Here is an 87,990-nt window from a genome sequence, read left to right as displayed (position 1 = left end):
ATGTCGACTTCTCGTCATAAAAAAACACTCCCCAATCAGATAAACAGATTTGTTATTTCATCTGTCTACTTATTGGGGAGCATATCATTTTTGTCTGGGCTTGTCATCGTTCATAGAGCGATGCGACATGGTCGGTCTCTCGTCGGATGAAGCGTTTGAGTTGAGCGCATAAGTCATCGAGCTGCCCCATCGTTGTCTTGAACTTGAAGACTGCATGGAAATGGTCGAACGGATCGTGTGGCCACTCGTCATGGATGAAGACGTCGACTTGAATCGTGCCTGTCCGATCAATCATCGTGAACGTGAGGCTGATTTTATGGTCATCCGCATCAGGGTCCAACAACTGCCAAATCACGGGTTCCTTCCCCCAGGTGTTGTTGAATCCAGCAATCGAGTCAATCAGTTCTTGCAGTGTCTCATCCTGCATATATACATCTTGATTGCTCGAACAGACAGATGCATGGAGCTGAAGCCTAATCTGATAGAACAGCTCCGTCTCGTCCATCCAAATCCGTTCCATCTCGAATTGAGTTTTCACTTTTTGCACCCGCTTTCTCACTTTGATCTGGCTACTTACTCCGGACGAAGCGATTCGACCAGGTCGGTTTCGCGCGCCAAGAAAACAGACAGTTGTCGCTGCAAATCATCCATCTGCCCCATCGTCGTCTCGAACGAGAACGTCGCCTTCACGTCCCCGCCATCGCCTTTCATTTGTTCGACCACGGCGTTGACTTGGACGGTGCCTCGCCCATTCGCAAGTTCGAACGTCAAGGAGACGTGGACTTGCGGGACATCGAGTGTCCACGTCTGGGGCGACTTCCCGTTTCGTGCATTGAACGCGGATAACGTAGAGACGAGCGCTTCGATATCGGATGCGGTGACATACTCGTCCACCGTGACCTTGCACCATTTTGCTTTTAACGTCAATGCCACATTCATCTCGAGCGCATCCTCCCAAACGCGTCTCATCTTGAACTGTTCGACCATAGCCATCCCTCACTCTCTCATTTCGACTATATCATGTCGTTTCAACGAAATTCGTCAACTTTTCACCAAAACGGGAATAGTCCTATACAGATGATTTTGTAATGAAAAGAGGTGAATCGTCATGAATGGCGCCTTGTTCCCACGCACCTCGGTCGGCAAGTGGTCGATTATCCTCATCGGCTTGTTCCTCGCCATGTACGTGCCGTTCCTCCTGCTCGATAACTTCGATACGACCTTCCACTCGACGCTCTGGAGCGACAACGCCGCGAACATGCTACGGCTCAGCTACATGACCACATTCTTCGTCCTTGGGCTCGGAGCGTTCGTGACCGGATGGTGGGCCATCTTGAAACAAAAAGAGTACGCCGTGCTCGTCTTCTTCGCGGCCGTTCTCGGCTCCGGACTGTTCGTTTTATTGGTCATGGAGCTCCTCGGCATTCTCGAGTAGAAGGCAAAACAAGGAGTTCGCCGCAGCGAACTCCTTGTTTCATGTGTACTTATTTGACGACGACGTGTTTCATCTGACTCGCGCGACCTTTCGCGTCCTCGATGTGGATCGAGAGGCGCTCCCCTTTTTTAAGGGTGCGTGTCTTCGTGACGAACGTTCCCGTGAGGCCGGTCGTCCCTTTTCCGATGACTCGGCGCTTCGCGTCTCGGACGATGACCGTCATTCCCGCATCCGCGCGACCCGATACTTGCTTCGCGTTCGCACGTGGTGTCGAGACGGTCGGTTGTTTCGCACGGGCACCTTTCACAACGAGAAGGCGTTCGCTCGAGACGAGCTTCCCGTTGCGATAGACGACCCGGAGAACCGTGCCTGCTTTTTGAGCTCCGATATTCAATGCGACACGAGCTTGTTTCGATGTTCCGGTCGCGAGACGTTTCTCGCCGTTATAGACCGTCACTGTCGTCCCGCTCTGCACGCTAGCAGCAAACACCGTCGAATTGTCAGAGACGACGCCTGGCTTGGCGTAGAGACGTAGCATCGAAGCTGCATGGTGCACATTAACCTTGCCATAGCCGCTGATGTAGTCATAGTTGAACGGAAGTTCTTCTTCCGAGTCTTCCATGAAATAATCAAGGCCGTCTTCATAGCTCATTCCACCTGTCGCATCCCCGCCAGAGAAAGCAAGCGGCTCTGCCGTACGATGGAGCAATTGGCGAATCTCTTCGACTTTGAGTGCCGGACGTGTCGATAGCAGTAATCCAACGACGGCCGAGACGTGTGGCGTCGCCATACTCGTGCCGTCCATATAGACGACGTTACCGTTCGGGACGAGGCTCGCGACTTTCGTGCCCGGTGCCACGACATCGACACCATAGCCATAGTTCGAGTAATCTGAGACGATGCCGAACGTGTTCGTCGCACCGACCGAGATCGTGTACTTCGATGAAGCTGGGTACGACAGGCTTGAATCGCCATCATTCCCCGTTGCCGCCACGACGACGACACCGCGGTCATAGGCGTACTTCAACATGTAGCCGATCGTCCGGCTCTCGCTGCCGCCAAGGCTCATGTTGATAACTTTCGCACCAGCATCGACGGCATATTTGATTCCGAGCGCGATTTGTTCCGTGTCCCCAGAACCGCTCGCGTCGAGCACTTTGACTGGGAGAATCGAGACAGCAGGCATCATCCCGCGCATCGATGTCCCGTTGTTTTGAATCGCACCGATGACGCCGGCCACGTGTGTCCCGTGTCCGTGATCGTCAAGCGCGCTGCCTTCCCCGTTCGGGTCGACAAAATTTTTCTCGTTGGCGATGTCGACACGTCCTTTGAAATCAAGGAGGCGATAGTCGACACCCGTATCGAGGACGGCGACTTTCACCGAACGGACCGGCAATTTGAGAGCCTCATACGCATCGATTCCGATTCCAGCTTCCTTGAATGGCTGCAACACCGATTTCGAGTTGAGTGACCATTGATAGTCGTAACTCGTGTCGGCCATGAACGCTTGATACGTCTGAACCGGCTCGATGAATTCGACGTTCGTGTCACGCTCGAGCGTCGTCTTGGCCGTCGCCTGCGTTTTCGTGCTCGCCGACTCGACATCGACGACCGCGAAGTGGTCACCTGGGCGACCGATATCGACTTTCTCTGCCGAGACGTTCGATAACGCGTTCATCTTGCCGAGCGACTTGCTCGGTGACGACTTGTATTTGACGATATAACGCGGGGCATCATCAATTTCAATCGATACTCCGAATTTGACCATCACATCTTGAAGCGGTGTCCCGGCAAGTGTACCTGTGCCGAGTTTGGCTGCTACTTTGTTTACTTCTGCCTGTAACGCGGTCGGGACGTTTGTCGTCACGAAGGCCTGCAAGCTCTTGATGGCAGCCTCATCCGCTTTCGTGAGCGTGTACGCCTTGCGGTCGACGAGCGCGTTCATGAGTGGCTGTAGCGCCTTCAAATCATTGTACGCTTGTTGACGTTTGGCTCCGTCTTTCACAATCGCTTTGATCAAGTACGGAGACGTGCGATAGTACAAGGCGGCCAAATCGTTCCCGGCCTCAGACTGCGACAACACTTCCGTCTGAATGCGACGGATGAGCTTCAACATCGAGTCGCGCTCCGGCGTCGGATTCAAAATCGACTCGACGGCGCACATGCCGGCCTCAGTCTCGATGTTCTCATATTTGACCGGCAATTTGACCGGGTTGTAGACGAGCTTGATGTCAGACGCAGCGGCCTCCTCCGCGTCTTCAGTCATTGGAAGGTACTCCACTTTGATGTAGTACGGGCCTTCCCATGCATACGGGAGACGAATCGTCGCCGCCTGTTGTTCTTCCTCTTGTGTCGCGCTCGAACGATATTGTTCGAACGTCTCATCTTTCGCTGCCATGTCGGCGCTCGGATAGACCGAGATGTTCGCGAGTTTTGTTGACTCGAACTGGATTTCCATATGTGTCATCGATGACGGGGCACCCCGCTCCATCTTGAACCAATATGTATTCGTTGCGTCCGTCCCGGTCTCAAACGCGACCTCCACTCCCGGGCTGAGCGTCTTCGCATCTTGCATGCCCGCTCCTGCATCCGCGCTCACGTAGGGCGGGATCAAGGCCAAGACGAGCATGAGCACCGTGACGAATGATAATACTTGTTTCCATGTTGCTTTCATCTGTTTTCCTCATTTCTACATGTCCATAGCTACGACCGACGGATCCGTCAATTCATGTATACGAGATAATGGCTTGAAGGTTCCAACAATTAACTCCAAAAAATCACTTCATTTCATTATTTTAGGAAACGCTCAATTTGTCTATCTTTAATATGGTTTTTCGAAAAATAATATGAAAAAGGTCAGAGGAATTTCCTCTGACCTGGACAAATGATTTTTCTTATTTGGCCGTGACACCCCCGTCGACGGGTAGTTCGATTCCGGTGATGTGGTTCGCCTCGTCCGATGCAAGGAACAAGACAGCCGCAGCCACTTCCCCCGCCTGACCGAGATTCGGCAAAGCGATTTGATTCAGGAAATGCTGTTTATAGTCCGGGTGCTCCATGTGCGGCGCGCTCATCGGCGTCACGATATAGCCCGGATGGACCGAGTTGACGCGAATATTGTGCTTCCCGTAATCGACGGCCGCAGCCTTCGTAAGTGAGCGAACGGCCCCTTTTGAAGCCGTATAGGCACCTGCCCCGGCCATACCGGTGAGCGCCGAGATTGACGAGATGTTGACGATTGAACCGCCGCCATTTTGCTCCATGAGCGGGATGGCATACTGCGTCCCGAGCATGACGCCATCGATATTGATTCGATACGTCCGTGACCAGTCGTCCTCGGTCTGTTCCAAGAACGGTTTTGCAAGCGCGATGCCCGCATTGTTGACGAGAATATCGAGCTTCCCGCACACCGACTGCACTTCATCATAAATTCTTTCCCAATCACTGCGCGAAGTGACGTCGTGCTGAAGCGCGAGCGCCTCTCCTCCGTTCGCCCGGATCGTTTCGACGACACGTGTCACCGCGTCTACATTGATGTCTGTCGCGACAACCGTCGCTCCTTCGCGCGCGAACAGCTTGGCCGTCTCCTCACCCATACCGCTGCCTGCCCCCGTAATGACCGCTACTTTCCCCGTTAACCGCATTGTTCCAGCTCCAATCTTAAATTATGATAGTCTAACTATCATAATAGTAGTCGATGCACATTCGATTCTCAACGAAACTGCTTCAAAGCGTTATAATGACAAGAGAACAAAGAGGTGATGATATGAGTAAACGTCAACAAAACAAAGAAGAACGATTAAATCGCATCATCAGTCAGGCTGAAACCCTGTTTCTGAAAGACGGATTCGAGCGCGTCCAAATGCAGGATATCGCTGACGCCGCCGAAATCGGGGTCGCGACACTGTTTCGCTATTTCCCGAAAAAAGATCAATTGATTGTCGCAGCGGCTGTCCGTAACTTGGCACCGACGCTTGACGCGTTCAAGGAATTGACGAGCCGGACGGGAGATGCGTACTCGCGACTCGAGGCGATCATTGACTACTTGCTCGACCAACAAATGAAACGGACGAGTCACTCTCGCTTCCGTGAGGCGTTCGAGAGTTATGCCTCGTTCGTCGTAAGTCCCCTTCCCGGAATCGATAACTACATCGGACTACAGCGCGAGATCATGGAGACGCTCGAACCGCTCATTGAGCATGGGAAGACGGACGGCTCGCTTCGAGGCGACATCGATGTGAAAACGACCGTCGTCACCATCATCAACGCGTTCGGGACGTTCGGCAACAATATCATTTTGAAGTCTCACATCAGTTATTTAGAGGACGATATCGAACCGCACATCCAACAACGGGTGTTGCGAGAGATGCTCTTGTCGTATGTGCGCTCATAACGAAAGCCCCTTCGCGTGAAGGGGCTTTATTCGTGCAGTTCGAGCGGCAGACCGTCCGGGTCGAAGAAGAAGGTCATCTTCTCGCCCGTGAACGTGTCATACCGAATCGGTTCCGTCGTGACACCGTGCGTATTCAGTTCGGCGACGACCGCCTCGATATCGTCGACTTTAAAGGCGAGATGACGGAGCCCACACGCCTCCGGGAAGCTCGGCCGTTTCGGGCTATCCGGTTTGATGAACAGCTCGAGCTCGTACGCGCCGAGCCGCAGGTCGATCTTGTGGTCGCCTTTGTCCAGACGATGATGCTCGCGGATGACGTCGAAACCGAGGATATCGATGTAGAACCGTTTCGCCTCGTCATAATTTGAGGCGATAATCGCCACGTGATGGATGGTATGTAGTTGCATCATAATCCCCCATATACAAAAAAATGAGCACCTCTCACTAGAGGTGCTCTCGAAAAGTCTACCGCGTCGAACCACGCTCCACAACGTGCTCCCGAAGGAATGTCCGCCGTCTTACATAGACCAGCTCATCGCATGTACTCAACTATAGGCGAATCCGAGCCCCGCGTCAATCTTTTGTTTGTACCGGGTTGACATCTTCCTAAAAATTAGGATAATCAATAGTGTTAGCACTCTTATATCTAGAGTGCCAAAAATGAAAAAACAAAAAGGAGAACGATCATGACAAAGAAACAGTTTCAAGCCGAATCGAAACGAATTTTAGAGTTGATGGTCCACTCAATCTATACGCATAAGGACATCTTCCTCCGTGAGCTCATCTCGAACGCGAGTGACGCCATCGACAAGATGTATTACCGGGCCTTGTCAGATGAGGCAATCGACTTCAACAAGGACGACTACTTCATTAAAGTCGAGCTCGACAAAGACGCCCGCACGATCACCATCCGCGACACCGGAATCGGGATGACGGCCGAAGAGCTCGAGTCGAACCTCGGGATTATCGCCAAGAGCGGTTCGCTCGCGATGAAGCAGGCGACGAAGATGGAAGAAGACCACAGCCTCATCGGCCAATTCGGTGTCGGCTTCTACTCGGCGTTCATGGTGGCAGACCGTGTGACGGTCCGCACCCGCTCGGTCGACAGTGAACAAGGCTACTTGTGGGAGTCGGAAGGCACAGACGGTTACACGATCGAGCCAATCGACAAGACAGACATCGGTACCGAGATTACATTGCACGTGAAAGCCGACACGGACGACGAGACGTACTCATCATTCCTCGAAGAGTACGAGATCCGTTCGCTCATCAAGAAGCATTCGGACTTCATCCGCTATCCGATCAAGCTCGACGTGACGAAGCACCGTCAAAAAGAAGACTCGGAAGAGTACGAGGACTACGTCGAAGAAGAGACGGTCAACAGCATGGTGCCGATTTGGCGCAAACGGAAGAGCGAGCTGTCGGACGAAGACTACAAGACGTTCTATCACGAGAAACGCTACGGCTTCGACGAGCCGCTCAAACACCTCCACTTGAACGTCGACGGTTCCATCCGGTATCAGTCGATTCTCTACATCCCATCGACGGTCCCGTTCGACTATTACACGAAAGAGTTCGAGAAAGGACTCGAGCTGTACTCGAACGGCGTCTTGATCATGGAGAAGTCGCCTGACCTGCTCCCGGACTATTTCGGTTTCGTCAAAGGGATGGTCGACTCGGAAGACCTGTCGCTCAACATTTCCCGGGAGATGCTACAACAGGACCGACAGCTCCGCGTCATCGCCAAAAACGTGAAGTCGAAAATCAAAGGCATGCTCGAGAAGATGCTCCAAAACGAGCGCGAGGACTACGAGAAATTTTATGAATCGTTCGGTCGTCAGCTCAAGTTCGGCGTCTACGATCAGTTCGGTGCCGCCAAGGACGAGTTGAAAGACTTGCTCTTGTTCCACTCGTCGAACGAGAAGAAGCTCGTCACGCTCAAAGAGTACGTCGAGCGCATGAAAGACGATCAAAAGTACATCTATTACGCGACGGGTGAATCGATTCACCGCATCGACCTGTTACCACAGGCGGAACGCTTGAAAGAAGAAGGGTTCGAGATTCTCTACTTCACTGAAGAAATCGACGAGTTCGCCATCAAGATGCTCCAGTCGTATGACGACAAAGAGTTCAAGTCGATCGCGAGCGGTGACCTCGGGCTTGATGATGAGGCGGCCCATTCGCTCAATGAGGACAACAAGGACTTGTTCGCCTTCATGAAACAAGAACTGGGCGACCGTGTTAAAGAAGTGCGCGCCTCGACACGCCTCAAGTCACATCCGGTCTGCTTGACGGTCGCCGGCGACGTCTCGATCGAGATGGAGAAGATTTTGAACACGATGCCGAACGGCGGCGGCATGAAAGCGGAAAAAGTGCTTGAAGTGAACGCCGACCACGCCATCTTCCAGACGTTACAGCGCATCTACAAGGAAGATGAAGCGAAAGCGAAACAGTATACCGATTTGCTCTATCAGCAAGCGCTCCTCATCGAAGGGTTACCGATTGAAGACCCGGTCGCCTATTCGAATGCGGTGTGTGCGTTGATGGCTGAATAATGGAAAGGCAGAGGGCGACCTCTGTCTTTTTCATTTATTCATATGGAGACGTGATACAATTTAACGTAGAAGAAATTCTTGGGAATGAGGTGTCATATGCTGTTCGAAAAAAATAAGTTGTATAAACGCTCTGAACTTCACGATCGTTATGGTGGAAGTCGACAACGAGGGATTAGTACCCCAAACAAACATAAACTCATCTTTATATTCGATAGTGGAATGGATAAAGAGTTTGGCTATAAAAATGGCTGGAATGAAGATGACGGTCTCTACTATTACAGCGGAGAAGGACAGGAAGGGAATCAATCGTTTTCTTTCGGAAATAAAGCGCTCCTTAACCATGTAGAAAATGGCGAAGACGTTTATTTATTCGAATCGCTTGGACGAGGGACTTACCGCTTTGTCGATCAACTCATTTTAATTGGTTTTGATATTCAATTTGGAATTGATAAATATCACAATCAACGAGAAGTGATCGTCTTTGCGTTTGAACCACTGCATGTAATTCAGGAAGAAGCTCATCAGTTCTCATCGACGATGCGCTATAAATCAATTGAAGAGTTAGAGGAAATTGCATCACGCGATCCCAAACGAGCCACCGGCTTAAGTATGTCCGCTCGAAAGTTACAAGTTCGCGAACAAACAGCAGCGCTTCTTTATTATGTGCTGGCTCGTGCCAATAACTGTTGCGAAGCTTGTGGGCAACCAGCTCCGTTTGAAACGGAAAACGGACCTTATCTCGAGCTCCACTCGCTCTATAAAGAATCCGATGATGGCTTATCGCAACCGGATCAAGTCGTAGCAGTTTGTCCGAACTGTCACGCTCGCCTGCATAAAGGTATAGACAGAGTAGAATTTAATCAACATATCATCAATAAGATTCAACAACCTTAATCTGCTTTAGATTGAGGTTTTTTATTTGTAATTGATAATATGACGATTTATTACGAGAATCATGTGTTCATTTCTTCAGCAAATCTATATCTATGAGTAAGGTTTTATTTTTTTTGCATAGGTTATTGAAAAAAACTCACATTTATTTTGTAACCGTTTTCTCCCCTTTTACCATGCGTATTATCCATTTACCGTTGATATATCAACTTTTTACCAAGCATGCAAACGCCTTGACATTTTTGGCGGGTTATATGAAGTTAGTATTACATTATAATTATTCTAGTAGAGATAGAATCCCACTAGAGTAAAAAACCAAGGAGGACATATCCCATGTCATTAATCGGCAAAGAAATCTTACCTTTCAAAGCACAAGCATTCCAAACAGGTGAATTCCTCGAAGTATCGGACAACGACTTCAAAGGTCAATGGAGCGTCGTTTGCTTCTACCCAGCTGACTTCACATTCGTCTGCCCGACTGAATTGGAAGACCTTCAAAACGAATACGCGACACTTAAAAACCTCGGCGTCGAAGTCTACTCAGTATCGACTGACACACACTTCACGCACAAAGCATGGCACGAAACGTCTGAGAAAATCGGTAAAATCGAGTACATCATGATTGGTGACCCATCACACACAATCTCACGTAACTTCGACGTCTTGAACGAAGAAGATGGCCTTGCTGACCGCGGTACGTTCATCATCGACCCAGACGGCGTCATCCAAACAGTTGAAATCAACGCAGGCGGCATCGGCCGTGACGCGAGCACACTCGTCAACAAAGTCAAAGCGGCACAATACGTCCGCAACAACCCAGGCGAAGTTTGCCCGGCTAAATGGGAAGAAGGATCTGCAACACTTCGCCCGAGCCTCGACCTCGTCGGCAAGTTGTAAGGAGCGGATTTCATGTTAGAAGCAGATATTAAACAACAGTTGGACCAATATCTCCAGCTCATGGAGGGCGATGTCGTCCTCCGTGTCAGCGCTGGAGATGACGCGGTCTCTAAAGAGATGCTCGACCTCGTGAACGAACTCGCGAGCATGTCGTCACGCATTTCGGTCGAGAATGTCACACTCGAACGCACACCAAGCTTTAGCGTGAACCGCCCGTCTGAAGAGACAGGGATTGTCTTCGCAGGAATCCCGCTCGGTCACGAGTTCACGTCACTCGTCCTCGCGTTGCTCCAAGTGAGCGGCCGGGCGCCGAAAGTGGACGCGGATGCGATCAAACAGATTCAAAACATTCAAGGCACGTACCACTTCGAATCGTATATCAGCCTCAGTTGCCACAACTGCCCGGACGTCGTCCAGGCACTCAACGTCATGAGCGTCCTCAACCCGAACATCTCACACACGATGATCGACGGTGGCGCGTTCAAGGCAGAAGTGGAAGCGAAAGAGATCATGGCTGTCCCGACCGTCTTCTTGAACGGTGAGGCGTTCGGCAACGGACGCATGTCACTTGAAGAGATTTTGGCGAAACTCGGAACTGGTCCTGACGCTTCGGCGTTTGACAACAAAGACCCGTATGACGTCCTCGTCATCGGTGGCGGCCCAGCTGGTGCGAGCGCAGCGGTTTACGCGGCTCGTAAAGGCATCCGGACCGGCATCGTCGCGGAACGCTTTGGTGGTCAAGTGATGGACACGATGGGGATTGAGAACTTCATCGGCACATCTTACACGGAAGGCCCGAAACTCGTCGCGAGCTTGGAAGAGCACGTGAAAGAATACGGCATCGACGTCATGAATCTCCAACGCGCGAAGCGTCTTGAGAAAACTGACCTCGTCGAAGTCGAACTTGAGAATGGTGCCGTCTTGAAGAGTAAGAGCGTCATCCTGTCGACGGGTGCACGCTGGCGTAACGTCAACGTCCCAGGTGAAGCTGAGTTCAAAAACAAAGGTGTGGCCTACTGCCCGCACTGTGACGGCCCTCTCTTCGAAGGCAAGCGTGTCGCAGTCATCGGTGGCGGCAACTCTGGAATTGAAGCAGCGATCGACCTCGCTGGGATTGTTAAACACGTGACGGTGCTCGAGTTCGCTTCTGAACTCAAAGCCGACCAAGTGCTTCAAGACCGTCTCCACAGCCTCCCGAACGTGACCGTCGTCACGAACGCACAGACGACAGAAATCACGGGTACGGATAAAGTGAACGGCATCTCGTACTTGTCGCGTGAGACGAACGAGACGCATCACGTCGAACTCGAAGGCGTCTTCGTCCAAATCGGCCTCGTCCCGAACACGGACTGGCTCGACTCGGTCGAACGCAACAACTTCGGTGAGATCGTCGTTGATCGTCATGGCGCGACGAACGTTCCAGGTGTGTTCGCAGCAGGCGACTGCACGAACAGCGCCTACAAACAAATCATCATCTCGATGGGATCTGGTGCGACTGCCGCACTCGGTGCTTTCGATTATATGATTCGCAACTAATCAGAAACGCGTCCTCACATTGGAGGACGCGTTTTTATAATGTCTCCTGAATCGGGTAAAAACAAGACTCGGTCCCCTGAATCGATTTCAAATAAATAGACACGGTTTGGTTGAAACGGATTCCAGCCTTCGTTCACCACCCCGACATCATTCACATAGTTCACGTTCTTATGTACTTGTTTCAGGTTATGTTCTGCCTCAGCGACCGAATAATTCGGCAACCCGAAGTAAATTGCTCCAGCAATCAATAATGAAAAGATGACTCCCATTCTTATCCGATATCGGTTTTCTAAACTCTTTAGGCCAATCAACGTCACGATAATCATACTGGTCGCCGTTCCAAACGCCGCCGAGTTTCCATACCAAGCCTCATTTACGACCATCATTCCTCCAATGGCCAATATCCCGAACATCCACCACCACTTCATCCCCATCACCTCTCTTCAATTATCCCAAAAACAGGAAAATAGGCAACTTCATTTTGGTTTGATGAATTATAAAATTAAGTGCAACACCCAAAAGTGAACGCACAAAAAGCCCACAGCGACGTCCTCGTGTAGAATGAAGTTACGACACAAACATTCAGACGGAGGAATCGCTATGAGCTATATTCATCTTACCACAACGGAACGCGTGAAAATAGAGACGTATCTGGAGCTTGGGATGTCCATCCGGTCCATCGCGAGACGGCTCGGGCGACAGCCCTCGACCGTCTCGCGGGAAATCAGACGGAACCCCGACTACGTGGCTGAACGTGCCCAGAAACGCTACGAGAAGGCGAAGACCAACTGTGGCGCCAAGACGAAACTCGACGATACGATGCGCCGGACGATCGTCGGGAAGCTGCGTGCGACCTGGTCCCCGGAACAGATCGTCGGCCGTCTCTACACAGGAATAATTGCCTTCTCCACCATCTACCGTTGAATCTATGCGGGACGGATCGACGTGCCCCTGACCGTGCTCCGCCAGAAAGGGAAACGTCAAAAGCCGACCGAGACGCGCGGGCGCATCAACATCAGACTCTCCATCTCGCAACGGCCGGCGGAGGTCAGGGGGCGCCGGACGTTCGGGCACTGGGAGCTCGACACCGTCGTCTCCGGACGAGGGAAGTCGAAGGCGTGCGTCGCGACGTTCATCGAGCGGAAGAGCCGGTTCTATCTCGCCCTGCCGATCGCGGACCGCACCGCGGCCTCGATGGAGGGGGCGATTCATGCGGTGCACGCCGCCTTCCCGGAGGGCACGTTCAGGACGGCGATGACGGACCGGGGCAAGGAGTTCAGCTGCCACGAGCGCGCTCGGCGTGCCGCTGTATTTCGCCGACCCGTACTCGTCGTGGCAGCGCGGCAGCAACGAGAACGCCAACGGCCTCCTGCGCGAGTTCTTCCCGAAAGGATCGGACTTCGCGACGGTCGGCCAAGGAGAGATCGTGGACGCGCTCGCCAAGATCAACGGGCGGCCGAGGAAATGTCTCGGCTGGAAGACCGCACACGAGGCCTTCGCGGAGGAAGTGTTGCGCTTAATTTGACAAACCGTCTACTATTAAACTTAACACGTTAATGATGGCACGCTACTCTGCTTATATTTATTTAGTATGAAGTAACAATTGATCTAAATCCATTATTTTAATTTTCTTTTTCGGTAACTGTTTAATCAATCCAAGTTCTTCTAGAGTAGTAAATTTACGGCTGATTGTTTCTGGTGTGGTACCAAGATACGAGGCTAAATCCTTTTTGGACATTGGTAAGATAATCGTTGGACTATTGCCACTTCCCTTTTCAATATTCTCAGCTAAAAAGGATATAATGCGGGTTTCTACATTTTCAATCGCTACTTGTGTGGTTTGTTTTTCAGAATCCTTTAAACGCATCGTTACTTCTGACAGTATTTTTAATGAGATCTGCGGATATTCCACCAAATACTTCTGTAAATCACCTCGTTTAATTAAACAAATAGATGTATTTTGTAGTGCTTCCGCATAATTCTCATGAATACTTCCAGGTTGGAAAATGGCGACTTCACCTGTAAAATCACCAGGATTTAAAATGCGAACAAGTTGTTCTTTTCCAGAATCCGATAAGCGGTAAATCCGAGCCTTACCTGAATTGATAATATATAAGGTATCATCTTCCTCATCTGCACGGAATAACATTTCCCCTTTTTTAAGATGAAGTGTCTTGGCAGATTCCGCAATCAAATCCATTTGTGAGTCTTCCAAATGGTTGAAAATGGGGACAATACGAATACATTCTGCATGTCCATGTTGGTGATGACAACATTGGTTTTGTTCCAAAATAACCTCTTCCTTTTATAAAAAGCCTAAGAGGGCATCCTACGCTTCCTTTCTATTCACTCGATTAAGCAGGTTTTACCTTTGATTTGACAACAGGATATCCTAAGTCTTCAATTGCCTTTTCGATATCGTTAATAGCGACTGCTTCTGAATCAAAATCTACTTTTACTTTACTTGCATTGAACATTACTTTCAAGCTATCTTGATTCACACCGTTTATTCCTTTCACCGCATTTTCAATCTTTTGGAGACAAGATGGGCAAGATAAGGTTTCTAATTGAATCGTTGCTTTTTGCATAAATCATTTCCCCCTTCATTTTTTAACGACCGTAAACCAATCTATTCTTTTGTTTTTGAGTTACTTTAAGCCTGATATGCTTTATCTACTTCTGATAACATCTCGAATGTGCCTCCATACGTTTCACATACATCTCCAGGAATGGTGTAGTTGTCTGTGATTTTTCGTAATTGAGCAAATTCAGCATCTAAGTCAGGTTTGTTCGTACCTGCGTCTTTTACTTTTCCACTAATTGTTTCAAACAATTCACGCACTTCAAAGGCTTCTGGGTGATTCTTACCATGGGCCCGTGTAATTGCAGTGGTGTATAAATCTAGCTTTTCAAAATGGTTTGTTATTACTTCGTTAAATGTCTGTTCAGACATTATTCGTTCCCTCTTTCTTGTGGTTTTTTGGTCTTAGGCCGATTTTACTTTTGATTTGACGACTGGATATCCTAAGTCTTCAATGGCTTTTTCGATATCGTTAATGGTGATCGTTTCTGAATCAAAATCTACTTTTACTTTACTGGCATTAAATAATACTTTTAAGCTATCATGATTAACCCCGTTTAATCCTTTCACCGCATTTTCAATCTTTTGCATACAAGATGGACAAGATAATGTTTCTAATTGAATAATTGCTTTTTGCATGAATTATTTCTCCTTTCATCTTATCTTTTATTTTTTTGTTTTCCCTCTTCTTCTTTACAATTTAAGTATAGTTCAGGTTCAACGAAATGAATTTGATGCAAATCAAGTTTTAAGAAAAAGTAGGGGAGTATTTTGTTCTTCCTACCTGAATACTTCCCCTTTATCATTCATCAAGACTGCTTTCTATTAAAATTATTCTCTCAAACGGTATCGAAGCAATCTCATACCATTCAAGATGACTACTAAGATACTTGCTTCGTGAACCAACATCCCGATTGACATATTCATCCATTCACCAAATAGTAGGCTGGCAAGTAAGACTAATACCACACCAACTGCTATGGTAATGTTCTGTTTCATGTTTCTTGAAGTTGATTTTGTTAAGCCTAATGCGTGTGGTAAACGACTAAAGTCAGAATTCATTAAAACAACATCTGATGTTTCAATTGCAACATCTGTTCCACTTCCCATGGCAATTCCGATATCTGCTAAGGCTAGTGAAGGACTATCATTCACTCCGTCACCGACAAAGGCAATGATCTCGCCTTCTGCTTGCATTTTTTCGATATAAGCAGATTTTCCTTCCGGTAGCATATGACCATGTGCTTCTGTTAACCCAAGTTCTCGAGCAACTAAATCTACGGTTCCTTGGTTGTCCCCAGAAAGAACGACAAGGTTTTTGACCCCTAGTTTTTTCAGTTTTTGAAGATCTTTTTTAACACCTGGGCGGATTTGATCCCGAATACCCATCAGAACGTTTAATTCTCCGTCGACCGCAGTTAACACAAGAGAATTCCCATTTTTCTCAAAGCGTTCGACGTCTTTTTTAGCTTTTTCGCTTAATTTCACATTTTTCTTTTCCATTAAAGCTACGTTACCAACGGCTATACGATGAACACCTATTTTTGCTACAATTCCGCCACCTTTAACGACTTCGGTTTCTTCAACAGTAGAGAAAGTTATCTCGCCAATATCCTGTAGGACAGCTTTCGCTAGTGGGTGGTCCGATTCACGCTCCACACTTGCTAAATATCCTAGAACCTCTTCAGTATTTTTTCCGTAAAATTCTTTTTCGGCAACTTCAGGGTTTCCTACTGTCAATGTTCCTGTTTTATCAAAAACGATAGTATCTACTCTGCTAAAGTCATTGATAACTTCACTACCTTTTAAGAGGACACCATTACGTGCACCGTTTCCGATACCGGCAACGTTGGATACAGGAACCCCGATAACTAATGCACCTGGACATCCTAAAACAAGAATCGTGATAGCTAGTTCAATATCTTTTGAGAAAAACCAAACAATAAAACCAAGGACTAACACAGCTGGTGTATAGTATTTTGAGAATCGGTCAATGAAACGTTCTGCTTCTGATTTGGAATCCTGTGCCTCTTCCACTAATTCGATAATTCTACCAAATGTTGTATCTTCTCCAACACGATCAGCTCGAATTTGGATCGTTCCATTTTCTAAGATAGATCCTGCAAATACTTCAGAATCAACCTTTTTACTTACAGGTAGAGATTCTCCAGTAATACTTGCTTCATTAATGTGACCTTCACCAGTTAACACTGTTCCATCTACCGGAACTTTTGCACCCGTTTTAACTAATAAAATATCACCTTCGTCTACATCATCGACATCTACTTCTTCAAATTCTCCGTTTTCCATTTGCTTTAAAGCACTTTCTGGTGCCAGCTCTGTTAATTCTTTAATGGCAGAACGTGTTTTGTTCAAGGTACGCTGCTCCAAGTAAGAACCAAATAAGAATAAGAAAGTAACGATGGCTGATTCCTCATAATTTTGAATCAATACTGCTCCAATAACTGCAATGGTAACTAAAACATCAATACTGACAACTTTTACTTTTAATGCCTGATAGGCTTGGATTGCAATCGGCGCCACACCAAGAATGGATGCAATGATGAGCGACCAATTGAAAATGGCCATGTTGTCTAAGGAAAATCGTCCGAAGAATGCAAGTGCAATCAAAATTGCACTGATCAGTGTAATGGAATTCTTTTTACTTAATATATATCTTTGCATGTTGATTCCCTCCAATTTCATTTTCATTTGTATTCCTTGTTGATGACTCTAGTCTAGGATGTTTCTATGAAATAAAAATTGATTCGAATCAAGTTCTATTGTAAAAGTGAAAAATTATAAAAGAACAGCAAAATAAAACCAACAGTTTTACGGAATAACTCTTATATATTATCGAACATCGACATACAATCACAAAAATTCATTATATTGTACATTCTTTATTCAGCAGGCTTTAGAAAAGTAGTTAGTTTAAGTGTACTCTTTCACATTATCCATTGGCGTTACTCAGAATTTGCTCCAATTACTAAACAAAAGCTAATGAAGATTATGGAACAACATGATCCAGTTACCGTTTTTTTTTGGAATATCCGCCATAGGCTCAAATAGTTTGTTTAACAAACAGCTATCATCCTAATCACCTAAACAGGTAGTTTTGTTTAACATTTTGTCGCGAATGTGTGAATAACTCAACTATTTAACGAAACCCTCCAAGCTATAATAAAAAAATGGTGCTCATCCAAACACTAACAGAAAGTGTAAAAAGGGCCGTTTTGTATTTCATCATTAATTTTCGTTTATTATCTTTAAACACCAAACAAACACCAACTCTAAATCAAAAGCGCGTAAGATAGCGTGTTTTCGGGCTTTGTTCCGTATCAGTGTGAATGTTTCAAAGTATGTTCCGCCTCGGCGACTGAATAACTCGGCAACCCAAAGTAAATCGCTTCAGCAATCAATAATGAAAAGATGACTCCCATTCTTATCCGATATCGGTTTTCTAAACTCTTTAGGCCAATCAACGCCACGATAATCATACTGGTCGCCGTTCCAAATGCCGCCGAGTTTCCATACCAAGCCTCATTGACGAACATCATTCCTCCAATGGCCAATATCCCGAACATCCACCACCACTTCATCCCCATCACCTCATGCCAATTACCCCAAAAACAGGAAAATAGGCAACTCCATTTTAATTAACTCCGACCGATTCAAACGTTTGATTCCCCCGGAAAGTGGAATATCGGACAAGAGAACGGATTTTGAATGAGGAGGCATTTCATGAACATCCCAACCATCAAACTACATGACGGCTACGAGATTCCGGCAATCGGGCTCGGCACCGTTTATTTACGAGGTGAACCGGGCGTCGACGCCATCACGAGCGCTATCCGCAACGGCTATCGTCTCATCGATTCGGCAATTCGCTATGACAATGAAGGAACGGTCGGCGAAGCCGTCCGGCAATCCGGCATCCCGCGCGAGCAACTGTTCTTGACGTCGAAGCTTCGCGCCCAATACTTCGACTACGACGATGCGCTCGAGATGATTCGTGAGTCGCTCTACCGGGCGAACCTCGACTATTGGGACTTGTTCCTGTTACATTGGCCGAACCCGAAACAAGACAAATACGTGGAGGCGTGGCGCGCACTCATCCAAGCGAAAGAGAACGGGTGGATCCGCTCCATCGGCGTCTCGAACTTTATGCCTGAGCACCTCGACCGTTTGATTGAGGAGACGGGTGAGACACCGGTCATCAACCAAATCGAGCTCCACCCATACTTCTCCCAAGTAGAACAGCGTCAAGCTGACAAAGAGCGCGGCATCATCACTGAGGCATGGAGTCCGTTGAGCCGAGCCCGGACTGTCACGCATGACGAGACGATCGCGGAACTAGCAAGACAAAAAGGCAAGACCGTGTCCCAAGTCATTCTGCGTTGGCACGTCCAACTCGGTGTCATCCCGCTCCCGCGTTCGTCGAGCGAGTTGCACCAAAAAGAGAACCTCGACGTCTTCAACTTCGAATTGACCGAGGACGAAATGGAGACGCTCAACGCCCTGACGAAGCAAGACGGCCGCATCGATAATCAAGACCCGAGAGAATACGAGGAATACTAAAAAAGATTGAGCCGTCTGGGCTCAATCTTTTCTCGTTAAAACGCCGGAATCGCCGTTTCTTCGTAATTTTCTTCCAAGAACGCACGGACTTCGTCACTTGTGAGTGCTTCGCCGAGTTTCTGGATGGCTTCTTCGTCTTTGTTGTCTTCACGGGCCACGAGTGTGATGGCGAAGTCGTTCTCGACACCTTCCGTCAAGAGGGCATCGCTCTTCGGCGTCAAGCCGAGTGGCGCCGCATAGGCCGGCGTCATGAGGACCGCATCGACGTCATCGTACGCACGCGCGAGCATGAGCAAATCGACTTCCTCGAACTTGAGGTTCTTCGGGTTCTCTGTGATATCGGCTTGCGTGTAATACGACCCGTTCTTCTCACCGAGCTTAATCACATCGTGTTGCGCGAGCAATGAGAGCGAGCGGTCGATGTTCGACACGTCGTTCGCGATGGCGATTGTCGCGCCTTCCGGGATGTCGTTCATGTTGTCATACTCTTTCGAGTAGACACCGTAGTTGGCGAAGTAAATCGGTTCGATTGGGACGAGGTTAGCGTCATTACTGCGGTTGAACTCTTCCATGTACGGGACGTGTTGGAAGAAGTTCGCGTCGACTTCTTTTGCTGCGAGCGCCGTGTTCGGTTGGACGTTGTCACCGAGGACGACGATTTCGAGCTCGATGTTGTCTTCTGCGAGTTGCTCTTTCGCGATTTCAAGCATATCCGTCATCGGTGGGATGAGCGATGCGACTTTGAGCGTCTGCGGCTCGTTTGACGGGGCTTCCGTCGTGTTCGTTTCGGAATCGTTCCCACACGCCGCGAGGACGAGTGTGAGTGAGGCGAAAAGCGCCATTAATTTTTTCATAAGTTCTCCTTCTTTCTTTAGGTAATTAGCGTTTGTCGATGAGCCGAGCCACCGTCGTACCGGTGAACTGAATCATCTGGACGAAGACGAGCATGATCAAAATCATGTACATCATCAGCTCCGTCTTGAACTGTTGATAGCCGTAGCGGATGGCAAAGTCGCCGATGCCACCGCCCCCGACCACCCCCATGATGGTCGAGTACGAGATGAAGCTAATGATTGATGTCGTCAGCCCGAGGACGAGACCGGAACGGGCCTCGACGTACAAGAACTTGAAGATGACGTCTTTGATGGACGCCCCCATCGACACGGCCGCCTCGACGACGCCACGCGGTACGTCAAGGAGTGACTGCTCGACGAGTCGTGAGTAATGGGCGATGGCGATGATGGCGAGCGGCACGGTTGCCGCCGCCGTCCCGATGGCCGTTCCGATGATGAGCCGCGTAAATGGAATCAAAAACACGACGAGTAACAGGAACGGGAACGAGCGGACGATATTGACGATCAAGTTGAGCACGGAGAAGACGGCCCGATTTTCGAGCAGTTGCCCTTTTCGTGACAAGTAGAGCCACGTCCCGAGCGGCAGGCCGAGAAGGACGGCCGCGAGAATCGAGACGCCGACCATGATGAACGTCTCGCCGATCGATTGCCAAATCTCGGTTTGATATTGCAGGAGCACCTCAGGCATGTGGTTCACCTGCCTTCTTCAGTTGATCGACGAACCAGGACGGATTGTCGTCGATGTCTGCGACCCCACTCGGAATGACATCAATCGTCTCATACACCGAACCGTCCGTCATGACGGTCACGCGGTCGCACACTTGTTTGATGACGTCCATCTCATGTGTCACGATGACGATGGTGACGCCGAGCCGCTCGTTAATCGACTTTAACACGCCGAGCACTTCAGCCGTCGTATTCGGGTCGAGCGACGACGTCGGCTCATCACATAACAAGACGTGCGGTTCGTTCGCGAGCGCCCGCGCGATGGCGACGCGCTGTTTCTGCCCGCCGCTCAACTGTGCCGGGTATTTATCTTTGAACGACTCGAGCCCGACGAAACGAAGGCACTCGAGCACCCGGGCCTCATGCGTCGAGCGCGGCCGGCCAGCCAGCTTCAGTGAAGCGGCCACATTGTCATAGACGGTCTTGTTCGCGACGAGATTAAACTGTTGGAAAATCATGCCGATGACGTGGCGCTTCTCGCGTAGCTGTCGACTCGATAAGCTCGTCAATTCGTCCCCATCGACCGTGACTTGCCCTGTATCCGGTGTCTCGAGCAGGTTCATCAACCGGAGCAGCGTCGACTTGCCGGCCCCGCTCGCGCCGATGATGCCGTAGACCTCGCCCCGCTCGATCTGAAGCGAGACGTCACGGACGGCTACGTCGCGGCCGAACTGTTTGCTGACATTCGTTAACGTGATCATAGACGGTTCCTTTCTCTTATGGGAAAACTGGGTCAACCTCGTACCCCATTTTAGCGAACTAAAGCAAATTTGTCAGGTGAGGTGCTTCACAAAAAAAGAACCGCACGGGGCGGTTCACTTTAACGGGTGCTGTTTGAAATGGTCAGCGATATGGCGCCGCATCGATTCACGATTTTCGGCAAAGATGCGATGCCGATGGCCGTTCCCCCCTGATGGATGGGGAAATCCGCTCACGACGCGTTCTGGCGCGATGATGCCCTTGTCGACGAGCGTCTCGACGGCCCGACGGACGTTGATGCCCATCGGCAAGATGAGTGCGTCCTCGAGGACGGCCATCTCGTCGGCGAAGCTGCCTTCGACATAAGACCGGAACAAGTCCGTCTTCAACATGTCTGGACTCGACCCGTTGTAGTTCTTCCCTTTATAGAAGACGGGATACGGTAGCACCGCCGTATTCTGCACAAGATGGTTCGCCTCGCCAAATAAGTCGAGCGTCGTCGGGAGACCGAGGTGGTGATGCAACTCCAAGTCATCGAGCATCGTCACCAAGTTCTTGCGGATCGGTCCCGAGAAACTGCCCCGTTGTTTGACGGCTCGGAGCGCTTCCTCGTCGGGCGCGTCCGCCAAATCGCGGATGGCCTCGAATGATTGCCGCATTTGATACAGTCCTGGCGTAATCCCTGCTATGACGACTTTGGCCTGCGGGTTAACGTATTCGAACGGTGCATAGTAAATCGTGAGTTGCTTGTTCGGGTCCTCCTCGAGTAAGAACGGTTCACTCTTCAGTGTCGCTTCCTCCAGGTCGGGCAGTTCGAGAATATGTTGTTTATAGCGTTGAAACAAGTCAGTACGTGTCGGCATGAAAGTCCCTCCTCTGTTTTTCTGTTCCCTAAATCAGTAAATCTTATTGGAGGATGACGATCTCGTTTGCGCATTGACGCGACACATCGGCTTTTGTATAGTTAGGAACGACAAAAACGAATAGGAGTGACCAATTTGACTCCAACAGAACCGACGACACGACTTCTCGATCTCCTAAGCGAGCGTCACGACCAAATCCGTCGCATCAGCGAACGGGCTTGGAACGAGCAACATGACATCTACATCTCCAACTCCGAATGGTACGTGCTCGCCCGCATCTATAAGACGAAGCCGACCATTGCCGAAGTGACACGCAACGTCCACATCTCCCGCCAAGCGATCCATAAGCTCATCAAGAACTTGAAAGCCAAAGACCTCGTCACGGTGACCGATCATCCGACGAGTCGAAAAGATAAATGTATCGAGCTGACCGATCTCGGAGTCCGTTGCTACGAACAGAACGAGGCACTGAAAGCCGAACTCGAACAAAAAATAGCCGAATCACTCGGTGACGACGCATTCCGACAACTGAAAATGTTGTTGAAAGCCGACTGGAATTTGTAATCTCTCCTAACGATTGGGAGAGATTTTTTTGTGTCATATCTCACCTCAAATGTCAACCGAGTTGACATTTCGTGTCATGAACTACTATACTTGATGAAAGGAAGAGGTGATCGATTTGTTCAAAACTGGTGATTTAATCATCTATTCGACCCACGGAGTTTGCCGCATTGACGACATTTCCGACATGACGGTCGCGGGTGAGACGAAGTCGTACTACACGCTCCATCCCATCAATAACGCACAGAAGTTGCAAATCAGTATCCCCGTCGATAGTGATAAAGTGATGATGTTGACGCTCCTTGAAGCGAAAGAAGCAAAAGAGATCCTCGAATCGTTCCGCTCGCCGGGTGTCGAATGGAATCCCCATCCGAACAACCGCAATCGCGAATTCTTGAACGTCGTGCACTCGGGTAACCGTCACGACATCGCTCAAGTCATCAACACGCTTGCTCGCCGCCAAAGCGAAGCTATCTTGTTGAACAAGAAGTTATATGAACAGGACCGCAAGATTCTAGAGAACGCTAAAACGATCCTCGTGAAAGAACTTTCGCTCGCGCTTGAATTGTCGGAAGAAATTATCGATCAACAAATTGCTGCTTATTTGAGCGAAGAACCTGTCGCCACTACTTGATTGGCCCCTTCCGTGCGAAGAGGTCTTTTTTTATTGTTCAAAGACGGCCAGCACCTGTTCTTTCAGCGGTTGGAAGCTATGTCCGACATGTCCGTGGTACATAAAATGCTTGGAGCAGAAAATCGTCCCGATTGTTCCATCTTCGTACGTGAAAGTAATTGGGCCGGCTGCAATCCAGTCCACTAATCGCACGTTCGAATCGAAGGTTACGGATGGGTTCAGTTTTTCTATTTCCAAAAACGCCAGCAATTCGCCAAGTGCTTGCTTACTGTGGACAATCAACACGTTAGGTTTGTAGTGGAAGAAAACCCTTTTGAAGATTTGTGCACCGTATACTGCCGCTTGTTTATTTTTTGGTAAAGACAAGCATTTTGCAGATTTTGTAGGCCATGCATTCATGTTCGTTTCAACCACGTTAATCACTCCGCTAGATTTGGCCTCCAAATCTTTCACGAATGCGTTCAAACCGACCCGCGTCTTAGAGAGTCGTGATTTTCCGTCTCGGATTCGAAGCGTCTGCATCCGTTCCATGAATCGACTTCGATTATAAATCAGATCGATATATTCGCTAGTATCTTCGAAGTCTTTCACTTTCATAGGTGTGGCTGGATTGATGCCGACGACAAATACATTCCCTCTTGAATCCGGAGACTCAACAACAAACGGTCTAAAATAGGAGTCTTCCTCTTTCAGCTGAACCAGCTCCTCCATGTTCTTCTGCATCACTAATCCCCCTCCTCATTCCTTCTCAATAATGATGTCTTCCGCGAGCCCTGTGTTATTGATTTTCTTATACTGATCATACACATCCGCCACATCAACAAGTTCTTCGGAATCCACAAGCAATGTCTTCGACCCTTTTTCAATCAAGAGAAGTGGATGGTCTTTGAATTTGATTTGTTCAACCACATCATTCGCATGTGAGATTAGAAGCGTCTCTGTTGTCGGTCTCATGCAACGCATTTCCCAGCGGTCAAGCCATTCTAACACTTGTCTCGTTTCCCATTCGACATCGAACAGGGTGGCAACAAGGATATAGTGATCCGCATGCCTCATCAGGACTGCGAAACAGTCGCCCAACTGGATACATTCCGTCTGTGCGATCTCCATATGGTCTTCGTAGTTAGGGACCACACAATACTCGAAACAGTCCGGGTACTCTCGAAGTTTGTTGACATAATCACCGTATTTTTTACGCTCCCATTCAGAAAGAATGATTTTATTCATGCAGCACCTCCTATTTTTATGTAGACTCCTACTTATTTTTAACCAATATATGGATTAATTGTCTTACAATCAAGAAGAACAAGCGAGAATATGAACATATCCTCGCCTGTACTCGCTTAATTGTGGACGACGCCTTTCTCTTTCAAGCCGAGCGCCATTGCTGTCGATTCGTGAATCGTCTTGAACAGTTCCGGGTGATCGGAGAGTGAGACGCCATAAGAAGGCACCATCTCTTTGATTTTCGGTTCCCATTCCGGCATCCGGTTCGGGAAACACTGCTCGAGCACTTTTAACATGACGTGCACGGCCGTCGAGGCTCCCGGTGACGCACCAAGTAGTGCTGCGACCGATCCGTCTTCGGCGCTGACGACTTCCGTTCCGAACTGGAGCGTCCCTTTGCCGTCCGGCGTGTCTTTAATGACTTGGACTCGTTGTCCGGCGACGACGATTTCCCACTCCTCGTTCTTCGCCGTTGGGATGAATTCGCGAAGCTCGTCCATCCGTTTGTCATGCGACAAGAGCACCTGTTCAATCAAATATTTTGTGAGCGGCATCTCTTTCGCCCCGGCCGCGAGCATCGTTACGACGTTGTACGGTTTGACCGATTGGATAAGGTCGAGGTTTGAGCCCGTCTTCAAGAACTTCGGCGTAAAGCCGGCGAACGGTCCGAACAACAACTCTTTGCGCCCTTCGATGAAGCGCGTGTCGAGGTGCGGCACCGACATCGGCGGTGCGCCGACTTTCGCTTTGCCGTATACTTTCGCGTTGTGCTGTTCGATGACGTCACGGTTCTTACAGACGAGGAACAGACCACTCACCGGGAATCCGCCGATATGCTTCGACTCCGGGATGCCCGTCTTTTGAAGGAGTGGCAGACTGCCTCCACCGCCGCCGATAAACAGGAACGGCGCCGTGTGCGTCTCAATCGTGTTCGCCTCGATATCTTTCACTTTCACTTCCCACAATCCGTTCGCTAACCGTTTCACGTCCTCAACGCTATGCTTGTAATTGACCTCGACACCTTGGCCGGTCAAATGATCAAACAGCATCCGTGTGAGCGCACCGAAGTTGACGTCGGTACCTGAATCGATTTTCGTCGCCGCGATCGGCTCATCGACGGAACGTCCTTCCATGACGATCGGCATCCAGTCACGGAGTTGTTCCGGGTCATCCGATAAAACCATTCCTTCAAACAACGGATTATTTGTTAGCGCTTCCAAACGTTTCTTCAAGAAGTCGACGTCTTTCTCACCTTGGACCATGCTCATATGTGGAATCGAACGGATGAACGCTTCCGGGTTTTGAATCAAGCCTTTATTGACGAGATGCGCCCAAAACTGACGCGAGATTTGGAACTGCTCGTTCACGTTGATCGCTTTCGAAATATCGAGCGTACCATCTGGCTTCTCGGTCGTATAGTTCAACTCACAGAGGGCGGCATGTCCCGTCCCGGCGTTATTCCATTCGTTCGAACTCTCTTCCCCTGCACTTTCGAGCTTCTCAAACACTTTGACTTCCCACTCTGGTACGAGCTCTTTAAAAAGCGACCCGAGCGTCGCACTCATGATACCGGCACCAATCAAAATGACGTCTGTTCTCTTTTGAACACTGCTCATGAAAACCCCATCCTTCTCCCCTGGATTTGTGTATGAGACGATTCGGTAAATCCCCATTCGCCGACTCGCCCCGTTTATAATTGTTATATTGATTATAACGCTTTTGTGATGTTTGATAAGGGTTAAGTGCGGAAAACTTTTAGAGTTTCTCCCTTAGACAACTCTCAGTAACTAGAGATGTTATGATGAGTGCAACGAATACTGAAGAGAATGAGGTTGCTATGATGAAAAAGAAAGTAAAAGTGGTTGCAGCAGTGATTGAAAATGAAAATCAAGAAATCCTTTGCGCCCTTCGCTCAACAAATATGTTGATCCCAAACATGTGGGAGTTCCCTGGTGGAAAAGTTGAAGACGGTGAGAATTTGCAAGAAGCACTTGAACGTGAGATTTCTGAAGAGTTAGCTTGCGAAATCACTGCGCACGAAGTGATTAATGAACATGTACATGAATATGAAACGTTCATCATTCAATTGATTTCATTGCGTGCTGAGTTAAAATCAGGAACGCCTACCGCGACAGAACACGATGCGTTAATTTGGTTAAAACGCGATAACTTACATTCCCTTGTGTGGGCCCCAGCAGATATTCCTGCCGTCAACGACGTCATTAATCAAACGACAAAAGCCGAGAACGTGTAACAATCACGTCTCGGCTTTTATTAATGCGTTTGTTCGTGTAAGTAGTCGTAAATTTGCTGATCGACACGTTCTTGGAGGAGTAAGTTCATCGTAACAACAGACAATTCCTGTCCGTCTTGATTCAGCATTGTCGTATCTTGAACAGATTCGCGATCCGGTTTGACTTCACCCAAATAGTAGAAATCTCCGCCTTCATCATCATCCTTTTTCACAAAGAGATGAATATCGATTTCTCTTTCCTGTGCCTCAATGATTTTACGTACTTCTTCCGATTTTGTCGTTCTTCTGCTTCTCGTATACCAATGAAACACTTCTGGATTAATAAAGGAGTCTCCATAATTGACGCTAGCTTCAACGTCTTCACCCTTATGGTACGTGACAAAAATCGGACAAGTTTGATGTTTTATTTTGTAGCCATATATCGTCGATTGTTCTTCTTTATCCCAATTTAATAGGCGGCAAGCATCTTTCCTCGTGTACTTTTCAAGTCGGGTTAATGGTTTTGTTTGATCATATCGTTGACCTCTAGCTAAGGAAGCTGTTAATACATCTTTAAACAGCTGAGTGAACCATTCATCTTTTAATAAAGAGTGCATATGAGATGAGAATCTATACACCTCACCTTCCCAAGAAATTAAGGCGTGTCCTCCATACTTCAATCGATCAGCATCTTTAAAGAAGTTTAGTGATAATACGTTTTCTAAAGAGTGAATGGTAGTTTTATCACTTCGTATGCCCTGCTCACGCAAGCGATGAATAAAATCTTGTTTGTTCAAACTTTCCTGCTCCAACAGAAGTTGCATTAACAATGCCTCATGTACTCGTTTTCCTGATAATAACTCTTGGGTCACCATCAACAGAACTTTCGAATGAATGGAAGGAAGATCAGGGAGATCAGGCTCCACTATATTCAAAAAGGCACCGTAATGACCCTTCTTTGTTCCAATAACAATTGGATCCATTGAATAATGTTCAACAAAATCACTTAGCATCGGAGGTCGGCCTAAACGGTTTTTCAAATTGTGATAAGCCTCTTTTAACACTTTTAAGTCCGTTAGTTTTGCTTGATTAATCGATTCGTAAATTCGCTCTTTTGCGATGGCTTCAAAATTAATGGTCGACGTGCCAGAAATATAGCTACGATCGATTACTTTTCTCCGAATCGAATCTTTATTTTGAGAGCGGTCTCCGGATAAAGCGATTGGAATCAAATAGTTATTTTTGTAGTTAGCAATGAAATCGATAACGGTCACGTATTGTTTTGAGCTGTGTTTTCTTAATCCCCGTCCTAGTTGTTGAATAAAAATAATACTTGATTCTGTCTGTCGCAACATGACGACTTGATTAATGCTTGGAATATCAATACCTTCGTTGAATATATCAACTGTTAAAATGTAATCTAGACGACCCTCTTCCAAATTAGTCACTTCAACTCGTCTCTTTTCTTGCGAATCATCTCCCGTTAAAGCACATGTTCTAAAACCTCGATGATTCAATTCCTCAGAAAGTCGTTTCGCTTCTCGTTTTGAACTACAGAACATCAAACCACATAAACGCTCTCCAGAAAAACCATAGTAATCAATCTTCTCGATAATCCGTTCTACACGTTCCTCTGACACGAGCTGAGTGAATACATCAAACTCAACTTGATTTCCACTCACTTCAAGATCTGTCACTCCAAAATAGTGGAAAGGACACAACATGTCCTCTTCAAGCGCTTCTTGTAACCGAATCTCATATGCAATGTTGTAATCAAACAACTTAAATAAATCATATCCATCTGAACGTTCAGGAGTTGCTGTCATTCCTAATAAAAATTGTGGTGTGAAATGTTCTATAATTCGTTGATATGTAACCGCTCCTGCTCGGTGACTCTCATCAATCAATACGTAGTCAAATGCGTCTCGGTTAAACTGATCTAATGTTTCTTGTTTAGAAATTGTTTGGATCGTTGCAAAGACATACCTAGCTCCCATTGCTCGGCTCGAACCTGACAGGATACCAAAATCACTTTCATCACCACCAATGACTCGATGAAAATCATTCTTTGCTTTTTGCAAAATCTGTTCGCGATGCACTACGAATAGCATTCGCTTCGGTCGATAGCGACGAACATCAAAAGCGGCTAAATATGTTTTTCCCGTGCCCGTCGCTGATACGACGAGCGCTCTTGTATTTCCATGCGCACGAACGGCCTCAATCCCACTTAAAGCTGCTAGTTGCATCGAATTAGGTTCTACCTGTAACGCTTCTTTTAATCGATTGACTCCATACGAGTCTGGAAATTCAGCTACACGTTCTCCGAAGACTGGACGATACGAACGTTCGTAAGCTGAAATCCATTCAAGTGTCAATGGAACTGAAACACTCCACATTTCTTCAAACTGATCGAGGAAGTGTCCGACAATTTCTCCATTCTCGTGAGAGGTCAACTTCAGATTCCACTCGTAATTTGTCTTTAACGCTCCAGACGTCAAATTAGAACTTCCAACAATTAATGAGTAGTACTCTTCATGTTGAAAAATGTATCCCTTAGAGTGGAATGCCTCAACTTCTGAAATGCGAATATCTACATTCTTCAGTTTTAATAGTTCTTTAAAGACTTTAGGTTGATTAAAGTATTGGTACGTTGAAGTCATGATTTTTCCACGGATACCTTTATCATGTAAGTCGGAAAGCGTAGATTTTAACGTAGCTAAGCCAGCTTCCGTAATAAACGCAACAGAGAATAAGAAAGATTGGCATCCCTTTAGTTCGTCTAGAAGTGAAGTAAGTACATCTTGTCGTTTATGTTTTTCATTCATTAATAACTCAGGTTTAAATGGACTCACGTGATGATGATGCTTATCAATGAACCCTTTTTCTAAAGAATTTTTGAGTTGTTCTGTAAAATGAGTCATACATACCTCCAACATGATTTATACTAAATTCAAATAATTTCAATACCAGTATTTTATTTTACATATATTTCATTATTATCTTCTGCATAAAAATGATCAAGGAGGAACTTTATGTCTGCGTTCTATCTCATCCGTCATTGCTCGGCGACTGGCCAAGAGCCGGACGCCCCACTCACTAAAGCCGGCAAACAACAAGCACTCGCCCTCGCTGACTTCTTTCGAGACATTCCCGTCGACCGCATCATCTCGAGCGACTATACGCGAGCCATCGCCTCGATTGCACCACTCGCCACGTCCAAACAGCTGACCATCGAGACGGAGCCGAAGTTGCGCGAGCGTATCCTCTCGCTCGAACCGCGCGACGATTGGTTCGAGTTGCTCCGTCATTCGTTCACCGATGCCTCGTTCCGTGTGCCAGGTGCCGAGTCAGGTCAAGATGCGACGGACCGGATTTTGAGCGTCATCGAGCCACTTGACGACGTAAACGGCACGACCGTCCTCGTGACGCACGGAAACCTGCTCGCGTTGCTTCTTCAACATGTGGATAACCGCTATGACTTCGACACGTGGCGCAATCTCAGCAATCCCGATATCTACCGCCTAGAAATTGTGGATAACTCTTGGTCCGTGACACGCGTCTGGACCGTCCCTGCCTGTGGATAACGTTATCCACAGAAAAAGCCGTCTCATGAATGAGACGGCTTTCGTTTTATTTTTCCACAAAAAACATTGAGATGGCACCAAGACCGACATGCGTCCCGACCGAGACGCCCATCTGCATGAGGTAAATCTCGCCGTCAAAGTCGGATTCGGCTTGAATCTTCGCCTTCAAGTTCTCGGCAATCTTTTGATCGGACGTATAGCCGATGATGACAAAGTTGGTAATGTCTTTGTCGCAACGTTTGATGAACTCGTCCGTATAGTGCTTGAGCACTTTACGAGTTCCGCGCTCTTTGGCGACAATGGCCCCTTTGCCATTCTTCATGCTCATGATCGGTTTGACCATCAACAGCTTGCCGATGATGGCGCTAGCATTCGAGATGCGGCCGCTTTTAATCAAATGGTCCAAGTCGTCGACCGACAAGAAGTGCTTCACTTTCAGCTTATACTTCTCGTTGAAGTCAACGAGCTCCTCGAACGTCGCCCCGGCTTCACGCATCTGGCCGCTCTTCATTAACAACCAGCCGCTGCCGTGGCTCATCGAACGAGAGTCGACGATATGAATTTTCACCGTCGAATCAGGATGTGCCTCTTCGAAATATTCTTTTCCGAGCACGGCCGATTGATACGACCCGCTCGTCCCGCTCGACATACAAATGCAAAGAATCTCGTCATGTCCGCTCTCGACGGGCTCTTCCATCAGCTTCATAAATGTCGCTGGGCTCGGCATCCCCGTCGTCGGGAATTCCGGTAGCGCTTCCAACATTCCGTAAAACGCATCGGGCTGGATGTCGACACGGTCCTCATACGACTTGTTGTCAATCGTAATGATGAGCGGCGCGACGCCAATCTCGTATTTTGCTAAAATCTCATCGGATAAATCACAAGTTGAATCTGCCAATAATCTAATCATAGTACCCTCCAAAAATCGCTCCTGAGTGACGAGAATCGTCCTAGACCACTACGTCGATTCAGACGTCACGATAGGACTTCTCCATTGTATCAGATATGGAGGGGTAGAAGTTTTTTTGCCAGGCCTGAATATGCGTTGGTTTGCTCGTGTCGAAGCAACCATTCCTTTCGCCACAGTCCGCCCGCATAGCCCGTCAACGTCCCATTCGATCCGATGACACGATGGCACGGGATGACGATGCTCAACCGGTTGCGCCCGTTGGCACTGCCGACGGCCCGCACGGCGCGGTCCCGGCCGAGTGTCACGGCCAGTTCGCGATACGAGGTCGTCTCGGCGTATGGAACCATGACCAGCGCCTGCCACACGTCCTGTTGAAACACCGTCCCCTCGACTTCAAACGGGAACGTGAACGATTGGCGACGTCCGTTGAAGTACTCCTCGATTTCTCGGTAGCACGTCTTCAACACGTCCGGCGTCATCTCCTCCGCTTCAAAGCGGACATCATCGCGTTCAACGAACAGGATGGAACGGATGGCCGTCTCTGTCCCGACAATCTCTAGAATTCCAATCGGACTCACATAGTCCAGTCTATACGTCTCCATACAACGACCTCCATAGATAGAATGTGGCGTACGCCTCCCACCCGGCAAAGCGTTCCCCGTACTGCCTCACTTCGTCTGCCGTCAACTTGTCGCTTCGCCCAAGATGATGCTTCAACGCCTGATGCAGACCAGCGTCCGCAACCGGGAACGCCGTCGGATCTTGGAAACACTTCATCCGGACATACGCGGCCGTCCACTCCCCGACACCGCGTAAGCTTAACAACCGTTCATGCATCACGTCGGGTGGCTCGCTGCGTAACTGCTGTTTCGACAATCGTCCGTCCGTCATCTCCTGGGCGATGCCGATGATATATTCTGCTTTCCGGGTGCTGAATTGGAGCTGTCTCAGTTCACTCGGGTCGAGCAGCGCAATCGTCTCAGGATTTGGGAACGCCCAGTACGTCACGCCGTCCACTTCCCGGGATGGTCCATACTGCTCGACGAACCGTCGTTTCAGCGTATAGGCGAACGAGAGTGTGATCTGTTGACCGATGACGGCCCACGTGAGCGCCTCGAACAAGTCCGGGAACCCGATCAGGCGTAGCCCCTCGTACTCTCGGACGAGCGGACGCAACAGTTCATCCGTCTCGGCCATCCGCACGAACGCCGCGACGTCTTGGTCGAGGTCGAACCAGTCGCGGACGTAGCGCTCCACGTGTTTCTGTTCCGAGCTCGTGATGTCGTCTTCCCGGAACGTGATGACGAGGCCGTGAGCCGTCTCCATGATATCCCCTAGCAGCAATCGTCCGTCCACATCGAACAGCTTTGAGACGGACGTTTCACGGGCGACATGCATCACTTCATCGTCAGAGCGTCGCAAAAATTGCAGACATTGTTGAAAATCAAACGGAGCGGTGACGTGAATCTCGAACGATGAGCGACTCATCGGCTCCCCCCTTTCGATACATGCTCGGTGAACATCCCTTGAGACGTCGGAAAACGCGATAAAAGTTGGACGGGGTTTGAAAGCCGACCTCATAACAGATGGCGAGATTGCTCATGTCCGTCGTCCGCAACAGATGGGTCGCCTTGTCGATGCGAACCTTTTCGAGCAGACGGCGCGGCGTCTCGCCCGTCGCTTGGGTGAACGTCCGCTCGACATAGAACGGGCTCAAGTTGACGTGCTCGGCAATCTCCTCAAGCTTGAGCGGCCGTTTGTAATGCGTGAGCACGAACGCCGTCACGTCATGGACGAGCGCGCTCGCCGGACTACGGTCGACCTCGGGCTGACATCGCTTACACGGCCGAAAGCCGGACGACTCCGCTTCCGCTTTCGTCTCATAAAAATCGACATTCTCCCGCTTCGGCTTCCGCGAGCGGCACGAGGGCCGACAGTAAATCCCGGTCGTCTTGACCGCGGTATAAAACTGTCCGTCATACGCCGCGTCACAGGCGAGCACTTTCTCCCACTTCTCTTCAAACGTCAGCATCTCAGTCCACCCCCTTTGTTCCAATGTATCAGATTGATTTTCGTTCACTCGTCCTGTTTCTTGCCCTTACAGTCTACATTCCCGCGATTCAAGAATCTCATTGATTTTGAATCCGTCTCCCCCTTTGACTCGTACTATGATTACGCGACTCGATTGAGTACACTTTAGCTAATCAAGTCAGAAGGAGTACATACGATGCAAAAGCGATTTTCCTGGAAACAACTGAAATGGTTGCTTCCATTCCTATTGATTGGATTGATTCTTTATCAGAGCGGCCAGGAGCTCCAAAACCTGTCGCTCGCCGCGGCGTTTCAAACGTTAGAGGCGTTGACGGGCTTTGAACAAATCGCCTTGATCGGACTCGGGCTCGTTGCCGTTTTGACGATGACCGGCTACGATTACTTTTTACTGCGCTCGCTCGACGTCCATATCCCGCTCTCGAAGCTGCTTCGCGCGGCATGGATCACGAACGCGATGAACGGCATGATCGGGTTCGGCGGCGTCATCGGCATCGCGCTCCGAACGTCGCTGTATCGACCGTATACGGACACGAAACGATTGCTCCGGGCCATCGGCTGGATGACCCCGACACTCATCAGCGGCTTGTCGCTACTTGCCGCAGGGGTGCTGCTCGGGCTCTTCCCGGCCGGTGCGCTCACCGCAACGAAACAATGGATTTGGCCAGTGCTCCTCGCGACACTCGCCGTCCTGCCGCTCTACATCTATGTGACGCGGAAGCGGTCGAACTTGGATTGGCCGACCTTGGTCGGCTATATCGCGACGTCACTCGCCGAATGGGTAACGGCCGGACTCGTCGCCTTGTATGCCCTGCATTTACTCGGGGGCGAAGCGTCGCTCCCGGCCATGATGGGTGTCTTCATCGTCGCGACCATCGTCGGGGTCGTCTCGCTCGTCCCGGGTGGTGTCGGTTCGTTTGATTTATTATACCTCGTCGGGATGACCCAGCTCGGCATCGACCAAGAGATCGTCTTATCTTCCTTGATCGTCTATCGCTTCGTCTATTTCATCGTCCCATTCATGATCAGCCTGTTTTTGGCGGCCCTCGTCTTCGGAGACCAGGTCGTCAAACAGATCGAGTATAAACCGATCATCGGGTCGTCCTATGAGATCGGGACCGTCGTCTGGCGCATCGTGTCGCGCACACTCGTCAAGACCGGACGGCTCGCCGGAAGCCTGATCGCATTGATGACGAGCCTCGTCCTTTGGTTCCAGACGCTGTTACCGAGTGTGTCACCGCTCTATTCGACCGCCCTCTGGGTACAGTGGGTCGGTACGCTCGCGCTGTTCACGGCCGGTCTGTTGACACTCCTGACCACGTTCGGGATGTACATCCGGACGAAACGTGTGCTCTGGCTCGTCGGGGTCGCCTGTGTCGTCGCCGGCATCGGTGTCATCGCGCGCGGCTTCAATCTGTTTGAAGCGTTCGTCGTCGGCGGGTTCGCCTTGTTCGTTTGGTTGACCCGGACCCAGCACAAACGCTATCGCTCCATCGTGACTGTCAGCCGTTTCGTGCGCAACGTCGCCTATGTCGGCCTTTATGTCGGCACACACGCGTTCCTGCTGCAATCGTTCAGTCAGACGGACACGATCTTCTTTTACCCGGACGCAGCTGCCGGATTGAGCATCGCCGCCGTTGTCTTATCCGGACTAGTGTTGATTAGTATCTTCACGCTGTTCAACCGATTGAAACGCCCGCAACTTGGTACATCCTTCGAACCGTCCCGCTTCGCGTCGTTTCAAGCTATGCATGCGACAACAAGTGCTTTCGATTTAGCTTATATGAAGGATAAATCGATTTATTATGGTTCAGACGACGAGGCGTGTCTGTTGTTCGCCGTGTCCGGCAATCACGCTATCGTCCTCGGAGATGTGCAAGGCGCGCGCGACGCCGCGTCACACCTGTTGCTCACCTTTATCGAAGAGACGGACCGGCTCGGTTATATCCCACTCTTTTATCAAGTCACGCCAGACTGGATGCCACGTCTGCACGATGCCGGTTTCACGTTTTTCAAGCTTGGCGAAGAAGCGACGGTCGATGTCGCCACGTTCTCGCTCATCGGTAAAAAACGCGCCAACATGCGCTCGCTTTATAACCAATTCACGAAGCGAGACTATACGGCTGACATCGTCATGCATCCATCGTCCGACTTGATCAAGTCACTGCGCTTCATCTCGGACGACTGGCTCGGAAATCGAAGCGAGAAAGGATTCTCGCTCGGCTTTTTCAACGAACAGGCTTTGACCCATTATCCGGTTGCTCTCCTACGTGATGACACGGGACAAGTCGTCGCCTTCATCACGTTGCTCCGCGGCAGTGATACCGTCTCCATCGATTTAATGCGCTCTAAGAATGATGCTCTGCCCGGCTCGATTGAGGTGCTGATTCTCCATGTAATCGAGTGGGCACGAGCCAACGACTACGCCTACGTCGGTCTTGGCATGGCGCCACTCGCATCGGTCGGTGAGCACACGTTCGCGTACTGGCCGGAACGGATTGCAGCCGATATTTTCGAAAACATCAGTTATATCTACCCGTTCAGCGGGCTTCGTCAGTTCAAACATAAGTTCAAACCGACGTGGGAAGCTCGATATTTGGCCATTCGAAAGCGTCGGAAGCTACTACCTTCTTTGCTTCGGACGGCACGGTTGATTAGCCGGAAACGAGAGCTTTAAACACGAAAGAGCGTCTCACACGCGAGGCGCTCTTTCGTGTTACGTCATGAGTGAAATGTCGGGCATCTAAAACTGATACATTCTCTTTAATAAGATGCATTTCTGTGTTCAACTCTTCTTTTAACGAATATGGTAGCACCGACCTTATATCAAGTCGATGCTTCCGTAACTGTCCAATCTGAAATTGTGACGTTGAATCCTGACGCCTTCGGATCCGGACTACAGGCGTACGGTCCGATGCGTAACGTCGAGACGTCATGGAGGTGAGCGATTCGCAACTGTTCACGCGTACCCCCCTCGTATTCGAAGAACACCTCAACATCGCCATCGGTGTAGCCGAGTTCAAACGTCAACGGTTCACGGATGGCGTCGTTCGGGAAATCACGTGTCGACCAATCCGAGTAGCCAAAGGACGTGACGACGGCCCCAAGGTGTGACGGTCCGTCCGGAATATATTCGACGGACGTCTTAAGCCAATGCTCGTCGTTAACGTATAACAGGATGCCGGCCTGGTCATATGTATGGCTCGGATCCATCTCAATCGTCGCGCGACATGTGAACCGCTTAGACGCCACATCCGTCACCAAAGCGTGGGCCGTCATCCGGTTGAACCCGTAATGGGTGTTCCGCCAAAAGTCGGTGTCGGGTGCTGTCTGGAACGTCAAGCTTTCACCGAGACTCACTTCGTCTGGTTCATTGATCCACTTATATGACTTCCACATGATTGATACCTCCCCATTGTCCTCGCATCGCGAACAGCAACGGAATCATCGGTTCGTGATACGGAATAAATTTCCCTGACCTGATCATATCAAGAATCGTCGCCTCATCCGCCCATTGCACGGCTTGCACTTCTGATGGTTGGAGCGTCAACTCATCGAGGTCAACTTCTGCTTCGACGAGATAGATATCATCGAACCCTTCGTCAAAGTTGACCGTCAAATGGGGCCGTGTGTTAGATAAATCAAGTTTCAGCCCGATCTCTTCTTCAAGCTCGCGCATCGCCGCTTGTTGACTCGTATCGCCGACCGTGGCGCCACCGCCGACGGTGATGTCCCACATGTTCGCCCAACCGTCTTTGAACGGTTGGCGCTGCTGAATCAACATCTGTCCATCCTTGTTGAAAATGCAAACGTGGATGACGAGATGATAATCATCTTGAGGAAGGCGTATCCCTCGTTGCCACGTTCGCCCTGTTTTCTTGCGGTCTACATCATACACATCCCAAAACTCCATCGTTCCATCCCCTTTACGTCGCGGCGCTCGAAGATGCCGCTTGATCTGCTTTGACGCAGTCGATGGCGACGACGATTGAGATGAGTAAGTGTTCCATCGTATCATCGACTACTCGAATTTCGTACGTATCGCCCCACGTTAGCCACTTCTTTTGGACACTACCGATGACATGTCCGTTTTGGCGTACTTCGAAGTTCATATCCCACCAGTTGCCATCGACTTCAATCCCGGCTGCATCAATTGTGTAGCGCGGCTTGAAGAACGTGAACTCTTTTGAAATCGTTAACGTCTCCTCCCCCTCGACATCGACGTAAAATGTCGGCAAAAAGCTGAATGTCTTTTTCGTAATCGTCGTAATCTCGTATCCATTCTTGTCAGAAATCGTGAACGACTTCGGTAACTTCATAAAACTACCTTCTACAAAATAAAGATCGTTCTCATCTGCATCTTTGATACTGAACCGGCCACGTAGGCTGAAAACCTTTTGTTTCATGTAGAGCGTGTTCATCGTCATCCCTCCGATTGTATGTGGTACCTTATATACGAAACCATACCCGAAATCGATTCAGAATCTTTCAACACGCAACGTGAGGTGGACTAAGGAGTTCTAGAATGTCTGTCAACTCATTAACGATGTAGTCCGCTTGGTGTAACTCCTCTTCTTAAGAAAAATCAAAGCGACACCCGATTGCAGTGAGACCGTTTGTTTTCGCTGCCACAATATCTGAAAGACGGTCACCTACGACGAACCCGCCTTTATTGTTGTGAGTGGTCATAAAGGAGGAACGAGTGTGCCACATCATATTTCAATCGAACTTGATGTACATTCATTAACGTACTCGAATCAAATCGTTGGGAACATCACTTTCGTCATCGATTTTCATGGTTATTTCCCGGGACAAGGCTGGTCAGATTTCGTTGCTATCGTGTTGACATGGTGGATTGACAATGGCCGCGCCCTCTTATTCGCCCCGTTGCAGGAAACCTACTCATTCCAATTCATGGACGGTCCAATTCAAATAGCTGCTAAAAAAGTGACCGGCACAGAAGTTGAGCTCACATTGATAGAAGAGGATCGTCCCCAAACAATCATGGGAACGGTAACACTTGTGGAATTAACAAAGGCATTCATCAAAACGAGCCGGCAGTTAATTAACGCCGCAGACCGAAACGGATGGAAAAACGAGGAGATCGACCAGCTACGTTATGCCGTCAAATCGCTTCAGGCATACTAATAGAGAACTAAGCATTAGCATAGCTAGCGATCTATTAAGCTCCATGCAAAAAAGATCGACGCACAGTCGATCTTTTACTCACTCTGTCAAAGCTGTTTCGACGAACGTCATTAAGCCGTTAAGATTTGTCATTTTTTCGTTGCACGTGACACTATCTGTACAGATATATGTCCCAATCGCTTTATAATAGTCAGAATTTTTGGCTTGTTTTGCTTTCGTGATAGTCACACAATATGAGACTTCTGCCAACTGATTACAGAAGGCACAAATGTTTTTCTTCGAATTCGGGCTTGGCTTACACTCAATCCCAATCAGCTGATGATCTTCCTTCTCACAAAGGATATATTTTCGATTAGAACGCAAGTCATTCCAACTCATATAGGACATCCGATTCACATTGAGATCCGCTACGTCTGGAAGTTTCAGCTTTTTCTGTTTTGGAAACAGTTTTTTCACTTGTTGTTCCGAAACGTGTGGAAACGACCGGACATGGGGTCTTAATCCATCTATAAACATGTCATATGATTCATCTGTTTGTAAGGTTGACACGTCGATCATTGCGAGCTGAGATGGCGTCGCTTCTGGAAATAGATATGAAATTTTGGCATTGGCCAAATCAATGACAGCTTGTAACACGGAGACCGGTAAACTTTTCTTTCGACTATCTCGAATGATTTCTACTTGTTCTCGAATGTAATTAAATTGGTGGTTTTCAATAAAACGCTCTAGCATGTTCAGTCATCCTTTCCAATCCTGACTTCTTTTAGTGTAAAGGATTTTGCACTACAAACATGTACCTACTTTAAGTTAGAACTGTTTTATATAAAAAACGGCACAATCGCAAACATGCGTTGTGCCGCTAATTATTTTGAAGTGTAGATGATTTTGCGAATTGTACTGACAGACAAATGGTATTCATCCGCCAATTGATCGACCCCGGTCCCTTTCGCAAAGGATATCCGAATCGCTTCGTTACGCTTTTCAAGTAGCTTTTTCCCGCCACTGACCGTTCCCCAACGCTTCTTTTCTTGAACTGTCCGGGGCACATAAAGTGTTTCCCCTTGGACGTATCGTTGAACCTCTTGAAGCAATTTCTCTGGAAGAATGTGTTGCGCATTTACGTACTTCATATCTGCTCGCTCCTTATAAAAATTTCGACAATAAGGAAGCAAAGCCATTGTTGTAAAAATTATATAGCGATCAACTTATACATTCTGCCCCATGCAAACGATCGCCTTTGTGACAACTGGCTTTGCATGAGTGATTGAAGACTTAGAAAATCTTAAACGATTTTCCACGTATATGCGCCCCCTTTCAAATCACAAGATGTCTATTCCATTATACAAAATAACTCGTTACTTTTGATACAAAAGTAGGTCGACATAAAGTCATCACCTATTTTCACACTTAACGAATCATCATGTGTGCAAGAACTGTCTGTGAGCACTTCACCGGCGTTGTCGCCAAACGATTTTGTATCTGGACAATCGACAACTAGCCACCAGTCTTTTTATGACTGGCCCCTTAACATACTGTTCTGATGATTCGTCTCTGAATTTATAGTTTAAAGTTGGCTTATACGCTCACTAGTTATGTATACCTTTATTCCATCCTTTTATAAATTAAAAGGATTCGCCTTTGATTGGTAGAATAAGGATTTATCATCTACGAAATTGAGGTCATTCTATGTACAGTACAGTTGAAAGAGACTACAGTTCCAACACGTTCTTAATCACTTACAAACTGACACACGCGTTCAAGGGGTTGTTCAGCTCGGCTCCGGTGCCGCAGGATATCAGGACCGCTATTCCGATATCGATTTAATGGTGGCTGCCCGCCCTGATGTTGACCCCCAATCAATCAAGCAGAATTTAACCGACTACTTTCTCCGATTATCCCCTACTTTCGTTAAAGAAAAGCAGTTCGGACCGGACATCTTTTTGCTGATTGTCCTACTCGAGAATCGCTTGGAGTTTAACATCTCTATCGCCCCACTCGAACTACTCCCGGTCCGTTCTCCACTTTGGAACGTCGTGGTCGATCGGGACGGGCAACTCCTCCAACACATGGAGATTGAACATGAGCGTTTTGTTGAGAGCCCGATTCGATACGAGACCAGTGATGTTCCCTTTGAGTTTATCTATGCCTCGCTAGCACTGGAGAAAGAGTTGAAGCGAAACAATCTCATTTATGCTTTGAAGATGCTTGAGACGTTGCGTGAGTTGACGTTGACAGCCCAGACATTGAAAGAGGGACGAAAAGCGCATCAATTCAAGGCTTATCACACATTGAACCGTTCGTTCATCGAGGATTATTTACAGACATATCCTAATTCAATCGACCCGATATCCATCCAACGTGCCAAACAATCGATTCACACTTTATTCTCAGCCTGCTTGGAAGACCATCCACAGTTTAAACTTGAACCGTCTATGCAGCGGTTGCTTTATGAAGAATGACAATCAAAAGCGTCTTTGTAGAACAGTTGTTAAATATGGAACGTCCTTTCGACTTGTCCCGCTTTACATTCAAACGATTATTGGGATGAACGACGAATGGGTTGCTTTCGTGTATAATGAAGCGTAATCCAAATTGCTAATGAAAATTTCTCGAATAGAAGTTTCTTACACGAAAAAGAGGTAAACCTATGAATCAACCACGCTTTTCAGACTATCGCCTAAGCGAAGACATCCAGCGCGCGCTCGGCATCATGAAATACGAATCACCGACTGAAGTCCAACAGAAAGTCATCCCGCTCGCACTCGAGCGTCAAGACTTGGTCGTCAAAGCCCAAACCGGCAGCGGGAAGACCGCAGCGTTCGGCATCCCGGTCACGGAACTCATCGAATGGGAAGAGAACAAGCCGCAAGTCTTGATTCTCACACCGACGCGCGAACTCGCCGTCCAAGTCCGTGAGGATATGACGAACATCGGTCGTTTCAAACGCATCAAGGCGACTGCCGTTTACGGGAAAGAACCGTTCTCGAAGCAACGTGAAGAATTGAAGCAGAAGACGCACGTCGTCGTCGGGACACCGGGACGCGTCATGGACCATATCGAACGGGAGACGCTCGTCCTCGATAAAATCGATTACTTGGTGATCGACGAGGCCGACGAGATGTTGAACCGTGGCTTCCTCGCTGACGTCGAGGCGATTCTTCAAGAATTGCCGCGCGATCGCGTGACGATGGTATTCTCGGCGACGTTCCCGAACGATATCGAACGTTTATGCCAAAAGCATATGAACGAACCAATCCGTGTCGCCATCGAATCGAGTGGGGTCACCGCATCGACGATTGAACATGGTTTGATTGAAGTCCGCCGTGAAGACAAGCTCGCCGTGCTGAAAGATGTGACGGTCGTCGAGAACCCGGACAGCTGCCTCATTTTCTGCCGGACGAAAGAACATGTCGACACGGTGTATACCGAGCTCGACCAAGCCGGTTACTCGTGCGAACGACTCCACGGTGGCCTAGAGCAAGAAGACCGCTTCGCCGTCATGGAAGGCTTCAAGATGGGTAACTTCCGTTATCTCGTCTCGACCGATGTCGCAGCACGTGGGATTGACGTCGATAACGTCAACCTCGTCATCAACTATGACGTACCGATGGAAAAAGAGAGTTACGTGCACCGGACCGGCCGCACCGGCCGTGCCGGAAACGCTGGGAAGGCAATCACGCTCGCAACCCCTCATGAAGGCAAGTTCATTCGCGCCATTGAGGCATTCATCAAATTCGATATCCCAGAGATGGATGCGCCGAACGCAGCGCAAGTCGCGCGCAACCAAGCTGCGTTCGAAGAGAAGTTGAGCGGACGACGCGTCGTTCGCAACAACAAGACGGCCCGCATCAACCAAGACATCATGAAACTTCACTTTAGCGGCGGGAAGAAGAAAAAACTCCGCGCCGTCGACTTCGTCGGGACGATTGCAAAAATTCCTGGCGTGACAGCAGACGATATCGGAATCATCACAATCAACGATCAAATGACGTATGTTGACATTTTGAACGGTAAAGGCTCACTCGTCCTCCAAGCGATGGAATCCACACCGATCAAAGGCAAAAAGCTAAAAGTTAGTAAAGCCCATAAGTAAACAAGCGAGGTTTCGGAGAGGATGATCTCTCCGGACCTTATTTATGTTTAATCAGCATTTCCGAAAACGCTTTACGATTACACGTCATAAATTCAACCTTTCTCACCTGATTGTCATAAAAATAGCTCAGGCATTGAGCCTGAGCTTATTTTCCTAAATGGTGAAAGTCAATTTTCCCTTCAATCGTCGAACTGAATCCTCATTGCTCGACTTCGCCTTCGTCTGTCACCTGATAATAATACTCCGCATCCGGCTCACTCGAAAACGTCACATATATCGTGTATGGATCCGTGCTCTCGTATCCTTCTGTCCGAAACGGGATCGTCGTAGTGGTGAACGTTTCATTCGGGTACCGTTCTTCGAGTTCGTTTTCAAGGATGACAACGTCCGCCGCGACCCGGCCCTCGATTAAAGACGGACGAATCGCATAAAACACCGCATACGTGATGATGCAGATTACAGCCAACAGACGAATCATCGTCCGCCATTTCCCGCGAAATACATAAGACGCCGCAAAAATCAGCATAACCATAACGGCTGCCATCAAATGTTCAATCAGCTCTATCGGATGCACTCGATGTCCTCCAGTCGGAATTTATTAGTCGAGCAGTTCTTCCGAGATCAACTTGAATCCTTCAATCTCCGTATCCTCTTCTAATTCAATCAACAGGCACCGTTTCCCTTTCACGTTCACTTGTCTCACGTACTTCAAGTCTTGCGGGCTGATCGAGATATTGGCGACTTTCGTATTGATTTTAATCGACTTCGACGTGTATTTTGGGACGACGCTACTCGCCTTCATCTCATATTGGCGGTCGTCGACGACTTGTTGGAACGCCTGCTCGACCTTCTCCGTCGTCACGTCCTCGACCCCGCTCGCCTTCAAGACGATTTCGACGGTGCGGGCGTCAATCATCGGCACGCTCTCTTCCTCGTCCTCACGCTCCGCTTCGGCGAGGATCATCTGGTTGATTTCATCGTAAACGGTAGCGAGCGTCCCGACGTTCACTTCTTCACCGATGACGGTCTTGACGACCTCCTCGAACATCGCCTTCTCCTCGACCGCCGTCACGATCTCGGTCCCGTTCAAGACGTTCTCGATAAAGCCAAAGTCCGGTTGATGCGCCTTTTGCGCGGCATACAAGATATGGTTGACGTCGGCGGCGTTGTCCGTGAAGCACGGGAACATAAACCCACCAATCGGGGCATCGAGCTTGATGACGGGATTGATGAAGATATTCGACTTGAACTCCCGCTCGATATAGTCGAACACGAGCGACTGTTTCGGGAGCTCGGTCTGGTTGATGCTACATAGGATGAATCGTGACGTCCACACCTCGTCGCGCATATCGATTTCTGTCTCCTCAGAATGACGACGCGTCGGCTTATTGTATTTGAAGCGAATGAACGTGACGACCATATCTTTCTCAAACGGTGCCTCCTGGACCATCTTGAGCGCGATCCGCTGCATCATACCGGCCCATTCTTCGATATCGTCGGTCCGAAGTGCCTCATACAACAACGTCTGCGTATGGTCGGTCTGGCCCGGCTCCGGATGTTGAAACTTCACTTCGAACAACTTCTCGTCGATTTTGCCGCCGAGCACTTTCTTGAAGTTGGCGAGAAACAGCTCTTGGTGCTCCTGCTCGACGAACGGGAACGAGCGTAACTCCTCGTAAAAAATCTCGTTGCTGTCTTGGCGAATATAAATATTATAAATGTCAGCGATTTTGACCGCTTCCGCATTCAACTTGAAATGCTTGCGGATCGCCGCGATGTCTTTTTGATTCATTCATCCCAACTCCTTCGTCCTTTACTACAAACCGATTTCATTATACCAATAGTTGGTGCCTGCGCGTATGCCGGTAGTGCTAAAGCCGGGACGTCTGATGTCATGTATCGTGTCCCTGACCTCAACTTTTATAATCTTCGGATTCATTTTTTGTAAATTTGCGTATTTCTCACTTCCTTGCCATGTATAGTCGATGTGCATCGTGTGTTTACGATGCGCGTCGTTCAGTCGTCATACATAATAGGAGGCACAAACATGTTCAAAAAATGCATCAGTTCGTTATTCTCCATCATCTTAGTCGCCACAACGCTTCACTTCACGACCCCTACCGCTTCGGCGCTCCCGCCAGGTATCCCATCTAAGTCAATGGCGTTATCTAAATTAAACGCCTTGACGGTGAAAAATGAAGGGTCGATGACCGGCTATAGTCGTGACTTATTCCCCCATTGGAGCAGCCAAGGGAACGGGTGTAACACGCGGCACATAGTCTTGAAACGCGACGCCGACTCGGTCGTCAATGAGTGTCCGGTCACCACAGGTAAGTGGTACAGTTACTATGACGGCATCACATTCACATCAGCGTCTGACATCGACATCGATCACGTCGTCCCATTGGCTGAAGCATGGCGTTCAGGTGCAAGCAGCTGGACGACGACGAAACGTCAAAGTTTCGCCAACGATTTGAACGGGCCACAGCTCATCGCCGTCTCGGCCAGCTCAAACCGTTCAAAAGGGGACCAAGATCCGTCGACATGGCAACCGCCACGTACCGGTGCACGCTGTGCCTATGCGAAGATGTGGGTTGAGACGAAGAGCCGTTGGGGCCTCAGCCTCCAATCGACAGAAAAGACGGCCTTGCAAACGGCCATCAACGCCTGCAGCTATTAAGTTTTGAAAGGAGTTCACGATGAACCAGCAATCTTCCATCTTTAAAGCCTCCCACGGTGTCATGACCGAGGAAGTCGGTGTCATCAGTGGAGAACTTGAATTACGGACGACGTGCCAGGAAGACGGCACGCTCGAGCTCGCCATCACGTACGTCGGGGCGGCCGAGTGGTACACATTGCCCGGGAAAGACTACAAACTGCATGACGTGCGCGACCACGAGGTCGTGCATCAACTGCTCGTGAACGTCCTCGAGCGGGTATAACAAATGAGCCGACACGATGCCGTGTCGGCTCATTGCTTGTACTTGTCTAATAACATCTTAGGAATGTGGCAGTAATCGTCCGGACATCGTGCGAGCCGGTCTTGATGCTCGTCCGCGCTTCGGACGTAGTTCGTGAGCGGCAATACCTCGACCGCGATTCGGTCCGCATCGCTCCGACTATTGATAAACGTGCGCGCGACTTCCAAATGGCTTGGGTCTGCACTATAGACACCGGTCCGATACTTTTCGCCGACATCTTCGCCTTGGCGATTGACGCTATACGGGTCGATGATTTCAAATAAGTAATTCATCAACTCCTTCATCGTGACAACGCTCGAATCGAACGTCGTTTTGACGCATTCGGCGTAGCCGTCATACTCTCCGTCAAGCGTGTCCGTCGTTCCGTTCGCCCGCCCTGCTTCTGTCTCGACGACGCCCGGTAACGTCTTGATGAACGCCTGGACGCCCCAGAGGCATCCTCCCGCTATATATACCGTTTACATCCAATCCTCCCCTTAAAAATTTAGTCAATAATTCCCACGATTAGGTAGAAATGCGCTACGATAAACTCAAATCTTTTATCGGTGAACAGATATGGGGGACTTATTTTGAAAAAACTTATGTGGACCACCTTTTGGACCATCACCATCGTCGCAACCATATATTCTGTCACGACGGGAGAGTCGTTTGTCTCGATGAGTCAGTCCGTTTCGGTTGATCATCAAGAGATGGAACGCTATTTGTCGACCGAAGTGATGGAACCGAACTTCGGCGGTGACGTGTGGACGTCATATCAAATACTCGACACGAATACGACGAAACATGAAGTGTACGTCTGGGCGCTCATCCAAGAGTACGTGCAAGAAGGTGATCGCTTCGATCAAGGTTCGGGCATGTCCGTCCCCCTTGTATTATACCTTGACGACGATGACGAATCATTTACGATTCAAGGTCATCGGTTGCCGCGTGACGGCTCGTCTTATCCGACCGATTTATGGACCATGTTCCCGGTTCATGTTCAACTCGCGATTTCTCCGCATCCGGACGGGATTGTCACTAAATTACATACGCAAATGGAACAAAAACTTTCGCACAGCCAACATGCGAAAGACGGAAAGGAAGATTGACTTGAAGATCACGAAACGCGCGATACTCATCTCGACCGCGCTTCACCTGTTGTATTTCGTCGCCACGTTCGGGGTCGGATTCATCCGCACACTCAATTATGAACCTGATATCATCGCCGAGGCGGGCAACGTCACCACGCTTCACAAAGAGGTGGCCATCGGGACGACCGGGTCGCCATTGATTTACGTCCTCACATGGATCGGCCTTGCCGTCCTTCTGGCGCTCGGGATGTTCACCGCTCAACGGATTCGCCAAGCGCGTTAATCAAGAATACATGCGCTACACGGTCACAGATGCCACTTTAGGAGGGATATCGATTGAATCTTATTCAGCAAATCAGACAAATCTACGTACCGGTGCACGACTTGGATCGTGCGGTCCGTTTCTACCGGGACACACTTGAAATTCCGCTCCTGTTCCAAGCCGGCAGCCTCGCCTTTCTAGAATGCAACGACGTGCGGCTCATGTTGTCGCGTCCTGAGAATGAAGACTTTGCCAAAGCGAGCTCCGTGCTGTATCTCCAAGTGAACAATCTCACTGAGGCGTATGAACAGCTTTTAGCGAAAGGCGTTCAGTTTATCGACGAGCCGCACCTCGTCGCGAAAATGGAGACCCTCGAGACGTGGATGGCTTTTTTCAAAGACTCGGAGGGTAACACGCATGCGTTGATGAGCGAGCTTCGAACGTGATGCGCGAACATACAAAAAGGAAATCTACGCGATTGTAGATTTCCTTTTCTTATAGATAGCCGAGCCGTTTCAAATCCTCATAGACGAGAGACGATAGGAGCGTTCTCCCTTTCCCGTTCAAATGGTCCGGATTATGAAAGTACTCGCGCTGATGGATAAACCGTTCGTCAGTCATGTAGTTCAGGAACGGGACGTCCAACTCGAGCGAGGCCAAATGTTGATGGACGAGTCGGTCCATGACCGCTTCATCAAAACAGGCGTTGTAAGACGCGTGGACCGGCTCCATCGCCAAGACGACGCGATAGCCTTTCGTCTGACAATACGTGACGATGTCTGTCACGCGTTCCATATTCTGCTCGATGTCACGATTCTCCACAGCTTGTTTATACTGGCTTCGACCATCTCGTATTTTCGTTCCGAATAGTTCTTGCCGTTATTCACCCACGGTTCGTGCGACTCCCACCTGAAATCACGAATGTCTCGCGACAGCGCCGTATAGACGCTCCCACTGTTCAACGCGGGAATCGACGTGTACGTATAGTAATCGAACGTGCTGACCGGTTCGATGTCTTCCCGGTCCAACACCTGATAATAATTTTCTTTCCGGCCCATCTCCGCATTGCTGAACGTGATTTGCGAGAGTGAGACGATGACGACCCCACCCGGACGCAGATGTTCATCAAACTGCTTCAACATCTTCCAGTCATACTCAATCGTCTGGCTCGACATCAAGTCCGTTGATAAAGGCCGTTTTATATAATTCGATCTTGTTCATTGGATTAAGTTCTCCCATTTCTTATTGATAATGATAATCATTTGCCATGTGATTTTATCACATCGGTTTTTTGACGGCAATACGACATCGGATAAGCGGGTTGCTCATTGAAAAAAACGGCCATCGCTGTTCGATGGCCGGTCTCGGGAAATCATTTGAATCGTTCAATCAATCGTTTGATGGCGGCCAAGATGACTTCCGGCTCATCTCGCTGGATGTAATGGGCGCTCGCTTCGGCAAGGACGAATTCGGAATTTGACGAGATTTGCGTGAGTTCTTTCTGCATATCGTTCCATAATCGTTGCGATTCACTGGAGTAGTGGTCCTTCTTGCCGGCTCCGATGACGATGACCGGAGTCTGTAATGCCAGTTCCGTCTCTTTTAATTGTTTCAAACTTTCCATGAACTCTTCGTAGTTCCCTTCGCGGACGAATTGCTGATGGTAGGCACGTTGAAAGTCTTGTGACATCGTCGGCAGGAATCGCTCACGATAGTCTTTCGGTCTGACATCCACTAAAATCAACCCGCTGACGTCTTCTTCATAGGCATCCGCGAACAACTGCATGTTCACTCCGCCAAAAGAATGACCGACGAGGAAGTAAGGAGGTTTTGTATTGGTTTCCGTCAGTAACTGTCTCAGTTCTTGAATCATGTTTCGACTCGTTCTCGGGCTCGCGCTGGTTTCACTTTTCCCAAGACCAGCTCGATCATACAAGAAGACGTTGGCTAGCTTTGAAACATCCTCCACCAACGGGTTCCAAGCCGTTGAGTCATCCCCGTATCCCGCGTCCATGACGACCGTCACGTTTGCGGAATCGTGTTGAATTGATTTGGTGTATAGTTTACATTTTGCGAGTTGAATCAATTGTTCTTTATTCATGGTTTAATCTGCTTGAATCACTTCAGCCAATCTTACGACTTGAAGTTCCGTTTTCACTTCATTGATGGATGAAATCGTCTCTTTTGATCGCTCGGCCATTTCTTCAGGAAGATCTTTCAGACGCTCCCTTGAATCCGCAAGTTCTTTTTCAATCCGATCAAATTCATCTTGATCAATTTTATTTTCGTTCTTTCCGTCTTTCCAAAACTGCAATTTCTCGATGGCTTTTCCACTCTCGTTTTTGATCTTTTGATAAGAAGAGTTTGCATAGTTTGCTGCCACAATGACGTCTTTAGATGATTCTAGGACGTCCCTCGCTTCAATCGTTGCAGTGCGAACGTCTTCAATTTGATACACGAGTTTGGTATCCAATTCATGCTCCAATTCTAAAAGTAATGCTGGATCATTCTCAGTTTGATAGCTTTCATACAATTCATTGATTTGTTCGCGCGTCTTCCCCATCTCTTCTTTGACGCTCGATAAGTGCTCCAATCGGAACAAAAAAGCGTCCATTTCATTCAGTGTGCTGTTGGCAGAACTTAATGAAGAACTCATTTTAACTAGAATCGGATTACTTACCACGCTGTTGACTCCTGAAATAACAAGCGTGGCTGAATTAATATAGTTTAGTCCGTCACGGACAGGAGTCATACTTTGCTTCAGCCAATCGACTTGTTGAACGAGCTGGGCTAAATCTTGATCGTATTCATCTAAATCGCTGATGATTTGTGGTACTTCTTTTTCGATAGTTTTGACAGATTCTGCTTGCATATCGTCGACACGTGATTGCATCTCCGCTTGAGCAATCGATTCGTTCGTGTTGAAGTGGCTGACAAAGTAACTGACTGCACCTGATACGATTACAGACGAAGCAATGGTGATTGGAATCAAATATTGTTGAAAAAATGATGCTTGTCGTGTCGTTCGCTCTCGTTTCGATTCCATTATGGAAAACTCCTCTATGCTTAAAGAATGTTTTTTATAAAAACTACCATTTTATGATTATTTTTATTGTAAATCTGAAACTAAGAATCAACAATCGTTTTTCTATGTTGTCGGAAGGAATATGTTAAAACCATATTTAGTTGCTCGACTCGCTAAATAAATCAGCTACTAGTCTTTCGTTTCACTACTAAAAAGACCACCTATGATTTTCTGGTAAACATTCATCACACAACAGCTTCCCCTCAAAAGTTGCTCCATTACACAATTGTAAAACTGGATTACTTTTTTCTATGTCTGTTGTCCATCGTCCACAAGTTGAGCATTGTCCACAATTCATTGAAGCTGAATCCAAGACAACCGTAGAGCAACTTTCCCATTCCACGTCTACTTCATTCGTACCGAGTTTGATTGTCTGTCCCTGACATAACTCGTTTGTGACTTGATCAATCATCCCAAAATCTTTGTGAACTTCAGTTTCCTCTACTTCCACCAAAAAAGATGCATTGATTAAAACTGTTTTTTTCAAAGTTAATTCTCCTTCCAATCATTCAGTTCATGCACATTTTAATCAAAGTAGATACTTGATTTTCAATGCTCTTAAACCTTTTTAATATGATTAGCATTCGGTAGCCGAAAATATTTACCTGCCCAAAAAGCGTCAAAGACAGTAGTTGCCTTTGACGCTAAACAAATTTATATGTGGTTATTTATGGTACGGTTCATTTCGGTTGATCCGATACGCCCGATAAATCTGTTCACACAAGACGAGCTTCATCAATTGATGCGGGAACGTCATCTTCGAGAAGGAGATCGTATCATCCGAGCGTTTCATGACGTCGTCCGACAAACCGAGCGACCCACCGATGACGAACGCGATTTTGCTCTTGCCGTATGTCGCGAGTTGATCGAGCTCACGGGCGAACTCTTCGCTCGTCCGTTGCTTGGCGTTGATGGCCAAGGCAATCACATGCGTGTCCGGACTGATTTTCGCCAAAATTCGTTCGCCTTCTTTTTGTTTTACTAGAAACATGTCCGCCTCACTCAAATGCTCGGGCGCTTTCTCGTCCGCGACCTCGATTTCCAGCACTTTTGCATAGACCGACAAGCGTTTCATATACTCGGCAATCCCTAGTTTCAAATACTTCTCTTTTAGTTTGCCGACCGTGATAATTGAAATATTCATCCAATTCTTCCTTTTTCCACAGTTTTTTTGGAGTTATCCATAGGGTTATCCACAGAGTTATCCACAAATCCACATGTTGATAATCATTTTTTGCTTGACACAACATATGTTGCGTCGACATCGCAGAACTCACACGTCACTTGTCCACTTGTGGATAGTTCTTCGAGCAACGGGTATTCCCCCGTCTCGTCCACAATGATATCTAAAGCGATTTCAACATGTTCCTTGCATACTTTTTTTTCCACAATGTTTCCTCCTTAAAAAAGAAGCGTCGCCGCTCCTTTAGGTTGCTTCAGTTAATGTGGCCTCGGTCTTGCCTATCTTGCCGCGTCGCGTATATTCAATCGTGACGTTATCCCCAACCGTGGCGTCACGATACAGCGCGTCCCGCAAATCGACGTAACGTTTGATGTCGCGGTCGCCGATTTTGACGATGACGTCACCGATGCGAAGGCCGGCCTCTTCGGCTGGACTGCCGGGCGTGATCGCCTCGACGAACACCCCGTCCTCGTTATCAAAGCTGATGCCGTATTCTTCCCGGACGTTACCGGGTACGGCGATGACTTCTTGAATCGTGACGCCGAGCTGGGCCCGCGTCACTTTTCCATCACGCTCGAGCATATCGATGACCGGCAGCGCGACGTTGACGGGAATCGAGAAGCCGACCCCTTCGACGCTCGCCTCGGCGATTTTCATCGAGTTGATGCCGACGAGCTCGCCGCGGATGTTGATGAGTGCCCCGCCGGAGTTCCCCGGGTTGATGGCGGCATCGGTCTGGATGACCTCGGCGTTATAATCCATGAGACCGTCACTGTTCGTGTCGACCGGTACGGTGCGTTCGACACCACTGACGATACCACGGGTGACCGAGTTTGAAAAGACGCCGAGCGGATTGCCGATCGCCATGACGGTCTCGCCTGCTTGAAGCACGGTCGAGTCGCCGAGCGCGATTGGCGCGACATCGATATTGGCCGGTAGCTCGACCGAGGCAACGGCCAAATCGTTGAGCGGGTCTTCACCGAGAATCGTCGCCGCAGCAACTTGTCCGTCGGCGAACGCGACGTTGATCTCGTCCGCTTCTTCGATGACGTGGAAATTCGTCACGATATACGCCGTGTCACCGTCGACCTTATAGATGACACCAGAACCCGCTCCGGCCTCCCACTGCGAGTCCGAGGTGAACGCTCGCTGGATGTTCGTAATGCTGACGACGGACGTCTTAGCGCCCGTCACAGCGCTCGTGATGTCGGATTCCGTGATGGTGACGGCTTGTTCCGTCCGAATCAGTTCATTTGTCACAAAACGAGAGGTTGGGGAATCCCAGAGCATCATCGTCAAAAAGAACAAAGCCGCTCCTAAGAATCCGCCAACCCCTCCGAGTAACAACGGTTTTAAGTTCATTCGCGGCTTATGGCGCACATGCTCTTCTTGCTTCGGGCGCCATTCGCTACGAGATGGGTACGTCGGTTTTACATCGTTCATTGTATCTGCTTCGTGCTCTAAAGGTTCGACGTCTTGAGGCTCATACTCATGGTGTCTCTCTTCATTCACGACGCGTCCCCCCTTCAAGACAGTGTATTACCTGTCTTTTCCCAAGTTCGCTTATAAAGAAACGAGCGAAGTGGGGGTCGATGGGTCGGTATCGCACAATTTGATGCGACCGAGGTCGACATCGCGCATCCCGAGTGTTTGGGACACGCTCATTTGAGCGAGTTCTTTCATGTTGTTGTCTTTACTGAGGTGGGCCAAATAAATCCGTTTCGTCTGGTCTCCGATGACCTCGCTCATCGCGATGGCCGCGTCTTCGTTCGAGACGTGACCGTAGTCCCCGAGAATCCGTCGCTTGACGCTCCACGGGTACCGTCCCATTTGAAGCATCGAGACGTCATGGTTCGATTCGAAAATAAAATCATCGGCCCCACGGATGACGCCTTTCATTCGGTCGGACACATAGCCCGTGTCCGTGATGTGGGCGAGGCGTCTGCCTTCATGCGCGAACTGGTAGAACATCGGGTCGGCCGCGTCATGGCTGACGTTGAACGACTCGATTTCGATATCGCCGAACTGTTTAATCTCCCCTACCTCGAAGTGAAACTTCAAGGCCGGGTCGACTTTTCCAATCAACGATTCCATCGCATCCCACGTCTTCGCGTTCGCATAAATCGGTAAGTTATATTTTCGAGCGAGAATCCCGACACCTTTAATATGGTCGGAGTGCTCATGCGTGACGAGCAGTGCATCGATCCCATCAAACGATCGGCCGATCTCGGTGATGCGTTGTTGCATCGCCTTCCCGGTCAATCCGGCATCGACGAGCAATTTCGCCCGTTCCGTCTCAATGTAGAGGGCGTTCCCGGTCGAACCGCTCGCAAGCACACTATAGCGTAAAGTCACTCGATCACTCCTTTCATTCTTCTGAATCAAATTCGACCCGTTCGACGGTCCCATCGATCGCATTGACGAAGTAGACGTCCTCGTCAATCGTAATCGACCAGAGCGGCGGCATGATGATCAAGCTGCCGGAACTGTCGAGCGGCAGGCTATAGAAGCCCGTGTTGATGGCCCGCATCTCTTGGTTCGGCTGGAAGTACTTCCGGGCCGCGAGTTGCGAGATCGCCTCGCTCGCCGTCAAGACGAGATCGTCTTGCGACTTCGAGGACAAGTTCGTCAAATGACGTTGTTTATAGTCGGTCACTTCAAGCGCTTCGTTCAATTGAAGCAACAGGAGCGACGGACCGATGTACTGCTCGGTCCCCCCATCGATCTCGGGGTTCGAGAAGATCTTATTGTTCTCATACGTCTGTACGAAGGCGACTTGACGCGTCTCGGCGTCATAGCGCCAATACGCATACTCGGAACCGAACGGGACATACTCGGAGACGAACGTCGACGCAGTCGTCCGTAAATCGTCTTGATCGAGCGGGACCGGCTGTTTGAGCTCGACTTCGAGTTGCATATTGTCGAGCGTCGTCGCCAGTTGGGCTTCCCGGTTCTTCGTGATCATCGAGGCCGACATCTGTTCCGACGACCCCGTCAAATAACCGATATCCCGACCCATCCGCGGCAACTTCGACGCATCGACGTTTCGTTGGTCCAAGATTTGCGCGATCGAAGTATTATCGTTCGTCACGACCTCTGTCGCCCACGTTTCCGTCAAAAGCTGGAACAACAGGTAGATGTTCAGCGCGAGGAAGGCGAAGAGAAGAATCGTTTTCGCTTTACTCCAATCCACGATACATCATCCTTTCTGTCCAGTCATCCGGTTGATCGAATGGGATCCATCTTCCGGCTTCCCGAACGAACCAGTTCGGGGAGAACGTGACGTAACGGCTCGTGTCTTCATTGTATTCGATCTCATATCCGAGTCGAATCTCGGTCACGTTTTCAAATCGTCCGGCATTGACGAGCGTATCGACCACATCTTGTCCGTCCGCGAGCTGTGTCGTCCCGACCGAGATCAAGCGATCGATCTCGAGATGGTGCCGAGTGATTGACCGGACTTGTGTCCCGTCGTTCTCGACACGCAACGTCGATAAGTCGACGGCATCGTTATTGATAAACGCCTCCCGTTGACTGAACACCGGGAAACCCTTCACGTGAAACCGGAACACGGTCGTTTCAAAGCCTTTGTTGGCCGGAGTGATCGCATCAAACCGAAGCGACAAACCTTGGCTCTCCGACGTCTCATCGACCCAACCTCCGTGGAAGTTGACGAACTCGACGATCGTGTCGAGTCCGATGACCGACTCCTGTTCCGAACTGTTGCGTGATAAGTTTCGATAACGGCTCGCGTTCAGGTTCGCATCATATTCGGCGACGCTAATCCCGTTCGTGAGTGCGCCCACGGAGCTGGCCGGATCGACTTCCTGCACGTTCGGGTCGCCCGGGAAGAACGTATCGCGCATCCAATCGAGACGGGCCGAGATTTGAATCTGAGATACGTCGTAAGCGAACAGCTCGTTCATCTCCGGTCCGACGACGGGGATGTAGTTGACGCGTTCATCCGTGTACGTGACACGACGCATCGATCGGTCTGAGTCTTTCAAGAACAGACTGTTGACGTCCCCTTGGCCGACTTTCGACAAACGCCCTTCCCAAAGTGATTGGTCGCTCATGATCGTGCGGATGCGCCACGTGTCGTCCTCCATGAAGATGAGGGCCCGCTGTGGCACTTTCCCGGACAAGCTGTATGAGCCCGGAAGCATGTAGCTGAGTGTATCCGCATAATACGGCTCCGGTAAAATCAATTCGACGGCCTCATCGACACCCGCATACAAACTCGGGACGTTCTTGACGGCGAGCGGTTTAAATTCGCTCGCCTCGAACGACTCCCGGATGACACGCATAATCTGTTTCGGTGAGTTTTTCGTGGCGAAGACGGCGTTGTTCTCGTGGACGACCGTCTGGACCGGTACGATGACTTGGCGCGGTTGTCGCTGCAGCGACTCATCCACCGTCGCGACTTGCGTCTCTGACTGGACCGACTGATACTTCGGATGGTAGTCCCAGAGGATGACCGTTTGGACGATGGACGTGACGATCAAGGTGAGCAAGACGAGCGATTTCACTAGTTCTGGCTTCGCCAAGAAGCGTGGTCGTTCCATCAGTCATTCACCTCCACGATCGTATCGAATGGGATGGTGAAGTAAATCGTCGTCCCGCGTCCGAACTCACTCTCGGCCCAAATGTCGCCGCCATGGGCGGAAACGACTTCTTTGGCAATCGACAAACCAAGTCCGGTCCCGCCGATATTGCGGGCCCGAGCCTTATCGACCCGGTAGAACCGTTCAAAGATTTTCTTCAAATTCGATTTCGGAATGCCGACCCCTTCATCTTTAATACCGATGACGAGTCGCTTGGCACGGAGCATCGTCCGGAACGTGATCGTCCCGCCTTCTGGCGAGAACTTGATGGCGTTCGTAATGATGTTGTCGATGACCTGCGTCATCTTATCTTGATCGGCGTGGACGTATACCCGGCGTTTCATGAGCTTCCGGCGGAACTGGATCGTCTCGCCTTTCGTCATCTCATGCCGGTCGATGATGTCGTTGAAGAACTGGATAAAATCGAACTTCACTTTTTGCATCGTATACTCTTTGCTGTCCATCTTCGATAGCTGCAACAGATCGTTGACGAGGCGAATCATCCGCTCCGTCTCATTCTGGGTCGTCTCGAGGAAGCGCGGGGCGAGCTCATCGTCCTTGTATGCGCCTTCCGCGAGCACTTCGAGGTAACTCCGCATCGTCGTGAGCGGCGTCCGCAGCTCGTGGCTGACGTTCGCGACGAACTCGCGGCGGTCTTGCTCGACTTGTTCTTGCTCGGTCACATCGTGCAGAACGACGATGAGACCGGTGATCGGTCCGCTATGCTTTTGAATCGGTGAGAAGTAGGCGCGGACGAGGAATAGTTCTTCGTCCGTACTGAGGTCGATCAGTTTTGGCGGCATCGTCCCGTCTTCCGGAATGACGATCTCGTCATCGAATTCGAGCAAGTTCTGTAGGTTCGCGCCCATCGCTTCTTCTTCAGCGAGCCCGATCATATCGCGGGCTTGGTCGTTCATCAAGATGACGCGCAAGGAGCGATCCGTCGCGACGACCCCGTCCGACATGTTCTCGAGGACGCTCGTCAAGCGGCGCCGTTCGGCTTCCGTCGTTGCGTTCGCCTCCATGAGTTCATCGGTCAATTCGTTGAAGGCGTAAGCAAGTTGGCCGACCTCGTCGTCGGAATAGACTTTAACTTTCCGCGAGAAATTCCCTTTTCGCATCTCGACGGCTTGACGACGCATATCCGCAATCGGTCGCGTGATCGTCCGTGACAGCAACACCCCAAGGATCGATGTGATGATGAGAGCGATGAGCGTCCCGGTCGCGAGAATCCTCGTCACTTGTTCCATTTGGTTATAGATGGACTGCATCGAGGCCTCGATATAGATCATACCGGTCGTCGTCCCATCGACCTTGGATTTGACCGGGACGGCGACGACACGCATGCGTTCGTTCGAGTCTTCATAGACGAGCGTCTCTTGCGCTCCGCTCGTCGCAAACGATTTTTGAATAAACGAGTTCGCCGTCCGTTGTCCGACGAGACTTTGGTTATTCGGATTCGACGTCGCCCGGACGACACTGTTCGTGTCGATAATCTGGACTTCGCGAATGTCATCAGCTAGCGTCGTGCTCTCCGTAAACTCAGACAGCAGTTGATCCAGTACCTGGTTCAACTGCTGGTCCGAAGTCGAGTCACCGCCGTTCGATGCGATCCCTTCACTGACGTTATAGCTCAGAAGGTTGGCGCGATCGACGAGCGACTGCGAGAAGTTGTTGATGTATTGTCGTTCGAGGGAGCGCACAAAGTACACTCCGATGACTTGCATCGCAACAAGAATGAGCAGCGCATAGATGACGACGAGCTTCCACTGGATAGATTTAAAGAAGTTCGTCCGTTTCATCGTTTAGTCTTCTTCTCCTGCTTTTAAATAGTAACCGACACCACGGCGCGTGATGATATACGTCGGCGTCGATGGGTTGTCTTCGACTTTCTCGCGCAAACGTCGGACCGTCACATCGACCGTACGGACATCGCCGAAGTAGTCATAGCCCCATACCGTCTGGAGCAAATGCTCACGCGTCATGACTTGCCCGATGTTTTGGGCAAGATAATGGATGAGCTCGAACTCACGGTGTGTCAGTTCGATTTTCTCTTCCCGTTTCGTGACCATGTATGAATCCGGATGAATCGTCAAGTCACCGATGACGATATCATTGGCGTTGGCACCTTTCGTTTCTGGGGCCGGGGCCGTTGCATGACGGCGCATGTTCGCCTTGACGCGGGCCAAGAGCTCGCGCGAGCTGAACGGCTTCGTGACGTAATCGTCAGCACCGAGCTCGAGTCCGAGCACTTTATCGATCTCAGAGTCTTTCGCCGTCAACATGATGATCGGCATATCGTACTTCTTCCGGACTTCACGGCATACTTCCATACCGTCTTTGAGCGGCAACATGATGTCGAGCAAAATCAAATCTGGTTTGACTTCTTCGACTTTCACGAGCGCCTCTTCCCCGTCATAGGCGACGTGGACTTGGTAACCTTCTTTTTCAAGCTTAAACTTCAATATATCTGCGATTGGTTGTTCGTCATCTACCACTAAAATCGTACGATCCATTCAGTGAGTCCTCCTCTTATCGTTAAACGTACATGTCTACATTGTAACTCTTTTTCTATAGGTTAGAAAGCGTGGTCCATTTCCGTGGAAATGAAAAGAGAGCCACGAGGGCTCTCTGTCTTATGCTTCGTAAATATCACGTAAGATGACCGTCTGCTCACGTGCCGGTCCGACCGAGAACGTCAACAATTCGATACCTGTCAACGCTTCGATGCGCTTGACATAGTTCTGCGCGTTCACCGGCAAGTCTTCGAACTTGCGAACGCCTGTGATGTCTTCTGTCCAGCCTGGGAGCTCTTCAAACACCGGTTTGCACTGTTCGAGCACGCGGAAGTTCGGTGGGTACTCGTCGAGGAGCTTGCCTTCGAACTCGTATGCCGTACAAATCTTGAGCGTCTCAAGACCTGTCAACACGTCGATTGAGTTGAGGCAAAGGTCTGTGATGCCGCTGACGCGGCGCGAGTGGCGGACGACGACCGAGTCGAACCAACCGACGCGACGCGGGCGTCCTGTCGTCGTACCGTACTCTTTTCCGACTTCACGGATCGTGTGACCGATCTCATCGTCAAGCTGGGTCGGGAACGGGCCGTCTCCGACACGTGACGTGTACGCCTTACAGACGCCGACGACGTGATGGATCTTCGATGGTCCGATTCCGGCACCGCTCGATACGCCGCCTGAAGCTGCGTTCGATGATGTGACGAACGGGTACGTTCCATGGTCGATGTCGAGCAAGACACCTTGTGCGCCTTCAAATAACACTTTCTGTTCTTCGTCGAGCGCGTTGTTCAACACGACCGATGTATCACATACGTACTTGGCGAACTGTTGGCCGTACGCGTAATATTCTTCGAAGATGTCATCGAATTTAATCGCATCGACTTCATACATCTTCACGAACATGCGGTTTTTAATCGCGAGGACGGTCTTGAGCTTCTCAGCGAACACTTCTTTGTCGAGAAGGTCAGCGATGCGAATCCCGATACGCGCCGCTTTGTCCATGTAGCAAGGACCGATCCCTTTGAGCGTCGTCCCGACTTTGGCGTCGCCTTTCGCGTCCTCTTCGAGCTTGTCTTGCAATTGGTGGTACGGCAAGATGACGTGGGCCCGGTTCGAGATGCGGAGGTTATCCGTACTCACGCCACGCTCGTGCAAGTACGCGAGCTCCGTGACGAGCGATTTCGGATTGACGACCATCCCGTTCCCGATGACACATGTTTTGTCCGAGTAGAAGATCCCCGATGGAATCAAGTGAAGTTTATACTTCGTATCGTTGAAGACGATCGTATGACCAGCGTTGTCTCCCCCTTGATAACGCGCGACGACCTCGGCCTGCTTCGATAAGAAGTCCGTGATTTTCCCTTTACCTTCATCGCCCCACTGCGTTCCCACTACGACTACTGATGACATAATGAATCCTCCTTGTAGATAAACGTTCTATTCAAACCATCCGTAAGTGTACACTTGCTTCTCGCGAAAGTCAACCTAATACCGAACGATATTTTTATGTTGTAACCTTTCGTTCGTTATTGACGCATCATTTCTCATCCAACGAATGAATTCTTCAAAAATTGAATACGTTTAGGTCCAAAGACCGACAAAAAAGGCGACGTCTCGTGACGTCGCCTTTGGCGGAATGACTCGTCCTACATCGGTGGCGCAAAAGCTTGCGTCTCCATGTTGACGAACTTGTTATATTCTTTTCGGAACGAGAGCTTGACCGTGCCGGTCGGACCATTACGCTGTTTGGCGATGATGATCTCGATCGTATTGGCGTCTTCACTCTCTTTATCGTAATAGTCGTCCCGGTAGAGGAACGCGACGATATCGGCATCTTGCTCAATCGCCCCGGATTCCCGGATATCCGACATCATCGGCCGCTTGTCTTGACGGCTCTCAACACCACGTGAGAGCTGGGACAAGGCGATGACCGGCACTTGAAGCTCACGCGCGATCGCTTTGAGCGTACGTGAAATCTCCGAGACTTCTTGTTGCCGGTTCTCGCCCGGCTTACCGTTCCCGACGATGAGCTGCAAGTAGTCAATCATGATCATGCCGAGGCCGTGCTCTTGTTTCAAGCGGCGGCACTTGGCCCGGATCTCGTTGACGCGAAGACCCGGCGTGTCATCGATATAGATACCGGCTTGTGACAGCGACGACATGGCGAGCGAGAGTCGCCCCCAGTCCTCGGCCTCGAGCCGACCCGTCCGCAGACGCTGGGCGTCGATATTGCCTTCCGCACAGAGCATCCGCATGACGAGCTGCTCGGCACCCATCTCCAAACTGAAGATAGCGACGTTCTCGCCGGTACGGACGGCCACGTTTTGCGAGATGTTGAGGGCGAAGGCCGTCTTCCCGACGGAAGGACGGGCCGCGACGATAATGAGGTCGTTACGTTGAAACCCGGCCGTCATCTTGTCGAGATCGCTGAACCCGGTCGCGATGCCGGTAATCTCCCCGCTCGATTGGTGCAGTTTTTCAATCGTCGAGTAAGCGTCCGATAAGACCGAACCGATCGGATGAAAGCTCGACTGCCCTTTTCGTTGCGAGACTTTCAAAATGTTCCGCTCAGCATCTGACAGGACGGCATCGACCTCGTCTTGGCGTTCATAGCCGTCCGAGACGATATTCGTCGCAGTCCGAATCAAGCGGCGGAGTGCCGCCTTTTGATCGACGACGTTCAAATAATACCCGATGTTCCCGATGGCTGGAACCGCCTCGGCGATTTCCGCCAAATAGTTCAATCCACCGATCTCATCGAGAATACCTTGGGCTTGAAGCTCCGAACTGAGCGTGACCAAATCGACGAGTTCGCCCCGGTCATTGATTTTCAGCATCGCCTCAAAGATCCGTTGATGGCTGACACGATAAAAGTCGTCCGGGTCGACCCGTTCCGAGGCCGTGATCAGCCGATCGGAATCGAGAATGACGGCCCCGAGGACAGCTTGTTCCGCTTCGACGCTATGTGGGGGGGTATTGACTTGAATCGCATCACTCATACGTGTCTACCTCACCTTCACGCTTCTTGAACATGAACGTTTAACATAGCCGTGACGTCGTGGTGCAACTTCACCGGCACTTTCGTAAACCCGAGCGCTTTGATTGGGTGTTCGAGCTCGATTTTACGCTTGTCGATCTTGTAGCCCATCCCTTTCAACGCTTCACCGATTTGTTTGCTCGTGACCGATCCGAAGACGCGACCGCCCTCACCTGACTTCGTCTTGACGACGATCGTCTCTTTTTCAAGCTTGTCCTTCAACTGCTGGGCTTGTTTCAATTCTTCTTCAGCCGCTTCTTCGGCGCGTCGCTCTTTTGCGGCGAACGCCTTCAAGTTACCCGGTGTCGCTTCGACCGCCAAGTTCTTTTTAAAGAGTACGTTCTTCGCGTAAGCGTCCGCGACGTCTTTGACGTCACCAGCTTTACCTTGACCTTTAACATCTACTTTTAAAATGACTTTCATTCAGAATCCTCTCCCTCTGTTTCATCTGTCATATAATGATCAATCGCTTCTTGTAATAACGTTTTCGCCTGTTCCGGGCTCACGTTCAATTGTGTCGCCGCATTCGTCAAATGACCGCCCCCGTCCAGCATCTCCATGATGACTTGGACGTTGACATCACCGAGCGAACGGGCACTAATGCCGGTTCGGCCGTCAGGTAAGACGGCGATGACGAACGATGCTTTGACGCCCTCCATATTAAGGAGCTGGTCAGCGGCTTGGGCGATCAACACTTGATGGTGCACTTCATCGTCCGAGGCGACGGCGATCGCCATGCCGTCGGAATAGATGTCCGTGTTTTCGAGAATATGAGACTGTTCGATATACGAATCGAGGTCTTGCCGCATGAAGTGCTGGACGAGCACGGTGTCTGCCCCTTGAATCCGAAGGAAGGAAGCGGCATCGAACGTCCGCGACCCGGTCCGCAAGGTGAATCCTTTCGTGTCGACCACCATACCTGCGAGGAGCGACGTCGCTTCTAAAATCGATAGCTTGCGCGTACCGGCCTGATACTCGATCAACTCCGTTACGAGTTCGCACGTCGAGGATGCGTACGGCTCCATATAGACGAGGACCGGATCTTCAATGAACTCTTCACCACGGCGATGGTGGTCGATGACGACGACCCGTTCCGCGCGGTCTAGAATATCCCGCGAGATGACGAGCGACGGCCGGTGCGTATCGACGACGACGAGGAGCGTCTGTTCGTCGATGAGGGGTTGAGCCTCGAACTCGGTCAAAAAACGGCTATACAGCTCTTCGTCGTTTTCGACTTCATTGACGAGACGTTGGATCCCAACGCTCGTCTCGCCGGCCGGGATGACGACGTACGCCTCACGTCCGACAAATTCAGCCAGTTTCATGATGCCGATGGATGCTCCAAGCGAGTCCATATCCGGGTTTTTATGCCCCATAATCAGGACACGGCTCGACTCGCGAATCAAATCACGCATCGAGTTCGAGATGACGCGGGCGCGAACCCGGGTCCGTTTCTCGGTCGGGTTCGTCTTGCCGCCGAAAAAGCGGACTTTCCCGTTATGACGTTTGACGACGACTTGATCCCCGCCGCGTCCGAGCCCTAAATCAAGGCTCGATTGCGACAAGTTCCCCAGTTCCGTCAGCGTCGTCTCCCCACAACCGATCCCGATGGAGAGTGTGAGCGGAATTTTATGCTCTTTCGTCGCCTCACGGACCTCATCGAGAATCGAGAATCGATTGTTCTCGAGTTCGGAGAGCGTCCGTTCGTTCATCACGAGAAAGAAACGATCGGCTGCCGTTCGACGCATATAGATGTGGTATTTTTGAGCCCATTGGTTCAAGAGGACGGTCACGCGTCGATTGATTTCACTCCGGACCTGTTCATCCACAGCGGTTGACATCTCGTCATAGTTGTCTAAGTATAAGACGCCGATCACCGTCTGTGTTTCCGAGTATTTTTGTTCAATCTCTGCCTCATCCGTCATGTCGAACAAGTAAAGGGTCTGATATTCCTTATTGTAGAGGACCCGATAAACGCGGTCTCCGACTTCGATGGTCGCCTCGTCCTCTTCTTCCTCAATCAACTCGGTGAACGCCGAGTGAATCGAATCGATCGAGATCCCGAGTTCCATCTCGAGCTCAAAGATGAGTCGAGACTGTTCATTGAACCAGCTGATGCGACGAGTTTCGTCAAAGACGAGAATCCCAATCGGCATGCCGGTGAGCGCTTCTTTCCCGACGTCTTCGATTCGATGCGACAAAGAATGGACGTATTGTTCCCACGCCTTGCGTTCTCGTCGAATCGTCACTTGCTGATAGATGAAAAAAATCAGCGTGCCCACGAACAGGGTGATTGCCGCCACAATGCTGTAGAACGCCAATCCTAACGCGACAAGCAGTCCAATCACATATGGAACGGCGTGACGCGCGTACTGGTTCTTCACTGATGTTATTGCTTCACCACTGTACATGTGTGCCTCCTAAAATGAGTGGTGTTCCACCCATGATATCTAAATGGTTTCTGCTCTATCATACCATATCCGTCCGTTTCACTTACACTCCTACATCGGCTCGGAAAACAAAAAACGACCTATCCCGAGGGATAAGCCGTGTGTCAAAAATTACTCTGCAACGTATGGAAGCAAAGCCATTTGACGTGAGCGCTTGATAGCGACAGTAAGTGGACGTTGGTATTTCGCTGAAGTACCAGTCACACGACGTGGAAGAATTTTACCACGCTCCGAAACGAAGCGTTTGAGCAATTCTACGTCTTTATAATCGATATGAGTGATGTTGTTCGACGTAAAGAAACATACTTTACGACGACGACGACCTCCTGGACGACGTGCCATGTGAAGACCTCCTTTTTAGTTTAGTTTCGAATCGACGCGATCAAAATGGTAGATCGTCATCCGATAAGTCGATTTTTCCGCCACCCGAGAACGGGTCAGCTTCAAAACCTTTGTTTGAGTTCGAGGACTGAGATGAAGTCGAAGAAGCGGCTGCGCCCCATCCTGATCCACTTGACTCACCACCACCGAAGACATCTCCAGCCGGTGCTGTATCACGTTGCGTTGAAGCACCGCGTGGTTCAAGGAAGCGTACGCTATCGGCTACGACTTCTGCCCGGTAACGACGTTGGCCATCTTGACCTTCGTAACTACTGATTTGAAGGCGACCGTCTACGCCGGCCATGCTGCCTTTTTTCAAATATTGTGCTACGTTCTCTGCTTGTTTGCGCCAAACGACACAATCAATAAAGTCCGCCTCGCGCTTCCCATCTTGTCCAGTGAATGGACGATCGCAAGCGAGAGTGAAGCGAGTTACGGCAATCCCGCTCTGCGTATAACGCATTTCTGGATCGCGTGTCAATCGACCAACTAACACAACTCGGTTAATCATCTCAAAGCTCCCCTTTCGCAATATGAAGCGTTAAGAATTAACGCTCGTCTTTAGTTGTCATTTGACGGACAACGTCATCAGAGATCTTCATGAGACGCTCTGTTTCTTGAATCGCTTTAGGCTCAGCAGTGATGTTGAGAAGAACGTAGTGTCCTTCGCGCATCTTGTTGATTTCGTAAGCGAGACGACGTTTACCCATGTCTGTTGTTTTATCAACAGTACCACCGTTTTCAGTGATGACGTTGTTGAAGCGTTCGATTAAAGCTTTCTTAGCTTCCTCATCAACTGATGGACGGATAATGTAAAGAAGTTCGTATTTACGCATTATCTTTCACCTCCTCTTGGACTAACGGCTCCTACCGGTTGTAGGAGCAAGGAGCAAACAATTGTTTTACTCACGTCATAATATACTATCAAACTTCTGTTCATTTTACAATACGTTTGCGGAAAATGGCTTAAACGTTGAAGCGGAACGTGACAACATCGCCGTCTTGGAAGACGTATTCTTTTCCTTCTGAGCGAAGTTTCCCTTGTTCTTTAACTGCCGTCATGTTGCCGGCAGCTGACAAGTCTTCATACGATACGACTTCGGCACGGATGAACCCACGTTCAAAGTCAGAGTGGATGACGCCCGCACATTGTGGAGCTTTCATGCCTTGCTTGAACGTCCAGGCGCGCACTTCTTTCTCACCAGCCGTGAAGTATGTGGCGAGACCGAGCGTCGAGTAGGCGGCACGAATCAATTGATCGAGCCCCGACTCTTCGATGCCGAGGTCTTGCAAGAATTCAAGGCGCTCTTCTGGCTCGAGTTCTGAGATTTCTTCCTCGATGCGAGCACAGATGACGATTACTTTCGCCTCTTCTGTCGCGGCGTGTTCACGAACTGCTTGGACGTAAGGATTTTGGTCCGCGTCAGCCACTTCGTCCTCACTCACGTTCGCGACGTAAAGCATCGGCTTCATCGTGAGCAACTGGAAATGTTTGACGATAGCGAGTTGATCCTCTGTCAATTCAGCAACACGAGCCGGGCGCTCCGATTCGAGGACTGCTTGAACGATTTCAAGTGCTTCGAGCTCTTGAGCTGCGCCTTTGTCTTTCGACTTGACCATTTTTTGAACGCGTGTGATGCGTTTCTCGACCAATTCAAGGTCGGCCAAAATCAATTCGAGGTTGATGGTCGTGATGTCATCGATCGGTGAGACTTTACCCGCGACGTGTGTGATGTTGTCATCTTCAAAGCAACGGACGACTTGGCAAATCGCGTCGACTTCACGGATGTTAGCCAGGAATTTGTTTCCGAGCCCTTCCCCTTTTGACGCACCTTTTACGATTCCGGCGATGTCTGTAAACTCAAATGCGGTCGGTACGGTCTTCTTCGGTTTGACGAGTTCCGTCAACCGGTCAAGACGCGCGTCCGGTACTTCGACGACCCCAACGTTCGGGTCGATCGTGGCGAACGGATAGTTGGCTGCCTCTACACCGGCTTGCGTGATGGCGTTAAATAATGTCGATTTCCCGACGTTCGGTAATCCGACGATTCCTGCTGTTAATCCCACTTGTATTTCCTCCTCATCCGGCTTTCCCGGGAAATGTTGATCCGTCTGTGGAGTGGGTACGTTCAGTACACCACACCGTCACATCCTTCACAATTATAGTTAGTCCTCGATTAAACCGCAACTCACGGTTGTAACATAGAGAAGAACGCCACTTATTCAGCGGCGTTCTCTTGTGGAAGCACTTTTTTCAATCGCTTATCAAAGTCGCGGCGCGGCATGAGTACACTCGCCCCGCAGCCTTGACACTTGATACGAATGTCCATCCCGACCCGAGTCACCTGCCAACGGTTCGTCTGACAGGCGTGTGGTTTCTTCATTTCTACAAAATCGTTCAACTCATACGATTTAGCCTGCATTTTCGGGCGCTCCTTTAGTCGATGTGGTTGGCGGCATCATGACGGTCCGCGGATACGGGATCTCGATTCCGCGCTCATCAAGTCCGGTTTTCAACTCTTTATGCAAAATCCGTCCGGCCGCGAAGTGTTGCGTCGGTGGCACTTCGGCCATGAGACGATAGACGACTTCCGATGGTCCGAGCGACTGGACCCCGGCGAGCGTGATCGGCTCGATGAACAAGTCGTGATACTTCTCTTCGACCGTCTTCGCGATCTCTTTCAACGCCTTCTCGACTTTGCCCATGTCTTCTTCATAGGCGACACCGATATCGACGACCGCGACGCTGTTCTCGAGCGAGTAGTTCGTCACTTGCATGATTTGTCCGTTCGGGATGATCGTCACTTGCCCGTTCAATCCCTTCAACTTCGTCGTCCGAATCCCGACTTCGATGACGGTCCCGTCGACTTGTTGATTCAAATTGACGTAATCCCCGTTCTTGTATTGATTTTCAAAGATGATGAAGGCGCCCGTGATGACGTCTTTCACCAAGTTCTGCGCCCCGAACGAGATGGCGAGACCGGCGACCCCGGCCGATGCGATCAAACCAGCGATGTTGACGCCGAACTGGCCTAGCACCGTCAAAATCATAATCAAGCCAAGGACGTACCGAATCGTGTTTTGAGCCAGTTTTGACAGCGTCTCATTTTGGCGCTGGGCGACGATATTATCTTCTTTGATTTTGCGCAAGGCGAACACGCGCTGCACCATCGACGTCAAAATGCGTGACGCCACATAAAGCGCCAAGATGATGAGCGCGACACCTGTCAATTTAATGCCGAGTCCAATCCACATCTCCGTGTCTTGGAAATAAGCGACGAACCGATTGACGTTATCAATCGTCTCATCGGCCACTGTGCTCAAGTCTGTATCTGTATTTTGTGAAGCCATGTTGTCACCTCTAAAGTTATAGATTCTAACTCATCAAACCATAATTGACGACTTTTCTCAAACCCTACATCCGGACGTTATAAGTTTCGGTGTTCCGGGAATGGGATAATACGGTTTCATTCCGCAATTGCAACTAGACGCAGGCAGCTTAGAAGAGAGGATGAGATTCATGCCGTTTCGCCTAAAACCTCATAAACCATACTCTTTCTTCATCGAACATACCGAACGGAGTGGATCCAAGCTCTTTGCCGATCAACTGCACGACCAGTTGGCGAAAGAGACGCATCGTCCCATCGTCCTCGTGTGTATCGGCTCCGACCGTTCCACGGGGGATTCACTCGGACCGCTCGTCGGTACCTTCCTCGAAGAACGGTCCGTTCGCAATATCCATGTTTACGGGACACTGACAAAACCGGTCCATGCCTTGAACCTCGTCGAGACGCTCCACGAGATTCAGACACGATTTCACCGCCCCCTCATCATTGCAATCGACGCCTGTCTCGGCCGATTGTCGAGTGTCGGGTATATCTTCTTTTCGGAAGGGCCGCTCGCTCCTGGCGCCGGCGTCCAAAAAGAGCTCCCTTCGGTCGGTGAATACAACATCAAAGCTGTCGTCAACGTGAGCGGCTTTATGGAGATGATGATTTTGCAGAACACACGCTTACATCTCGTCTACGAGTTGGCCCGTTTCATCACCGACGGGTTCGTCGAGTTCGACTTACGAATCGGACGGCTCCATCAAGAAGAGGCAGCCATTACCCGGCTTCGTCAATCTCGCGACGAATCGAAATCTTGAGGCGATAAAAGCGTCAACAAATGCTCCAAATCGTCTTGCGAGAAATACTTCAGCTCGAGGACGCCCCCTTTTCGACGCGGGCGAATCGATACATCCATTTGAAGACGTTCCGCTAGCACCGCCTCGACGGCTTCCACGTCGGCGTCCGAGCGTTTGAGCGTCTTTTTTTCAATGCGCTCTTTTTGTAAATAGCGCTCGAGTCGGCGGACCGTCCATTGCTCGGCGATGACGCGACGGGCAATCTGTTCCATCGCCTGAACCGATTTCATGCCGGTGATGGCCCGGGCGTGGCCCATCGTCAACTCACCGACCATGACCGCATGCTGGACCGCATTCGGTAACCGAAGCAGTCTGAGGCTGTTCGTCACATGGCTCCGACTCTTGCCGACGCGTTCGGCCAGTTGTTGCTGGGTCAATCCGAGCGTTTGCATCAACTGTTCGTAGGCGAGCGCCTCTTCGATCGCGTTCAAGTCGGCACGTTGAATATTCTCAATCAAGGCGAGTTCCATGACGCGGTCCGAGTCGGCCGTGACAATCAATGCCGGGATATCCGTCTTGCCGGCTAACTTCGCAGCTTGAAACCGGCGCTCGCCGGCGATGATTTCATAAAACCCACTCGCTTTACGGACGACGATTGGTTGCAACACACCATAACGTTCAATCGATTGCCTGAGCTCGTCTAGCTTTTCTGGTTCGAACTGCTTACGGGGCTGGTTCGGGTTGGGACGAATGTGTTTAATCGGTAACCGTTCCATCATGATTCCTCCATTCCTTCTGACTGATAGCTATAAAAAAAGCACAGGCTCACTTTTGTGGCCGTGCTTTCGGGATTCGAATTCGAATTTCAACAAATTCGTCTTCTTCGACTTCCTCGGTTTGGACTTCGATTCCGGTTTTGCCGATCAAACTGACCGAGTCCCGGATCGTATTGAGGGCGATTCGCGTGTCACGTGCGAAACTTTTCGTCCGACGGCGTTGCTTTTTCGGTTTCCGCTTCTCTTCTTCAATCGGTGTCGTCAAGAAGGCGACGCGTTCTTCCGTCTCTTTGACGTTAAAGTCCTGCTCTATAATCTCCATGAGCACTTGGAGCTGGAGTCCTTCCTCTTTGAGCGGCAAAAGCGCCCGAGCGTGACGTTCATTGATTTGGCGGTCGCGCAAACATTGCTTGACGTCGTTCGGCAATTTCAACAGGCGTAGTTTATTGGCAATCGTCGACTGACTCTTGCCGAGACTCTTCGCGAGCGCGTCTTGTGTCAGACCTTTCATGGCGAGCAGACGATCATACGCCTCTGCTTCCTCAATCGGACTGAGCTGTTCGCGTTGCAAGTTCTCAATCAGCGCCAAGGCAGCTGTCGTATCGTCATCCATCTCCCGGACGATGGCCGGAATGACCGACCAGCCGAGCGATTTAACGGCGCGGAAGCGGCGTTCCCCAGCGATAATCTCGTAGCGTCCCTCTTCTGCTTTTCGGACGACGATTGGCTGCAAAAGACCATGTTCATCGATTGTGACAGCGAGCTCTTCGATTTTAGCCGGCTCGAATACTTTACGCGGTTGATAACGGTTCGGTAAAAGCAACGATAAGGCAATTTCTTGGACAGCATCATTCGATTTGACTTCTGCCAGTTCCGCGACGGCTACTTCCGGACGACTTCCGAACAGTTTAGCAAATGTTTTCTTCAACGTCGGCACCCCTCTATGTAAAAAATAAGCAGATTCCACTACCGGAATCTGCTTTTAGTTTCACGTGAAACACTATTGCTCAGATTAGCGGCTCTTTCGCTGGGGTACCCGCTTTACGTGGATATTTCCCAGGCGTTTTTCGTAATTTATCTACAATTACGATATTACGCTCACTCATCTCTCCTGGCAATAGGAACTGGTGTGTCGTTTTTACTTTCCCACCGAGCACGGCCAAGGCGTTTTTCGCATCGATAAGCTCGTCAGAAACCTTCGCTGCTTTGAGCGCTACGAACGTTCCGCCGACTTTTGCGAGCGGTAAACAGTACTCGGCGAGCACCGTCATCCGGGCAACTGCACGGGCGGTTACGACATCAAATTGCTCACGAAATTTTTTATTTTTTCCAAACTCTTCGGCGCGTCCATGATGGAACGCCACACCTTCTAACCCGAGCGCGAGCGCGAGTTCGTTTAAGAACGTGATCCGCTTGTTAAGCGAGTCGATAATCGTCACGTGAAGGTGTGGGAATAGAATTTTGAGCGGCAAACTCGGGAATCCAGCCCCGGCACCGACATCACATACGGTATCCACGTTTGCGAAGTCGAAATGGAACGCCGCACTGAGCGAGTCATAGAAATGCTTCAAATACACTTCTTCCTTGTCCGTGATCGCCGTCAAATTCATCTTCTCATTCCACTCGACGAGCATCTCGAAATACAGTTCGAACTGAGCGAGTTGTTTCTCGCTCAATTCAAACCCTTCTGCCTGCAGCGCCTCAATAAATTGGGATTGGTTCATCGTTTCACTCCACTGTCGCGTATTGTCCTTGCTCGATATAGACAAGAAGGATCGAAACGTCCGCCGGGTTTACCCCGGAAATACGTGACGCTTGTCCAATCGAGAGCGGACGAACTTGTTTTAGTTTTTGTTTCGCTTCCGTCGCAAGACCACCGATTGCATCGTAATCGAGTTTCTCCGGAATCCGTTTTTCTTCCATCCGACGCATCTTCTCGACTTGCTCGAGCTGCTTCGAGATGTAGCCTTCGTATTTCACTTGAATCTCGACTTGCTCCGCCACTTCAAACGGCACTTCGATCGGTGCCGGTGCAAAGCGCATGAGCGTCGCGTACGTCACTTCTGGCCGCTTCAAAAGAATACTGGCATGCGTCGCTTCTTTGAGCGGGTTCGCGCCAACTTCTTCGAGCACGGCGTTCACGTCAGCCGACGGTTTGATGACGAGTCCGTTGAGACGTTTTACTTCTGCCGCAATCGCGACTCGTTTGTCTTCAAGATGGGCATGACGCTCTGGTGACAATAGACCGACTTCATGACCGATGTCGCTCAAGCGAAGGTCCGCATTGTCGTGACGCAGGAGCAACCGATACTCGGCACGGGATGTGAGCAAGCGATACGGCTCGTTCGTCCCTTTCGTCACGAGGTCGTCAATCAAGACGCCGATATACGCCTGTGAGCGGTCCAAGATGACCGGATCTTTGCCGAGCACTTGGCATGCGGCGTTGATTCCGGCCATGATTCCTTGTCCGGCCGCTTCTTCATAGCCGCTCGTCCCGTTGATTTGACCTGCCGTGAACAATCCGCCGACCGTCTTCGTCTCGAGTGTCGGCCAAAGTTGCGTCGGTACGACTGCATCGTACTCAATCGCGTATCCAGGGCGCATCATCTCTGAGTTCTCAAGCCCTGGAATCGTCCGGAGCATTTGATGCTGAACGTCTTCCGGCATACTCGTCGAGAAGCCTTGCACGTAAATTTCTTCCGTGTCGCGACCTTCTGGCTCGAGGAAGATTTGGTGACGCGGTTTATCGTTGAACCGGACGACTTTATCTTCAATCGATGGGCAGTAACGCGGGCCCGTCCCTTTGATGGCACCTGAGTACATTGGCGAACGATGCAAGTTCTCATCAATCAATTGGTGCGTCCGCTCGCTCGTGTAGGTGAGCCAGCACGGGATTTGCTCGATCGGGTCGAGGTCTTTCGATGTGTAGGAGAAGAGCGACGGATTGTCGTCCCCTGGTTGAATCTCCGTCTTCGAGTAATCGATCGTCTTGCCGTCGATTCGTGGTGGTGTCCCCGTTTTGAAACGGACGAGTTCGAGCCCGAGCTCTTCTAAATGCTTCGACAATTCGACCGAAGGCATCTGGTTGTTCGGACCGCTCTCATACGACAACTCGCCGATGATGATTTGACCGCGCATGAACGTACCCGTCGTGACGATGACCGCTTTCGAGCGGTACTCCGAACCGGTATTCGTGACGACACCGGCGACTTTCCCGTCTTCGATGAGAAGTCGTTCGACGAGCGCTTGACGAAGCAATAGGTTCGGTTCGTCTTCAAGCACTTTCTTCATATGATTTTGGTATTGGAATTTGTCCGCTTGCGCCCGTAATGCGCGCACTGCTGGACCTTTTGATGTGTTGAGCATCTTCATTTGAATGTATGTCGCATCGATCGCCTTCGCCATCTCGCCGCCGAGGGCATCGATTTCGCGAACGACGATCCCTTTCGCGGGACCACCGATCGATGGGTTGCAGTACATGAATCCGACCATATCCGGATTCATCGTGAGCATCGCCGTTTTCGCGCCCATGCGTGCCGACGCCAGTGCGGCCTCGATCCCTGCATGACCGGCTCCGATGACGATGACATCAAACTCGCCTGCCGTGTAAGCCATAGTTGTTCCTCCTTATTATTTCCCAAGACAAAACTGTGAAAAGAGTTGATCAATCAAACTTTCTTGAACGGTGTCCCCGTTGATCTCGCCGAGCGTGTCCCACGCCCGTCGTAAATCGATTTGGACCATATCGATCGGCAAATTCATGACGGCACTTCCGAGCGCCTCATCGATTTGTTCGATCGTCCGTTTGATGAGTTGAATGTGTCGTGCGTTCGAGATATATGTCATATCCTGTGATTCGACGCCTTTAGCGAAGAACAAGTTCGAGATCGCCTTCTCCAATGCGTCGATTCCCTCTTCTAATAAGAGAGACGTCGCCACGATCGGGCGACCTGCCGCTAGTTTCTCCAGCTTAGAAGAATCCATACTTTGTGGCAAGTCCGTCTTATTGATGATGATGATCGCATTCATACCAGCAATCGCCTCAAACAAGGCCTCATCCTCGATAGTCAGACCTTCGTGCCCGTTCAAGACGAGCAAAATCAAGTCCGCGCCCGTGAGCGCCTTGCGCGATTTCTCGACACCGATCCGCTCGACGATGTCTTCCGTCTCGCGAATCCCTGCCGTATCAATCAATTTGAGCGGAACTCCTTTGACGTTCACATACTCTTCAATCGTATCGCGCGTCGTGCCGGCGATTTCCGTGACAATCGCTTTCGTCTCTTGAACGAGCGTGTTCATGAGCGATGACTTGCCGACGTTCGGCCGACCGATAATCGCTGTCGCGAGACCTTCCCGCAAGATTTTCCCTTGCCGCGCCGTCTCAAGCAGTTGCTCGAGCACACGCTTCACTTCGCCCGCCTTGTCTTCGACGATGGCCTGGGTCATCTCTTCGGCGTCGTATTCCGGGTAGTCGATATTGACCTCGACCGCCGCAATCGTCTCAAGCAACAATTGACGCAACTCGCGGACAAGCCGTGACAAACGTCCTTCCATTTGTGACATGGCGACGTTCATGGCCCGATCCGTTTTGGCACGAATTAAATCCATGACGGCTTCTGCTTGCGACAAATCGATGCGTCCATTTAAAAAGGCGCGTTTCGTGAACTCGCCCGGTTCTGCCAAGCGGATGTCCGGTTGTTCAAGAATCAGTTCGAGGACACGATTGACCGCGACGATTCCTCCGTGGCAATTGATTTCGACGACGTCTTCTCGCGTGAACGTCTTCGGTGCGCGCATGATGCTCACCATGACTTCATCGACGACCTCGTCCGTGCCAGGACGTTTCAATTTTCCGTAATGGATCGTATGTGACTCCACTTTCGTCAAATCTTTTCCAGAAAACACACGGCCCACCGTCTCGACGGCGCGGTCACCGGACAAGCGGACGATTCCGATTGCCCCTTCACCCATCGGCGTCGAAATCGCCGTAATCGTGTCAAACTCTAGCATCATCTTTCCCTCCCATACTTCTTACTACTTCCTCTATCTTATGCATAACGCACCTACTATACACGATATTTGTCTCGAACGAAAGAGTCCGACCTCTCGAGCAACGGTTGCATTTCAAGGAATTACTTTAGTACAATAAAGGAATATATTTCCATGGAGGACGTGATGAAATGCGACAGCAAGATGCCATCGCCACATTGACCGACAGCCTCATCTCCGACACGGATGTGCAGGCCATTTTCTTGAAAGGATCGTTCGGACGTGGTGAAGCGGACGAACATTCCGATGTCGACTTGTACGTCATGGTCGCCCCTGACAGCCTGAATGAGTTCTTGCCGCGCCGCCGCGACCATCTGGCCACATATCGCCCGATCCTGCTCGAGGACGAAATCGATATCGTGGCCCCGCAACTGATCGTCGTCTATGATGATTTCTTGCATCTCGACTTCTTCACGGTGACGGCGGACACGTTGAACCATCAAGACACAATTACGGTGCTGTACGATCCGGAACACCGACTGCAACATCACCCGAGTTCGCTCACTTTATCTGTTGAAAATTTGAGCGGACACGTGTTTGATGCGATTTGGTTCTTTTTCCAATATACGAAAGCCCGTGACCGCGGCAACGATGTCTGGGCCGTCGAGATGCTCCGGCAAGGCATGAGTCATTTCGCTTACGCACTTGCCGCTCACTATGAACCTGAACGGGCCGCGCTCGGGTTGAAAGACGTGGCCGCCCGGCAGCGGATTGAAATCCGGACCTTTTATGAAGCGTTGACACTCGACCATCATGCGACAGCCGCTCGCTGGTATATCTCCCGTCTCGAAGCCGAGCGTCCCTTCTTCGAGACGACCGTTGCGTTCGAAGTGATTCGTCCGTTTTTGGACCGACTCGTCACCCGTGAAAAAAGCCGCTCCTGATGTGAGCGGCTTTCGTTTATGCTTGCTGACGTCTCGACGAGCGGAGCGTGAAATAGAGCACCCATTCGATCACCCCGACGACGATGAGAAAACCGCCGAACAATTGGAACAAGACGAGCAGGCTATCGAACGGGTTCGCCAACATGAGCAGGCCAATCCCAATCCACAATAGACTGCTCAGCATGAAGTACATCCACCGATTGGCGATCGTCCGGCGAAATCCGACGGCTTGAATCAACCGGATGATCCCCCCGAACAAGAAGAGGGCACCGATGAAGATTGGAAGCAGGCTCGCTAACGTCTCGGCGAAGAAAAAGACGATCAAGGCGATCAATAGATAGATGATTCCCATAAAAAAGCCGGGTGGGAGGCCGTTTCGTTTGTGGCGCAACCCTTGAACGATGGCGATTAGACCGATGATGGCAAAATAAGCCGCGACCACATAGACAATCGCATCAAAAAAGAAACGTGGATATAAGATGATGAGTAAACCGATGATGACATAAAGTGCTGCCTGAATGAATGTCGACCGTTCCAACCGTTTGATAAGCGTCTCCATTTGAAAGACCCCTTTCCGATGTAACGAAGTAGACCACTTCTTCCTTTATTCCCGTATTCGGCCCTTATCCATCCGAAGCGACAAAAAAAGGCTGTGGATTGATTATCCACAGCCTTAGGATTTATTTACGTTTTTTCTTTTTCGTCTTCTTCTCTTCTTCAGCAAGCGCGGCACGTTCTGCTTCTTTCGCCGCAATCTTCGCTTCAGCTTGGACTTTCATCTTCTCACGCATCGGGAGCATGATTGCCATCGTCACGATGATCGAGATGATGTAACCGACGACCCAGTACATCGAGAGGGCAGCCGGAAGGGTAATCGACATGACGAAGATCATCACCGGGAAGATGTAGAGCATCATTTTCAATTGTGGGTTTTGTTCTTGGCCCGCCATTGAAATTTTTTGCTGTGCAAACGTCAAGATTGCCGCGAGAATCGGCAAGATGAACGTCGGATCTGGTGCCCCGAGGTCGAACCAAAGGAACTGCGCTTCAAAGATTTCAGGTGTCCGACGGATCGCATCGTAGAACGCGAAGAGGATCGGCATTTGAATCAAGATTGGCAAGCAGCCCGCGAGCGGGTTGATTTGATACTCTTGATACATCTTCATCATTTCTTCTTGAAGCTTGCGTTGCGTCTCTTGGTCTTTCGAGCTGTACTTCTCACGAAGCTTGAGCATTTCCGGTTGCAACACTTGCATCGCACCCATGCTCTTCGTCTGCTTGATCATAAGCGGTAAAATCAAGAGACGAACGATAATCGTCGCAACGATGATCGAGTATCCGTACTGCCACGTCCCACCGATTAAGTAAGCCGCTTCTTTCAACAACCATGCCAATGGCCAAACAAAGTATTTCGACCAGAAGCCTTCCGTCTCAGCCGTGATCGGCTCTCCTTGGATCGTCGATGGGTCGACACAACCAGCCATCAACATGATGACGCCGGTCATGACGGCCAACAATCCTAATTTTAGCTTTTTGCTCATAGTTCCTCCTACGCTTTCTTTATCGATTCTTTTGTTTCATCACACGTCTATCGGTCAATCCTAATTAGTTCGCATTATATATGAAAGAACGAGCTCGGATTGTTACGATCGATCGACTTGTCTCTGCTTCCAAACTTTAGCCCGTTTAAAGACGTGTTTCAAGCTTTCCGTCACTTCATCTTGTGTAAGGGACGTCGCAGGTTTGCGCGCAATGATGACGTAATTGTGCGGAGCCACGTTTGGTTCGAGCAAGCGAAGTGATTCACGCATCAATCGTTTCATCCGGTTTCGTTCCACGGCATTTCCAAGCTTTTTACTGACCGAAAGTCCGACCCGGAAGTGCGCTTGATCCGCTTTTTGCGTGTAGACGACAAACTGACGATTGGCCACGGAGCGTCCTTCACGAAACACCGCTTGGAACTCTTCATTCTTTTGCAGGCGGTATTCTTTTTTCAAAATTCTCACTCCATCCTTCACTTCAAAAATCGTCAACTAACATCATACCATATCCCATTCGTTTCAACGAGGGCGAATCAGCTTTTTCCGTCCGTTTGTGTGACTTCTGTGACGATATAAAAAAAAGATTGCCCAAGGAAAAATCCTCGGGCAATCTCATGATCTTTATTAGACAGTCAAGGCTTTGCGGCCTTTACGACGGCGAGCTGCAAGAATGTTGCGGCCGTTTTTAGTCGCCATGCGAGCACGGAATCCGTGGACTTTCTTACGCTTACGGTTGTTAGGATTGAAAGTTGGTTTCATGGTTAAAGCACCTCCTCAAGGTTAACGCTCTATTAGCAAGTTATAGTTTCATTTAAGGCAGTCTTTAAGATTATATAAACAGTTCCCCAGATTGTCAATGAATTTTCGTTAGGTTTTCCATTAGGGCGAAATCAATTGCCAGGGGAGGGGGAGACGATCTCTGGATGGCACGATTTAGAAGAAACGGAAGCGTTAAGTAACATCGAGAATTAACAATCTTACAGTGACTTTTTTACAAACAGCTGTCTTAAGCCATTTTATCCACATATCCCAAGAGTTATCCACACTTATATGTGAATAACTCCTTCTTTTTCAACAAATTAAGCATGCCGTTTTTTAATTTTTCATTTTCTTCTTTTAAAAAAATATTCTTCTCCATTCCTTCTTCCTCTTTTGTGTATAACTTTTCTGACCACAACTTTGCTTACTAACAATTATCCACAACATATCCACAGTTTATCCACACTGTACACAGCATGTGGATAACTGCCTGTGGATTCTTTTGGTCGTCTGTGGATAAATATCAAAAACCGTTGCCACGTCTATTTTATTTTGATAAACTGAATGTGCACAAACTTGTGGATGAACTTTTAGCAATTCCAAGATATACACAGGCTGTGGATAACTGTTATCCCCAACATCAACAACATGTGGATAACGTTATCCACAGTTTTTGTTCTCTGGGGATAACCCTAGTATCTACTATAGAATAGTGAATGTGTATATCATGTGAATAAGTTTCGCCAACATGTGAGTAAAGGAGGTCTTTCATTGAAGAATGCTCGCGAGATTTGGAGAAATGTTTTATCTCTGATTGAAGAAGAGGAACGAACGCCAAAAGCCAGCTTTGATATGTGGTTGAAATCAACAGAAGGAATTTCGTTGATGGGGACGACGCTCGTCGTATCCGCGCCAGCCAGTTTCATTGTGACTTGGCTTGAACGTCAGTACTTGTCATTGTTACAAGATACGATTGAAGAAGTGACAAACAACAAGCTTGAGATTCATTTTATCGAGGAGTCGCAAGCACACAAGTATGCACCTGCGGATGGATCGAAAGAAACGATTGCTGCCACAGAAATGAAAGAACAGCCGCTTCCAGTACTGCCAAAAGAGGAAGGGAACCTCGGACAACTGAATGACAAATACATTTTCGAGACATTTGTCATCGGCTCCGGAAACCGGTTTGCCCATGCCGCCTCGCTCGCCGTGGCAGAAGCTCCGGCCCGCGCCTATAACCCGCTCTTCATTTATGGGGGAGTCGGACTCGGCAAGACACATTTGATGCATGCGATTGGGCATTACGTGAAAGGGCAAAAGCCTGGCGCACGAATTGCTTACGTATCATCTGAAAAGTTCACAAATGAGTTCATCAACTCGATTCGTGACAATAAGACCGAAGAGTTCCGTAACCGTTATCGGAACATCGATGTCCTCTTGATTGATGACATTCAGTTCTTGGCCGGTAAAGAGCAGACGCAGGAAGAGTTCTTCCATACGTTCAATGCGCTTCATAACGACCAAAAACAGATTGTGATTTCTAGCGACCGACCGCCTAAAGAGATCCCGACGCTCGAAGATCGTCTTCGTTCACGGTTCGAATGGGGTCTTATCACAGATATCACACCGCCTGACCTCGAAACGCGGATTGCCATCTTACGTAAGAAAGCGACAGCAGAAGGGCTTGATATCGCGAACGACGTCATGCTGTACATCGCCAATCAAATCGACACGAACATTCGTGAGCTCGAAGGGGCGTTGACGCGCGTCGTCGCCTACGCCAAACTCGTCGGTCGTCCGATTGATCCGGATGTCGCTGCCGAAGCGTTGCACAATATCATGCCGGTCCAAGAAGCGAAGAAGATCGTCATTCGTGACATTCAAGAGATTGTCGGTCGTCACTTTAATATTGAAGTAGACGAGCTGAAAGCGAAGAAACGGACGAAGACGCTAGCATTCCCTCGTCAAATCGCGATGTACTTGTCCCGTGAGATGACGGAAAGCTCGCTTCCTAAGATAGGAGAAGAGTTCGGCGGACGTGATCACACGACAGTTATCCACGCTCATGAGAAAATTAGTACGTTACTCAAGCATGATCCAGAGATGCAAGAGACGATTCAGACACTAAAGAAGGCTTTGTCCTAACGTCTTGTGTTTCGCTGTGGATATCCTGTGGATAAACCCACATAGTTATCCACATGTTATTCACAGGCAGAATGGCTTAGTACGAGTGGTTCAAGTGACTTATCCCCAGTATCCACAGCCCTTATTACTATTATGATTTAAATAATACTATTATTATTAAACTATATGACTCAGTTCACTTAGGAGGAATTATCCACATGCACTTAACGATTCAGCGAGATGTATTCATGCAAGCCGTACAAGACGTATCGAAGGCCGTTGCTTCTAGAACGACGATTCCAATCCTCACAGGTTTAAAGCTTGAGGCTCATGCCGATGGGTTGACACTCACAGGAAGTGATACCGAGATTTCAATCGAACGCTTAATCCCGATTGAAGAAGGCGGAATCGAACTCATTCAAATCCAACGAGCAGGCAGCGTCGTGCTCAATGCACGCTTCCTTGGCGAAATTGTTAAAAAGTTGCCGACGAATGAAGTGACACTTGAAGTGTCTCCAAACTTTATGACGCGGATTGAGTCAGGACAAGCCGAATTCCACTTGAACGGATTCGACCCAGATGAATACCCACGTCTTCCTGAGCTTTCAAGCGAGCGTCGTTTTTACTTGCCGGCTGATTTGTTGAAGACAATCATCCGCCAGACGAGCTTCGCTGTATCAGCTCAAGAGACACGTCCCGTTCTTACAGGGGTTAACTTCTCAGCTGAAAAAGGATTTTTGACTTGTGTCGCCACGGATAGCCACCGTTTAGCCCTCCGTCGGGCACGGTTCGAGACCGACAACGATTTGACGTTCCAAAACGTTGTCGTACCGGGCCGCTCATTGAACGAGCTCGCTAAATTGCTCGACCGCGAAGAATTGCCAGTCGAGATTGTTTTGACGGATCAACAAATTTTATTCCGAATGAAAAACATCTCGTTCTTCTCACGTCTCTTAGACGGGGCGTACCCGGACACATCACGTTTGATTCCGGAAGAATACCGGACAGCGGTCCGTTTGAACGCTAAAGATTTCTTGCAGGCAATTGACCGAGCCTCGCTGCTCGCCCGGGCCGATCGCAACAACGTCATTAAATTTGTCGCGGAAGAAGCGACGACGGTTGAAGTTTCGTCCCACTCTCCAGAAGTCGGGAAAGTGTCAGAACGCGTCAGCATCCTGTCGCTTGAAGGAGAAGAGTTAAAAATTTCATTTAACTCTAAATTTGTGATGGATGCACTCCGTGCGCTTGATGCTTCAGAAATCGAAATCCAGTTTACGGGTTCGATGCGACCGTTCATCTTGCGTCCGGTCGAACAGGATAGCGTCCTTCAGTTGATCTTGCCAGTCCGTACGTCTTAAATCTGACGGAGCGGATTCGGGGATGATGAGGTGTTTCACCTTATCATCCCCGTTTTTGCCTTATTCGACGTTTTTCGATAAACTAATAAGTATGGCGATTTTTTGTACTAAGTATGAAAGAAAGGAAGTGACGACATGCAAAAAGTGTCGATTACAACCGAGTATGTAACACTCGGACAATTTTTGAAGTTGGCTGATATTATTTCAAGCGGAGGCCAAGCGAAGTTCTTTTTAGAGGACGTTCAGATCAAAGTGAACGGCGAGGTCGATCAACGTCGCGGACGGAAACTACGGGATGGGGATACGATTGAAGTCGAAGGCTTCGGAGACTTCCAAATCGAGGGGAACTAACGTGCACTTAAAGTCGATCCGATTGCAAAACTACCGCAACTACGAAACCCTCGAGCTAGATTTTTCAGAACAGACGAACGTTCTCATCGGGGAAAATGCCCAAGGGAAAACGAATCTACTCGAATCGATTTACGTACTTGCGCTCGCGAAGTCACATCGGACGACGCAAGACCGTGAACTGATCGGCTGGGAAGCGGATGCTGCGATGGTCGAAGGGCGGATTCATAAACGGACCGGTGAGACGGTCCAATCGCTCACGTTTTCACCGAAAGGGAAAAAAGCGAAATTGAACCATCTCGAACAACGTCGTCTCAGCGACTACGTCGGGGCCTTCAACGTCGTACTGTTCGCACCAGAAGACCTCGCCATCGTCAAAGGCAGCCCGCAAGGACGACGTCGGTTTTTAGATATGGAGATCGGGCAAGTGAGTCCTGTTTATCTACATGAATTAAACCAGTACTTGAAGACGCTAAAGCAACGAAACGCCCTGTTGAAACAGCTCTCAATCAAAGGCGGGGATGAGACACTGCTCGAGGTACTTACCGATCAAATGATTGAACTTGCGGTGAAAATCGTTTCACGGCGCCATCATTTCATCGATCAACTCGAAAAATGGGCCGGACCGATTCACGCCGGCATCACGCGAAACTTGGAGACACTGACGATTCAGTACGTATCGGATACATTCCAAAAAGAACGTTACCCAAAAGATGCGATGTTTGAAACGTATCGTCGAAAGTTTGATAAAATAAGAGAGAACGAACGAAGACGGGGTGTGACGTTATTTGGTCCGCATCGAGATGATTTTGAGTTGTACGTCAACAATCGCAATGTCCAAACGTTCGGTTCGCAAGGTCAGCAGCGCACAGCGGCTTTGTCTTTAAAGCTAGCGGAGATTGAACTGATTCACGAAGAGGTCGGGGAATATCCGCTGCTCTTGTTAGATGACGTGTTATCTGAATTAGACGACCATCGCCAAACCCATCTGCTCGATACGATGGGCCAAAAAGTCCAAACGATTATCACGACAACCAATATTGATGGGATCGCTCACGAAACGATTCAACAAGCAAAGGTGTTTCACGTGAAACAGGGCGAAGTTGAAACAGAATCTGTATGAAGTAAGACCAATCCATATGAACACCAATTCATGTATAGTAGGTGAATGAAACCGATGAGTAACGAAAACGAAAAACAAATGCAAGATTATGGTGCCGATCAGATTCAAGTACTTGAAGGGTTAGAAGCTGTTCGCAAACGCCCGGGGATGTATATCGGTTCGACGAGCTCACGAGGACTCCATCACTTAGTATGGGAAATCGTCGATAACTCGATTGACGAAGCACTCGCGGGACACTGTGACACGATTACGGTCACGGTCGAGCCGGGTAACTCAGTCGTCGTTGAAGACAATGGGCGAGGCATCCCGGTCGATGTTCAAAAGAAAACGGGACGTCCAGCCGTTGAAGTCATTTTCACGGTCCTTCACGCCGGAGGTAAATTCGGTGGTGGCGGATATAAAGTCTCAGGCGGTTTGCACGGCGTCGGGGCCTCGGTCGTTAACGCCTTGTCGACGAAACTTGAAGTGTTCGTTCGCCGTAACGGCAACGTCTACTACCAATCATTCAAACGCGGTGTTCCACAAGGAGAACTCGAAATTGTTGGTACGACTGATACGACGGGTACGACTGTCCGTTTCTTCCCGGACGGCGATATCTTTGAGGAGACGCTCGAATACGACTTTGATTTACTCGCCACACGTCTGCGCGAACTTGCCTTCCTGAACAAAGGGCTTCGCATCGTCGCAAAAGACGAGCGCAGTGATGAGACGATTGAACGCAACTATCATTACGAGGGCGGAATCAAGTCATACGTTGAACACTTGAACCGCTCAAAAGCCTCAATCCACGATGAGCCTGTCTATGTACATGGCACGAAGGATGGGATTGAAGTTGAGATCGCGCTTCAGTACAACGAAGGATTTGCGAGCAACATCTATTCATTCACGAACAACATTCCGACCCACGAGGGCGGAACGCACGAGACAGGGTTCAAAACGGCGCTCACGCGTTCAATCAACGACTATGCAAAACGCTTCGGTCTCATGAAAGAAGCCGACGGTAGCTTGTCAGGGGATGACGTACGTGAAGGATTGACGGCGATTGTCTCGGTCAAACACCCGTCGCCACAGTTCGAGGGTCAAACGAAGACAAAGCTCGGCAACGCTGACGCTCGTACAGCGACAGACTCGCTCTTCACAGACACGTTCGAGCAGTTCTTGCTTGAGAACCCGTCTGTCGGGCGATTGATTGTCGACAAAGGTTTAATGGCGGCACGTGCTCGTCTTGCAGCGAAACGTGCTCGTGAAATGACTCGCCGAAAAGGAATCCTCGAAGTCAGTTCATTGCCTGGGAAACTAGCAGACTGTTCATCGAAAGATGCATCGAAGTCTGAATTGTACATCGTCGAGGGTGACTCGGCCGGTGGCTCTGCAAAATCAGGTCGCGATCGTCACTTCCAAGCGATCTTGCCGATTCGAGGTAAAATCATCAACGTCGAAAAAGCGAGACTCGATAAGATTTTAGCCAACCAAGAAGTTCGTACAATTATTACGGCGCTCGGGACTGGGATCGCGGAAGAGTTCGATCTCGCGAAGGCGCGGTACCATAAATTGATTATCATGACCGATGCCGACGTCGATGGAGCCCACATTCGGACACTGCTCTTGACGTTCTTCTACCGTTACATGCGTCCGCTCGTTGAAAGCGGCTATGTGTATATCGCGCAACCGCCACTTTACGGCTTGAAGCACGGAAAAGACGTCACCTACGTCCAAAATGAACGGGAACTGCAAGAAGCGATTAAACAGCTTCCAGAAAATGCTCGTTACAGTGTACAGCGTTACAAAGGTCTCGGTGAGATGGACCCTGAACAGCTGTGGAGCACGACGATGAATCCAGAGACACGCTCGATGCTTCGTGTCGACCTTCAAGACGCCATTGAGGCGGATGAGATCTTTGAAACACTCATGGGTGACAATGTCGAGCCGCGACGTGACTTCATCCAATCACATGCGCATTACGTGAAAAACCTCGATATTTAAAAAGAAGGGTAGGCAATAACGAATGGCAGAACAAGAAAATATCAAGGATATAAATATTAGCCAAGAGATGCGCACCTCGTTCATGGACTATGCGATGAGCGTAATCGTGTCACGTGCCCTCCCAGATGTACGAGACGGTTTGAAGCCGGTTCACCGCCGCATTCTTTATGCGATGAACGAACTTGGAATTCGTGCTGACAAGCCCCATAAGAAATCGGCCCGTGTGGTCGGTGACGTTATCGGTAAGTATCACCCACACGGTGACTCTGCCGTTTACGAGACGATGGTTCGGATGGCACAAGACTTTAGTTACCGTTACGAACTCGTAGATGGCCACGGAAACTTTGGTTCTGTCGACGGTGACTCGGCGGCAGCGATGCGTTACACAGAAGCGCGGATGTCGAAAATTGCGATGGAACTCGTCCGTGATATCGGGAAGAATACAATCGATTACCAACCGAACTTTGACGGGGAAGAAAAAGAACCGGTCGTCATGCCTGCCCGGTTCCCGAACTTCTTGGTTAATGGAACGAGCGGGATTGCAGTCGGGATGGCCACGAACGTACCGCCGCATAACTTGAACGAAGTGATTGATGGGGTACTTGCATTGACGCATAATCCGGATATCACGATTTCTGAGTTGATGCAGCATATTCCTGGTCCTGATTTCCCGACAGCTGGTGAGATTTTAGGACGTAGCGGAATTCGCCGCGCCTATGAGACGGGTCGTGGATCGATCACGATGCGTGCCAAAGCTGAAATCGAAGTGTTGAAAAATGGCCGTGAGCGCATTCTCGTTCATGAAATCCCGTATCAAGTGAACAAAGCGCGCCTCGTCGAAAAGATTGCCGACTTGGTACGCGACAAGAAAATCGAAGGCATCACCGACCTTCGTGACGAATCAGACCGTAACGGGATGCGTGTCGTCATCGAAGTACGCCGGGATGCGAATGCCAGCGTCATTTTGAACAACTTGTATAAACAAACGCCGATGCAAACGACGTTTGGAGTCAACATGCTCGCCCTCGTCGGCGGTCGACCGAAGACCCTCAACTTGAAGCAGGCGATTTATTACTATATCGAGCACCAAAAAGAAGTCGTTCGTCGTCGGACACAATTCGACCTCGACAAGGCTGAGGCACGTGCGCACATCCTCGAAGGATTGCGCGTGGCACTGGATCATTTGGACGAAGTCATCGCCATCATCCGTAGTACACGGACCGGTGACGAGGCTCGCGAGAAGTTGATCGCTCGTTTTGGATTGTCGACTGAACAGACACAAGCGATTCTCGACATGCGTCTTCAGCGGTTAACTGGACTTGAACGAGAGAAAATCGAAGGCGAGTATCGTGAGATTCGTGCCTTGATTGAAGAACTTCGTGCCATTTTAGGGGACGAAGAACTCTTGCTCCAAATCATCCGCAACGAGTTGACAGAAATCAAGGAGCGTTACGGCGATCCACGTCGGACGGTAATCCGTACGGACATCATCGAACTCGAAGATGAAGATTTGATTCCGGTCCGTGACATGATGATCACACTTACGAGTGAAGGATACATCAAGTCGATCCCGAGTGACTCATATCGTACGCAACGCCGTGGTGGACGAGGGAAACAAGGAATGGGCACGAACGATGAAGACTTCGTGTTACGTCTTTTGTCTGCATCTACGCATGATACGATTCTCTTCTTTACGAATTTCGGCCGTGTCTTCCGCTTGAAAGGCTATGAGATTCCTGAGATGAGTCGGACTGCGAAAGGGATGCCGATTATCAACTTGCTCCAAGTCGATAAAGGAGAGAAAGTCGAAACGATGATTCCGGTCGATTTCCAGAGTTACTTGGCGGACAAGGCCATCGTCGAGGATGGCACTGAAGACTCGGAAGCGGAAGTGGCGGATGAGCAATTGTCGCTCGTATTCGTTACGAAACAAGGACTCGTTAAACGTTCACCGCTCTCGGCGTATGCCCGCATCAATAAAAATGGACTTCGTGCCATCAGTTTGAATGACACCGATGAACTCGTCACCGTTCGTCTCGCGAAGAGCGACGACGAAATGTTGATTGTGACCCGTGAAGGGATGTCGATTCGTTTCCCACTTGAAGGGGAAGTGCGTTCGATGGGCCGTACAGCTCGCGGCGTTCGTGCCATCCGATTGAAAAAGGACGATGATCAAGTTGTCTCGATGGAAATCGTACGACCGACACAAGACGTATTGATCATCACGGAAAAAGGTTACGGAAAACGTACCGCAATGGAGCAATTCCGTACGCAAGGTCGAGGTGGTTCTGGAATCATCGGAATCAAGACCGACCGCGGCACCGTCGTCGGTATGCGAGTCGTGGATGAGGACGACGATATCATGCTCATGACCGAGCTCGGTGTCGCCATTCGAATTGACGCACAGACGATTTCACAAATGGGTCGCAGTACGCGCGGTGTGAAAGTCATGAACATCGAGGACGGCGATCGCTTAGCGACCATCGCAAAATTGAAAAAAGATGAGCTAGAAGAGGAATCAGCAGATGAGATGGAGAATGGATTTGATGGTGAAGCACCAGAAACCGACCTATCGTCTGAAGTGACCGAATAAGGCGAAACAGGTCGAACGGAGCTTCCGTTCGACCTGTTTTCATACGATCAGGAGGGATGAGCATGCGACTCGCTATTTCAAACGTTCACGTAGGGATGGTCCTAAAAACATCGGTCTCTTCATTAGAGGCTGGCATTAGACTGACGAATGAACATTTACGCTTGCTTCGGTTTTTAAAAGTGGAGACGATTGAAGTTGCTCCTGTGGAACGTCGTCGCTTCACGCAAGAAGAAGAACGCGATTTGTGTGAGAAGATCCTCCAATATGAACGTCACTATAATCAATGGGAGGAACGGATTGCTCCGAATCCCTATGAAGCCTTAGAGTTTATCCATCAATTGTTTCGTCGTGATTATCCATTATCAGCTATCGTTACATTTTTCACGAAACAACCACTTCGAAAAAATCACGTCATTCATCATGCGATTTATCGCGCACTCGTTGCAAGGACCTTGTCCAAGTATCGGGGGGATGAACATCGACTCCAGTTCGACTACGGCATCGCCTCGTATTTTGCAGACGCCAGCTACGCAAAAATTCGAAAATGGTCGCATATGCGTTATTTCACAAAAATGGAACGAGAGTTATTGTATCAACATCCACTCGTATCGATGGCGATGTTGCCTCAAGATCAGACGCTGCGCCAGCGCGTCAGTAAGTTGGTTGCGGAACACCATGAGCGTCTTAATGGTTCTGGCTTTCCGAATCGTCTCGAGGAGCGGTCGCTCCATCCGGCCTCGCCGCTGTTCATTGTGGCAGATCGATTTTGTCAGTTGACAGCCCCACGCACGTTTCGAGACGCTTTGACACCGGAAGAGGCATATTTCTATATGTGGCAAAATGAAGCTTACGATGGGGAAGCACTTACCCTTTTGGCGACATTGCTTGGATTTTATGAAGTCGGTCGAACTGTGTTGTTGAGTAGTGGGGTTCGAGGTACCATCCGTAACTATACACCGAACGTCGAACAACCGATTGTCATATCTGAACCGACGCAAGAAATGTACGATTTGACTCGTTTAGATGAAGTTCGAATCATTGCATTCCAATGATCTGTGGTGTGTTTCTTCTATATAGTGGCGACCGAAAACACACCACGTTTTTATTCTTTTAAAATATTTTATTTTTATAGTTGACGAATAGTAGAGCAGGTGCTATTATTAATGAGTCGCTAAGAGCGGCAGACGAACTTTGAAAACTGAACGATGAGGCAAAAAAGTTTTACAATTTTTGAATGAAGCGCAAGCTTCGTCATTTTTAAAGAGCTATATCAAATTCTTTGGAGAGTTTGATCCTGGCTCAGGACG

At 49.5% G+C, this 87,990-nt stretch carries 92 protein-coding genes and 2 pseudogenes; 30 read left to right on the top strand and 64 right to left on the bottom strand.

Annotated elements, in window-relative coordinates:
• Nucleotides 1–103: 103 nt before the first annotated feature.
• Together KNP64_RS12590 and KNP64_RS12585 are read right to left on the bottom strand one after the other, a co-directional pair.
• Nucleotides 104–538 carry a hypothetical protein gene (locus KNP64_RS12590; protein WP_214793693.1) on the bottom strand — a complete coding sequence of 145 codons (435 nt, stop codon included), beginning with the start codon at nucleotides 536–538 and terminating at the stop codon, nucleotides 104–106.
• Nucleotides 539–573: 35 nt separating this feature from the next.
• The gene (locus tag KNP64_RS12585; protein ID WP_214793696.1) at nucleotides 574–993 is read right to left on the bottom strand and encodes a hypothetical protein; all 420 of its coding nucleotides are present in this window, start codon (nucleotides 991–993) and stop codon (nucleotides 574–576) included.
• A gap of 115 nt (nucleotides 994–1,108) precedes the next feature.
• Between KNP64_RS12585 and KNP64_RS12580 the strand changes: the two genes are divergently transcribed.
• Nucleotides 1,109–1,435 (top strand): hypothetical protein, encoded by a 327-nt coding sequence (locus KNP64_RS12580; RefSeq protein ID WP_034780432.1) that lies wholly within the window; start codon nucleotides 1,109–1,111, stop codon nucleotides 1,433–1,435.
• Between the two features lie 49 nt (nucleotides 1,436–1,484).
• Here the strand turns inward: KNP64_RS12580 and KNP64_RS12575 are convergent, their stop codons facing one another.
• Entirely contained in the window at nucleotides 1,485–4,109 is a 2,625-nt protein-coding gene (locus tag KNP64_RS12575) for a S8 family peptidase (RefSeq protein WP_214793699.1), read from the bottom strand.
• Nucleotides 4,110–4,329: 220 nt separating this feature from the next.
• Complete coding sequence (locus KNP64_RS12570) at nucleotides 4,330–5,079, bottom strand: SDR family NAD(P)-dependent oxidoreductase (RefSeq protein ID WP_034780427.1); 750 nt, start codon at nucleotides 5,077–5,079, stop codon at nucleotides 4,330–4,332.
• A gap of 122 nt (nucleotides 5,080–5,201) precedes the next feature.
• Here KNP64_RS12570 and KNP64_RS12565 point away from each other — a divergent pair, with 122 nt between their 5' ends.
• Nucleotides 5,202–5,828 (top strand): TetR/AcrR family transcriptional regulator, encoded by a 627-nt coding sequence (locus KNP64_RS12565; protein ID WP_138860184.1) that lies wholly within the window; start codon nucleotides 5,202–5,204, stop codon nucleotides 5,826–5,828.
• Between the two features lie 26 nt (nucleotides 5,829–5,854).
• Here KNP64_RS12565 and gloA2 read toward each other — a convergent pair whose 3' ends face one another.
• Entirely contained in the window at nucleotides 5,855–6,235 is a 381-nt protein-coding gene (gloA2, locus tag KNP64_RS12560) for an SMU1112c/YaeR family gloxylase I-like metalloprotein (protein WP_214756465.1), read from the bottom strand.
• A 279-nt stretch (nucleotides 6,236–6,514) separates the two neighbouring features.
• On the opposite strand from gloA2, the gene htpG reads away from it, so the two are divergent.
• From htpG to ahpF, 4 genes are all read left to right on the top strand, one after another.
• Complete coding sequence (htpG, locus tag KNP64_RS12555; RefSeq protein ID WP_214793702.1) at nucleotides 6,515–8,383, top strand: molecular chaperone HtpG; 1,869 nt, start codon at nucleotides 6,515–6,517, stop codon at nucleotides 8,381–8,383.
• A 96-nt stretch (nucleotides 8,384–8,479) separates the two neighbouring features.
• On the top strand, nucleotides 8,480–9,277 hold the full coding sequence (locus KNP64_RS12550) for an SRA domain-containing endonuclease (RefSeq protein WP_214710774.1): 798 nt from the start codon (nucleotides 8,480–8,482) through the stop codon (nucleotides 9,275–9,277).
• A gap of 330 nt (nucleotides 9,278–9,607) precedes the next feature.
• Nucleotides 9,608–10,171, top strand: a complete 564-nt coding sequence (ahpC, locus tag KNP64_RS12545) for an alkyl hydroperoxide reductase subunit C (protein WP_021067918.1) — start codon at nucleotides 9,608–9,610, stop codon at nucleotides 10,169–10,171.
• A 12-nt stretch (nucleotides 10,172–10,183) separates the two neighbouring features.
• The gene (gene ahpF / locus KNP64_RS12540) at nucleotides 10,184–11,707 is read left to right on the top strand and encodes an alkyl hydroperoxide reductase subunit F (RefSeq protein ID WP_214764136.1); all 1,524 of its coding nucleotides are present in this window, start codon (nucleotides 10,184–10,186) and stop codon (nucleotides 11,705–11,707) included.
• Nucleotides 11,708–11,721: 14 nt separating this feature from the next.
• Here ahpF and KNP64_RS12535 read toward each other — a convergent pair whose 3' ends face one another.
• Nucleotides 11,722–12,135 carry a hypothetical protein gene (locus tag KNP64_RS12535; RefSeq protein WP_131472010.1) on the bottom strand — a complete coding sequence of 138 codons (414 nt, stop codon included), beginning with the start codon at nucleotides 12,133–12,135 and terminating at the stop codon, nucleotides 11,722–11,724.
• A 172-nt stretch (nucleotides 12,136–12,307) separates the two neighbouring features.
• Between KNP64_RS12535 and KNP64_RS12530 the strand changes: the two are divergent.
• Nucleotides 12,308–13,232 (top strand): annotated as a pseudogene (locus KNP64_RS12530) (IS30 family transposase).
• A 57-nt stretch (nucleotides 13,233–13,289) separates the two neighbouring features.
• On the opposite strand, the gene KNP64_RS12525 reads toward KNP64_RS12530, so the two are convergent.
• The 6 genes from KNP64_RS12525 to KNP64_RS12500 all read right to left on the bottom strand — a co-directional run bounded on the left by KNP64_RS12525 (nucleotide 13,290) and on the right by KNP64_RS12500 (nucleotide 17,890).
• The gene (locus KNP64_RS12525; RefSeq protein WP_029333958.1) at nucleotides 13,290–13,997 is read right to left on the bottom strand and encodes a Crp/Fnr family transcriptional regulator; all 708 of its coding nucleotides are present in this window, start codon (nucleotides 13,995–13,997) and stop codon (nucleotides 13,290–13,292) included.
• A 64-nt stretch (nucleotides 13,998–14,061) separates the two neighbouring features.
• Nucleotides 14,062–14,295, bottom strand: coding sequence for a heavy-metal-associated domain-containing protein (locus tag KNP64_RS12520; RefSeq protein WP_026907428.1), 234 nt, complete (start codon nucleotides 14,293–14,295; stop codon nucleotides 14,062–14,064).
• A gap of 65 nt (nucleotides 14,296–14,360) precedes the next feature.
• Nucleotides 14,361–14,660, bottom strand: a complete 300-nt coding sequence (locus KNP64_RS12515; RefSeq protein WP_128123856.1) for an iron-sulfur cluster repair di-iron protein, ric — start codon at nucleotides 14,658–14,660, stop codon at nucleotides 14,361–14,363.
• A gap of 33 nt (nucleotides 14,661–14,693) precedes the next feature.
• The gene (locus KNP64_RS12510; protein ID WP_131472014.1) at nucleotides 14,694–14,927 is read right to left on the bottom strand and encodes a heavy-metal-associated domain-containing protein; all 234 of its coding nucleotides are present in this window, start codon (nucleotides 14,925–14,927) and stop codon (nucleotides 14,694–14,696) included.
• 192 nt (nucleotides 14,928–15,119) lie between these two features.
• Complete coding sequence (locus tag KNP64_RS12505) at nucleotides 15,120–16,973, bottom strand: heavy metal translocating P-type ATPase (protein WP_214793705.1); 1,854 nt, start codon at nucleotides 16,971–16,973, stop codon at nucleotides 15,120–15,122.
• A 656-nt stretch (nucleotides 16,974–17,629) separates the two neighbouring features.
• Complete coding sequence (locus KNP64_RS12500) at nucleotides 17,630–17,890, bottom strand: hypothetical protein (RefSeq protein WP_211780193.1); 261 nt, start codon at nucleotides 17,888–17,890, stop codon at nucleotides 17,630–17,632.
• Nucleotides 17,891–18,032: 142 nt separating this feature from the next.
• Between KNP64_RS12500 and KNP64_RS12495 the strand changes: the two genes are divergently transcribed.
• Nucleotides 18,033–18,869 carry an aldo/keto reductase gene (locus KNP64_RS12495; protein ID WP_131472018.1) on the top strand — a complete coding sequence of 279 codons (837 nt, stop codon included), beginning with the start codon at nucleotides 18,033–18,035 and terminating at the stop codon, nucleotides 18,867–18,869.
• Between the two features lie 35 nt (nucleotides 18,870–18,904).
• Here KNP64_RS12495 and KNP64_RS12490 read toward each other — a convergent pair whose 3' ends face one another.
• From KNP64_RS12490 to KNP64_RS12475, 4 genes are all read right to left on the bottom strand, one after another.
• Nucleotides 18,905–19,723 (bottom strand): MetQ/NlpA family ABC transporter substrate-binding protein, encoded by an 819-nt coding sequence (locus KNP64_RS12490; RefSeq protein ID WP_214793708.1) that lies wholly within the window; start codon nucleotides 19,721–19,723, stop codon nucleotides 18,905–18,907.
• A gap of 25 nt (nucleotides 19,724–19,748) precedes the next feature.
• Entirely contained in the window at nucleotides 19,749–20,411 is a 663-nt protein-coding gene (locus tag KNP64_RS12485) for a methionine ABC transporter permease (protein WP_029596402.1), read from the bottom strand.
• Entirely contained in the window at nucleotides 20,404–21,150 is a 747-nt protein-coding gene (locus KNP64_RS12480) for a methionine ABC transporter ATP-binding protein (RefSeq protein ID WP_214793711.1), read from the bottom strand. Before KNP64_RS12480 ends, KNP64_RS12485 begins: the two co-directional genes overlap by 8 nt.
• Before the next feature lie 114 nt (nucleotides 21,151–21,264).
• Complete coding sequence (locus KNP64_RS12475) at nucleotides 21,265–22,011, bottom strand: hypothetical protein (RefSeq protein ID WP_214712462.1); 747 nt, start codon at nucleotides 22,009–22,011, stop codon at nucleotides 21,265–21,267.
• A 135-nt stretch (nucleotides 22,012–22,146) separates the two neighbouring features.
• On the opposite strand from KNP64_RS12475, the gene KNP64_RS12470 reads away from it, so the two are divergent.
• Nucleotides 22,147–22,575: a MarR family winged helix-turn-helix transcriptional regulator gene (locus tag KNP64_RS12470; RefSeq protein ID WP_214793714.1), complete on the top strand. Its 429-nt coding sequence runs from the start codon at nucleotides 22,147–22,149 to the stop codon at nucleotides 22,573–22,575.
• Nucleotides 22,576–22,681: 106 nt separating this feature from the next.
• A complete protein-coding gene (locus KNP64_RS12465) occupies nucleotides 22,682–23,206 on the top strand; it encodes a CarD family transcriptional regulator (RefSeq protein WP_131472030.1) in 525 nt (174 codons plus the stop codon).
• A gap of 30 nt (nucleotides 23,207–23,236) precedes the next feature.
• Here KNP64_RS12465 and KNP64_RS12460 read toward each other — a convergent pair whose 3' ends face one another.
• The 3 genes from KNP64_RS12460 to mqo form a co-directional block, all read right to left on the bottom strand.
• On the bottom strand, nucleotides 23,237–23,929 hold the full coding sequence (locus KNP64_RS12460) for a hypothetical protein (RefSeq protein WP_138860205.1): 693 nt from the start codon (nucleotides 23,927–23,929) through the stop codon (nucleotides 23,237–23,239).
• 15 nt (nucleotides 23,930–23,944) lie between these two features.
• A complete protein-coding gene (locus tag KNP64_RS12455) occupies nucleotides 23,945–24,433 on the bottom strand; it encodes a hypothetical protein (protein ID WP_214793719.1) in 489 nt (162 codons plus the stop codon).
• A 116-nt stretch (nucleotides 24,434–24,549) separates the two neighbouring features.
• Nucleotides 24,550–26,049, bottom strand: coding sequence for a malate dehydrogenase (quinone) (mqo, locus tag KNP64_RS12450; RefSeq protein WP_214764142.1), 1,500 nt, complete (start codon nucleotides 26,047–26,049; stop codon nucleotides 24,550–24,552).
• A 224-nt stretch (nucleotides 26,050–26,273) separates the two neighbouring features.
• On the opposite strand from mqo, the gene KNP64_RS12445 reads away from it, so the two are divergent.
• Nucleotides 26,274–26,687, top strand: a complete 414-nt coding sequence (locus KNP64_RS12445) for a (deoxy)nucleoside triphosphate pyrophosphohydrolase (RefSeq protein WP_214712469.1) — start codon at nucleotides 26,274–26,276, stop codon at nucleotides 26,685–26,687.
• Between the two features lie 20 nt (nucleotides 26,688–26,707).
• Here KNP64_RS12445 and KNP64_RS12440 read toward each other — a convergent pair whose 3' ends face one another.
• A complete protein-coding gene (locus KNP64_RS12440) occupies nucleotides 26,708–29,587 on the bottom strand; it encodes a DEAD/DEAH box helicase (RefSeq protein WP_214793722.1) in 2,880 nt (959 codons plus the stop codon).
• 111 nt (nucleotides 29,588–29,698) lie between these two features.
• On the opposite strand from KNP64_RS12440, the gene KNP64_RS12435 reads away from it, so the two are divergent.
• The gene (locus tag KNP64_RS12435; RefSeq protein WP_214793725.1) at nucleotides 29,699–30,250 is read left to right on the top strand and encodes a histidine phosphatase family protein; all 552 of its coding nucleotides are present in this window, start codon (nucleotides 29,699–29,701) and stop codon (nucleotides 30,248–30,250) included.
• Between the two features lie 46 nt (nucleotides 30,251–30,296).
• Here KNP64_RS12435 and KNP64_RS12430 read toward each other — a convergent pair whose 3' ends face one another.
• From KNP64_RS12430 to KNP64_RS12415, 4 genes are all read right to left on the bottom strand, one after another.
• Complete coding sequence (locus KNP64_RS12430; RefSeq protein ID WP_214793728.1) at nucleotides 30,297–31,160, bottom strand: DegV family protein; 864 nt, start codon at nucleotides 31,158–31,160, stop codon at nucleotides 30,297–30,299.
• Between the two features lie 89 nt (nucleotides 31,161–31,249).
• Entirely contained in the window at nucleotides 31,250–31,762 is a 513-nt protein-coding gene (locus KNP64_RS12425; protein WP_214764145.1) for a methylated-DNA--[protein]-cysteine S-methyltransferase, read from the bottom strand.
• Nucleotides 31,749–32,648, bottom strand: coding sequence for a DNA-3-methyladenine glycosylase family protein (locus KNP64_RS12420; protein WP_214793731.1), 900 nt, complete (start codon nucleotides 32,646–32,648; stop codon nucleotides 31,749–31,751). Before KNP64_RS12420 ends, KNP64_RS12425 begins: the two co-directional genes overlap by 14 nt.
• A complete protein-coding gene (locus tag KNP64_RS12415; protein WP_214793734.1) occupies nucleotides 32,605–33,192 on the bottom strand; it encodes a bifunctional transcriptional activator/DNA repair enzyme AdaA in 588 nt (195 codons plus the stop codon). Before KNP64_RS12415 ends, KNP64_RS12420 begins: the two co-directional genes overlap by 44 nt.
• Before the next feature lie 195 nt (nucleotides 33,193–33,387).
• On the opposite strand from KNP64_RS12415, the gene mprF reads away from it, so the two are divergent.
• The gene (gene mprF, locus KNP64_RS12410) at nucleotides 33,388–35,886 is read left to right on the top strand and encodes a bifunctional lysylphosphatidylglycerol flippase/synthetase MprF (protein WP_214793737.1); all 2,499 of its coding nucleotides are present in this window, start codon (nucleotides 33,388–33,390) and stop codon (nucleotides 35,884–35,886) included.
• Between the two features lie 149 nt (nucleotides 35,887–36,035).
• Here mprF and KNP64_RS12405 read toward each other — a convergent pair whose 3' ends face one another.
• From KNP64_RS12405 to KNP64_RS12395, 3 genes are read right to left on the bottom strand one after another with little or no spacing between them, the layout of a single operon-like run.
• The gene (locus KNP64_RS12405) at nucleotides 36,036–36,608 is read right to left on the bottom strand and encodes a DUF1349 domain-containing protein (protein WP_138860215.1); all 573 of its coding nucleotides are present in this window, start codon (nucleotides 36,606–36,608) and stop codon (nucleotides 36,036–36,038) included.
• Nucleotides 36,592–37,122, bottom strand: coding sequence for an NUDIX hydrolase (locus KNP64_RS12400; RefSeq protein WP_214789333.1), 531 nt, complete (start codon nucleotides 37,120–37,122; stop codon nucleotides 36,592–36,594). Before KNP64_RS12400 ends, KNP64_RS12405 begins: the two co-directional genes overlap by 17 nt.
• A 13-nt stretch (nucleotides 37,123–37,135) precedes the next feature.
• Nucleotides 37,136–37,630, bottom strand: coding sequence for an LURP-one-related/scramblase family protein (locus KNP64_RS12395; protein ID WP_128123835.1), 495 nt, complete (start codon nucleotides 37,628–37,630; stop codon nucleotides 37,136–37,138).
• Between the two features lie 283 nt (nucleotides 37,631–37,913).
• Here KNP64_RS12395 and KNP64_RS12390 point away from each other — a divergent pair, with 283 nt between their 5' ends.
• The gene (locus KNP64_RS12390; RefSeq protein ID WP_214793740.1) at nucleotides 37,914–38,357 is read left to right on the top strand and encodes a hypothetical protein; all 444 of its coding nucleotides are present in this window, start codon (nucleotides 37,914–37,916) and stop codon (nucleotides 38,355–38,357) included.
• A 78-nt stretch (nucleotides 38,358–38,435) separates the two neighbouring features.
• Here KNP64_RS12390 and KNP64_RS12385 read toward each other — a convergent pair whose 3' ends face one another.
• Together KNP64_RS12385 and KNP64_RS12380 are read right to left on the bottom strand one after the other, a co-directional pair.
• The gene (locus KNP64_RS12385; RefSeq protein WP_214793743.1) at nucleotides 38,436–39,089 is read right to left on the bottom strand and encodes a FusB/FusC family EF-G-binding protein; all 654 of its coding nucleotides are present in this window, start codon (nucleotides 39,087–39,089) and stop codon (nucleotides 38,436–38,438) included.
• Between the two features lie 131 nt (nucleotides 39,090–39,220).
• The gene (locus KNP64_RS12380; RefSeq protein ID WP_128123832.1) at nucleotides 39,221–39,487 is read right to left on the bottom strand and encodes a CD3324 family protein; all 267 of its coding nucleotides are present in this window, start codon (nucleotides 39,485–39,487) and stop codon (nucleotides 39,221–39,223) included.
• A gap of 600 nt (nucleotides 39,488–40,087) precedes the next feature.
• On the opposite strand from KNP64_RS12380, the pseudogene KNP64_RS12375 reads away from it, so the two are divergent.
• Both KNP64_RS12375 and KNP64_RS12370 read left to right on the top strand, forming a co-directional pair.
• Nucleotides 40,088–40,816 (top strand): annotated as a pseudogene (locus KNP64_RS12375) (aminoglycoside 6-adenylyltransferase); the annotation flags it as partial.
• Between the two features lie 188 nt (nucleotides 40,817–41,004).
• On the top strand, nucleotides 41,005–42,450 hold the full coding sequence (locus tag KNP64_RS12370) for a DEAD/DEAH box helicase (protein WP_214793746.1): 1,446 nt from the start codon (nucleotides 41,005–41,007) through the stop codon (nucleotides 42,448–42,450).
• Nucleotides 42,451–42,649: 199 nt separating this feature from the next.
• Here KNP64_RS12370 and KNP64_RS12365 read toward each other — a convergent pair whose 3' ends face one another.
• Together KNP64_RS12365 and KNP64_RS12360 are read right to left on the bottom strand one after the other, a co-directional pair.
• A complete protein-coding gene (locus tag KNP64_RS12365; RefSeq protein ID WP_214793749.1) occupies nucleotides 42,650–43,024 on the bottom strand; it encodes a hypothetical protein in 375 nt (124 codons plus the stop codon).
• 24 nt (nucleotides 43,025–43,048) lie between these two features.
• Complete coding sequence (locus KNP64_RS12360; protein ID WP_214715369.1) at nucleotides 43,049–44,242, bottom strand: DUF4317 domain-containing protein; 1,194 nt, start codon at nucleotides 44,240–44,242, stop codon at nucleotides 43,049–43,051.
• 255 nt (nucleotides 44,243–44,497) lie between these two features.
• Between KNP64_RS12360 and KNP64_RS12355 the strand changes: the two genes are divergently transcribed.
• A complete protein-coding gene (locus tag KNP64_RS12355) occupies nucleotides 44,498–45,130 on the top strand; it encodes an HNH endonuclease family protein (protein ID WP_214712494.1) in 633 nt (210 codons plus the stop codon).
• A 19-nt stretch (nucleotides 45,131–45,149) separates the two neighbouring features.
• Nucleotides 45,150–45,392: a hypothetical protein gene (locus KNP64_RS12350; protein WP_214712495.1), complete on the top strand. Its 243-nt coding sequence runs from the start codon at nucleotides 45,150–45,152 to the stop codon at nucleotides 45,390–45,392.
• 29 nt (nucleotides 45,393–45,421) lie between these two features.
• Here KNP64_RS12350 and KNP64_RS12345 read toward each other — a convergent pair whose 3' ends face one another.
• Entirely contained in the window at nucleotides 45,422–45,880 is a 459-nt protein-coding gene (locus KNP64_RS12345) for a peptide-methionine (S)-S-oxide reductase (RefSeq protein WP_371815348.1), read from the bottom strand.
• A gap of 120 nt (nucleotides 45,881–46,000) precedes the next feature.
• Here KNP64_RS12345 and KNP64_RS12340 point away from each other — a divergent pair, with 120 nt between their 5' ends.
• Genes KNP64_RS12340 through KNP64_RS12330 form a run of 3 tightly spaced genes read left to right on the top strand, consistent with a single transcriptional unit; the run spans nucleotide 46,001 to nucleotide 47,209 of the window.
• Complete coding sequence (locus KNP64_RS12340; RefSeq protein ID WP_251126440.1) at nucleotides 46,001–46,519, top strand: hypothetical protein; 519 nt, start codon at nucleotides 46,001–46,003, stop codon at nucleotides 46,517–46,519.
• Nucleotide 46,520: 1 nt separating this feature from the next.
• Nucleotides 46,521–46,784, top strand: coding sequence for a hypothetical protein (locus KNP64_RS12335; protein ID WP_214712499.1), 264 nt, complete (start codon nucleotides 46,521–46,523; stop codon nucleotides 46,782–46,784).
• 53 nt (nucleotides 46,785–46,837) lie between these two features.
• Nucleotides 46,838–47,209 (top strand): VOC family protein, encoded by a 372-nt coding sequence (locus KNP64_RS12330; RefSeq protein ID WP_214712500.1) that lies wholly within the window; start codon nucleotides 46,838–46,840, stop codon nucleotides 47,207–47,209.
• Between the two features lie 49 nt (nucleotides 47,210–47,258).
• Here the strand turns inward: KNP64_RS12330 and KNP64_RS14860 are convergent, their stop codons facing one another.
• From KNP64_RS14860 to KNP64_RS12220, 23 genes are all read right to left on the bottom strand, one after another.
• Nucleotides 47,259–47,558: a hypothetical protein gene (locus tag KNP64_RS14860; protein ID WP_251126439.1), complete on the bottom strand. Its 300-nt coding sequence runs from the start codon at nucleotides 47,556–47,558 to the stop codon at nucleotides 47,259–47,261.
• Nucleotides 47,546–47,905: a hypothetical protein gene (locus KNP64_RS14855; RefSeq protein WP_251126438.1), complete on the bottom strand. Its 360-nt coding sequence runs from the start codon at nucleotides 47,903–47,905 to the stop codon at nucleotides 47,546–47,548. The genes KNP64_RS14860 and KNP64_RS14855 overlap by 13 nt, the downstream gene beginning before the upstream one ends.
• Before the next feature lie 230 nt (nucleotides 47,906–48,135).
• The gene (locus KNP64_RS12320; RefSeq protein ID WP_214764158.1) at nucleotides 48,136–48,864 is read right to left on the bottom strand and encodes an alpha/beta fold hydrolase; all 729 of its coding nucleotides are present in this window, start codon (nucleotides 48,862–48,864) and stop codon (nucleotides 48,136–48,138) included.
• Between the two features lie 3 nt (nucleotides 48,865–48,867).
• Complete coding sequence (locus tag KNP64_RS12315) at nucleotides 48,868–49,809, bottom strand: hypothetical protein (RefSeq protein WP_128123824.1); 942 nt, start codon at nucleotides 49,807–49,809, stop codon at nucleotides 48,868–48,870.
• Between the two features lie 187 nt (nucleotides 49,810–49,996).
• Nucleotides 49,997–50,335 (bottom strand): hypothetical protein, encoded by a 339-nt coding sequence (locus KNP64_RS12310; protein WP_128123823.1) that lies wholly within the window; start codon nucleotides 50,333–50,335, stop codon nucleotides 49,997–49,999.
• Between the two features lie 177 nt (nucleotides 50,336–50,512).
• On the bottom strand, nucleotides 50,513–50,992 hold the full coding sequence (rlmH, locus tag KNP64_RS12305; RefSeq protein WP_214764160.1) for a 23S rRNA (pseudouridine(1915)-N(3))-methyltransferase RlmH: 480 nt from the start codon (nucleotides 50,990–50,992) through the stop codon (nucleotides 50,513–50,515).
• An 83-nt stretch (nucleotides 50,993–51,075) separates the two neighbouring features.
• Nucleotides 51,076–51,237, bottom strand: a complete 162-nt coding sequence (locus KNP64_RS12300) for a CxxH/CxxC protein (protein WP_128123822.1) — start codon at nucleotides 51,235–51,237, stop codon at nucleotides 51,076–51,078.
• Between the two features lie 37 nt (nucleotides 51,238–51,274).
• Nucleotides 51,275–52,543, bottom strand: a complete 1,269-nt coding sequence (locus tag KNP64_RS12295; RefSeq protein ID WP_214793752.1) for a S1C family serine protease — start codon at nucleotides 52,541–52,543, stop codon at nucleotides 51,275–51,277.
• Between the two features lie 51 nt (nucleotides 52,544–52,594).
• Entirely contained in the window at nucleotides 52,595–53,386 is a 792-nt protein-coding gene (locus KNP64_RS12290; RefSeq protein ID WP_138860239.1) for an MBL fold metallo-hydrolase, read from the bottom strand.
• A gap of 13 nt (nucleotides 53,387–53,399) precedes the next feature.
• Nucleotides 53,400–54,224, bottom strand: coding sequence for a two-component system regulatory protein YycI (locus KNP64_RS12285; RefSeq protein ID WP_138860240.1), 825 nt, complete (start codon nucleotides 54,222–54,224; stop codon nucleotides 53,400–53,402).
• The gene (gene yycH / locus KNP64_RS12280; protein ID WP_214793755.1) at nucleotides 54,211–55,596 is read right to left on the bottom strand and encodes a two-component system activity regulator YycH; all 1,386 of its coding nucleotides are present in this window, start codon (nucleotides 55,594–55,596) and stop codon (nucleotides 54,211–54,213) included. Before yycH ends, KNP64_RS12285 begins: the two co-directional genes overlap by 14 nt.
• Nucleotides 55,596–57,437, bottom strand: coding sequence for a cell wall metabolism sensor histidine kinase WalK (walK, locus tag KNP64_RS12275; protein ID WP_138860241.1), 1,842 nt, complete (start codon nucleotides 57,435–57,437; stop codon nucleotides 55,596–55,598). The genes yycH and walK overlap by 1 nt, the downstream gene beginning before the upstream one ends.
• Before the next feature lie 3 nt (nucleotides 57,438–57,440).
• A complete protein-coding gene (gene yycF / locus KNP64_RS12270) occupies nucleotides 57,441–58,151 on the bottom strand; it encodes a response regulator YycF (RefSeq protein ID WP_034780323.1) in 711 nt (236 codons plus the stop codon).
• Between the two features lie 120 nt (nucleotides 58,152–58,271).
• Nucleotides 58,272–59,561: an adenylosuccinate synthase gene (locus KNP64_RS12265; protein WP_214793758.1), complete on the bottom strand. Its 1,290-nt coding sequence runs from the start codon at nucleotides 59,559–59,561 to the stop codon at nucleotides 58,272–58,274.
• Between the two features lie 236 nt (nucleotides 59,562–59,797).
• Nucleotides 59,798–61,150: a replicative DNA helicase gene (gene dnaB / locus KNP64_RS12260; RefSeq protein WP_021067865.1), complete on the bottom strand. Its 1,353-nt coding sequence runs from the start codon at nucleotides 61,148–61,150 to the stop codon at nucleotides 59,798–59,800.
• Between the two features lie 17 nt (nucleotides 61,151–61,167).
• Nucleotides 61,168–61,611 carry a 50S ribosomal protein L9 gene (rplI, locus tag KNP64_RS12255; RefSeq protein ID WP_214793762.1) on the bottom strand — a complete coding sequence of 148 codons (444 nt, stop codon included), beginning with the start codon at nucleotides 61,609–61,611 and terminating at the stop codon, nucleotides 61,168–61,170.
• Nucleotides 61,608–63,599: a DHH family phosphoesterase gene (locus KNP64_RS12250; protein ID WP_138860243.1), complete on the bottom strand. Its 1,992-nt coding sequence runs from the start codon at nucleotides 63,597–63,599 to the stop codon at nucleotides 61,608–61,610. Before KNP64_RS12250 ends, rplI begins: the two co-directional genes overlap by 4 nt.
• A gap of 150 nt (nucleotides 63,600–63,749) precedes the next feature.
• Nucleotides 63,750–63,980, bottom strand: coding sequence for a 30S ribosomal protein S18 (gene rpsR, locus KNP64_RS12245; protein ID WP_015880232.1), 231 nt, complete (start codon nucleotides 63,978–63,980; stop codon nucleotides 63,750–63,752).
• A 40-nt stretch (nucleotides 63,981–64,020) separates the two neighbouring features.
• On the bottom strand, nucleotides 64,021–64,530 hold the full coding sequence (gene ssb / locus KNP64_RS12240) for a single-stranded DNA-binding protein (protein ID WP_024371077.1): 510 nt from the start codon (nucleotides 64,528–64,530) through the stop codon (nucleotides 64,021–64,023).
• 37 nt (nucleotides 64,531–64,567) lie between these two features.
• Nucleotides 64,568–64,855 carry a 30S ribosomal protein S6 gene (gene rpsF, locus KNP64_RS12235; protein WP_021067861.1) on the bottom strand — a complete coding sequence of 96 codons (288 nt, stop codon included), beginning with the start codon at nucleotides 64,853–64,855 and terminating at the stop codon, nucleotides 64,568–64,570.
• Nucleotides 64,856–64,985: 130 nt separating this feature from the next.
• Complete coding sequence (ychF, locus tag KNP64_RS12230) at nucleotides 64,986–66,086, bottom strand: redox-regulated ATPase YchF (protein ID WP_034780315.1); 1,101 nt, start codon at nucleotides 66,084–66,086, stop codon at nucleotides 64,986–64,988.
• A gap of 152 nt (nucleotides 66,087–66,238) precedes the next feature.
• Complete coding sequence (locus KNP64_RS12225) at nucleotides 66,239–66,442, bottom strand: DUF951 domain-containing protein (RefSeq protein WP_034780313.1); 204 nt, start codon at nucleotides 66,440–66,442, stop codon at nucleotides 66,239–66,241.
• Nucleotides 66,432–67,370, bottom strand: coding sequence for a mechanosensitive ion channel family protein (locus KNP64_RS12220; RefSeq protein WP_138860244.1), 939 nt, complete (start codon nucleotides 67,368–67,370; stop codon nucleotides 66,432–66,434). Before KNP64_RS12220 ends, KNP64_RS12225 begins: the two co-directional genes overlap by 11 nt.
• 169 nt (nucleotides 67,371–67,539) lie before the next feature.
• On the opposite strand from KNP64_RS12220, the gene yyaC reads away from it, so the two are divergent.
• On the top strand, nucleotides 67,540–68,166 hold the full coding sequence (yyaC, locus tag KNP64_RS12215) for a spore protease YyaC (protein WP_138860245.1): 627 nt from the start codon (nucleotides 67,540–67,542) through the stop codon (nucleotides 68,164–68,166).
• Here yyaC and KNP64_RS12210 read toward each other — a convergent pair.
• From KNP64_RS12210 to mnmE, 5 genes are all read right to left on the bottom strand, one after another.
• The gene (locus tag KNP64_RS12210) at nucleotides 68,139–68,921 is read right to left on the bottom strand and encodes a ParB/RepB/Spo0J family partition protein (protein ID WP_138860246.1); all 783 of its coding nucleotides are present in this window, start codon (nucleotides 68,919–68,921) and stop codon (nucleotides 68,139–68,141) included. The two genes, yyaC and KNP64_RS12210, sit on opposite strands and share 28 nt — an antisense overlap.
• A gap of 49 nt (nucleotides 68,922–68,970) precedes the next feature.
• Complete coding sequence (noc, locus tag KNP64_RS12205; protein WP_214764163.1) at nucleotides 68,971–69,849, bottom strand: nucleoid occlusion protein; 879 nt, start codon at nucleotides 69,847–69,849, stop codon at nucleotides 68,971–68,973.
• Nucleotides 69,850–69,928: 79 nt separating this feature from the next.
• Nucleotides 69,929–70,645, bottom strand: a complete 717-nt coding sequence (rsmG, locus tag KNP64_RS12200) for a 16S rRNA (guanine(527)-N(7))-methyltransferase RsmG (RefSeq protein WP_034780307.1) — start codon at nucleotides 70,643–70,645, stop codon at nucleotides 69,929–69,931.
• Between the two features lie 4 nt (nucleotides 70,646–70,649).
• Nucleotides 70,650–72,536 carry a tRNA uridine-5-carboxymethylaminomethyl(34) synthesis enzyme MnmG gene (gene mnmG / locus KNP64_RS12195; RefSeq protein WP_138860248.1) on the bottom strand — a complete coding sequence of 629 codons (1,887 nt, stop codon included), beginning with the start codon at nucleotides 72,534–72,536 and terminating at the stop codon, nucleotides 70,650–70,652.
• A gap of 15 nt (nucleotides 72,537–72,551) precedes the next feature.
• Nucleotides 72,552–73,931: a tRNA uridine-5-carboxymethylaminomethyl(34) synthesis GTPase MnmE gene (mnmE, locus tag KNP64_RS12190; protein ID WP_128123806.1), complete on the bottom strand. Its 1,380-nt coding sequence runs from the start codon at nucleotides 73,929–73,931 to the stop codon at nucleotides 72,552–72,554.
• Nucleotides 73,932–74,101: 170 nt separating this feature from the next.
• Here mnmE and KNP64_RS12185 point away from each other — a divergent pair, with 170 nt between their 5' ends.
• The gene (locus tag KNP64_RS12185) at nucleotides 74,102–74,854 is read left to right on the top strand and encodes a nucleotidyltransferase domain-containing protein (RefSeq protein ID WP_214793764.1); all 753 of its coding nucleotides are present in this window, start codon (nucleotides 74,102–74,104) and stop codon (nucleotides 74,852–74,854) included.
• Nucleotides 74,855–74,870: 16 nt separating this feature from the next.
• Here the strand turns inward: KNP64_RS12185 and KNP64_RS12180 are convergent, their stop codons facing one another.
• The 4 genes from KNP64_RS12180 to rpmH all read right to left on the bottom strand — a co-directional run bounded on the left by KNP64_RS12180 (nucleotide 74,871) and on the right by rpmH (nucleotide 77,154).
• Nucleotides 74,871–75,413 (bottom strand): HdeD family acid-resistance protein, encoded by a 543-nt coding sequence (locus KNP64_RS12180; RefSeq protein WP_128123804.1) that lies wholly within the window; start codon nucleotides 75,411–75,413, stop codon nucleotides 74,871–74,873.
• 121 nt (nucleotides 75,414–75,534) lie between these two features.
• Nucleotides 75,535–76,395 carry a membrane protein insertase YidC gene (gene yidC, locus KNP64_RS12175; RefSeq protein WP_034780298.1) on the bottom strand — a complete coding sequence of 287 codons (861 nt, stop codon included), beginning with the start codon at nucleotides 76,393–76,395 and terminating at the stop codon, nucleotides 75,535–75,537.
• A 102-nt stretch (nucleotides 76,396–76,497) separates the two neighbouring features.
• Nucleotides 76,498–76,851 carry a ribonuclease P protein component gene (gene rnpA, locus KNP64_RS12170; RefSeq protein ID WP_034780297.1) on the bottom strand — a complete coding sequence of 118 codons (354 nt, stop codon included), beginning with the start codon at nucleotides 76,849–76,851 and terminating at the stop codon, nucleotides 76,498–76,500.
• 168 nt (nucleotides 76,852–77,019) lie between these two features.
• Nucleotides 77,020–77,154, bottom strand: a complete 135-nt coding sequence (gene rpmH, locus KNP64_RS12165; protein WP_015880216.1) for a 50S ribosomal protein L34 — start codon at nucleotides 77,152–77,154, stop codon at nucleotides 77,020–77,022.
• 771 nt (nucleotides 77,155–77,925) lie between these two features.
• On the opposite strand from rpmH, the gene dnaA reads away from it, so the two are divergent.
• From dnaA to KNP64_RS12130, 7 genes are all read left to right on the top strand, one after another.
• Entirely contained in the window at nucleotides 77,926–79,299 is a 1,374-nt protein-coding gene (gene dnaA, locus KNP64_RS12160; RefSeq protein WP_021067847.1) for a chromosomal replication initiator protein DnaA, read from the top strand.
• Between the two features lie 197 nt (nucleotides 79,300–79,496).
• Nucleotides 79,497–80,636 (top strand): DNA polymerase III subunit beta, encoded by a 1,140-nt coding sequence (dnaN, locus tag KNP64_RS12155; RefSeq protein WP_214793767.1) that lies wholly within the window; start codon nucleotides 79,497–79,499, stop codon nucleotides 80,634–80,636.
• Nucleotides 80,637–80,771: 135 nt separating this feature from the next.
• Complete coding sequence (gene yaaA, locus KNP64_RS12150; RefSeq protein WP_034780295.1) at nucleotides 80,772–80,987, top strand: S4 domain-containing protein YaaA; 216 nt, start codon at nucleotides 80,772–80,774, stop codon at nucleotides 80,985–80,987.
• A 1-nt stretch (nucleotide 80,988) separates the two neighbouring features.
• Complete coding sequence (recF, locus tag KNP64_RS12145) at nucleotides 80,989–82,107, top strand: DNA replication/repair protein RecF (RefSeq protein ID WP_034780294.1); 1,119 nt, start codon at nucleotides 80,989–80,991, stop codon at nucleotides 82,105–82,107.
• A 54-nt stretch (nucleotides 82,108–82,161) separates the two neighbouring features.
• Complete coding sequence (gyrB, locus tag KNP64_RS12140; RefSeq protein ID WP_034780293.1) at nucleotides 82,162–84,090, top strand: DNA topoisomerase (ATP-hydrolyzing) subunit B; 1,929 nt, start codon at nucleotides 82,162–82,164, stop codon at nucleotides 84,088–84,090.
• 22 nt (nucleotides 84,091–84,112) lie between these two features.
• Nucleotides 84,113–86,683 (top strand): DNA gyrase subunit A, encoded by a 2,571-nt coding sequence (gene gyrA, locus KNP64_RS12135; RefSeq protein WP_214793770.1) that lies wholly within the window; start codon nucleotides 84,113–84,115, stop codon nucleotides 86,681–86,683.
• A gap of 62 nt (nucleotides 86,684–86,745) precedes the next feature.
• A complete protein-coding gene (locus tag KNP64_RS12130) occupies nucleotides 86,746–87,735 on the top strand; it encodes an HD-GYP domain-containing protein (protein ID WP_138858550.1) in 990 nt (329 codons plus the stop codon).
• Nucleotides 87,736–87,990: the final 255 nt, after the last annotated feature.

Source organism: Exiguobacterium sp. s64 (genome assembly GCF_018618035.1).
GTDB classification, from domain to species: domain Bacteria; phylum Bacillota; class Bacilli; order Exiguobacteriales; family Exiguobacteriaceae; genus Exiguobacterium; species Exiguobacterium mexicanum_A.
This window is presented reverse-complemented; position numbering and strand designations above follow the sequence as displayed.

Excerpts from the sequence above, each read along its gene's own strand:
- KNP64_RS12210 (WP_138860246.1), bottom strand. The coding sequence starts at position 68,921 with ATGGAACGGTTACCGATTAAACACATTCGTCCCAACCCGAACCAGCCC.
- KNP64_RS12510 (WP_131472014.1), bottom strand. The coding sequence starts at position 14,927 with ATGCAAAAAGCAATTATTCAATTAGAAACATTATCTTGTCCATCTTGT.
- KNP64_RS12565 (WP_138860184.1), top strand. The coding sequence starts at position 5,202 with ATGAGTAAACGTCAACAAAACAAAGAAGAACGATTAAATCGCATCATC.
- KNP64_RS12380 (WP_128123832.1), bottom strand. The coding sequence starts at position 39,487 with ATGAAGTACGTAAATGCGCAACACATTCTTCCAGAGAAATTGCTTCAA.
- KNP64_RS12405 (WP_138860215.1), bottom strand. The coding sequence starts at position 36,608 with ATGTGGAAGTCATATAAGTGGATCAATGAACCAGACGAAGTGAGTCTC.
- KNP64_RS12475 (WP_214712462.1), bottom strand. The coding sequence starts at position 22,011 with ATGCCGACACGTACTGACTTGTTTCAACGCTATAAACAACATATTCTC.
- yyaC (WP_138860245.1), top strand. The coding sequence starts at position 67,540 with ATGCCGTTTCGCCTAAAACCTCATAAACCATACTCTTTCTTCATCGAA.
- rpsF (WP_021067861.1), bottom strand. The coding sequence starts at position 64,855 with ATGCGTAAATACGAACTTCTTTACATTATCCGTCCATCAGTTGATGAG.
- KNP64_RS12185 (WP_214793764.1), top strand. The coding sequence starts at position 74,102 with ATGCGACAGCAAGATGCCATCGCCACATTGACCGACAGCCTCATCTCC.
- rpmH (WP_015880216.1), bottom strand. The coding sequence starts at position 77,154 with ATGAAACCAACTTTCAATCCTAACAACCGTAAGCGTAAGAAAGTCCAC.
- KNP64_RS12320 (WP_214764158.1), bottom strand. The coding sequence starts at position 48,864 with ATGAATAAAGAACAATTGATTCAACTCGCAAAATGTAAACTATACACC.
- rlmH (WP_214764160.1), bottom strand. The coding sequence starts at position 50,992 with ATGAATATTTCAATTATCACGGTCGGCAAACTAAAAGAGAAGTATTTG.
- KNP64_RS12585 (WP_214793696.1), bottom strand. The coding sequence starts at position 993 with ATGGCTATGGTCGAACAGTTCAAGATGAGACGCGTTTGGGAGGATGCG.
- KNP64_RS12220 (WP_138860244.1), bottom strand. The coding sequence starts at position 67,370 with ATGGCTTCACAAAATACAGATACAGACTTGAGCACAGTGGCCGATGAG.
- KNP64_RS12570 (WP_034780427.1), bottom strand. The coding sequence starts at position 5,079 with ATGCGGTTAACGGGGAAAGTAGCGGTCATTACGGGGGCAGGCAGCGGT.
- KNP64_RS12485 (WP_029596402.1), bottom strand. The coding sequence starts at position 20,411 with ATGCCTGAGGTGCTCCTGCAATATCAAACCGAGATTTGGCAATCGATC.
- KNP64_RS12535 (WP_131472010.1), bottom strand. The coding sequence starts at position 12,135 with ATGAAGTGGTGGTGGATGTTCGGGATATTGGCCATTGGAGGAATGATG.
- KNP64_RS12460 (WP_138860205.1), bottom strand. The coding sequence starts at position 23,929 with ATGCAGAAGAACATGGAGGAGCTGGTTCAGCTGAAAGAGGAAGACTCC.
- KNP64_RS12495 (WP_131472018.1), top strand. The coding sequence starts at position 18,033 with ATGAACATCCCAACCATCAAACTACATGACGGCTACGAGATTCCGGCA.
- KNP64_RS12225 (WP_034780313.1), bottom strand. The coding sequence starts at position 66,442 with ATGCAGGCTAAATCGTATGAGTTGAACGATTTTGTAGAAATGAAGAAA.
- rpsR (WP_015880232.1), bottom strand. The coding sequence starts at position 63,980 with ATGGCACGTCGTCCAGGAGGTCGTCGTCGTCGTAAAGTATGTTTCTTT.
- KNP64_RS14860 (WP_251126439.1), bottom strand. The coding sequence starts at position 47,558 with ATGGAACGCGTGACAGACATCGTCACGTATTGTCAGACGAAAGGCTAT.
- ahpC (WP_021067918.1), top strand. The coding sequence starts at position 9,608 with ATGTCATTAATCGGCAAAGAAATCTTACCTTTCAAAGCACAAGCATTC.
- KNP64_RS12420 (WP_214793731.1), bottom strand. The coding sequence starts at position 32,648 with ATGAGTCGCTCATCGTTCGAGATTCACGTCACCGCTCCGTTTGATTTT.
- KNP64_RS12425 (WP_214764145.1), bottom strand. The coding sequence starts at position 31,762 with ATGGAGACGTATAGACTGGACTATGTGAGTCCGATTGGAATTCTAGAG.
- KNP64_RS12350 (WP_214712495.1), top strand. The coding sequence starts at position 45,150 with ATGAACCAGCAATCTTCCATCTTTAAAGCCTCCCACGGTGTCATGACC.
- mnmG (WP_138860248.1), bottom strand. The coding sequence starts at position 72,536 with ATGGCTTACACGGCAGGCGAGTTTGATGTCATCGTCATCGGAGCCGGT.
- KNP64_RS12430 (WP_214793728.1), bottom strand. The coding sequence starts at position 31,160 with ATGATTAGATTATTGGCAGATTCAACTTGTGATTTATCCGATGAGATT.
- gyrA (WP_214793770.1), top strand. The coding sequence starts at position 84,113 with ATGGCAGAACAAGAAAATATCAAGGATATAAATATTAGCCAAGAGATG.
- KNP64_RS12575 (WP_214793699.1), bottom strand. The coding sequence starts at position 4,109 with ATGAAAGCAACATGGAAACAAGTATTATCATTCGTCACGGTGCTCATG.
- KNP64_RS12480 (WP_214793711.1), bottom strand. The coding sequence starts at position 21,150 with ATGATCACGTTAACGAATGTCAGCAAACAGTTCGGCCGCGACGTAGCC.
- mqo (WP_214764142.1), bottom strand. The coding sequence starts at position 26,049 with ATGAGCAGTGTTCAAAAGAGAACAGACGTCATTTTGATTGGTGCCGGT.
- gloA2 (WP_214756465.1), bottom strand. The coding sequence starts at position 6,235 with ATGCAACTACATACCATCCATCACGTGGCGATTATCGCCTCAAATTAT.
- KNP64_RS12315 (WP_128123824.1), bottom strand. The coding sequence starts at position 49,809 with ATGGAATCGAAACGAGAGCGAACGACACGACAAGCATCATTTTTTCAA.
- KNP64_RS12455 (WP_214793719.1), bottom strand. The coding sequence starts at position 24,433 with ATGAATAAAATCATTCTTTCTGAATGGGAGCGTAAAAAATACGGTGAT.
- KNP64_RS12520 (WP_026907428.1), bottom strand. The coding sequence starts at position 14,295 with ATGCAAAAAGCAACGATTCAATTAGAAACCTTATCTTGCCCATCTTGT.
- yycH (WP_214793755.1), bottom strand. The coding sequence starts at position 55,596 with ATGGAACGACCACGCTTCTTGGCGAAGCCAGAACTAGTGAAATCGCTC.
- KNP64_RS12370 (WP_214793746.1), top strand. The coding sequence starts at position 41,005 with ATGAATCAACCACGCTTTTCAGACTATCGCCTAAGCGAAGACATCCAG.
- KNP64_RS12505 (WP_214793705.1), bottom strand. The coding sequence starts at position 16,973 with ATGCAAAGATATATATTAAGTAAAAAGAATTCCATTACACTGATCAGT.
- rplI (WP_214793762.1), bottom strand. The coding sequence starts at position 61,611 with ATGAAAGTCATTTTAAAAGTAGATGTTAAAGGTCAAGGTAAAGCTGGT.
- htpG (WP_214793702.1), top strand. The coding sequence starts at position 6,515 with ATGACAAAGAAACAGTTTCAAGCCGAATCGAAACGAATTTTAGAGTTG.
- KNP64_RS12500 (WP_211780193.1), bottom strand. The coding sequence starts at position 17,890 with ATGAAGTGGTGGTGGATGTTCGGGATATTGGCCATTGGAGGAATGATG.
- KNP64_RS12130 (WP_138858550.1), top strand. The coding sequence starts at position 86,746 with ATGCGACTCGCTATTTCAAACGTTCACGTAGGGATGGTCCTAAAAACA.
- ahpF (WP_214764136.1), top strand. The coding sequence starts at position 10,184 with ATGTTAGAAGCAGATATTAAACAACAGTTGGACCAATATCTCCAGCTC.
- KNP64_RS12355 (WP_214712494.1), top strand. The coding sequence starts at position 44,498 with ATGTTCAAAAAATGCATCAGTTCGTTATTCTCCATCATCTTAGTCGCC.
- dnaB (WP_021067865.1), bottom strand. The coding sequence starts at position 61,150 with ATGAGTGATGCGATTCAAGTCAATACCCCCCCACATAGCGTCGAAGCG.
- KNP64_RS12580 (WP_034780432.1), top strand. The coding sequence starts at position 1,109 with ATGAATGGCGCCTTGTTCCCACGCACCTCGGTCGGCAAGTGGTCGATT.
- KNP64_RS12415 (WP_214793734.1), bottom strand. The coding sequence starts at position 33,192 with ATGCTGACGTTTGAAGAGAAGTGGGAGAAAGTGCTCGCCTGTGACGCG.
- KNP64_RS12250 (WP_138860243.1), bottom strand. The coding sequence starts at position 63,599 with ATGTACAGTGGTGAAGCAATAACATCAGTGAAGAACCAGTACGCGCGT.
- KNP64_RS12265 (WP_214793758.1), bottom strand. The coding sequence starts at position 59,561 with ATGTCATCAGTAGTCGTAGTGGGAACGCAGTGGGGCGATGAAGGTAAA.
- KNP64_RS12490 (WP_214793708.1), bottom strand. The coding sequence starts at position 19,723 with ATGAAAAAATTAATGGCGCTTTTCGCCTCACTCACACTCGTCCTCGCG.
- KNP64_RS12440 (WP_214793722.1), bottom strand. The coding sequence starts at position 29,587 with ATGACTCATTTTACAGAACAACTCAAAAATTCTTTAGAAAAAGGGTTC.
- walK (WP_138860241.1), bottom strand. The coding sequence starts at position 57,437 with ATGAAACGGACGAACTTCTTTAAATCTATCCAGTGGAAGCTCGTCGTC.
- yycF (WP_034780323.1), bottom strand. The coding sequence starts at position 58,151 with ATGGATCGTACGATTTTAGTGGTAGATGACGAACAACCAATCGCAGAT.
- KNP64_RS12395 (WP_128123835.1), bottom strand. The coding sequence starts at position 37,630 with ATGAACACGCTCTACATGAAACAAAAGGTTTTCAGCCTACGTGGCCGG.
- KNP64_RS12550 (WP_214710774.1), top strand. The coding sequence starts at position 8,480 with ATGCTGTTCGAAAAAAATAAGTTGTATAAACGCTCTGAACTTCACGAT.
- yaaA (WP_034780295.1), top strand. The coding sequence starts at position 80,772 with ATGCAAAAAGTGTCGATTACAACCGAGTATGTAACACTCGGACAATTT.
- dnaN (WP_214793767.1), top strand. The coding sequence starts at position 79,497 with ATGCACTTAACGATTCAGCGAGATGTATTCATGCAAGCCGTACAAGAC.
- KNP64_RS12445 (WP_214712469.1), top strand. The coding sequence starts at position 26,274 with ATGAAAAAGAAAGTAAAAGTGGTTGCAGCAGTGATTGAAAATGAAAAT.
- mprF (WP_214793737.1), top strand. The coding sequence starts at position 33,388 with ATGCAAAAGCGATTTTCCTGGAAACAACTGAAATGGTTGCTTCCATTC.
- KNP64_RS12515 (WP_128123856.1), bottom strand. The coding sequence starts at position 14,660 with ATGTCTGAACAGACATTTAACGAAGTAATAACAAACCATTTTGAAAAG.
- KNP64_RS12180 (WP_128123804.1), bottom strand. The coding sequence starts at position 75,413 with ATGGAGACGCTTATCAAACGGTTGGAACGGTCGACATTCATTCAGGCA.
- KNP64_RS12435 (WP_214793725.1), top strand. The coding sequence starts at position 29,699 with ATGTCTGCGTTCTATCTCATCCGTCATTGCTCGGCGACTGGCCAAGAG.
- yidC (WP_034780298.1), bottom strand. The coding sequence starts at position 76,395 with ATGAGCAAAAAGCTAAAATTAGGATTGTTGGCCGTCATGACCGGCGTC.
- KNP64_RS14855 (WP_251126438.1), bottom strand. The coding sequence starts at position 47,905 with ATGTTGAAGCAGTTTGATGAACATCTGCGTCCGGGTGGGGTCGTCATC.
- mnmE (WP_128123806.1), bottom strand. The coding sequence starts at position 73,931 with ATGCTAGAGTTTGACACGATTACGGCGATTTCGACGCCGATGGGTGAA.
- KNP64_RS12360 (WP_214715369.1), bottom strand. The coding sequence starts at position 44,242 with ATGAATCAAAAAGACATCGCGGCGATCCGCAAGCATTTCAAGTTGAAT.
- ssb (WP_024371077.1), bottom strand. The coding sequence starts at position 64,530 with ATGATTAACCGAGTTGTGTTAGTTGGTCGATTGACACGCGATCCAGAA.
- gyrB (WP_034780293.1), top strand. The coding sequence starts at position 82,162 with ATGAGTAACGAAAACGAAAAACAAATGCAAGATTATGGTGCCGATCAG.
- KNP64_RS12400 (WP_214789333.1), bottom strand. The coding sequence starts at position 37,122 with ATGGAGTTTTGGGATGTGTATGATGTAGACCGCAAGAAAACAGGGCGA.
- rsmG (WP_034780307.1), bottom strand. The coding sequence starts at position 70,645 with ATGAACCAATCCCAATTTATTGAGGCGCTGCAGGCAGAAGGGTTTGAA.
- KNP64_RS12385 (WP_214793743.1), bottom strand. The coding sequence starts at position 39,089 with ATGCTAGAGCGTTTTATTGAAAACCACCAATTTAATTACATTCGAGAA.